General features: G+C 54.6%; 96 protein-coding genes and 2 pseudogenes. 46 read left to right on the top strand and 52 right to left on the bottom strand.

Features of this window, described 5'->3' with window-relative positions:
- Both TA5113_RS16730 and lexA read left to right on the top strand, forming a co-directional pair.
- A pseudogene (locus TA5113_RS16730) lies at positions 1–165 on the top strand (molybdopterin molybdenumtransferase MoeA); the annotation flags it as partial.
- A gap of 166 nt (positions 166–331) precedes the next feature.
- Positions 332–1,018 (top strand): transcriptional repressor LexA, encoded by a 687-nt coding sequence (lexA, locus tag TA5113_RS15595; protein WP_058315950.1) that lies wholly within the window; start codon positions 332–334, stop codon positions 1,016–1,018.
- Here lexA and TA5113_RS15600 read toward each other — a convergent pair.
- Positions 1,012–3,057 carry a ComEC/Rec2 family competence protein gene (locus TA5113_RS15600; protein ID WP_058315949.1) on the bottom strand — a complete coding sequence of 682 codons (2,046 nt, stop codon included), beginning with the start codon at positions 3,055–3,057 and terminating at the stop codon, positions 1,012–1,014. The two genes, lexA and TA5113_RS15600, sit on opposite strands and share 7 nt — an antisense overlap.
- A 79-nt stretch (positions 3,058–3,136) precedes the next feature.
- Here TA5113_RS15600 and gltX point away from each other — a divergent pair, with 79 nt between their 5' ends.
- The 3 genes from gltX to TA5113_RS15615 all read left to right on the top strand — a co-directional run bounded on the left by gltX (position 3,137) and on the right by TA5113_RS15615 (position 6,907).
- On the top strand, positions 3,137–4,543 hold the full coding sequence (gene gltX / locus TA5113_RS15605; protein ID WP_058315948.1) for a glutamate--tRNA ligase: 1,407 nt from the start codon (positions 3,137–3,139) through the stop codon (positions 4,541–4,543).
- Positions 4,544–4,619: 76 nt separating this feature from the next.
- Complete coding sequence (gene gltA, locus TA5113_RS15610) at positions 4,620–5,915, top strand: citrate synthase (protein WP_058315947.1); 1,296 nt, start codon at positions 4,620–4,622, stop codon at positions 5,913–5,915.
- Between the two features lie 119 nt (positions 5,916–6,034).
- Positions 6,035–6,907, top strand: a complete 873-nt coding sequence (locus tag TA5113_RS15615; RefSeq protein ID WP_058315946.1) for an alpha/beta fold hydrolase — start codon at positions 6,035–6,037, stop codon at positions 6,905–6,907.
- An 11-nt stretch (positions 6,908–6,918) separates the two neighbouring features.
- Here the strand turns inward: TA5113_RS15615 and TA5113_RS15620 are convergent, their stop codons facing one another.
- The 9 genes from TA5113_RS15620 to TA5113_RS15660 form a co-directional block, all read right to left on the bottom strand.
- On the bottom strand, positions 6,919–7,710 hold the full coding sequence (locus TA5113_RS15620) for an enoyl-CoA hydratase-related protein (RefSeq protein WP_058315945.1): 792 nt from the start codon (positions 7,708–7,710) through the stop codon (positions 6,919–6,921).
- Between the two features lie 66 nt (positions 7,711–7,776).
- Entirely contained in the window at positions 7,777–8,241 is a 465-nt protein-coding gene (locus tag TA5113_RS15625) for a cytochrome c-type biogenesis protein (protein ID WP_106387488.1), read from the bottom strand.
- Positions 8,238–10,226, bottom strand: coding sequence for a heme lyase CcmF/NrfE family subunit (locus TA5113_RS15630; protein ID WP_058315944.1), 1,989 nt, complete (start codon positions 10,224–10,226; stop codon positions 8,238–8,240). The genes TA5113_RS15625 and TA5113_RS15630 overlap by 4 nt, the downstream gene beginning before the upstream one ends.
- Positions 10,227–10,300: 74 nt before the next feature.
- The gene (locus tag TA5113_RS15635; RefSeq protein WP_058315943.1) at positions 10,301–10,813 is read right to left on the bottom strand and encodes a holin family protein; all 513 of its coding nucleotides are present in this window, start codon (positions 10,811–10,813) and stop codon (positions 10,301–10,303) included.
- Positions 10,804–11,415 (bottom strand): holin-associated N-acetylmuramidase, encoded by a 612-nt coding sequence (locus tag TA5113_RS15640; protein ID WP_058315942.1) that lies wholly within the window; start codon positions 11,413–11,415, stop codon positions 10,804–10,806. Before TA5113_RS15640 ends, TA5113_RS15635 begins: the two co-directional genes overlap by 10 nt.
- A gap of 90 nt (positions 11,416–11,505) precedes the next feature.
- The gene (gene ccmE / locus TA5113_RS15645) at positions 11,506–11,955 is read right to left on the bottom strand and encodes a cytochrome c maturation protein CcmE (protein WP_058315941.1); all 450 of its coding nucleotides are present in this window, start codon (positions 11,953–11,955) and stop codon (positions 11,506–11,508) included.
- A 55-nt stretch (positions 11,956–12,010) separates the two neighbouring features.
- A complete protein-coding gene (argC, locus tag TA5113_RS15650; RefSeq protein ID WP_058315940.1) occupies positions 12,011–13,039 on the bottom strand; it encodes an N-acetyl-gamma-glutamyl-phosphate reductase in 1,029 nt (342 codons plus the stop codon).
- Positions 13,040–13,169: 130 nt separating this feature from the next.
- A complete protein-coding gene (murI, locus tag TA5113_RS15655; protein WP_058315939.1) occupies positions 13,170–13,982 on the bottom strand; it encodes a glutamate racemase in 813 nt (270 codons plus the stop codon).
- Positions 13,983–14,030: 48 nt separating this feature from the next.
- Complete coding sequence (locus TA5113_RS15660) at positions 14,031–14,891, bottom strand: lysophospholipid acyltransferase family protein (protein WP_058316149.1); 861 nt, start codon at positions 14,889–14,891, stop codon at positions 14,031–14,033.
- A gap of 327 nt (positions 14,892–15,218) precedes the next feature.
- Between TA5113_RS15660 and TA5113_RS15665 the strand changes: the two genes are divergently transcribed.
- From TA5113_RS15665 to grxD, 6 genes are all read left to right on the top strand, one after another.
- Entirely contained in the window at positions 15,219–16,121 is a 903-nt protein-coding gene (locus TA5113_RS15665; RefSeq protein WP_058315938.1) for a LysR family transcriptional regulator, read from the top strand.
- Between the two features lie 116 nt (positions 16,122–16,237).
- Positions 16,238–16,594, top strand: coding sequence for a VOC family protein (locus TA5113_RS15670; RefSeq protein WP_058315937.1), 357 nt, complete (start codon positions 16,238–16,240; stop codon positions 16,592–16,594).
- Between the two features lie 319 nt (positions 16,595–16,913).
- Positions 16,914–19,073: a phosphoribosylformylglycinamidine synthase subunit PurL gene (gene purL / locus TA5113_RS15675; protein ID WP_058315936.1), complete on the top strand. Its 2,160-nt coding sequence runs from the start codon at positions 16,914–16,916 to the stop codon at positions 19,071–19,073.
- A 72-nt stretch (positions 19,074–19,145) separates the two neighbouring features.
- Positions 19,146–19,601, top strand: coding sequence for a hypothetical protein (locus TA5113_RS15680; protein ID WP_058316148.1), 456 nt, complete (start codon positions 19,146–19,148; stop codon positions 19,599–19,601).
- Between the two features lie 62 nt (positions 19,602–19,663).
- Entirely contained in the window at positions 19,664–19,894 is a 231-nt protein-coding gene (locus tag TA5113_RS15685; RefSeq protein WP_058315935.1) for a BolA family protein, read from the top strand.
- A gap of 12 nt (positions 19,895–19,906) precedes the next feature.
- Complete coding sequence (gene grxD, locus TA5113_RS15690) at positions 19,907–20,269, top strand: Grx4 family monothiol glutaredoxin (RefSeq protein WP_058315934.1); 363 nt, start codon at positions 19,907–19,909, stop codon at positions 20,267–20,269.
- Positions 20,270–20,304: 35 nt separating this feature from the next.
- On the opposite strand, the gene TA5113_RS15695 is transcribed toward grxD, so the two are convergent.
- Together TA5113_RS15695 and TA5113_RS15700 are read right to left on the bottom strand one after the other, a co-directional pair.
- Complete coding sequence (locus TA5113_RS15695) at positions 20,305–20,700, bottom strand: cell division protein ZapA (protein WP_058315933.1); 396 nt, start codon at positions 20,698–20,700, stop codon at positions 20,305–20,307.
- The gene (locus tag TA5113_RS15700; RefSeq protein WP_058315932.1) at positions 20,700–21,299 is read right to left on the bottom strand and encodes a hypothetical protein; all 600 of its coding nucleotides are present in this window, start codon (positions 21,297–21,299) and stop codon (positions 20,700–20,702) included. Before TA5113_RS15700 ends, TA5113_RS15695 begins: the two co-directional genes overlap by 1 nt.
- A 384-nt stretch (positions 21,300–21,683) precedes the next feature.
- Here TA5113_RS15700 and tkt point away from each other — a divergent pair, with 384 nt between their 5' ends.
- On the top strand, positions 21,684–23,657 hold the full coding sequence (gene tkt / locus TA5113_RS15705) for a transketolase (protein ID WP_058316147.1): 1,974 nt from the start codon (positions 21,684–21,686) through the stop codon (positions 23,655–23,657).
- A 121-nt stretch (positions 23,658–23,778) separates the two neighbouring features.
- On the opposite strand, the gene TA5113_RS15710 is transcribed toward tkt, so the two are convergent.
- The 4 genes from TA5113_RS15710 to TA5113_RS15725 form a co-directional block, all read right to left on the bottom strand.
- On the bottom strand, positions 23,779–24,750 hold the full coding sequence (locus TA5113_RS15710) for a DUF808 domain-containing protein (protein WP_058315931.1): 972 nt from the start codon (positions 24,748–24,750) through the stop codon (positions 23,779–23,781).
- 90 nt (positions 24,751–24,840) lie between these two features.
- Positions 24,841–25,332, bottom strand: a complete 492-nt coding sequence (gene coaD, locus TA5113_RS15715; protein WP_058315930.1) for a pantetheine-phosphate adenylyltransferase — start codon at positions 25,330–25,332, stop codon at positions 24,841–24,843.
- Positions 25,333–25,435: 103 nt separating this feature from the next.
- A complete protein-coding gene (locus TA5113_RS15720; protein WP_058315929.1) occupies positions 25,436–25,870 on the bottom strand; it encodes a CBS domain-containing protein in 435 nt (144 codons plus the stop codon).
- 91 nt (positions 25,871–25,961) lie between these two features.
- Entirely contained in the window at positions 25,962–26,864 is a 903-nt protein-coding gene (locus tag TA5113_RS15725; RefSeq protein ID WP_058315928.1) for a LysR family transcriptional regulator, read from the bottom strand.
- A gap of 105 nt (positions 26,865–26,969) precedes the next feature.
- Here TA5113_RS15725 and TA5113_RS15730 point away from each other — a divergent pair, with 105 nt between their 5' ends.
- The 6 genes from TA5113_RS15730 (at position 26,970) to TA5113_RS15755 (ending at position 32,920) form a co-directional block, all read left to right on the top strand.
- A complete protein-coding gene (locus TA5113_RS15730) occupies positions 26,970–28,469 on the top strand; it encodes a CoA-acylating methylmalonate-semialdehyde dehydrogenase (RefSeq protein WP_058316146.1) in 1,500 nt (499 codons plus the stop codon).
- Positions 28,470–28,828: 359 nt separating this feature from the next.
- Positions 28,829–29,086, top strand: coding sequence for a hypothetical protein (locus tag TA5113_RS17045; protein ID WP_131726435.1), 258 nt, complete (start codon positions 28,829–28,831; stop codon positions 29,084–29,086).
- A 330-nt stretch (positions 29,087–29,416) separates the two neighbouring features.
- Complete coding sequence (locus tag TA5113_RS15740; protein WP_058315926.1) at positions 29,417–30,556, top strand: acyl-CoA dehydrogenase family protein; 1,140 nt, start codon at positions 29,417–29,419, stop codon at positions 30,554–30,556.
- Positions 30,553–31,590 (top strand): enoyl-CoA hydratase/isomerase family protein, encoded by a 1,038-nt coding sequence (locus TA5113_RS15745; protein ID WP_058315925.1) that lies wholly within the window; start codon positions 30,553–30,555, stop codon positions 31,588–31,590. Before TA5113_RS15740 ends, TA5113_RS15745 begins: the two co-directional genes overlap by 4 nt.
- Positions 31,587–32,459 carry a 3-hydroxyisobutyrate dehydrogenase gene (mmsB, locus tag TA5113_RS15750; RefSeq protein WP_058315924.1) on the top strand — a complete coding sequence of 291 codons (873 nt, stop codon included), beginning with the start codon at positions 31,587–31,589 and terminating at the stop codon, positions 32,457–32,459. Before TA5113_RS15745 ends, mmsB begins: the two co-directional genes overlap by 4 nt.
- Positions 32,460–32,731: 272 nt before the next feature.
- Positions 32,732–32,920, top strand: a complete 189-nt coding sequence (locus tag TA5113_RS15755; RefSeq protein WP_058315923.1) for a YgaP family membrane protein — start codon at positions 32,732–32,734, stop codon at positions 32,918–32,920.
- Positions 32,921–33,016: 96 nt separating this feature from the next.
- Here TA5113_RS15755 and uvrA read toward each other — a convergent pair whose 3' ends face one another.
- The 4 genes from uvrA to TA5113_RS15775 all read right to left on the bottom strand — a co-directional run bounded on the left by uvrA (position 33,017) and on the right by TA5113_RS15775 (position 38,542).
- A complete protein-coding gene (uvrA, locus tag TA5113_RS15760) occupies positions 33,017–35,875 on the bottom strand; it encodes an excinuclease ABC subunit UvrA (RefSeq protein ID WP_058315922.1) in 2,859 nt (952 codons plus the stop codon).
- Between the two features lie 464 nt (positions 35,876–36,339).
- Entirely contained in the window at positions 36,340–37,134 is a 795-nt protein-coding gene (locus TA5113_RS15765; RefSeq protein WP_058315921.1) for an ABC transporter substrate-binding protein, read from the bottom strand.
- Entirely contained in the window at positions 37,131–37,844 is a 714-nt protein-coding gene (locus TA5113_RS15770) for an ATP-binding cassette domain-containing protein (protein WP_058315920.1), read from the bottom strand. Before TA5113_RS15770 ends, TA5113_RS15765 begins: the two co-directional genes overlap by 4 nt.
- A complete protein-coding gene (locus tag TA5113_RS15775) occupies positions 37,841–38,542 on the bottom strand; it encodes an ABC transporter permease (protein ID WP_370736451.1) in 702 nt (233 codons plus the stop codon). Before TA5113_RS15775 ends, TA5113_RS15770 begins: the two co-directional genes overlap by 4 nt.
- 277 nt (positions 38,543–38,819) lie before the next feature.
- Between TA5113_RS15775 and TA5113_RS15780 the strand changes: the two genes are divergently transcribed.
- The gene (locus TA5113_RS15780) at positions 38,820–40,778 is read left to right on the top strand and encodes a sensor histidine kinase (RefSeq protein ID WP_058315919.1); all 1,959 of its coding nucleotides are present in this window, start codon (positions 38,820–38,822) and stop codon (positions 40,776–40,778) included.
- 9 nt (positions 40,779–40,787) lie between these two features.
- On the opposite strand, the gene TA5113_RS15785 is transcribed toward TA5113_RS15780, so the two are convergent.
- The 9 genes and pseudogenes from TA5113_RS15785 to TA5113_RS15820 all read right to left on the bottom strand — a co-directional run bounded on the left by TA5113_RS15785 (position 40,788) and on the right by TA5113_RS15820 (position 49,367).
- Positions 40,788–42,122 (bottom strand): sigma-54-dependent transcriptional regulator, encoded by a 1,335-nt coding sequence (locus tag TA5113_RS15785; protein WP_058315918.1) that lies wholly within the window; start codon positions 42,120–42,122, stop codon positions 40,788–40,790.
- A 9-nt stretch (positions 42,123–42,131) separates the two neighbouring features.
- The gene (locus tag TA5113_RS17265) at positions 42,132–42,254 is read right to left on the bottom strand and encodes a hypothetical protein (protein ID WP_258953934.1); all 123 of its coding nucleotides are present in this window, start codon (positions 42,252–42,254) and stop codon (positions 42,132–42,134) included.
- A gap of 95 nt (positions 42,255–42,349) precedes the next feature.
- A pseudogene (locus TA5113_RS15790) lies at positions 42,350–43,561 on the bottom strand (formate dehydrogenase subunit gamma).
- 77 nt (positions 43,562–43,638) lie between these two features.
- A complete protein-coding gene (gene fdh3B / locus TA5113_RS15795) occupies positions 43,639–44,232 on the bottom strand; it encodes a formate dehydrogenase FDH3 subunit beta (RefSeq protein WP_058315916.1) in 594 nt (197 codons plus the stop codon).
- Positions 44,233–44,244: 12 nt separating this feature from the next.
- Complete coding sequence (locus TA5113_RS15800; RefSeq protein ID WP_058315915.1) at positions 44,245–47,139, bottom strand: formate dehydrogenase subunit alpha; 2,895 nt, start codon at positions 47,137–47,139, stop codon at positions 44,245–44,247.
- A 105-nt stretch (positions 47,140–47,244) separates the two neighbouring features.
- Positions 47,245–47,439 carry a twin-arginine translocation signal domain-containing protein gene (locus TA5113_RS15805; RefSeq protein ID WP_058315914.1) on the bottom strand — a complete coding sequence of 65 codons (195 nt, stop codon included), beginning with the start codon at positions 47,437–47,439 and terminating at the stop codon, positions 47,245–47,247.
- 49 nt (positions 47,440–47,488) lie between these two features.
- Entirely contained in the window at positions 47,489–48,094 is a 606-nt protein-coding gene (locus tag TA5113_RS15810) for a TorD/DmsD family molecular chaperone (RefSeq protein WP_106387487.1), read from the bottom strand.
- Positions 48,095–48,108: 14 nt separating this feature from the next.
- Positions 48,109–48,765: a DUF3306 domain-containing protein gene (locus TA5113_RS15815; RefSeq protein WP_058315912.1), complete on the bottom strand. Its 657-nt coding sequence runs from the start codon at positions 48,763–48,765 to the stop codon at positions 48,109–48,111.
- Complete coding sequence (locus TA5113_RS15820) at positions 48,762–49,367, bottom strand: DUF3305 domain-containing protein (protein ID WP_370736452.1); 606 nt, start codon at positions 49,365–49,367, stop codon at positions 48,762–48,764. Before TA5113_RS15820 ends, TA5113_RS15815 begins: the two co-directional genes overlap by 4 nt.
- A gap of 288 nt (positions 49,368–49,655) precedes the next feature.
- Here TA5113_RS15820 and TA5113_RS15825 point away from each other — a divergent pair, with 288 nt between their 5' ends.
- The 12 genes from TA5113_RS15825 to TA5113_RS15880 all read left to right on the top strand — a co-directional run bounded on the left by TA5113_RS15825 (position 49,656) and on the right by TA5113_RS15880 (position 62,791).
- Positions 49,656–51,602 carry a 4Fe-4S binding protein gene (locus TA5113_RS15825; protein ID WP_058315911.1) on the top strand — a complete coding sequence of 649 codons (1,947 nt, stop codon included), beginning with the start codon at positions 49,656–49,658 and terminating at the stop codon, positions 51,600–51,602.
- Between the two features lie 13 nt (positions 51,603–51,615).
- A complete protein-coding gene (locus tag TA5113_RS15830) occupies positions 51,616–51,810 on the top strand; it encodes a DUF6494 family protein (RefSeq protein WP_058315910.1) in 195 nt (64 codons plus the stop codon).
- A gap of 3 nt (positions 51,811–51,813) precedes the next feature.
- Positions 51,814–52,866, top strand: a complete 1,053-nt coding sequence (locus TA5113_RS15835) for an Mrp/NBP35 family ATP-binding protein (RefSeq protein ID WP_058315909.1) — start codon at positions 51,814–51,816, stop codon at positions 52,864–52,866.
- Positions 52,863–53,573 (top strand): biotin/lipoate--protein ligase family protein, encoded by a 711-nt coding sequence (locus TA5113_RS15840; RefSeq protein ID WP_058315908.1) that lies wholly within the window; start codon positions 52,863–52,865, stop codon positions 53,571–53,573. The genes TA5113_RS15835 and TA5113_RS15840 overlap by 4 nt, the downstream gene beginning before the upstream one ends.
- Positions 53,573–54,052 (top strand): DUF6505 family protein, encoded by a 480-nt coding sequence (locus tag TA5113_RS15845; protein WP_058315907.1) that lies wholly within the window; start codon positions 53,573–53,575, stop codon positions 54,050–54,052. The genes TA5113_RS15840 and TA5113_RS15845 overlap by 1 nt, the downstream gene beginning before the upstream one ends.
- A 658-nt stretch (positions 54,053–54,710) precedes the next feature.
- A complete protein-coding gene (locus tag TA5113_RS15850; RefSeq protein WP_058315906.1) occupies positions 54,711–55,658 on the top strand; it encodes a LysR family transcriptional regulator in 948 nt (315 codons plus the stop codon).
- A gap of 209 nt (positions 55,659–55,867) precedes the next feature.
- The gene (locus TA5113_RS15855) at positions 55,868–56,851 is read left to right on the top strand and encodes a BMP family protein (RefSeq protein WP_058315905.1); all 984 of its coding nucleotides are present in this window, start codon (positions 55,868–55,870) and stop codon (positions 56,849–56,851) included.
- A 67-nt stretch (positions 56,852–56,918) separates the two neighbouring features.
- Complete coding sequence (locus TA5113_RS15860) at positions 56,919–58,448, top strand: ABC transporter ATP-binding protein (RefSeq protein WP_058315904.1); 1,530 nt, start codon at positions 56,919–56,921, stop codon at positions 58,446–58,448.
- Between the two features lie 32 nt (positions 58,449–58,480).
- Positions 58,481–59,533, top strand: a complete 1,053-nt coding sequence (locus TA5113_RS15865) for an ABC transporter permease (RefSeq protein WP_258953935.1) — start codon at positions 58,481–58,483, stop codon at positions 59,531–59,533.
- 1 nt (position 59,534) lies between these two features.
- Complete coding sequence (locus TA5113_RS15870) at positions 59,535–60,470, top strand: ABC transporter permease (protein WP_058315902.1); 936 nt, start codon at positions 59,535–59,537, stop codon at positions 60,468–60,470.
- Positions 60,471–60,506: 36 nt separating this feature from the next.
- Complete coding sequence (locus TA5113_RS15875; protein ID WP_058315901.1) at positions 60,507–62,018, top strand: class I adenylate-forming enzyme family protein; 1,512 nt, start codon at positions 60,507–60,509, stop codon at positions 62,016–62,018.
- Positions 62,015–62,791 carry a creatininase family protein gene (locus TA5113_RS15880; RefSeq protein ID WP_058315900.1) on the top strand — a complete coding sequence of 259 codons (777 nt, stop codon included), beginning with the start codon at positions 62,015–62,017 and terminating at the stop codon, positions 62,789–62,791. Before TA5113_RS15875 ends, TA5113_RS15880 begins: the two co-directional genes overlap by 4 nt.
- A gap of 373 nt (positions 62,792–63,164) precedes the next feature.
- On the opposite strand, the gene TA5113_RS15885 is transcribed toward TA5113_RS15880, so the two are convergent.
- The 7 genes from TA5113_RS15885 to TA5113_RS15915 all read right to left on the bottom strand — a co-directional run bounded on the left by TA5113_RS15885 (position 63,165) and on the right by TA5113_RS15915 (position 72,387).
- A complete protein-coding gene (locus TA5113_RS15885) occupies positions 63,165–63,725 on the bottom strand; it encodes a class I SAM-dependent methyltransferase (protein WP_058315899.1) in 561 nt (186 codons plus the stop codon).
- A gap of 30 nt (positions 63,726–63,755) precedes the next feature.
- Positions 63,756–65,150 carry a dihydrolipoyl dehydrogenase gene (gene lpdA, locus TA5113_RS15890; protein WP_058315898.1) on the bottom strand — a complete coding sequence of 465 codons (1,395 nt, stop codon included), beginning with the start codon at positions 65,148–65,150 and terminating at the stop codon, positions 63,756–63,758.
- 108 nt (positions 65,151–65,258) lie between these two features.
- Positions 65,259–65,750, bottom strand: a complete 492-nt coding sequence (locus TA5113_RS15895) for a GNAT family N-acetyltransferase (RefSeq protein ID WP_082625931.1) — start codon at positions 65,748–65,750, stop codon at positions 65,259–65,261.
- A 128-nt stretch (positions 65,751–65,878) separates the two neighbouring features.
- Positions 65,879–66,451 carry a DUF924 family protein gene (locus TA5113_RS15900; protein WP_058315897.1) on the bottom strand — a complete coding sequence of 191 codons (573 nt, stop codon included), beginning with the start codon at positions 66,449–66,451 and terminating at the stop codon, positions 65,879–65,881.
- A gap of 95 nt (positions 66,452–66,546) precedes the next feature.
- A complete protein-coding gene (locus TA5113_RS15905; RefSeq protein WP_058315896.1) occupies positions 66,547–67,800 on the bottom strand; it encodes an MFS transporter in 1,254 nt (417 codons plus the stop codon).
- A 169-nt stretch (positions 67,801–67,969) separates the two neighbouring features.
- Complete coding sequence (gene queA / locus TA5113_RS15910; protein WP_058315895.1) at positions 67,970–69,016, bottom strand: tRNA preQ1(34) S-adenosylmethionine ribosyltransferase-isomerase QueA; 1,047 nt, start codon at positions 69,014–69,016, stop codon at positions 67,970–67,972.
- 32 nt (positions 69,017–69,048) lie between these two features.
- The gene (locus tag TA5113_RS15915) at positions 69,049–72,387 is read right to left on the bottom strand and encodes a YhdP family protein (protein ID WP_058315894.1); all 3,339 of its coding nucleotides are present in this window, start codon (positions 72,385–72,387) and stop codon (positions 69,049–69,051) included.
- An 85-nt stretch (positions 72,388–72,472) separates the two neighbouring features.
- On the opposite strand from TA5113_RS15915, the gene bcp reads away from it, so the two are divergent.
- The 5 genes from bcp to TA5113_RS15940 all read left to right on the top strand — a co-directional run bounded on the left by bcp (position 72,473) and on the right by TA5113_RS15940 (position 76,713).
- The gene (bcp, locus tag TA5113_RS15920) at positions 72,473–72,940 is read left to right on the top strand and encodes a thioredoxin-dependent thiol peroxidase (RefSeq protein WP_058315893.1); all 468 of its coding nucleotides are present in this window, start codon (positions 72,473–72,475) and stop codon (positions 72,938–72,940) included.
- Positions 72,937–73,761 carry a ferritin-like domain-containing protein gene (locus tag TA5113_RS15925; RefSeq protein ID WP_058315892.1) on the top strand — a complete coding sequence of 275 codons (825 nt, stop codon included), beginning with the start codon at positions 72,937–72,939 and terminating at the stop codon, positions 73,759–73,761. The genes bcp and TA5113_RS15925 overlap by 4 nt, the downstream gene beginning before the upstream one ends.
- A 181-nt stretch (positions 73,762–73,942) precedes the next feature.
- A complete protein-coding gene (locus tag TA5113_RS15930) occupies positions 73,943–75,250 on the top strand; it encodes a M23 family metallopeptidase (protein WP_058315891.1) in 1,308 nt (435 codons plus the stop codon).
- Positions 75,240–75,746 (top strand): bactofilin family protein, encoded by a 507-nt coding sequence (locus tag TA5113_RS15935; RefSeq protein ID WP_058315890.1) that lies wholly within the window; start codon positions 75,240–75,242, stop codon positions 75,744–75,746. The genes TA5113_RS15930 and TA5113_RS15935 overlap by 11 nt, the downstream gene beginning before the upstream one ends.
- Positions 75,747–75,837: 91 nt before the next feature.
- Positions 75,838–76,713: a DMT family transporter gene (locus tag TA5113_RS15940; RefSeq protein WP_058315889.1), complete on the top strand. Its 876-nt coding sequence runs from the start codon at positions 75,838–75,840 to the stop codon at positions 76,711–76,713.
- On the opposite strand, the gene TA5113_RS15945 is transcribed toward TA5113_RS15940, so the two are convergent.
- The 3 genes from TA5113_RS15945 to TA5113_RS15955 all read right to left on the bottom strand — a co-directional run bounded on the left by TA5113_RS15945 (position 76,710) and on the right by TA5113_RS15955 (position 78,044).
- A complete protein-coding gene (locus tag TA5113_RS15945; protein ID WP_058315888.1) occupies positions 76,710–77,342 on the bottom strand; it encodes a class I SAM-dependent methyltransferase in 633 nt (210 codons plus the stop codon). The two genes, TA5113_RS15940 and TA5113_RS15945, sit on opposite strands and share 4 nt — an antisense overlap.
- Positions 77,343–77,366: 24 nt before the next feature.
- Positions 77,367–77,528, bottom strand: coding sequence for a helix-turn-helix transcriptional regulator (locus tag TA5113_RS15950; RefSeq protein WP_220387218.1), 162 nt, complete (start codon positions 77,526–77,528; stop codon positions 77,367–77,369).
- A gap of 66 nt (positions 77,529–77,594) precedes the next feature.
- Entirely contained in the window at positions 77,595–78,044 is a 450-nt protein-coding gene (locus TA5113_RS15955) for a hypothetical protein (protein ID WP_058315886.1), read from the bottom strand.
- A gap of 203 nt (positions 78,045–78,247) precedes the next feature.
- Here TA5113_RS15955 and TA5113_RS15960 point away from each other — a divergent pair, with 203 nt between their 5' ends.
- The gene (locus TA5113_RS15960) at positions 78,248–78,742 is read left to right on the top strand and encodes a gluconokinase (protein WP_058315885.1); all 495 of its coding nucleotides are present in this window, start codon (positions 78,248–78,250) and stop codon (positions 78,740–78,742) included.
- A gap of 8 nt (positions 78,743–78,750) precedes the next feature.
- Here the strand turns inward: TA5113_RS15960 and TA5113_RS15965 are convergent, their stop codons facing one another.
- The 3 genes from TA5113_RS15965 to TA5113_RS15975 form a co-directional block, all read right to left on the bottom strand.
- Positions 78,751–79,731, bottom strand: coding sequence for a DUF3179 domain-containing protein (locus TA5113_RS15965; RefSeq protein ID WP_058315884.1), 981 nt, complete (start codon positions 79,729–79,731; stop codon positions 78,751–78,753).
- Between the two features lie 82 nt (positions 79,732–79,813).
- Positions 79,814–80,362, bottom strand: coding sequence for a peptidylprolyl isomerase (locus TA5113_RS15970; RefSeq protein ID WP_058315883.1), 549 nt, complete (start codon positions 80,360–80,362; stop codon positions 79,814–79,816).
- Complete coding sequence (locus tag TA5113_RS15975; protein ID WP_058315882.1) at positions 80,352–80,861, bottom strand: peptidylprolyl isomerase; 510 nt, start codon at positions 80,859–80,861, stop codon at positions 80,352–80,354. The genes TA5113_RS15970 and TA5113_RS15975 overlap by 11 nt, the downstream gene beginning before the upstream one ends.
- 139 nt (positions 80,862–81,000) lie before the next feature.
- Here TA5113_RS15975 and TA5113_RS15980 point away from each other — a divergent pair, with 139 nt between their 5' ends.
- Positions 81,001–82,179, top strand: coding sequence for a phosphoglycerate kinase (locus TA5113_RS15980; protein ID WP_058315881.1), 1,179 nt, complete (start codon positions 81,001–81,003; stop codon positions 82,177–82,179).
- A 227-nt stretch (positions 82,180–82,406) separates the two neighbouring features.
- Positions 82,407–83,300, top strand: coding sequence for a fructose bisphosphate aldolase (locus TA5113_RS15985; RefSeq protein ID WP_058315880.1), 894 nt, complete (start codon positions 82,407–82,409; stop codon positions 83,298–83,300).
- A gap of 64 nt (positions 83,301–83,364) precedes the next feature.
- Here TA5113_RS15985 and TA5113_RS15990 read toward each other — a convergent pair whose 3' ends face one another.
- Positions 83,365–84,546, bottom strand: coding sequence for a phytanoyl-CoA dioxygenase family protein (locus TA5113_RS15990; protein ID WP_058315879.1), 1,182 nt, complete (start codon positions 84,544–84,546; stop codon positions 83,365–83,367).
- An 81-nt stretch (positions 84,547–84,627) separates the two neighbouring features.
- Here TA5113_RS15990 and TA5113_RS15995 point away from each other — a divergent pair, with 81 nt between their 5' ends.
- The 7 genes from TA5113_RS15995 to TA5113_RS16025 all read left to right on the top strand — a co-directional run bounded on the left by TA5113_RS15995 (position 84,628) and on the right by TA5113_RS16025 (position 90,565).
- Positions 84,628–85,680, top strand: a complete 1,053-nt coding sequence (locus TA5113_RS15995; RefSeq protein ID WP_058315878.1) for a LacI family DNA-binding transcriptional regulator — start codon at positions 84,628–84,630, stop codon at positions 85,678–85,680.
- Complete coding sequence (locus TA5113_RS16000) at positions 85,677–85,991, top strand: luciferase domain-containing protein (RefSeq protein WP_058315877.1); 315 nt, start codon at positions 85,677–85,679, stop codon at positions 85,989–85,991. Before TA5113_RS15995 ends, TA5113_RS16000 begins: the two co-directional genes overlap by 4 nt.
- A gap of 170 nt (positions 85,992–86,161) precedes the next feature.
- Entirely contained in the window at positions 86,162–86,464 is a 303-nt protein-coding gene (locus TA5113_RS16005; RefSeq protein WP_058315876.1) for an FtsB family cell division protein, read from the top strand.
- A 110-nt stretch (positions 86,465–86,574) separates the two neighbouring features.
- On the top strand, positions 86,575–87,564 hold the full coding sequence (pdhA, locus tag TA5113_RS16010) for a pyruvate dehydrogenase (acetyl-transferring) E1 component subunit alpha (protein ID WP_058315875.1): 990 nt from the start codon (positions 86,575–86,577) through the stop codon (positions 87,562–87,564).
- Between the two features lie 12 nt (positions 87,565–87,576).
- Positions 87,577–88,944 (top strand): pyruvate dehydrogenase complex E1 component subunit beta, encoded by a 1,368-nt coding sequence (locus TA5113_RS16015; protein ID WP_058315874.1) that lies wholly within the window; start codon positions 87,577–87,579, stop codon positions 88,942–88,944.
- A 9-nt stretch (positions 88,945–88,953) separates the two neighbouring features.
- Positions 88,954–89,253, top strand: a complete 300-nt coding sequence (locus TA5113_RS16020) for a DUF5076 domain-containing protein (RefSeq protein ID WP_058315873.1) — start codon at positions 88,954–88,956, stop codon at positions 89,251–89,253.
- Between the two features lie 13 nt (positions 89,254–89,266).
- On the top strand, positions 89,267–90,565 hold the full coding sequence (locus TA5113_RS16025; RefSeq protein WP_058315872.1) for a pyruvate dehydrogenase complex dihydrolipoamide acetyltransferase: 1,299 nt from the start codon (positions 89,267–89,269) through the stop codon (positions 90,563–90,565).
- A gap of 124 nt (positions 90,566–90,689) precedes the next feature.
- On the opposite strand, the gene TA5113_RS16030 is transcribed toward TA5113_RS16025, so the two are convergent.
- From TA5113_RS16030 to TA5113_RS17270, 9 genes are all read right to left on the bottom strand, one after another.
- Complete coding sequence (locus tag TA5113_RS16030) at positions 90,690–91,127, bottom strand: c-type cytochrome (protein ID WP_058315871.1); 438 nt, start codon at positions 91,125–91,127, stop codon at positions 90,690–90,692.
- 8 nt (positions 91,128–91,135) lie between these two features.
- A complete protein-coding gene (locus TA5113_RS16035) occupies positions 91,136–92,002 on the bottom strand; it encodes a CopD family protein (RefSeq protein WP_058315870.1) in 867 nt (288 codons plus the stop codon).
- 2 nt (positions 92,003–92,004) lie between these two features.
- Positions 92,005–92,346 (bottom strand): copper resistance CopC family protein, encoded by a 342-nt coding sequence (locus TA5113_RS16040; protein ID WP_058315869.1) that lies wholly within the window; start codon positions 92,344–92,346, stop codon positions 92,005–92,007.
- 10 nt (positions 92,347–92,356) lie between these two features.
- A complete protein-coding gene (locus TA5113_RS16045; protein ID WP_058315868.1) occupies positions 92,357–92,788 on the bottom strand; it encodes a c-type cytochrome in 432 nt (143 codons plus the stop codon).
- A 618-nt stretch (positions 92,789–93,406) separates the two neighbouring features.
- Complete coding sequence (gene cysK / locus TA5113_RS16050) at positions 93,407–94,474, bottom strand: cysteine synthase A (RefSeq protein WP_058315867.1); 1,068 nt, start codon at positions 94,472–94,474, stop codon at positions 93,407–93,409.
- Positions 94,475–94,544: 70 nt separating this feature from the next.
- Complete coding sequence (gene cysE, locus TA5113_RS16055) at positions 94,545–95,348, bottom strand: serine O-acetyltransferase (RefSeq protein ID WP_058315866.1); 804 nt, start codon at positions 95,346–95,348, stop codon at positions 94,545–94,547.
- A gap of 233 nt (positions 95,349–95,581) precedes the next feature.
- Positions 95,582–96,157 carry a GcrA family cell cycle regulator gene (locus TA5113_RS16060; RefSeq protein ID WP_058315865.1) on the bottom strand — a complete coding sequence of 192 codons (576 nt, stop codon included), beginning with the start codon at positions 96,155–96,157 and terminating at the stop codon, positions 95,582–95,584.
- Positions 96,158–96,327: 170 nt separating this feature from the next.
- A complete protein-coding gene (locus tag TA5113_RS17475; protein ID WP_058315864.1) occupies positions 96,328–96,642 on the bottom strand; it encodes a DUF7742 family protein in 315 nt (104 codons plus the stop codon).
- Positions 96,642–97,464, bottom strand: an 823-nt coding sequence (locus tag TA5113_RS17270) for a GTA baseplate fiber-binding domain-containing protein (protein WP_442338348.1), incomplete at its 5' end; no start/stop codon positions are given. The genes TA5113_RS17475 and TA5113_RS17270, both read right to left, overlap by 1 nt.

Here is a 97,464-nt window from a genome sequence, read left to right on the forward strand (position 1 = left end):
GAGCACTATATGCGCGCGCAACTAACAGACGGCCAGGTCACCGTCTTTGATCGCCAAGACAGCGCGCTGCTCAGCGTGCTTGCGGACGCCAACATCCTCGTAATCCGCCCACCAAATGACCCCGCCCGCAAAACAGGCGAAGTCATGCGCTGCATCACGATCTAGCACCGCACCCTCTGCCTTCTTCTTTGCAAAAATACTCCCGCCGGAGGCATCCTGCCTTTGCGGCGCACGTAACCTTTCGCGGAACAAATCCCAAACACTTGACACAAAACAAGAACACAAATAGAACAAAAGGGAATACCTGCCCGATATAAAATGAGGCGAGCACATGCTGACCAAAAAACAAAAAGACCTTTTGGAGTTCATTCACAAGCGGCTTCAAAAGGACGGCGTCCCGCCCAGCTTTGACGAAATGAAAGATGCGCTGGATCTTCGCTCAAAGTCCGGCATTCATCGATTGATCACCGCTTTGGAAGAGCGCGGCTTTATCCGTCGACTTGCTCACCGTGCCCGCGCGATTGAGATTGTGAAATTGCCCGATGGAATGGCGGCTCCAGGGTTTGAGCCCAAAGTCATTGAAGGCGGCGCAGCAGAGCCCACGCCTGCCGCCCCGACCGCCTCTGCAGCGGCGGCACAGGAACTCGCCGTGATGGGTAAAATCGCCGCCGGTGTCCCGATTGAAGCGATCAGCCATGCCCACAATCACGTTGCCGTACCCGGCCAGATGCTGAAATCCGGCGGCCAGCACTACGCGTTGGAAGTGGAAGGCGACTCCATGATCAATGCAGGGATCAACAACGGCGACATCGTGATCCTGCGCGAGACGGCTACGGCGGATAACGGCGACATCGTCGTGGCGCTGATTGAAGAGGAAGAGGCCACGCTGAAAACATACCGTCGTGTTGGCAGCTCTATCGCGCTTGAAGCGGCAAACCCGGCCTATGAAACCCGCGTCTTTGACGATGACAAGGTGCGTGTCCAAGGACGGCTTGTGGGCCTGATCCGGAATTACTGATTGAGCAATTGTTCGGGTGGCGACCAAAGTCGCTGCCCGCGTTTCTCTGCGACCGTTTCGATCTCGATTCTTTCATCATTCAGCCAGAGCGCCACAGATCCGGTGTGAGAAAGCCTCTCGCGGTCAAAAACCCAGCACTGAAGCTCTTGTTCAAGCATCTGATCACTCACCAGAATTTCGTCAGATGCGCAGCTCTCAAACGCCTGAAATCCACGCTTTCCTTTTAAATGCACCACCGCGTACTGCCCCAGCGACGCGGTGAAAACCGGTCCACTCGCGCTATCGCCACGCGTTGCCGCTTCCGCCTGTGAGGCAGCATCCCCATCATTTTCGAGCCAGGTTCGCGCAACAAAGCCTTGCCCTTTGGGTTTACTCAGCACACGTTGCCCATCCTGCATCACACCAACCAGTTGCCCCTGATCTGAAATCAACACATCAGGCCTTTCCGCATGCGTCCAAGCGAGCATCGCGGTGCAAAGGCCAATCGCACCTAAAAACCGCCCGACCCCTTGCCAAAGGATCAGCCAGCACCCGGACAAAGCGATGAGCGGCAGCCCGAAACTTTGGGGCGTGACAACTGGGATGCGCGCACCCTCCAGCGCGCTGACCCAATGGGCCACCCAAAGAATCCATCTCAGCCCCAAACCCATGACTTCCAGCCCCAAAACCTCCCAACCAAACGGAGCGAGAATAGCCGCCAAGACCGCGCCGGGGATTACAATGGTTCCCATGACCGGCACGGCCATCACATTCGCCAATAACCCATAAGCCGCCCATTGATTGAAATGCGCCGCCGCAAAGGGCGCGGTTGCGATCCCCGCAACAAAGGACGACAGTACCAAACTTAACACATTGGTTTGCCAACGTTTCAGACCAACTTCAGGCAAATCCCGGATTTGAGAGAATACAAAAACCAAAGCGGCGGTCGCCGAGAAAGACATTTGGAACCCCGGCGACAAAAGGCTGTAAGGTCTGATGATCATCACGATCAGCGCCGCGATCGCGACGGCCCGCAATGTCAGCGCCCGTCGATCCAAACAGATCGCCACCAAAGTAACCGCTGCCATAATATAGGCCCTTTGCGTCGCGATGCTCGCCCCGGACAACAAGAGGTAACCGGTCGCACCAAACAGAGCAGCCACCGCTGCAAGCTTTTTGACGGGCAATCGCAACGCCAATGGTTGCCACAGTGACAGCCCAAACCGGATCACACCAAACAAGAACGCCGCCAAAAGCCCCATATGCAGACCTGAAATCGCAAGTAGATGAGCGAGATTTGACACACGTAGCGACTGCAAACCTTCTTGCGAAAAAGCGCTGCGATCTCCGGTGGTCACCGCTGCAGCAAACCCACCTACATCACCGCCTAGATAACCGGCGACCCGCGCGGAAATCTGGTATCTGAGCCGATCAATCGCCTTTTCCCCGTCTGGCGGCTTCATCTCCAACACCGGCGTACGGGTATAACCCACAGCCCCAAGCCGCAAAAACCAAGCATGACGTTGAAAATCAAACCCGCGCGGCTCGACCGGCCCATTGGGCGAAGACAAATGCCCGGTCAGCCCCACGAACTGGCCTGGCATGGGATCAAACCAGTCCTGAGCCCCATGCAATGACACGCGCACCCGCGTTGGGCTTTCCTCAAATGGGACATCAGACAAGAGCACCTCATCCAATGTCAGGCGCAGGGCGTGTGAGCCTGAGCGGTCAATATCAACCACCCGCCCATAGATCGGCCCATAGTAATGAAATGTTAGTCTCGGCGCTTCATGCCAATGGGCATTCAACGCGGCCCAAGAAAACCCAACACCGCAGGTCATTAAAAAAACCGGGACAACACCAAAAACCGCGCGAAAACCCAGCGCAAGGATCACGCCAATCATCGAACAGGCCAAGCCCGCGAACACCACCCAGACGTTTGGTTCAAATCGCAGCGAGAAATACAGCGCTACACCAACGCCAAAGCCAACAGCGATCCATGGGAACCATGCACCATATTGTTTGTCGATCTGAGAGTTTAGAAAGGCCAAGACGCGCAAGGCTTGTCCTCTTTCCCGGTGGGGGTTAGACAGGCGTCAAAACTATTCCATCCTTGGTTATCGAAAGGTTAAGCCTGTCATGTCCGGCACGGTTGTCACGCGGTTTGCACCATCCCCTACTGGGTTCCTTCATATCGGCGGCGCGCGCACCGCTTTGTTCAATTGGCTCTATGCCCGCGGGCGCGGCGGTAAATTCCTGCTGCGTATTGAGGACACAGACCGGGAACGCTCTACCCCAGAAGCCACCGATGCAATCCTGCAAGGCATGGCGTGGTTGGGGCTGGATCATGACGGCGATATCGTCAGCCAGTTTGAGAACGCAGACCGCCATGCGGAAGTCGCGCTGCAGCTGCTCGCAGAAGGCAAAGCCTATAAGTGCTTCGCGACCCAAGAAGAAATTGCCGCATTCCGTGAGCAAGCGCGTGCAGAAGGCAAATCGACGCTTTATCGCTCCCCTTGGCGGGACGCAGACGCATCAACTCACCCGGATGCCCCTTATGTGGTGCGCATTAAAGCGCCACAGGATGGCCAGACCATCATCAAAGACGAAGTACAGGGCGATGTGACGATCAAGAATGATCAGCTCGATGACATGATCCTGTTACGCTCTGATGGCACGCCTGTGTACATGTTGGCTGTTGTTGTGGATGACCATGATATGGGCGTGACCCATGTGATCCGTGGGGATGACCATCTGAACAACGCTGCCCGTCAAATGCTGGTTTATAACGCCATGGGTTGGGACGTTCCGGTATGGGCCCATATCCCGCTGATTTTTGGACCCGACGGCAAGAAGCTCTCTAAACGTCACGGCGCAACCGGTGCGCAGGAATACCAAGCGATGGGCTATCCTGCGGCAGGGATGCGCAACTATTTGGCGCGGCTTGGCTGGAGCCATGGGGATGACGAGTTCTTTACCGACGCCCAAGCCAAAGAATGGTTCGACTTACCAGGAATTGGCAAAGCGCCAGCGCGATTTGATTTCAAAAAGCTGGAGAACATCTGCGGCCAGCATATTGCCGTCGCAGACGATGCCGCACTGCTGCAAGAGATCGAAGCGTATTTACACGTTAAAGGGGAAAAATCCCTGAATGACGTCAAGTCCGTACTTTTACGGGACGCAATGTACTGCCTCAAAGATCGAGCCAAAACTTTTGGCGAACTCCTTGTAAAAGCTGAATTTGTTCTGGCTGACCGCCCTCTTGTTCCGGATGAGAAAGCCGCAAAAAATCTCGATTCTGTATCCCGTGGTATACTCAATGAATTGACGCCGCAGTTGCAAAATGCTAGCTGGTCGCGTGAAGGGCTCGAGGCGGTCACCAACGCCTTCGCGGAAGCGAAGGAAATCAAATTCGGCAAGATGGCAGGACCGCTCCGCGCGGCACTCGCAGGCCGGGCGGTGACCCCAAGCGTGTTTGATATGATGCTCGTTCTTGGGCGTGATGAAACCATCGCGCGTTTGAACGACGCAGCCGAAGAAACGTAAGACGGAGATCCCTTCGTCTTGCGCACGAACGACTGCCCAGGGCGGTAATCCTGGGCCACGAGAGGAAGGGAATCTTATGACCGACAGCACAAAATCCGCCACACTTACATTGGATGGCGAATCCTACGAGTTGCCGATCTTTTCACCCACCGCAGGTCCAGACGTTCTAGACATCCGCAAACTGTACGCACAGGCGGGTGTCTTTACGTATGATCCGGGTTTCACATCAACCGCGTCTTGTGACTCCACCATCACTTTCATCGATGGCGGTAAAGGCGAGCTGCTGCACCGCGGTTACCCAATCGACCAACTGGCGGGCAAGTCCCACTATCTCGAAGTTTGCTACCTGCTGCTTTACGGCGAACTGCCAAGCGCAACACAGCTGGAAGACTTTGAAACACGCGTGACAAACCACACGATGGTGCATGAGCAAATGCACAACTTCTTCCGTGGTTTCCGTCGTGACGCACACCCAATGGCGACATTGGTGGGTGTGGTTGGCGCGATGTCCGCGTTCTACCACGACTCCACCGATATTTCTGACCCATGGCAGCGTGAAGTGGCTGCGATCCGTCTGATCGCGAAACTGCCAACCATCGCAGCGATGGCCTATAAATACTCTATCGGTCAGCCATTTGTGTATCCACGCAACGATCTGGATTACGCGGCGAACTTCCTGCACATGTGTTTCTCTGTGCCTGCAGAAGACTATGAAGTGAACCCAATCCTGTCCCGCGCGATGGACCGGATTTTCACTCTGCACGCGGACCACGAGCAAAACGCTTCGACCTCTACAGTTCGCCTTGCGTCTTCTTCTGGTGCAAACCCATTTGCATGTATCGCAGCGGGTATCGCTTGCCTTTGGGGCCCTGCCCACGGTGGTGCGAACCAAGCATGTCTGGAAATGCTGAAAGAAATCGGCAGCGTTGATCGCATTCCAGAATTCATTGCACGTGCGAAAGACAAGAACGATCCGTTCCGTCTGATGGGCTTTGGCCACCGGGTCTACAAAAACACCGACCCACGCGCGAAGGTTCTGAAACAATCCGCAGACGAAGTGCTTGAGCTGCTGGGCGTTGACGACAACCCACTGCTTCAGGTCGCAAAAGAGCTGGAACAAACCGCTCTGAACGATCCGTATTTCGTCGAGAAGAAACTCTTCCCGAACGTGGATTTCTATTCCGGTATCATTCTGGAAGCGATGGGTTTCCCAACCTCGATGTTCACACCGATCTTCGCCCTGTCCCGCACAGTTGGTTGGATCTCTCAGTGGAAAGAGATGATCGGCGATCCACAAAACAAAATTGGCCGTCCGCGTCAGCTGTACCTGGGCGAAACCGAACGCGATTACGTGGATATCGAAAACCGCTAATTGGTTCGAAAAACATTCTAAAAGCCGCTCCTTTGGGGCGGCTTTTTTTATTGCCAACACGACGGAATCTAGCTGAAGCTATGGGTTTAAGAACGACGTGAAACTTTGGATGACATGTAATGTTTGATAGATTTGAGAGCATTATGGTTGGGGTCGAAACGGCAACAATCCATGCTAAAATCGGTGGCGAAGGCGCGCCTCTTCTTCTTCTTCATGGGTACCCCCAGACCCACATGATGTGGCATCCATTTGTCGATGAATTGGCCAAAACCCATCGCGTCGTGGTCGCTGATTTGCGTGGTTATGGCGACTCTATTGCGCATGACGCTGATTTCTCATTTCGAGCCATGGCGCGGGATCAGGTTGCTCTCATGAACCATCTTGGGTTTGAGAGTTTTCATGTTATTTCGCATGACCGAGGCTCGCGCACAGCCCATCGCATGGTTCTGGATCATCCAGAAGCGGTGAAATCCATAGTTTTAATGGATATCCTGCCGACCTTAGACGTCTGGCGTACAATGGATGATTGGCTCGCCAAACGGTATTATCATTGGATGTTTCTCGCCCAACCCGGCGACATGCCACAGCGTTTGATCAACGCAGAACCGATCACATTCCTTCACGCAGCCCTGCTCGGCTTGGCAGGCTCAAACGAGATCTTTCATCCCAGAGCCATGGCCGCTTATGAACGGGCGGCACAAAATCCGGACGTCGTGGCCGCATGGTGCGGTGACTATTCTGCAGGTGCCAGCATCGATCTTGAATCTGATCGCGCAGATGAAGGCAAAACTCACGACCTCCCCTGTTTGCTTCTCTGGGGCAGCAAAGGGGCAGTTGATCACCACATGGATCCACTAGAGGCTTGGCGAAAGTGGTTCCCACAAGTGCAGGGTCATGAGTTAGAGGCAGGCCATTTCATTGTTGAAGAAAAGCCTGAAGAGGTTTTGGCTGCTCTTCAGGTTCATCTCAATGCTTTGTGTTTGAAAGGTTAGATACAGAGGCCTTACCGACCTTCATATTTCGCCGGTCGTTTCTCTAGGAACGCCACAACCCCTTCTTGGAAGTCCCGCGTCTTTCCACAAGCGCCTTGCAGCTTCGCTTCTTGTGCCAATTGCGCGTTCAGGTCGTTGTCCCAAGACGCGTGCATTGCCTCTTTGATCCGCGAATAGGCTGCTGTGGGGCCGTTGGCCAAATGCGCTGCGCGGGCTTTCCAGTGGGATTCAAATTCCGCATCCGGAACATGTTCCCAGATCATGCCCCAATCATCCGCTTGTTTGGCACTGATCGTGTCCGCAAAAAGCGCCGCACCCATGGCCTTTGCCATGCCCATTTGCCGTGGCAGCAAGTATGTACCGCCAGCATCTGGCATCAGGCCAATCCGGGTGAAGGCTTGAATAAAGGATGCGCTTTCTGTGGCGATGACCACATCTGCAACCAAGGCAAGGTTCGCCCCTGCCCCAGCGGCGGTGCCGTTGACGGCTGAAATCACCGGAAATGGGCAATCCAAGATCGCGCGGATCATCGGGGTGTATTCATCCCGCAGGGTCCGCTCGATATCCAGCGTCGCTGCGTTCCCGCCGTCACCCAGATCTTGGCCGGAACAGAACGCCTTGTCGGTGCCGGTGATCACCAGAACACGAATGCCCTCTGCATGGCCATGCTGGCCCACGTGACGCACCGCGTGGGTGATCTCTGCACGCATCTGCGCGTTCAGAGCATTCATCTTTTCAGGTCGGTTAAGTGTCAGAACCGCCACGCCATCGGTGACAGAGAATGTAATCGCTTGATAGTCCATGGGGGCCCCTTATCGCTTTGCGCTCAAGATAAGGTCATTGTCGGCGCTGTGAAGGGGGACCGGGCGTCAATCCTTTAAGATTTCTGCAAGCCGCGCCTTTTCATCCTCTGACAGCGCATCAACCTTGGCAGGTTTCGCCCGTGAACGGCGGCGCAGGTAATAGCCAGACAGGCCCAAAGCTACTATCAGCATCGCCGGTCCAGCGCCCCATAGCAGCAGGTTGCTGCCGCCAGTTTGTGGCCGAAGCAAAACATATTCGCCATAGCGGTCCACCACGAACGCAACCACTTCGGCATTGCTATCGCCGGCCTCAAGGCGCTCGCGCACCAGCAGGCGCAGATCCTTTGCTATTCCAGCATTGCTTTCATCGATGCTTTCATTTCGACAAACAAGGCAGCGCAGGTTCTTTGAAATAATCCGCGCGCGGGTCTCCATCGCGGGATCATCCATGATCTCGCTTGGCTCAACCGCCGCGACTGGAGAAAAGAGCAAGCCAGACAGCACCGTTGCGATGATCAGCAGGCGTTTCATTCTGCGGGCACCCCATCGGTTTTCTTAGGCGTCTTACGCGCCCCGGCTGCGACGCGATAGCGGCGGTCGGTTAGGCTCAGCAAGCCCCCGAAAGCCATCATTGCACAGCCAAACCAAATCCAATTGGTGAAGGGTTTGATATAGGTGCGGACTGTGTGGCCGCCGTTGCTTTGCGCATCTCCAATGACAACGTAAAGATCGCGAAGCGCGCGATAGTCAATCGCCGCCTCTGTCGTTGGCATGCCCGCAACCGGGTAGACGCGTTTTTCAGGATGAAGCACGGTCACAAGACGACCTTTCCGGGAAATCTCGATGTCCGCCATGGTCGAGAGGTAATTCGGGCCTTGCGTGTCTTGCACCTGTTTCAGCGTGATCTCGTAGCCACCAACCGCAAAAGGTTCATCAATCTGCGCGACACGGATGTCTTCCACTTCCCACGCCATCAGACCAGCGATGGCAAACATGGTCACCCCCAGCCCTGCATGGGCGGTAAGCTTACCCCAATCAGCGCGTGGAAGCCGCGTCAGGCGCGACAGACGCGCGCCAATGGACCCACCACGTCCGGTCCGGCTTAGCACGTCAATCACAGCGCCAACCACGATCCACGCCCCGAGCAAAGCGCCCACAGGACCCAGCAGGGTTTTCTCAGTCTGCACACTCCAGGCAAGCCCCGCAACGGCGACAGCCAAAACTGCAGCAGGCCAAAGTTTCGGCACAACGCGACCCATTGCAGCGCGCTTCCACGGCAGCATCGCACCGATGGGCAGGATCGCCCCCAGTGCCATCATGAATGGCGTAAAGGCGACATTGAAAAAAGGCGGGCCAACGCTGAGCACGCGCTCAAAAAACAGCTCAGACAGCAGCGGCCAGATGGTCCCAATAAAGACCACAAAACAGGCGACGGCGAGGAAGACATTGTTCAGCACCAAGGCGCTTTCGCGGCTGACGACGCCAAACACACCTTTGGCTTCCATGGCACCGGCACGAGCTGCAAACAAAGTAAGAGCCCCGCCCATGTAAACGCCAAGGATCAAAAGGATAAACACTCCGCGTTCGGGGTCATTCGCAAACGCATGCACGGATGTAATGACGCCAGAGCGCACAATGAAAGTGCCAATCAGAGAGAAACCAAAGGCCAAGATCGCCAACAAGATTGTCCAGCTTTTCAGGCTTTCGCGCTTCTCAACCACGATTGCCGAGTGCAACAACGCCGCCGCCAGAAGCCATGGCATAAAGGACGCGTTCTCTACCGGATCCCAGAACCAGAAACCGCCCCAGCCCAGCTCGTAATAAGCCCACCAAGATCCAAGCGCGATGCCGATGGTCAGGAAAATCCAAGCAGCCAAGGTCCAAGGCCGCACCCAACGACCCCAAGCGGCGTCGACACGCCCTTCGATCAGCGCAGCCACTGCGAAGGAAAACGCCATCGAAAGGCCCACATATCCCAAATAAAGAAACGGTGGGTGCAGTGCCAAACCGGGGTCTTGCAGCAATGGGTTCAACCCGCGCCCATCAAAAGGAACGCCCGCGATATCAAGGCGTTCAAACGGGTTGGAGGTGAACAAAATGAATGCGAAGAAGGCAACCGCGATAGCCGATTGCACTGCCAAAGCACGCGCTTTCAGGCCCGGTGGCAGGTTGCCTCCAAACCAAGCAAGGCACGCGCCAAACAGGGTCAGGATCAGCAACCAAAGCAGCATCGACCCTTCGTGGTTGCCCCAAACGCCGCTGATTTTGTAAAGCATCGGCTTAAGCGTATGGGAATTGGCATACACCAACCGCACCGAGAAATCCGAGGTGACAAATGCATGGGTGAGCGCAGCAAATGCCCCAGCCGTCAGAAGAAACTGCGCCGTCGCAGCCGGTTCTGCCATGGCCATCCAGCCAGGCCAGCGTTTCTGCGCCCCGATTAGCGGGATAACTGCCTGAACCACCGCGACCATTGCCGCAAGGATCAGAGCAAAGTGACCTAGCTCATGTATCATGGCCTAGATATACGCCGCGCTTCGCTTAAGGCCAATTCAAATCGGCGTTTTTTGCAAACGCGGATTGTCGCGGACTATTGCGTCTTTCGCCATGCGGTCAGCGCGGCATTTGTTTCATCATCACTGATATCCACTTCGCTTTGGGCTGCCTCACGTAGTCGCGCAATCTGGCCTAAGCTCGCTGCCATAGAGCGTTGAAACTCCTGCCCTTTCATCTGATGACGCGCCCCAAAGTAAAAGCTCACGATCACCCCCAGCAACCACCAAAGCGGCTCCGGCACCAAAGCAATTCCTTGCATGCGCGTAGCAAACCAAACCGGGTCGATCATGGCAGAGACAAAAAGCCCCAGGCACCCCAGCGCCATCATCGGGCGTGGCAATCGGTTCACGGCGTCCATGATCCGGTCAAACAATCCTCGTTGTCCCGGCAAAAACTCCGCTCCAAATTGCGCCATGGTGGCCGCATGGCGCAAATGATCACGTACTGCCGCCCCTTCTGCGTTCTCACGGAACACTTCGGCGGTTTCCGCCACCACGTTACGCCCGCCCCCGAACACCAATTCAAACAGCCGCGCGATCATGCCCATGACGCGGTCCTTTGCTGAAATTCCTGATCCGTCATGTGATAGCGCGCGGACATGAATTCTTCGGCGCGTTTAATCCAACCGCCCTTCCCGCCGCGCCGCGTTCGCGCGTACTTTCGAGAAGCAGGACGTCGATCAGCGATCTTGAAATAATAGTTTCTCCGCGCAATCGCGTAAGCATCCGCCAAATGCGCCGGGGCAAGCGCCGCAGCCGCTTGGCTTGCTTGATTGGTTTGCGGGCCTAACACACCATCTACAGTCACGGATTGGCCCATTTGATTGAGCAACCGTTGTAGGATCTTCACCGCATTGCCGCCTGCATTCACGTACATATCAAAAACGCTCGCCTGCAGCGCTTCTGGCAAGGCCGCGATACCCGGCGTTTGAAAGTAATGTTCGAGATAGATATTGACCGCTTGGTTCTTGGAAATGCGACGCACATCCTGCACATCAACATCCCCGTCGCCATCCAGATCCAAACCCAGCCGACGCAGGGTGCCAAGGGTCACCCCGTATTTCGTGGCCCCACCTAAATCATCAGGATCGTTCACGTAGCCACCCTCGCGGGCCACAATTTCCGAGGCAATTTGCCGGACATCCAACATGCTCTACTCCCCCATTTGTCACGAGAAAGCAGAGTGTGTTTTGTTTAATTTTGGAGAGTTTGTGCGTGCGCTGGACACGCAACAGGCAGGTTATGTGTCAGCATCTGGATCTACATAAACACCCTGTTCTTTCAGCGCATCCATGACTTCTTTGGGCATGTAGGTTTCGTCATGTTTCGCAAGAATTTCAGAGGCTTGAAAGACGTTTCCGATGTACTGACCGGTGCCAATCATACCCTGACCTTCTTCAAACAGATCAGGCAAAACACCGGTGTAAGACACCGCAACAGTTGCCCCACCGTCGGTCACATTGAAGGTCACGGTCTCCCCTTGGCCACGGATCAAGCTGCCCGCCTCCACAAGACCACCCAAGCGGAATTTCTCATCAGAGGCTGGCGGCTCGGCCACCACCTCAGACGGAGAACGGAAATAGTTAATCCCGTCGCGCAAAGCGTATCCGATCAATGCCGTGGACAACACCAAAGCCACCGCGGCAACGACCACGATCTGGATACGTCTTTGTTTCTTGAGGCCCTTCATCGCCTCTCCTTTAACTGGCAAAGGCAGCGCCCTAAGCGCCGCGCTTGGCTAAAACTTATGGGAAACAAGGGGCAAGCATCAGCCCGGCATTTTCCTCTTCTCCCAACATCAGGTTCGCGTTTTGCAACGCTTGCCCGCTGGAGCCTTTGGTCAGGTTATCAAGCGCCGCCGTCACAATGGCCCGGCCCTCGATGCGATCACCGCTGACGCCGATATGGCAGAAGTTGCTGCCCCGTACATGGCGTGTGCTTGGAACCTTGCCGAAAGGCAGAACCTGAATAAACGTTTCATCTGCATAGGTTTTTTGCAACGTGTCATAGATCGCTTGCGCATCACCCTGCACGTAAACAGTCGCCAGAATGCCCCGGTTCGCAGGCACCAAGTGTGGAGTAAACTGCACCTTCACCGGCCGACCCGCAATGGCAGAGAATTCCTGATCAAACTCCCCCAAATGCCGGTGCGTGCCGCCGATGGCATAGGGATGATAGCCTTCGCTAAGCTCCGCATGCAGCAAGTTCTCCTTCAAGGACCGTCCTGCCCCGGAGACTGCACATTTTAGATCCAAAATGATCTGATCCAGATCAATCACGCCAGCTTCAATCAATGGACGCAACGCATATTGGCCCGTCGCAGCGTTACAGCCGGTGCCCGCCACCAGACGTGCGTTTTTAATATCGTCCCGGTAGAACTCGGTCAGACCATAGACAGCCTCTGCCTGACACTCCAAAGCGTCATGCTGACCGCCATACCATTTGACATATTCTTCAGGGTCGCGAAGACGGAAATCTGCCGACAAATCAACGACCTTCACGGATTTCGGCAGCGCCTTAATCACCGATTGGCTGGTCGCGTGCGGTAGTCCGCAGAACACCAAATCGACGTTATCAAAATCGATCTCTTCGATCTTCACCAGATCCGGCAAGGCCAAATGGCGCAAATGCGGGAACACATCTTCATAGGCCATCCCAGCTTTGGAGTTCGCCGCCAATGCAACAATCTCCATAGAGGGATGGGTTGCGATCAACCGCACCAGCTCCGCGCCGGTGTAGCCAGATGCACCAAGAATTGCGATTTTATGGGTCATGTCAGACCTTTCACTACTTACAGGCCAAGATATGTGGCCAAACGGCCAATTAAAGCCGCAAAATGTCACAGTTAAGTGGGGTTTTACGAAGGCAGCCAATGAACTTCAATAGAGCAGCCTTCAATGCGCTTTACGCAGAGATGAACTCGACCCGTCGTCGCAGGAACTGAGTGGCGTGGTCAGACACCCGTTTTGGATCACCGGTGGTCAGGAACATGCTTTCCTGCCCTGGCCCACGCATCGCAGGGTGGCGTTCCAAATAATCCCCAAGGCTTGCGGCAACCAAAGACGCTTGGCTGTACACTTTCACATCCGGGCCAAGCGCGCTTTGGAATGTGTCTTCCATCCAAGGGTAATGGGTACAGCCCAAAATTGCGGCTTCAGGGTTTGGCATCTTGCGTTTCAACGCTTCTACATGGCTGCGCACCAGAGCTTCTGCCAGAATGGTATCGCCATCTTCAATGGCATCCACCACACCGCCGCAGGCCTGCGCCTCAACATCGACACCAATCGCGCGGAACGCCAGTTCCCGCTGAAATGCGCGGCTCGACACCGTGGCCGGCGTTGCAAACAGAGCCACGTGTTTCACAGCCACTTCCCGCGGTGGGCTGTTGTCGCCCCAATTGCGTTCGGTCAGCGCTTCGATGAGCGGCACAAACACCCCAAGCACGCGTTTGTCTTCTGGCAACCAGCTTTCCTGCATCCGCCGAAGGGCAGCCGCACTGGCGGTGTTACAGGCTAAGATCACCAGATCACAGCCCGCATCCCAGAGACGTTCGACGGCGAAAGTGGTTTTTTCAAAGATGTCATCGGCATCGCGCACGCCATATGGCGCATGCGCGTTGTCACCGAAATACACGATTGGCTGATCCGGCATTGCCTTATGAACGGCGTCATACACCGTTAATCCACCCAATCCGCTGTCAAAAATACCAACTGCCATGGCGTCGCCTTTTGTCTACCTGTGGTGTGGGCCGTTTTCTGACCCTTTTTATGCTTTATATTTCTCTTCGAATTCAAACCCATAGGCCGAAGCATCGAGGGGTCTTGGGGATAAATCATAGGTACGGCGCCGCAGGAAGTCCATGAGATGCTTGCGATCCCCTTTGAAGGCGTCAATTTCTGCGCGCTCAATCGGTGAGCCGACAACGATCCGCACGGATGTGCCTACCCTTTTACGGAACTCACGGATCAGAAAACCCATGCGCAATGTGTAGTGCAAGTGGCTTGCCAGCTGGAAAAGCCGCGACGTGGTGCCGTCAAAAAAGATTGGCACGACCTGCGCTTCTGACTTCGCAACCATCTGACCGGTGAATCCGCGCCAGACCGGGTCCATCGGCATGCCAAATGGCTTCACGGCGGTAGAGACTGTGCCACCCGGGAAAATCCCAATGGCCCCACCCTCTTTCAGGTAGTTCAGCGCCACTTTCCGCGTTTCAATATTTTGTTTCAACGCGTCTTTGGTTTCATCAAAGCTAATCGGCAGAATGATCTTGTTCAGATCTTCAGCCTTGCGAAAAACTTGGTGGGCGAGAATGCGGAAGTCGCCGCGCAGCTTGCTCAAAAGGTGCCCCATCACCAAGCCATCCAAAATGCCGTATGGGTGGTTGGCGATCAGCAAAAGTGGGCCTTCGCGTGGGATCAAATCCAGAGATCCGCCAATCACTTCAACCTTCAACCCGTAGCGATCCATCATGATCTGCCAAAAGTCGCCCCCTTGCGCGACTTCTTTCTCGTAGCCGTCGGCGCGTTTGATCAGGCCCAACCGACCGGTGGTGTTCTCCATCAAACGGATCATCTTCTCACCCGCCGAGGTGGACGCAGAATGAGCGTAGCTGATGTCGCGCACCATTGCTCGTTTTGTGGGCTGGATATTCAACGGTTCCACCTTCACCGGACATCTTGGTATTGCAGAGCAAAATATGCGCATCTGAGATTAATTTCAGCCGCTCTTAAGGGGTTTTTTGCGTTTTTCCCAGCTAAAACACCCCACAAGTTGCGCAAAATGCCTCTTGAAGCATCCCCACAGGCAATGACGACACTCTAAATCAAGAAAAGAGAGCCCCAAAGCCACATCCCAAGCGAAAAACCGCAACTGTCCACAAGAAAGTGTGCTTGGATTGTTCCGTTTATTTCTAAATTCTATTATGGGTTTAGGGGTAATTCGAAAGGTGCCGTTATGGACTGGGATAAGCTGAGAATTTTTCACGCTGTGGCCGATGCGGGCAGCCTGACCCATGCGGGCGACACACTGCATTTGTCCCAATCCGCGGTCTCTCGTCAGGTGCGTGCGCTTGAAGAAAGCCTAAACACCACCCTGTTTCACCGCCATGCCCGTGGGTTGATTCTGACCGAACAAGGCGAGCTGTTGTTTGACGCGACACGTTCTATGTCCAAGCGCTTGGACGCCGCTGCCGCGCGTATTCGCGACAGCGAAGAAGAAGTGTTTGGTGAATTGCGCGTCACCACCACGCTTGGCTTTGGCACTCTGTGGTTGGCTCCGCGCCTTCACAAGCTTTATGAACTGCACCCAGATCTCAACATCGACCTGATGCTTGAAGAAAAGGTTCTGGATCTGCCGATGCGTGAGGCTGATGCGGCGATCCGCATGAAAGAGCCAAGCCAAGCGGACCTTATTCGCAAGCGCTTGATGAGCGTACGCATTCGTTTGTTTGCCACACAGAACTACATCGATGAACATGGCATGCCGGAAACCTTGGAAGATCTGGCCAAACACCGTTTGATCTATCAACGCACTGAATCCATTCAGGTCGGCGCAAGTTCATCCCTGACCCATCAACTGCTTGAAACCGAAATCCCATCGCGCCTGATGGTGAACAACTACTTCGGCGTTCTTCAAGCTGTTTTGCATGACCTTGGGATTGGCGTTCTGCCAAATTACGTGGTTGAAGAACATCCAGAGCTGGTGCGCGTGTTGCCTGACATCGAAAGCGAAGACGTGCCGGTCTACCTAGCCTACCCAGAAGAGCTGCGCCATTCCAAGCGCATTCAAGCGTTCCGGGACTTTGTTCAAGACGAGATCGTGGATTACCGCAAGCATCTGCGCGAACTTTCGGCTTAAGTCGCACCTCTGATCCCCCGTCCTGTCAAAGAGTGTCAGGGACCTTTGTTATTCAAATGTCGAGAAACGCGCAGAGTCTGCGCGTTGATTTTTTTAAGTTAACAGAGGGAAAGCTCATGAAACTCGACTACTTCGTTGCGGGCACCAATAATCTGGCCGCTGCGATTGCATTTTACGACCAACTCTTTGAGGGATCCCCAGTCGCAAGCCTCGGCGGCAGCGACCGCATGCATTATTGGGGCAATGAAAACTTTGCCTTTGCGGTTGCAACCCCGTTTGACGAGGCCCCTGCAACTGTCGGAAATGGCATGATGTTTGGCTTTGACATGGGGACTGAAGCAGACGTCACGCGTCTGTATCAGAAAGTGTTGGAATTGGGCGGGACCTGCGAAGGCAAACCCGGGCCGCGCGGGCCACGCTTTACCGCATATGCGCGAGATCTGGACGGCAACAAGCTCTGTTTTCACACCTGAACTACGTTCTGAAACCTACAGCCATGCACCCATTGCATAACGGGTTTGCACCAACGCACCTTGCTCGTTTCAACTCTGCCCACTATTTCATCTCTCGAAGACGGTGATTGCCTTTTAGCGCATCATCTTCATACCTCCCTGTTGGACTAAGGCCGAGCTTATTGCTCGGCCCTTTTTTTTGGAATAAGCGCCCGCGTCCTTCTGGACCTCTATCGAGTCGCTTTAAATAATGCCCTAGACGCATCCGCCCCTTCCCCTTTGGGCAACCATGTCGTAAAGAGCGCGCAAACCAACCTGCGCGCCACTACAGGGGACACATATGCAAGACCCAGAAATCACCGAAGACGTCATTGCGGCACACGGTTTCACACCTGAAGAATACGCCGAAGTGATCAACATTCTGGGTCGCGACCCAACCTTCACCGAGATGGGTATCTTCTCTGCAATGTGGAACGAACACTGTTCCTACAAGTCCTCCAAAAAATGGCTGCGCACCCTGCCGACCGATGGCCCTCAGGTTATTTGTGGTCCGGGCGAAAACGCGGGCATCATCGACATTGGTGATGGCGACGCGGTGGTCTTCAAAATGGAAAGCCACAACCACCCGTCTTATATCGAGCCTTACCAAGGCGCGGCCACCGGTGTTGGCGGCATTCTGCGCGACGTTTTCACCATGGGCGCGCGTCCTATCGCGGCCATGAACTCCCTCTCCTTCGGTGAACCATCCCACCCAAAGACCAAACAGCTGGTGAATGGTGTGGTTGAAGGTGTTGGCGGTTATGGCAACTGTTTCGGCGTTCCGACCGTGGGCGGCGAAGTGCGCTTCCACCCAGCTTATAACGGCAACTGCCTTGTGAACGCCTTCGCGGCGGGATTGGCTAAATCTGACAGCATCTTCTACTCCGCGGCGTCCGGCGTGGGTATGCCGGTTGTTTATTTGGGCGCAAAAACCGGTCGCGACGGCGTTGGCGGCGCAACCATGGCGTCTGCGGAATTTGACGACACCATCGAAGAGAAGCGCCCTACCGTTCAGGTCGGTGACCCGTTCACCGAGAAACGGCTGATGGAAGCAACACTCGAGTTGATGCAAACCGGCGCCGTGATCTCCATCCAGGACATGGGAGCGGCGGGTCTGACCTGCTCCGCAGTGGAAATGGGCGACAAAGGTGGCTTGGGCGTGAAGCTGAACCTTGAAGATGTGCCACAGCGTGAAGAGAACATGACAGCTTACGAGATGATGCTGTCTGAATCCCAAGAGCGCATGCTGATGGTTCTGAAACCAGAACTGGAAGAAGAAGCGCGCGCCGTGTTCGTGAAATGGGATCTGGATTTTGCCATCGTCGGTGAAACCATCGCGGAAGACCGTTTCTTGATCCTGCATAACGGTGAAGTCAAAGCCGACCTGCCATTGTCCAAACTGTCCTCCACTGCACCTGAATATGACCGCCCTTGGGTGGAAACGCCTGCAGCAGAAGAGCTGGCCGAAGTGCCACAAGTGGACGCGATTGACGGGCTAAAAGCCCTGATCTCCTCCCCGAACTATGCGGGTAAGCAATGGGTCTACGATCAGTATGACTCCATGGTGATGGCAGACACCGCGCGCGGTCCGGGCAAAGGCTCTGGCTTGTTGCGTGTGCATGGCACTGACAAAAAGCTGGCCTTCACCTCTGACGTGACACCGCGCTACGTGAAAGCAAACCCGGTTGAGGGCGGCAAACAGGCCGTTGCTGAAGCCTATCGTAACCTGACATCTGTGGGCGCGCTGCCACTAGCAACCACCGACAACCTGAACTTCGGCAACCCGGAAAAGCCTGAAATCATGGGCCAATTCGTGGGTGCGATCAAAGGTATCGGCGAAGCCGTCGCTGCACTGGACATGCCAATCGTTTCCGGCAACGTCAGCCTCTACAACGAAACAGACGGCAAGGGAATCCTACCGACCCCGACGATCGGTGCCGTTGGTTTGGTTGCGGCAGATGAAGAACCAATCGACGGTGAAGTCCGCGAAGGTCATGTGGCCCTTCTGGTGGGCGCAGCTGGCACACATCTAGGTCAATCTGCGCTACTCGCAGAAGTCTTCAACCGCGAAGAAGGCGACGCTCCGACCGTTGATCTGGCGGAAGAGAAGAAAAACGGCGAATTCATCCGCGCAAACCGTGCGTTGATCAAAGCCTGCACCGACATCGCAGATGGCGGCTTGGCATTGGCAGCATTCGAACTGGCGGAAGCAGCGGGTGTTGGGGTTCAGCTCGATAGCGACGTGACAGCAGAGCTCTTTGGCGAAGACCAAGCGCGTTATCTGGTGGCATGTAACTTCGATCAAGCCGAAGCCTTGATGCTGGAAGCAGGCAAAGCGGGTGTAACCATCCAATCCGTTGGTAAGTTCACCGGTGACACCGTTAAGTTCGGCAGCTCTGAAGCACCACTTACAGAACTGGCAGAGATTTTCCGCGGCAGCTTTGCCGCGGCTGTCGCCTAACCTATGGCGGGGGAAGCTTCCCCTTTCCCCGACCTTACGGCTGATTGCTCTCGCTGCGCAGCGATTTGCTGCGTGGCCTATCCGTTCGACGACAACGACGAATTTGGCTTGCTTAAAGCCGCGGATGCCCCCTGCCCGAACCTGTCAAATTCTTGTTTTGACTGCACAATCCACAAGGACCTGGACCGCAAGGGCTTTAAGGGTTGTGTCGCATATTCCTGTGCCGGCGCGGGCCAACGCATTACCCAAGAGCTGTTTGATGGCGAGAACTGGCGCGATGACCCTGACTTGCTGACCCATATGACCTATGCGCTTCGGGTCCTGCGTCCGATTCACGAAGCACTGCTTCTGCTGAAAGAGTCCGAGAAACTGCCGGTCCCTAAGTCTGCTCTGGCCAAAGGCGCCACCCTCACCGCTGCTTTGTGCCCCGAAAACCCAACATCGATTTACGATTTTGAAGACCCTGAGGTGCAAGACGCCTTAGCAGAAGTGCCAAATTACCTGCAGTCTTTGGCCGCATATCTCTAAACCCGCTTGCAGCGGTATAGGGCGCGCCCTAGATTGGTATTCAAACATATACAGGAGCAAAAATGGCCATTCTCGCCTCTGACATCGAAGCTATGATCCGCGCAGGCTTCCCTGACGCCCAAATCACCGTCATGGGCGATGATGGTCAGCATTTTGCCGCTGAAGTGGTGGATGCAAGCTTTAAAGGCATGAGCCGCGTGCAACAGCAGCGCGCCGTGAATGCCACCGTTAAATCCGCCATCGACAGCGGAGAGTTACACGCTTTGGCCCTAACAACCAAAGCCCCGGAGTAAAGGAAACGCGCAATGAGCGACGTAAAAGAACGTATCGACGAAACCGTCAAAGCCAATGACGTAGTGCTTTTCATGAAAGGCACAAAAGAAATGCCGCAATGTGGGTTCTCGTCCCGCGTTGCTGGGGTCTTTAACTACATCGGCCTGGAATTCACTGACATCAACGTGCTGGCAGATGAAGACGTGCGTCAGGGCATCAAAGATTACTCTGACTGGCCAACCATTCCACAGCTTTACGTCAAAGGTGAATTCGTTGGCGGCTGTGACATCGTAACCGAAATGGTTCTGTCCGGTGAGCTTGACACTTTGTTTGACGACAATGGTGTGGCTTACGACAAAGAAATGGCGAATAAAATCCGCGAAGCAAACGCGTAAGTCATTTTAAAGATGTAAGAATTTAAGAGGCGGCCCTAAGAGGTCGCCTTTTCTTCTACTGTGCTTGCTAGAGCTTCAGCGCGCGCGGCCAACTCGCCAAGCGCGTCAGTCACAGAGTTTGGCACCACTGGCACTTCGACCTTCTCAGGCAACGGAAGTGGCGTATTTTTCAAGCTCTCAATTTCTTCCGCCTGCTCTGCAACCTTGGCCTCAAGCTCGCGCATTTTGTCGTCCAAACCGGCAGTTTTGTCCGCTAGCATCAAGCCTGCCATTAAGAGCATCCGCGCCTCTGGAATGCGTCCGATTTGGCTGGTCAAAACACGCGCTTCATCGTCCAGCATCTTGGCTGCAGATTGCAGGAAGTGTTGTTCACCCTCCTGGCATGCCACTTCAAAGGTGCGGCCCCCGATTGTGATATCAACCTCTGGCATCAGACCGCCTCCTCTGTTTCAGCCGCGTCGAAAGTGGGGTCGCCTAAGAGAGGCTGCAGAGTTTTCAGGATCACATCCGTCTCTGCGCGCTCAACCTCATGTGTCGCGCGTAAAGCTTCCAGTTCCGCCTCAAGCGAAGCGTTGATTGCACCAGCATCTACGACATTTTCCGCCGCAGCCTTACGGATCTGAGCGGCATTGTTGCGCATTAGGCGATTGGTTCGACGCAAACGCACGAGGCGACTGTTTAGCCCCTTCCAGGCTTCACGCTCTGCATTTGCCACTGAACGCATATATTCCAGTTCTTCCTCATGGGCGCGGTTCACAGATTCAATATCCGCGCTTTCAGATGGGGCATCAGGCTTAACAGATGTTGCAGCGGCAAGCTCAGCTTCAAGTGCCGCTTTTGCTGTTTTCTCAGCCTCCAGTGCTGTTTCAAGCTCAACAATCCGAGCTGCTTGATCTTGGATAACGCTTTGATCTTCTAAGCTTTCTGAAGATTCTTCAGCAACGGGAGCTGCGTCGAGTTGATCTATGCCTTTCGCAATCCGATCCAACGCCGCTGACAATCTGTTTTCGAGATCTGCAATCTCTGTCATCCCTGCCGTCCTTTCGTCCGTCCCACCTTACTGCGCCGTGCCGTTCACAATATGAACAGTTTCCAACGTCCGATTCGACAAAATGTTTGCGCTATCAATTTTTAAGCAAATCGCATCAAAAAGAAGCGCTACGAATCGAAAGCCGCAGCTTATTTCAACCAGTTTAAACGAGCTTCACTGAAATTGCTCCCCCTTTCATTTCAAAGACTTGCGGACTGCGCTTAATCCTGCCGATCCCACATTCCGTGGAACTCAAACCGATGGTCAGCTTGATATTACGTAGAAGCCTGTTAAAGAGCGGTGACGCACACACAAACCGAAGGACGTTGCCCCGTGGAAAACGCCGACATCGCCGCTTTGAAAGCAAAAAACCCAGACCATTGGATGAAAGCCACCGCGATCCGCGCCCTAGCGCTGGATGCGGTTGCCGCTGCGAATTCCGGTCACACCGGCATGCCAATTGGCATGGCCGACGTGGCAACAGTGCTGTTTGAAAAGCACCTGAAATTTGACGCGGCGAACCCGCAATGGCCAGACCGCGACCGGTTCATCCTGTCCGCAGGTCACGGCTCTATGCTGATCTACGCCCTGCTCTATCTGTCCGGCGACAAGCAAGTCACTTTGGATCAGATCAAGAACTTCCGCCAGCTTGGCGCATTGACAGCGGGCCACCCGGAAAATTTCTTGATCGACGCGGTTGAAACCACCACGGGTCCACTGGGCCAAGGTATTGCGAACTCTGTCGGTTTTGCGATTGCCGAAGAAATCCAGCGCGCTCAATACGGCAAGAAAATCGTTGATCACAACACTTACGTGATCGCGGGCGACGGCTGCTTGATGGAAGGTATCTCTCAAGAAGCAATCGGCATCGCAGGTCGCCACTCTTTGGGCAACCTGATCGTCTTCTGGGACAACAACAACATCACCATCGACGGCACCGTGGAACTGTCTGACAAGACAAACCAGGTTCAGCGCTTCAAAGCATCTGGCTGGCACGTTCAGGAAATCGATGGCCACGATCCAGAACAGATCGACGCAGCGATTACTGCCGCGAAGAAAACCAAAAAACCATCCATGATTGCCTGCAAAACCCACATCGCTCTGGGCCACGCAGCACAAGACACTTCTAAGGGCCACGGCGCACTGACAGATCCAGAGCAGCTGAAAGCGGCCAAGGATACTTGGGGTTGGGATTACGGTTCTTTTGAAATCCCAGCGGACATCAAGGCGCAGTGGGAAGCGATCGGCTCCCGTGGCGCAGCAGAGCGTGAAGCATGGGAAGCGCGTTTTGCCGAAGTTTCAGGCCAAAAACAAAAGCGCTTTAACCGCGCCTATGCAATGGAAGCGCCAAACAAGCTGTCTGCAGTGATCAAAGCGCTGAAGAAAGAAGTCTCGGAAGGTCAGCCAAAAGTGGCCACCCGGAAGTCTTCTGAAATGGCGCTGAAAGTGATCAACGCTGTGATGCCAGAAACCGTTGGCGGCTCTGCGGACCTCACCGGGTCCAACAACACCAAGACCGATGATCTTGGCATGTTCGACACCAACAACCGCAAAGGTCGCTACATCTACTGGGGCATCCGTGAACACGGTATGGCCTCTGCTATGAACGGTATGGCCCTGCACGGTGGCATCCGCCCATATGGCGGTACATTCATGGCCTTCACCGACTACGCGCGCCCTGCGATGCGTCTGGCGGCTCTGATGAAGATCCCAACCGTGTTTGTCATGACCCATGACTCCATCGGTGTTGGCGAAGACGGCCCGACACACCAGCCGGTCGAACACGTGGCGATCTCCCGCGCGACTCCAAACACCTATGTGTTCCGTCCAGCGGATACGGTCGAAACAGCAGAAGCTTGGGAAATCGCGGTGACAACCAAGACAACCCCATCTGTGATGGCCCTGACCCGTCAAGGCCTGCCAACTGTGCGCACAGAGCACAAGCTCAAGAACCTGACCGCACAAGGTGCCTACGTTCTGGCGGACTCCGAAGGCAAACGCGAAGCAATTCTGATCGCAACTGGGTCTGAGGTGGAAATCGCCCTGAAAGCCCGCGACATCCTGCAAGCAGAAGGCATCGGCACACGGGTAGTCTCCATGCCATGTATGGAACTCTTTGCAGAGCAAGACGAAAGCTACCGCCGCAAGGTCCTGCCAGCAGGTCCAGTGCGCGTTGGTATCGAAGTCGGCGTGCGCCAAGGTTGGGATCAGTGGCTCTTAGGTGAGCGCGGCAAGAACGGCAAAGCAGATTTTGTTGGCATGGACAGCTTCGGCGCCTCTGCGCCAGCGGGACAGCTTTACGAGAAGTTCGGCGTCACAGCGGAAAACGTGGCCGAAAAAGTCAAAGCGATGTTCTAAGCATCTCAGCATACCAAACAGCAAGGGCGCCCCAATCGGAGCGCCCTTTTCTTTTCACAAACCCGCATTTCTTCTTTGTACAAATACTCCCGCCGGAGGCATCCAACTTCTCAGCGAAGTCTCACGCTTTCTTAGGCCGCAGCGCGGTCCACACAGGCGCAATCACCCGAGACGCCACGGGGATCAGCACAAAGCCCAAGGCCAAACCAAGGATCCCATCCATGGTCGCGGTGCTCAGCCATTTCACAAAGCCTTCCCAGGCTTCCGGCACCATATGGGCAATTGCGTAGGCCCAGTCATGGATGTGGTGCGCGGGCCAGCCAAAGCCCATCTCTTTCAAAGCATGTACGATAATCGAGCCACCCACCCATAACATCGCCGCGGTTCCAACAATGGTGAGCAATCGCATAAAGCCGGGCATAGCCCGTACGATCCCCCGCCCAAGTGCTTTTGTCAGTCCGAGGCGACCGTTTTTCGCCAACCACAGCCCCACATCATCCGCTTTCACGATCAGGGCGACAGAGCCATAGACCGCAATGGTGATGCCAATCCCAACCATGGCCAAAGTTGCCGCTTCCATCCAGATGTTGCTCTCTGGGATCGCTGCGAGGGCAATGGTCATGATCTCTGCAGACAGAATGAAATCGGTCTTAATCGCGCCGGCCGCCTTCTCTTCTTCCAAATGCGCCGGATCGCCTTCGACCTCGTCTTCTTTAAAGACGTGATGGCCTTCATCGCTGTGAAACAGCGCATGGGCAATCTTTTCAGCGCCTTCAAAACAAAGATACGCGCCGCCCAGCATCAGCAAAGGCGGGATCATCCACGGGGCGAAATTCGCCAGAAGAAGCCCTATGGGCAGAAGGATCAGCAGCTTGTTTTTGAAAGAGCCTTTGGCGATGCGCCAAATGATCGGCAATTCACGCTCTGCACGGAACCCATGCACGTATTTCGGCGTCACAGCCGCATCGTCAATCACAGCGCCCGCTGCTTTGGCCCCTGCCTTAGCGGCATTGACCGCAACATCATCAATGGAGGCCGCCGCCACTTTGGCAATGCCTGCCACATCATCCAACAATGCCAAAAGACCGCTCATATTACCCTCATCGATGCACGCCTTCTTGTAAGGCCTGCACCCAAGATAACCGCCATCGCGATAATGCCAAGGGGAAGTCAGCGGGGGGAATTAACCGAGGCGTGCTTTCAGAGCAGCATTAACGTCAGGTGTTACGAATTTGCTGACATCCCCACCAAGGCGCGCGATCTCTTTAACGAGTTTGCTGGCAATCGCCTGATGCTGCAGATCCGCCATCAGGAACACGGTTTCAATGCTTGCATCAAGCGCGCGGTTCATACCAACCATCTGATATTCATACTCAAAATCCGTCACTGCCCGCAGGCCACGCACAATGGTCTGAGCGCCGACTTCTTTGGCGCAGTCAATCAAGAGGTTTTCAAAAGGATGCGCGACGATTTCAATGCCTGTCTCTTCAGACAGCTTGCTGCATTCCGCCTCAATCATTGCAACGCGCTCTTCCAGTGAGAACAATGGGCCTTTGTCGCGGTTGATCGCCACGCCGATCACCAAACGATCCACCAGAACGGTTGCCCGGCGAATGATGTCCACATGACCCAGTGTGATTGGATCAAAAGTTCCGGGATATAGGCCGATACGCATTCAATTTCTCCAGCTTCCGTTGCGCCGCACGCAACAATATTGCGCTAGGAATTGCAAGCGGTGATACGTCGCATACGGAATACTACGGGACGTCAACCGGATGTCAGCGGCCCATGACCATGCCTTCAAGCGCCTCTTTTTCCAAAGACAGCTCAGAAAGGCGCGCTTTGACCACATCACCCAAAGTGATCAGACCGACCATTTTGTCGTCATCCATGACAGGCATATGCCGAAAACGCCCTTGGGTCATCGTCGCCAAGATATCCACTGCGTCATCCTGCAGTGAGCAGGTGATCAATTCCTTAGTCATGATTGCATCGACGGTTTGGGCCATGCATTCGGGACCCTGAACGGCGATCTCACGAACAATGTCGCGCTCTGACAAAATGCCGTCTGCGGCTTCGCCGTCTGTTGAAATCACAACCGTACCAATATGACGTTCTGCAAGAATTTGCGCCGCATCACGTACCAAAGCTCCGGGCTGGACGGACACCACGTCGTTGTTTCCTTTATCTTTAAGTATTTGCCAGACCAGCAAAGCGAGAAATCTCCTTGAACAATTATTGCGTTCCATAAAGTCTCGGCGCAATATCTGCAAAAGTCAATAATTTCGCATCCTTGCCACCTATTTAGGGCGAAACGAGCGTTTCCAACCGCGCCACTTCTTTGCGCATGCCCTCTGACAGCGCTGCCGCAAATCGGTTCATGCGCTCAAGTCGACTGTCATCTTGATGGCGTACCAAGTAAAATGATCGGGTCAGGCGCACTTGATCCGTCAATATCCGCCGCACACTTGGGTTCATCGGCAGCGAGAAGTCATGCACAAAGCCGATGCCAGCCCCCTGCCTGACCCAGTTGATCTGAACCGATACAGAGTTTGACCCGAAATCAGGTTTCTCAATGCCAACTTGACCCAAGTAATCCAGTTCTTTGTCAAAGATCATATCTGGAATGTAGCCGACAATCTTATGGGCTTTCACATCCTCAATGCTGCGGATCTCTGGCTTGCCCTCTAGATAGCTTTCTGCCGCCGCTAGGCTAAGCTGGTAGTCGCATATCTTTTGCACCATCAAACGGCCAGCCACAGGCGGGCTGACGGCGATTACAAAATCCGCTTCGCGCTTGGAAAGGTTAATAACCCGCGGCAAAGCAACGATATGGATTTCGAGTTCGGGGTTTGCCCGAGATATCTCCGCGCAAACTTGCGGTAGCAGGAAGTTCGCAGACCCATCTGGTGCCCCAATACGGATGTGGCCTTTAAGGGTGCCCTTACCGCCGGACACCTCTTCTGCGGCCGCTTCCATGGACTGTTCGATCTGAACCGCATGTTCAACCAGTCGCTCCCCCAGATCTGTAAGGGCATAGCCTGTGGGCGACTTCCCAAACAGCGGAGCACCATAGCTAGCCTCTAGCCGCGCAATGCGCCGACCAACCGTTGCTGGGTCCATCTTGAGCTTCTTGCCTGCCCCAGACAGGCTTTCATCCCGCGCGACGGCTAAAAACACCCTAATATCATCCCATTGCGGTTGCATGGATTATATCCTTTGCATTTTTGCAAAACCAATTTGGATTACTTCACCTTTTACATGCGGATTTGCAAGACTAAAGTAACGCAAAGGCATTTGATGGAGGACTCGATGCAAGAGCTCACACACCTGATCAACGGTGAAAAAGTCGCCGGCACTTCCGGACGTTTCGCAGAAGCGCGCAACCCTGCAACGGGCGAAATCATCACCAAAGTCCCGCTGGCCACAAAAGCCGAGCTGGACGCAGCTGTTGAGAAAGCAGCCCAAGCACAAAAAGCATGGGCCAAAGTGAACCCGCAGCGCCGCGCGCGTATCTTCATGAAGTTTGGCGACCTCTTGAACCAACACATGGACGAGCTGGCTGAAATCCTGTCCAAAGAGCACGGCAAAACCATCCCTGATGCCAAAGGCGACATCCAGCGTGGTTTGGAAGTGGTTGAGGTCTGCATGGGCGCACCAGCGATGCTAAAGGGCGAATTCACTGGCGACGCCGGTCCTGGCATTGATCTCTACTCTATCCGTCAGCCTCTGGGCGTGGTCGCAGGCATCACACCGTTCAACTTCCCAGCGATGATCCCGCTTTGGAAAATGTCCCCTGCGATTGCATGCGGCAACGCGGTTATTCTGAAGCCATCAGAACGCACGCCGAACACCGCAAACCGCATTGCAGAGATCTTCCGCGAAGCAGGTCTGCCAGACGGCGTTCTGCAAGTTGTCCATGGCGACAAGGAATGTGTTGACGCGATCCTGGACAATGAAACCATTCAGGCGGTTGGCTTCGTTGGCTCCACCCCGATTGCGCAGTACATCTATGGCCGCGCGGCGACCAACGGCAAACGTGCCCAGTGTTTTGGTGGCGCGAAGAACCACATGATCATCATGCCTGACGCGGATATCGAAAAAGCCGCAGATGCGCTGGTTGGCGCAGGTTTTGGCGCAGCTGGCGAACGCTGCATGGCGATTTCTGTCGCTGTCCCCGTTGGCAAAGAGACCGCTGACAAGCTGGTTGAACATCTGGTTCCAAAGATCGAGTCTTTGAAAGTTGCCCCTTACACCGGTGGCGATGATGTGGACTTTGGCCCAGTGATCACCGCGCAAGCAAAAGACCGCATCGAAGGCCTGATCACCTCGGGCGTTGATCAGGGTGCCAAACTTCTGACCGACGGTCGCGGCTTGTCCATCCAAGGTTATGAGGATGGCTACTTTGTGGGTCCAACTCTGTTTGATGATGTCACCCCTGACATGGACATCTACAAAGAAGAGATCTTTGGCCCTGTCCTGTCCATGGTGCGCGAAGACAATTACGAAGACGCATTGCAGCTCGTCGTCGAAAACGAATATGGCAACGGCACAGCGATCTACACCGCGGACGGCGATGTAGCCCGTGACTTCGTGAACCGCGTAAACGTTGGCATGGTTGGGGTGAACTTCCCGATCCCAGTTCCATTGTCCTACTACTCTTTCGGCGGCTGGAAGAAATCTGGTTTCGGCGATCTGGACCAATACGGACCTGACGCCTTCAAGTTCTACACAAAGACCAAAAAGGTTTCCTCCCGCTGGTTCTCTGGCATCAAAGATGGTGTGGCGCTGAACTTCAAAGCGATGGATTAAGCTCACATTCAGCCTAAAGAATAAGCAAAGCCCGCTCTTTGAAGCGGGCTTTCTTTTGCTTGCCGCACAACACTCGCTAAAGTTGTGTTTTTTATTTGGACCTGTGTGGGTAACCCTGTTAACAAAATGGTAAGCAAATGAAATAATTAATTAATGAACATTGGTTATTCGCCCTAAAGTATAGTTACATGCCACGCATATTGTATAATTTACCTGAGCATAATGTTTTATTCGCCCGATGTTTTGGGCAAGTTTCACCCGATGATGTCATAGATTGGCATCTGGACTCACAAATCACCCAAACAGCAAAGTTTGGCTTTTTAACCGTCATCGATCTGTCTGAGGTCACTGGAACAGACATGACGTTTGACGATCTAAATTCGATCCACGCTAGATTGGTGCGCCACTATGGACCGCGCCGGCAAAAACTAACAATTTTCCTCTACGCGCCGGATGACCTCACCTTTGGAATGACCCGCATTTTGCAATCGATGTCGACCATGACCGATCACGTGAATGTCCAAGTGTTTCGAGACTGTGAAGCGCTCAATTCCATTTTGCCTGAAGTGGGCAAATCCCTATGCGAGCTTCGAACATCGTTGCACGAAAACTGCTGACGCTAATTCGCCAAAATCTATTTCACTTGTTGTGAACCGACCAACTAAATGCGCGTTGTGCCCGGTTTCGCGCCCGCGAACCGCGTTTGGTTAACAGACGCAAAATCGCGATTTTCCACGCTCAAGTCTACTCAAAATCCGCTTAGAATCCACTGCGCCAAAAACCATAAAAAACTCGCTCATCCGGACCAAAATATGTTATAAATCAATATCTTTTTGCAAAAGGACGCCACGTCGCAAACCGGTTTAACCCATGACATAATCTGGAAACAAAGCTATTATAAGAACAACTGTTCAATTGCGGTTTTCAGGACGATGAGGAGAGACCCAATGGACTTCGCTTTGACCGAAGAACAAACACTGATTTTCGATATGGCCAAAGGATTTGGCGCAGAACATATCGCCCCTTTTGCTCAGCAATGGGAGCAGGAAGGGACCATCCCCAAAGACCTGTGGCCCAAGCTCGCGGAATTGGGTTTCGGTGGGCTTTATGTCTCCGAAGAATTCGGTGGATCTGGGCTCTCACGTCTTGACGCCACACTGGTGTTTGAGGCCCTCGCCATGGCCTGCCCCTCTGTCGGATCCTTTTTGTCGATCCACAATATGTGCGGCGGCATGATTGATAAGTTTGGCTCTGATGATCTGAAAAACCGCGTGCTTCCAGACCTTTGCACGATGGAAAAGATCTATTCCTACTGTTTGACGGAACCCGGCAGCGGCTCGGATGCAGCAGCGCTGAAAACGCGCGCTGAGAAAACCAACGACACATATGTCCTTAGCGGCACCAAGGCATTTATCTCTGGCGGGTCGTATTCGGACGCCTATGTCGTCATGTGCCGAACCGGCGAAGACGGACCGAAGGGGATTTCCACAGTTTTGGTAGATGACGGGACTGCCGGGCTGTCTTTTGGTGCGCTGGAACAAAAGATGGGCTGGAAAGCCCAGCCCACCTCGCAGGTACAGTTTGACGATTGTGCCGTGCCCCACGAAAACCTGGTCGGTGAAGAAGGCCGCGGGTTTTCTTATGCAATGGCTGGGCTTGATGGTGGCCGATTGAACATCGCCGCAAGCGCATTGGGCGGTGCCCAGCAAGCCCTTGATCAAACAGTACAATATATGTCTGAACGCAAAGCATTCGGTCGCTCTATTGATCAATTCCAGGCGCTGCAATTCCGTCTCGCCGAGTATGAAACCAAGCTACAGGCAGCGCGTGTCTTCTTGCGTCAAGCCGCATGGAAACTCGATAACAAAGACCATGAAGCGACCAAGTCCTGTGCTATGGCCAAGCTCATGGTGACCGATGTGGCCTTTGACGTGGCCAACGGATGCCTGCAACTGCATGGGGGCTACGGTTATCTCGCGGATTACGGAATAGAGAAAATCGTCCGTGACCTGCGCGTCCATCAGATTCTCGAAGGCACGAACGAAATCATGCGTCTGATTATTGCGCGGGACTTGGTGACCTCATGACAGACACCCCGGTTCTGATCCGCAAATCCGGAAAAGGTGGGCATATCACGCTCAACCGCCCCAAAGCCCTGAACGCTTTGAGTTGGGACATGTGCCTGACAATCGAGAGAGCATTGGATGAATGGGCGCAAGATGACGAGGTCTCTTTGATCGTCATCGACGCAACCGGTGACCGCGCCTTCTGCGCTGGCGGCGACATCACGGATATCTACCAGAGTGGCTTAGACAAAGACTTTGCCTATGGGCAAAAGTTCTGGGCGGACGAATATCGCCTCAATGCCAAGCTCGCCAACTACCCCAAACCGATTGTCAGCTTTGTGCAAGGCTTCGTTATGGGTGGTGGTGTTGGTGTGGCCTGCCATGTTGCCCACCGCGTCGTGGGTGAGACGACGCAATTGGCGATGCCCGAATGCGGTATTGGATTGGTTCCGGATGTCGGTGGCACCTTCATTTTGGCCAACGCACCGGGGCATATCGGGAAATACTTCGGTCTCACTGGCAGCCGTATGAACGCAGGAGACGCAATCTATTGTGGATTTGCAGACACTTATGTGCCGGAAGCGGATTGGAACGATCTCAAGTTGGCTTTGTTGAATACGGGCGACCCATCCTTAATCCACGCAAACAAAGGTATCGCAGAGATTGCCGAACACGCGACCGAGATCGACAGGCATTTTTCTGGGGCAACCTTGACTGACATCATCAAAAGCCTGGAGACGGCCAGCGATGGTCTGTCCGTAAAGGCGCTCAAAGCGCTCAGAAGGAACTCCCCGCTTGCCATGGCCTGCGCGCTTGAGCTGCAGACCAAATGGCAAAGCGGTGGACGCATAGAGGACGCGTTGGAGCTGGAGTACCGATTCACTGCACGGGCGCTGGAACATGGGGATTTCTTAGAAGGCATCCGCGCAGCAGTGATCGACAAAGACCGGAACCCGGTCTGGCAAAACACCCTTGCGGACGACATTGCGCAGAAAACTGCCTTTATGCTGTCACCCTTGGGCGAAGACACATTGAATTTGGAGGAGCCATCATGAAAATCGGATTTATCGGGTTGGGCAATATGGGAGGCCCCATGGCCGCCAATCTCGCCAAAGCGGGCCACGACGTCGTGGGCTTTGACATGGCGGATGTGGCGATTGAAGGCGTTGCTTTAGTGGGCTCCGGTGCTGAAGCAGCCAAGAATGCAGATGTGGTCATCACCATGCTGCCCAACGGGCAAATCCTACGTGCTGTTGCAAATGAAGTGATCCCTGCCATGAACACCGGCGCAGCGCTGGTTGACTGCTCTACCGTGGACGTAGAAAGCGCGAAAGCCGTCGCACAACAGGCTGAAGACGCAGGGCTTTTGTCCGTCGACGCCCCTGTATCAGGCGGCATTGGCGGCGCCGCGGGAGGAACGCTTACCTTTATGGCAGGCGGCAGCGCGGAAGCCTTCGCAAAAGCCGAACCACTGTTTGACATCATGGGCCAAAAAGCCGTGCACTGTGGCGCTGCAGGAGCTGGTCAATCCGCGAAGATCTGCAACAATATGATCCTTGGTGTGACCATGATTGCCACCTGTGAAGCCTTTGCTTTGGCCGACAAGCTCGGTTTGGATCGTCAGAAGATGTTTGATGTGGTCAGCACCTCTTCAGGCTACAGCTGGACCATGAACGCTTACTGCCCTGCCCCAGGCGTTGGGCCGCAAAGCCCGGCTGATAACGATTATCAACCAGGGTTCGCGTCAGAACTGATGCTGAAAGACCTTCGGCTTTCCCAACAAGCCGCCGAGTCTGCGAATGCCGACACCCCAATGGGTGAAATCGCCAGCAAGCTCTACGCACAGTTCGTGGAAAACGAAGATGGGCTGGGCAAGGATTTCTCTGCCATGCTACCGCGATTTGAAAAGCGTGGGCGGCCCTAACCGCCCGCCTTTTTCGCCGACATTTCCCAATTGCCTTGGGCCGGCGCGCATACCGTCAAAACCGCTACATAACGGCTCTTTTGTCGTGTGAGCCCGGCCCAACGCCGCGATAAGCAGCTTCGTCTTGGCTCAATTTCTCCAGCCGAATGACGTCCTCAAACACACCGCCTCTGAGGCGTCTTTGGGGACCAGCCAAACCACTTGATCCAGATCAGGGCAGAAAAGCGCAGTTCTTGTAAGTAAACATCATCAGTTCAACAAAGGATTTGACGATGTTTACCAAAAACATAGGTACGATCGACCGCGCAATTCGGATCATTCTCGGCGCACTTCTGATGATCGGAGCAATGCGCACCGGCCAACTTTGGATGTGGATTGGCATTATCCCATTGCTCACTGGATTGATCAGCAGTTGCCCGCTTTACACAGTCTTCGGCATAAAAACCTGCAAAACTGAGTAGACGCAAAATCCTCCCATTCACCTTTGGGAAAATACTCCGGGGAGTCGCCAGCTTTTCCAAAAAGTTGGCGACGGGGCAGAGCCCCTCTCCGCCTGCCTACTCAGCAGCGACACGCGTCGGGTTCAGCATCTCTTTTAGGTAACGCCCCGTATGGCTGCGCGGCTCTTGGGCGACTTCCTCTGGCGTGCCTTCGGCCACGACCTCACCGCCGCCATCGCCGCCTTCCGGGCCAATATCGATGATGTGATCTGCGGTCTTCACCACGTCCAGATTGTGCTCGATCACCACAACCGTGTTGCCCTGATCAACCAATTCATGCAGCACTTCCAAAAGCTTACGCACATCTTCAAAGTGCAAACCGGTGGTCGGTTCATCCAAGATGTAAAGCGTGCGACCGGTCGAGCGTTTTGCCAATTCTTTGGACAGTTTCACGCGCTGCGCTTCACCACCGGACAGGGTCGTCGCTTGCTGGCCCACCTTGATATAGTCCAGACCAACCCGGCTCAGCGCTTCCATCTTATCGCGGATCGACGGCACTGCCTTGAAGAACTCTTTGGCGTCCTCCACGGTCATATCCAGCACGTCGGCAATGGACTTACCCTTGAACTTAATCTCAAAAGTCTCGCGGTTATAGCGCGCGCCCTGACAGGTCTCACAAGTCACGTAAACGTCGGGCAGGAAGTGCATCTCGATTTTGATGACCCCATCACCCTGACAAGCCTCACAGCGCCCACCTTTGACGTTGAAGCTAAACCGTCCTGGCTTGTAGCCGCGTGTCTTCGCTTCTGGCAGCCCGGCAAACCAATCCCGGATCGGCGTAAAGGCTCCTGTGTAAGTCGCAGGGTTGGACCGTGGCGTCCGCCCAATAGGTCGCTGGTCGATGTCGATCACTTTATCAAGGTGCTCGAGGCCCTTAATGGTCTCACAAGGCGCAGGGGTCTGACGCGCACCGTTCAGGCGCATAGAAGCTGTCTTGAATAGTGTCTCAATCGTCAATGTAGACTTACCGCCACCGGACACGCCCGTCACGCAGACAAATTTACCAAGCGGGAAATCGACGGTCACGTTTTTCAGATTGTTGCCTGTCGCTTTCACGACGCTCAGCTTCTTGCCGTTACCCTCGCGCCGTTCCGTTGGCACCGCGATCTCCCGCGCGCCGGACAGGTATTTCCCGGTCAATGAGGCCGTATCCGCTTGGATTTCCGCAGGCGTCCCTTTTGACACCACCTGCCCGCCATGCACACCGGCACCTGGACCAATGTCAAAAACGTAATCCGCCTCGCGAATGGCCTCTTCATCGTGTTCCACCACGATCACAGTATTACCCTGATCGCGCAGGTTCTTGAGTGTACCTAGCAGCCGATCATTGTCGCGCTGATGAAGGCCAATGGACGGTTCATCAAGCACATAAAGAACACCGGTCAGACCAGACCCAATCTGGCTCGCCAAGCGGATCCTCTGGCTTTCGCCACCCGACAGGGTGCCACTTGAACGAGACAGCGTAAGATATTCCAAACCAACATTATTTAGGAATCCCAGCCGCTCGGAAATCTCTTTGATAATCGCCCGCGCGATCTCTTGCTTTTGTTTGGTCAAAGAGGCTGGCACCTCTTCCATCCAAGCCGCCGCCTCACGGATCGACATCTCAACCACATGACCGATATGTTTGTCCGCAATCTTGACCGCCAGCGCCTCTTCCCGCAGGCGATAGCCGTTACAAGATCCGCAAGGTCGGTTGTTTTGGTAGCGTTCAAATTCCTCGCGGATCCAGTTGGAATCCGTCTCACGATAGCGCCGCTCCATATTTGGAATGACGCCTTCGAAGACGCGGGTCACCTCATAGACTCGACCGCCTTCGTCATAGCGGAATTTGATCTCTTCTTCACCAGAACCGTAAAGGAACACCTGCTGCACATGTTTTGGCAGCTTTTTCCAAGAAGTGTTCTTGTCGAACTCATAATGCTTTGCGATGGCTTCAATGGTTTGCAGGAAGTAGGGCGACTTGCCCTTCCGCCACGGGGCCAGCGCACCGTCATAGACTTTCAAAGTGGCGTCAGGCACTACGAGTTTTTCGTCGAAAAACAGCTCCTTACCCAATCCATCACAGTCCGGGCACGCCCCAAATGGAGCGTTAAACGAGAACAAGCGCGGTTCAATTTCTGGAATTGTGAAGCCAGAGACGGGGCAAGCAAAATTCTCTGAAAACGTGATACGCTCCGCATCACCCTCTTTCGGCGCGGTTTCCAGGACCGCAATCCCATCCGCCAAATCCAAAGCCGTGCGGAAACTGTCCGCCAGTCGGGTTTCCATGCCTTCACGGATCACAATCCGGTCCACGACCACATCAATGTCGTGGCGGTATTTCTTGTCCAGCGTCGGCGGCGTGTCGAGCTCATAGAACTCGCCATCCACTTTCACCCGCTGAAAGCCCTGTTTGCGCAGCTCAAGGAACTCTTTTTTGTATTCACCTTTGCGATCGCGCACGATTGGGGCCAGCAGATAGCCGCGGGTGCCGTCGTCGAGCCCCATGATGCGGTCCACCATGTCCTGAACCTGTTGGGCCTCAATCGGCAGTCCGGTCGCCGGTGAATACGGCGTGCCGACACGCGCAAAAAGCAGGCGCAGGTAGTCGTAGATTTCAGTGACAGTGCCCACAGTCGAACGCGGGTTTTTGGAGGTGGTCTTCTGCTCGATCGAGATCGCAGGGCTCAGGCCAGCAATATGATCAACGTCAGGTTTCTCCATCATATCAAGGAATTGACGGGCGTAAGCGCTGAGGCTTTCCACATAGCGGCGCTGGCCTTCGGCATAGATCGTGTCAAAAGCCAAAGAAGATTTCCCCGACCCAGACAGACCGGTTATCACAACCAATTGGTCGCGCGGAATGTCCACATCGATGGACTTCAAATTATGCTCGCGCGCGCCGCGCACCTCAATGTTTTTTAACTCGGCCATCAGGGTCCTCAAATACAGCCCCTTACACATAGTTCAGCGGGGATGAGTCTCCAATATCAAAAAGTGAACAAAATATGAACACGTAAAGAATTGCGACAGAAGATTGGTCCCCTGAATTCAAAAGATTCTCAAGGCAGAAACCAAGAAAAACGATGCGTTAGGCAATTAGGTGCCAGAATTTGTCAGGATGGAGTGCCGTTTTTGCAGACGAACCGGCGTTACGCTGGGGCAGCGATTACTTGCTCGGAGTGTTTACTCCGCCGGAGTCGCAGAACACGAAAGGAGTGGTCTAAGCCGGAAATCAACTTGAGAAACCCGTAACGATCGACGGCGAGACACAGCCTGAAACCCTTCTAGGACGGCTTAGCGGAACGCACTTGATCACGCACAAGAATGAGCTCTGTGCGGCTCACCGTCTTAATATTCTTAAAACGGTGGTCCTTCTGAACAACAGGAATTTTGGTTTACTCTGCGTTGAACACAAACAATGTTTCGCCTTTGATTTTATAGTTGTTTATCAAAGATTTGGCCGCGTCTGAAACAAGCCAAGCTTCAAGTTGGGTTGCAAGCTCTGATTTCACATGTGGGTGTTTGTCTGGATTCACAGGGAGGAACGCGTATTGGTTGAACAGAACCGGATCACCTGCATAAACCAGTGCCAGATCGCCCTTGTTGCCAAAGTTCAACCAACTTGCCCGATCCGCCATGATATAAGCGTTCAAACCCGCGGCTGTGTTGAGCGCGGCGCCCATGCCGGCCCCAACCGCGTTGTACCATGCCCCTTCGGGGGTAACCTCGGCGGCGGCCCACAAGCTCAACTCTTTCTTATGTGTCCCGCTGTCGTCCCCACGGCTTACAAAAGGCGCGGCACTTTCGGCGATGCGCTTTAACGCATCAGCCGCGCTGCTGGCATCCGCCAGATTCGCCCCATCATCGGAAGGTCCGATAAACACAAAATCATTGTACATAACTTCCCGGCGGTGCGTACCAGAGCCACCCGCAAGAAACGCGTCTTCGGCTTTGCGTGAATGAACCAGGATGGCATCCACGTCGCCCGCCTCGCCCAGCTTGATGGCTTGCCCAGTTCCCACGACCAATAGCTGAACCTCAATCCCAGTATCCTCTTTGATATGAGGAAGCAGAATGTCTGAAAGGCCCGAGTTGTGAAACGATGTGGTCACGGCAAGTTTCATCTCTTGTGCGACGGCCACTCCGGTTAGCAATGTCGACGTGATAGCGGCAAGGATGGTCATTTTCATTCGACAATATCTCCATTTAGGAAAGCTTGGGCTTTTGCGGTTGATGCGCCGCCAAAAAAGGCCTCGGCAGAGCTGTGTTCATAGACGTTACCGTTCAATAGGAACAATACTTCAGTCGCCAAACGTCGCGCCTGCCCCATGTCATGGGTCGACATGATCAGGCGCGTTCCATGACCTGCGGCACGGTTTAGAATTTCCTCGATCTCACGGGTGGCGCGACCATCCAGAGACGCACAGGGCTCATCAAGAAACAGCAGCTTTGGCTTGGTAACAAGCGCCCGAGCAAGCGCAAGTTTCTGGCGCTCTCCACCGGATAAAAAGGGGGCGGGCCGATCGAGCATATCACCCAACCCGACATCGGCAGCCGCTTGTGCTGCAACGACCTTTGCCTTCACTCGGGATAGGCCTGACAAGCGTAATGGATAGGCAATATTGTCCAGGACCGACCGACGCATCATAATCGGTTGCTGAAAAACAAACGCCTGTGATACGCGGGCTTCTTCAGGCGAACAGGCCCAATCAATGCGGCCGCCTCCAAGCCGCGCAATGCCGTGCATCATGCGCAGAAGTGACGTTTTCCCCGCGCCATTGGGTCCAAGCACGACGGTCACCCCGTTGGCCTGCAGCTCAAGGTTCAAAGGACCAACAAGAGTCGTGCCAGCACGGCGCACCAATGCACCCTCAAGTTTGACAGGGAAAAGATTGCTCACCAGCGACCTCCTCTCTCCGTGCGGCTGATAACGTGGATCGCAAGGTTGACAGCAATGGCCATGGCAATCAGCACGAAACCCAAACCAAGGGCCAATGCGAACTCGCCTTTGCCTGTTTCAAGCGCAATCGCGGTGGTCAGAACACGCGTGTGATGGTCGATGTTTCCCCCGACAACCATGATCGCGCCGACCTCACCGATCGCACGGCCAAATCCGGCCAGCGATGCCGTCAGCAACGCACGCCGTCCGTCCCAAAGCAGCGCCTGAATGCGCTGGGTCTGGGTCGTATTCATAGAAATCAATAGGTCGTGATAGTCAGACCAAAGCTCGCGCAGTGCCTGATGTGCAATTGAAACAATGAGCGGCACGATAATGATGACCTGCGCAATGATCATGGCCGTCGGCGTGAACAGTAACCCCAAGACACCAAACGGCCCAGAGCGGCTCAACATGACATAGACAATCAGCCCGACCACAACGGGAGGCAAGCCCATCAGTGCATTCAGTACAGCAATCGTAAGCCGCCGCGCACGGAAACGACGTACGGCCAACAAAGCGCCAAGCGGAAGCGCAATTGCCGACGCAATTAATAGCGCTGTCAGGGTAACATATAGCGATCGCAGCGTGATCTCGACCAGATCCGCATCCAATGTGATCAGCAACCAGAAAGCCTCAGTTATCCCGGCCCATATTTCCAAGACATCATTCCTTAATGCGATTTTCAGGACCGAGGCCCGTATGGCCAAATTGTCCGATCATCTGAAGACTGATCAAACACATCATCCGCAATGTAAAAACAGATTTCTTGGCAAAAAGTGGCAAACTGGACATTTTGACCATCCAAATTGCCAGGCTCGCTGAAATGCGCCCTAATTCGACCAAGCCTCGTGTTCACCACCGTCATTGGGCTGGTCTGCGTATCCGAGTCTGCTAAGCTCGTATCAGCTGCTATACTCTTGTCGGAAAGGCATAGATTTGAATTCGGTCCGCCTGAAGCTTTTGGTGTTGGCATTGGCACCTCTTGGTATCCTGCTACCTTTGCTGATGCTGTTGGCGATGGCTCGCTGGACAACAGATTATGACCAACTTCTCATATCGAAGGTCGACAGCGATTTACGCATTGCGGAGCAATACCTTGGACGTATCCTGACGGGTACCGGCGCAGGTGTAGAAGCGATTGCTGACTCGCGTAGTTTTGAGACTGTTTTATTGAAATCAGACGACAGTCGCGCGGAATATCTTGAGCAGATGCGTAAGGCACAAGCACTGGATTTTCTTTATTTTCTGCCGGAAGGTGAAGCGCCTCCAACGCGCCGATGGCCGGTTATTCGGTCAGCAATGGAGGGTCAGAGGTCCTCTCAGATCGACATATTCTCGGCCGAGGATCTCGCGGCCTTCCCTTTGCTTGCAAACCGTGCCCGTATTGACTTGATCGAAACACAGGCCGCTGTTCCAACGGATCGCACGGTCGAGGATCGCGGCATGGTCGTTCACACCGCAGCACCTGTGAATTTGCCGGATCATCGAGGCGTACTGGTCGGCGGGATCCTATTGAATCGCAATCTAGACTTCATCGATACAATCAACGCACTGGTCTATCTTAATGCTGCAACCAATGGGGGCAGACAGGGCACCGCAACGCTGTTTCTTGAGGACGTGCGCGTATCCACCAATGTAAGATTATTTGAGGATGTCCGCGCTCTTGGAACCCGTGTTTCAGCTGAAGTACGCGCCGCTGTATTGAACGAAGGGCAAACATGGCTGAACCGTGCCTTTGTGGTGAACGATTGGTACATCTCTGGCTATTTACCATTGATCGACAGCTATGGTGAAAGGGTCGGCATGCTATATGTCGGTTTTCTGGAAGAGCCTTTTGCAAATGCAAAACGCGCCGCCTATTTGACGATGCTGGCATCAATGGCAACGGTTCTAATTCTGTCCGCGCCTTTATTTCTAAGAATGGCCCGCGGTATCTTTGCACCCCTCGAACAGATGACCCGCACCATGAAACGGGTGGAACGGGGTGATCTTGCCGCGCGCATTGGAGACGTCGGCCAGAAGGATGAAATCGGTCAGGTCGCCACCCATCTTGATACGCTCCTTGATCAGGTACAAGAACGTGACAGTGCGCTGCGCAGCTGGGCAGAAGAACTCAACGATCGTGTCGACCGACGCACTGCTGAATTGCGGGCAGCCAAAGACAAATTGGAGGAGACGTTTCAGCAGCTGGTCACCTCGGAGAAACTGGCGTCCATCGGTGAAATCACTGCCGGCGTCGCCCATGAGATCAATAACCCAGTGGCTGTCATTCAAGGTAATGTTGACGTGATGCGACAGACCCTTGGCGCGGATGCTGAGGGGCTGAAGACCGAACTTGATCTTATCGATCGGCAGGTGCAACGGATCGACGGTATTGTTGGCAAATTGCTACAGTTTGCACGCCCGACCGACTATACGGCAAGTGGCGGAGGTGTAGAATTGGCGCAGTTGGTCGAGGATTGCCGCGGCTTGATTGCCCATGTCCAGCCGCAGGAAAATGTTCGTGTCACCACCGAATTTGCGCCTGCGCCGAACGCTGCAATCAGTGCCGGTGAAATGCAGCAAGTGGTGGTCAATTTGATGATAAACGCAGTTCAAGCGATGAATGGCGTAGGAGAGTTGGCGCTGACCATTCGGCCCGCCCAAAATGACGCACAAGATGGGGTTGAGCTGACGGTGGCCGATAGCGGGCCGGGGATCGACACCGACAACCTGAACCAAGTGTTTGACCCATTTCATACCACGAAACTAGGTGAAGGCACTGGGCTGGGCCTCTCAATCAGTCAGACGTTGATCCGACAAGCCGGCGGAACGATTTCGGTCTCGAACCGGCCTCAAGGTGGGGCGATTTTTTCTGTTTGGCTGCCAGCTGCCGCACGAGATGTTGCGCAGTAACTCTGTCTGTCACATTCCCCAAGACGCGCATTTGCGATCAATGGTCTTGCGCGACACTCCCAAGCGGCGCGAAGCCTCGGCCCGATTGCCATCGCAGGCATCAAGAACATGTAGAATGTGGCGTTTGGTGACCAGATCAAGCGTTTCAATTGCCCGGTCTCCCGTCATATGCCCGCCTCCCGCAAACTCTTCTGGGAAAGCGCCAAGTATCACGGATCTCTCGATCATATTACGCAGCTCGCGGACATTGCCTGGCCAGTCGTAGCGGCTGATCTTCAAAAGCGTGTCGTCATCTAATTCCAAGCTCGGCAAGGCAAGCGTTTTTGAGAATTGATCCATGAATAGCGCCGCCAATTCGACGATATCCTCCGCCCGCTCCTTCAAAGGAGACATCGCGATGTCGACAACATTGATCCGGTGATAAAGGTCCGCGCGAAAAGTGCCATCAGCCACCGCTGCTGAAAGATCAGCGTTTGTGGCAAAAAAGAACCGTAGATTCAATGGAATATCACGCTCTGCTCCGACTGGTCGGATCCGTTGATCTTCCAGAACGCGCAAAAGACCGGCCTGCATCTTCATTGGCATCTGCGCGATCTCGTCGAGGAACAATACGCCTCCGTCAGCCAGCAGAAACAGCCCATCCCGGCCTTGTCCGTCTACATTGATCTCGCCGAATAGGTCCTCGGCACATCTATCTTGCGATATAGCCGCACAATTTACCGCGACAAAGGGCTTGTCGGCGCGGTCCGACATGGCGTGCAATGTGCGCGCCGCGACTTCTTTGCCCGTGCCGGATGCCCCAGAGAACAGGACCGGAGTCGGCATTGGGGCCAACCGCGTCAACATTTCGCGCACATTGTTTATTGGGATTGAGTTCCCCAGTAAACGACTGCGTGCGGAGCCGCCTTCCACAGACAATTCATGCTTTAAGAGCGAGTTGTCCCGGCGGAGGATCTTGCGATCAAGCGCACGCGCTACTGCATTCAAAATCTGGTTGGCGCGAAATGGTTTCAGTACAAAATCGGCAACCCCTACGCGAAGCGCTTCGATCGCGGTCTCTAGGTCAGCGTAAGCCGTGATCAGAATCGCGTCCGAGAACAGACCTACTTTGCCCTGTTCCTGCAACCAATCCAGCCCGGTTTTTCCCGGCATGATGTTGTCCAGGATCACAAGGTCGAAATGGTTCCGATCCAGCGCGGCGGAAGCTTCAACTGATGATCCTGCCTGTTCAACCCGCTTGCAGCGGGGCGTCAGGATTTTGGTGAGAAAATGTCTCATGCCGGGTTCATCGTCGATCACAAGGATCGACGCGCCAGCAAGGCTTTCTCCGTATTCGTCACGCATTGTCGGGCCTTAGTTTCTGACTGCTGCACCAGAATAGCGGTCAGACGAGGAATAGCCTAGTGTCCCAAGAATGTTGCTGGCACCGATGGCAATTACGATGATTGCCACAAAACCAAAAAGCATCGCTTTCATCTTTGTTTCTCCGTCATGGCATCCAGATGTGTGGTCGCCGAATGTTTCTGATGTTCACCGCAGCGCCCCAGGCTATGGAGGCAGCGGCGAACAGATTACTCAGCAGCGGTTGGGGCACCTCTTCCGTCCCCTTCCCGCTCGGCGGCTTTGTATTCTTCCAGCCAGATCGAATGGTGTTGTTCAGCCCAAGCTTCATCCACTTCGCCGGTGCCCATTGCATCGTATGCTCCTTCCATACCAACAGAGCCGATATAGATATGCGCAAAAACAATGGCCATCAGAACGAAAGCAAGGATTGCGTGCCAGGCTTGCGCCAATTGCATTTCCTCTTGTGGCGCTAGTTGGATGGGTAACTCGCCAAGACCGATCGCTTGCGGCAATCCCGTCGCGTTCAGAAGGTGGAACGACTTGGCAAAAAGCGGCAGGTCGAACGGAAACAGCAGCGATATACCTGTAAGGGAAATTGAGCCACCAAACAGTATTACCGACCAAAAGATCATCTTCTAACCGGCGTTGAATTTCTTTGCCGGCGGGTGATCACCCGCGAAAAGAATGCCACCGCCCCTCCTCAACCAATGAAGGTCGGTCCGATTTGGGATGTTGTGAACAACCCACATCACAAAAACCATCACGAGACCAAGAATGAAGGCCCAGGAGACGTTGTTATGAATCCACTTGGACCAGACCAGCAGAAACGCATTTGCTTCCTTGCCAAAGAGAGGCACGAGAACCACGCGTCCGAAAAGGACCAACACTCCGGTAATCCCCAAAAGAATGAAAGACCCAGCCATAAGCCAGTGGCCGAACCGCTCGATCGCTTTGAAGCGGGTAACCGTTCGTCCAGCGCGCCCCTCGTCGATCTTGATCCGGCCTTTCAGCAGATAAAAGACCAAAAGAGCGGCCAATGTACCGACAAGCAGCCAGCCGCCATAGGTTCGAAGCGTGGTATCGCGGAATTCATGCCAGCGCATGCCGCCGTCCTGAACCATAACAGTCGCGACGTCCCCGCCAGCGGACACCTTCACATTCGCAGATCCATAGCGCAGAGCGCGCCAAGTTTCTGCGTCCGAGACTCCACCCAACGTGCCAAGCTGGGCAGCGATACCTGCCGCATTGTCGGGATCGCCTATTGCGTCGGACCTGAAGCTATCATCAAGTTTCTGCCCGGCCTGACGGGCCAGAATGTCGTCCAGCGTCTGCGCGCCGCCAGTAGCGGATCGGTCAATTGCCGGAGTGCCTTCTTCCTGCGCGAACCCAACCGAAGTCAGTGTCACCATCAGGACAAGTGCGAGTGCCATGCGCAGCATGGTCGCTCCTCCTTGAAACTAGTGTTAAAGTTGAGCGGCCCCAATACGGGGCCGCTCGACGTCGTGATCAAACGCGATCAGCCGCCTTTGCGCTGGTAGGCCGTACCCCAACCCCAAGCGCCAGAACCGAAGCCACGGGCCACGACACGCTCGCGGTAGATGTCGGACACTTCGTCGCCATCGCCAGCCAGAAGCGCCTTGGTCGAACACATTTCGGCACAGATCGGCAATTTGCCCTCGGCCAGACGGTTGCGACCATATTTGGCGAACTCGGCTGTTGAATGGTTTTCCTCGGGGCCACCGGCACAGAAGGTACATTTGTCCATCTTTCCACGGCTTCCGAAGTTGCCAGCTTGCGGGTATTGCGGCGCACCGAAGGGGCACGCATAGAAGCAATAACCGCAGCCGATGCACAGGTCTTTCGAGTGCAGAACCACACCATCATCGGTTTGATAAAAGCAATCGACCGGGCAAACGGCCATACAGGGCGCATCCGAACAATGCATACAGGCGACCGAGATCGATCGTTCGCCGGGCTTGCCATCTTCGATGGTCACAACACGGCGACGGTTGATGCCCCAGGGCACCTCGTGCTCGTTCTTACAAGCGGTCACACAGGCGTTGCACTCAATGCAGCGCTCGGCGTCACAGAGAAACTTTGCTCTTGCCATTCTCTTTCCTCCTTACGCGGCCCAGATTTTGCACAGAGTTGTCTTGGTCTCTTGCATCTGGGTTACTGAGTCATAGCCATAGGTCTGCGCAGTATTGGTGCTTTCGCCCAACACATACGGATCGGCGCCGTCAGGATACTTGTGCCGAAGGTCTTCGCCCTGGAAATGGCCACCGAAGTGGAACGGCATGAAAGCAACGCCTTCGCCGACCCGCTCAGTCACCATCGCCATAACTTTGACTTTGCCACCTTCCGGGCCTTCGACCCAGACTTGTTCCCCATCACGCAGGCCAAGATTGTTGGCGTCACGCGGGCTCACTTCAACAAACATGTCCTGCTGAAGCTCGGCCAGCCACGGATTCGATCGGGTTTCATCCCCACCTCCTTCGTATTCGACCAAGCGCCCCGAAGTCAGAATGATCGGATACTCTTTGGAGAAATCATTCTTTTGGATCGAGGCATAGAGCGTCGGCAAACGATAGTCGTGACGGTCCTCATAGGTCGGATAATCCGCAACGAGATCACGACGCGGCGTATATAGCGGCTCGCGGTGCAGCGGGATTGGATCTGGGAAGGTCCAAACCACAGCTCGGGCCTTGGCGTTACCAAAGGGTGCACATTCGTGCTTAATAGCGACCCTTTGTATGCCACCCGAAAGGTCGGTTTTCCAGTTGGTCTTCGGACCAGCTACGGCCTCGATCGAGGCACGTTCCTCATCCGTAAGATCACCATCCCAACCAAGATCCATCAGCATCTGCATCGTGAACTCCGGATATCCGTCCTGGATCTCAGAGTTTTTCGAATAGACGCCTTCGGCGAGCAGGTTGTCACCATCGCGTTCGACGCCAAAACGGGCGCGGAACGTCAGGCCGCCTTCGGACACGGGTTTGGACATGTCATAAAGGTTCGGCGTTCCGGGGTGACCCATCTCCGCCGTTCCCCAGCACGGCCATGGCAGGCCGTAATAGTCACCATCGGCTGGACCACCCACAGCTTTCAGGGTGGTGCGGTCGAATGTGTGCTGGTTTTCCATGTGCAGCTTGATCCGTTCAGGACTTTGACCTGTATAACCGATCGTCCAAAGACCACTGTTGAATTCACGCGTGATGCTTTCAACATTGGGGGTGACATCGTCTTCCATCTCGATGTTGCGGAAAAAGCGATCCGACCAACCGAATTTCTTGGCAAACATCCCCATGATGACATGGTCTGGCTTGCTTTCGAACAATGGATCGACGACCTTTTCTCGCCATTGAAGCGAACGGTTCGAAGCCGTGACAGAACCATGAGTTTCGAACTGCGTCGCAGCCGGAAGCAAATACACGCCGTCGGTACGATCATGCAGAACAGCCGAAACAGTTGGATAGGGATCGATCACGACCAGCATATCCAGCATCTCCATGGCAGTCTTCATTTCTGCCTGACGGGTTTGCGAGTTCGGTGCGTGTCCCCACAGAACCATGGCGCGTACCTTGTTGGGATTGTCCATGTTCTCTGGATCTTCCAGAACGCCGTCGATCCAGCGACTGACAGGGATCCCTTTTAGGTTCTGCAGGCTCTTTTCCTTGCCGTCTGCGCCGGTCACTTTGGCAAATTGACCGGCCAGCCAATCGCCATCTTCGCCCCATACACGTGCCCAGTGGGCCCATGCACCACCCGAAAGACCGTAATAGCCCGGCAGGGTGTGGCTGAGAACGCCAAGGTCGGTTGCGCCTTGCACATTGTCGTGGCCGCGGAAGATGTTGGTTCCGCCACCCTCGGTGCCCATGTTCCCCAGAGCGAGCTGAAGGACGCAGTAGGCGCGGGTGTTGTTGTTGCCGTTGGTGTGCTGCGTGCCACCCATACACCAAATCACGGTGCCGGGGCGGTTATTGGCCAGCGTATGCGCCACGCGGCGAAGCTGTTTACCGGGGGTGCCGGTCACGCGCTCGACTTCTTCAGGCGTCCACTTTTTCACTTCATCACGGATCTGGTCCATGCCCCATACACGGGTGCGAATGAACTCTTTGTCTTCCCAACCGTTTTCGAAGATGTGCCACAAAATACCCCAGACCAGGGCGACGTCCGTACCTGGACGGAAGCGAACATATTCATCAGCATGGGCGGCCGTGCGCGTAAAGCGCGGGTCGCAGACGATCAGCGGAGCGTTGTTTTCTTCTTTGGCTTTTAACACGTGCAGAAGCGACACAGGGTGTGCCTCAGCCGGGTTGCCGCCAATAATGAAGATCGCGCGGCTGTTGTGAATGTCGTTGTAGCTGTTGGTCATGGCGCCATAGCCCCATGTGTTCGCCACACCGGCAACAGTCGTGGAGTGACAGATACGCGCTTGGTGATCCACGTTGTTCGTGCCCCAATAGGCCGCAAACTTTCGGAACAGATATGCCTGTTCATTCGAGTGTTTTGCCGAACCCAACCAATAAACGCTATCTGGTCCGCTTTCTTCGCGAATGTTCATCATGCCGTCGCCGATCTCGTTGATCGCTTGCTCCCAGCTGATGCGTTTCCACTCGCCACCCTCTTTCTTCATCGGATACTTCAAGCGGCGTTCGCCATGTGCGTGTTCGCGTACTGACGCGCCTTTTGCACAATGAGCTCCAAGGTTGAAGGGGCTGTCATAACCGGGTTCCTGACCGGTCCAGACACCATTTTGAACTTCGGCTACAACGGTGCACCCGACCGAGCAGTGCGTGCAGACCGATTTCAAGGTCTCGACTGCGCCGTCAGCAGCCGTAGCAGCTGTAGCTTGCGTCACCGTTCCTCCGGTGGCGCTGATTGCGGCAAGACCACCAATGGCCAGGCCGCTGCCACGCAGAAATGCGCGGCGGTCGACAGATTTCTCTGCGACATCGGAAAGGATACTTGTCCGCTGGGGGCGTCTCGCAACCCCGTTGGTCTTTTTCCTCAACATGTTAACCTCCCTTGCTACCCCACTGGGGCTGGCTGGGTTGATGTGTAACCTTCGGCAGTCGGGCCAATCGCAACCAGTCGTCGAAGGAGCGGATCACTTGGCCTGTCAGAAACGGGCCGACGCGAAATAGGCGCGGGTCTGCGCCGTGTCCTGCAATTTGGTCGACTGCAGGTCAGGCTCGGCGGCTGCTTCAGCCTCTTGCCCGCTAGCCATGACGGTGACTGCAGCCGCAGGGGCTGCTGTTCCGGCCAATTTCAGAAAGTCGCGGCGGCTTTTCGCTTCCTTGTCCTTCTGGGTCATGAGAGTTCCTCCTCTCTGTTGGTGGCGGTTGCCCGCCGGGTCTTGCGGATCACTCCGCGCTCATCCGAAAGCCCTCGGCCTCGATCTCCATGAACACGCGGCCAACCTGACCGACAGCGGCATAGAGAACCGAGTTTTTTGCAGCTTCCAAATCTGTGAAAAAGTGACCCGCCCACGGGCCGATATGGGTGTTGAAGAATGCTTTCTGGTCGGCAACATCACGCGCCTGCCCAAAGCGGCCCACGATCATCGCGCCCATCATTTCCATCAGCGACGCGATGTTGTCTTCCGGTTCATAGATGTTTTCGGCACGTGTTAGCCCACGCGCTGCCATGTCCTGACGGAGCTTCGCTAGGGGTTTTTCATTTAGAAAACCGGTTAGATAATAGCTGGCATAGGGCAATAACTCGCCCCGACCCAAGCCGATAAACAGCTTGTTGAATTCACTCTCAACACCCTCAGCTTTTGACAATTTGGCGATCTTCGCCAGCGCATTTATCGCCACACCCAATGGCGTGTCATCGCCGGTAAGCCCTGCCGTCATCGTTAAGGTGTCGGCGTTGGCGGGTGCCGACAGAAGAAGTCCAAGATAGTTGTAGAGGTCCGCGCGTAGACGATCTTCTTCAGTCACACGGATGTCTTCAGCTGCACTCATATTCATTTCCTTACTCATGCGCGCCCGGCGTCTTTGCGCGCGCCCTCTGGTGTCTCAAATGCAAAGCGCATTCGGCGTGAGGGCACGAACGCGTCAGGGTCGTCTGCAATATCAATGGATTGGGGCAAGTCACCGGTATCTATTGTGGCTTCGGCGACAAGCACTGGTGACTTATCTTCGATGTCTTGTATGTCGGTTTCTGTTTCGGGGGCGGATCGTTCCGGAACGGGGTCATCTTCTAAGGTGTCGATGTCATTGGCTGCGGCAGCTTCTTCCGCGCGGCGCGCCAGTTCGAGCACGTGTTCGGTCATTCCCTTACCAACCTGATAGGCGGTCTGCAGGTTCTCGACCACGCAATTGGCGTCGGTGAAATCATCACCGTAGTCGACCAATCCGTCGACATTGGCCAAAATCGGATTCAAACGCCACAAACGGCGCAAAGCACGCGTGCGAATGCGGGCGGGAACCGCTTCACTGAGGAACGCTTTGAAATCGTCACCTTCTTCAAGAGTGTCAGGGTCGGGTAAATCGAGCTCAGCCAGAATGTCTTCGTCTGTACGTTCAGCCATTGAGGCTTCACGTTCGGCTTGTGCTTCGGCCTCAGCAAGGCGCGTTGTTTCTTGGTCTTCAGCCAGAACAGCAGCTTTACGACGGGCCCAGAAATCGCTCATTGCAAACGCTCCTTCTTGGCTTGAACAGGCGAGCGGTACACATCGGCCAATTGCGAGATCCGAGCATCCCCGATCCCATCTTCCACAAGCCCAATGTCCTTCTTGTCACGCTTGCGTTTCTTGAACACTTCTTCGCGGTGATGAGCGTCAACGAAATCACTGACCCACATCCGAACGCTTGGCGGCATGGCGATCTTTTCGACGATATCCTCGCCATTATCCGCGTAATCTTGCGCCTCGTAGGGCGAGGCGGTCAGCAGCACCACATCCAAAGGACGGGACTCATCGCCGGTTTCGCGCAGGACTGTGTAAAGGGATGGGGTCACGGCATTCAGTCCGTGCAGATAGGCTTCGGTATCCGCGCCGTGCAGTTCCAGCGTTGGGGTGGCGACATGATAAAATGTCATTTCGCCCTCTTGGCGCAAAACCCGCCAATCTGCTTGGCCTGCACCAGGCAAGACATCCACAACCTTCCAAACCCAAACAGCCCAACGGGTCACACCCGGCATGCGCCGCATGACGACGCCAACTGGCATCATGTCAAATCTGTTCGGATCATGGATCATGATCTGAATGTCCTCCCTCACAATACCCTGCTGCATGCTTGACCACCCGCAAACGTCTATTTGCGGCGTGACGGCCATTCAGGACAAATTGTCGACGCTCTGGCGAGCGGGAGGACTGCATGGGTCGAATTGTCTATTCCGACCAAATTAATCGGATTTTTTGAATACGTCCCAAACAGCGAATCATTGTCGAATTTTCGACGTCTGAGGTCGGGCCTACATCGAAAAAAACCAGTTTACGCCCGTTCGAAATCATGGCTAGTTGAACCCCGGTCGACGCCCCAAAAAGGGGCTAAATTGCTCGACAGTAACGCGGGGAGAAACATGTCTAAGACACTGATTTTATGCGATTGTTCCGGAAGTCAATCCATAGATTCCACCGCGCTTTCGGATGCGACCGGCGCACCGGTTTCAAAGCTACATAGCAACCTTTGCACCACACAGATCGAACAGGCCGCTGCTGCCATTTCTGGGGGAGACGCAATTATTTGTTGCGCCCAAGAACGGCGATTTTTTGAAGCATTGGCGGACGAAATTGATGCCCCTGCTCCGCCCGTTCTCGATCTGCGCGACCGGGCCGGATGGTCCAGTGATCCGGCCTCCAAACTACCCAAAATGGCCGCGCTTGTGGCGGAGGCTTCGTTGTCAGCCCCAACGGAAAAAGTGGTGGATATTCGGTCCGAGGGGCTGTGCCTAGTCATCGGATCTGAGTCTGTCGCGATCCCTGCAGCTGAGGCTTTGAAGGACCATCTTGGGGTAACTGTTTTGCTGACGGACGGCGCAGATCTGCCGGTCACGCGCGCCTATGACGCAATACGTGGGCGTCTTAAGACAGCCAAAGGTGCTTTGGGGCAATTCAGTGTCCAGATCGACGCGCTTGAAAAGCTAGAGCCTGGAGGACGAGGTGCCCCCCGCTTGACTGCGCCACGCGATGGTGGGTCGTCAGAATGTGATATCATTTTAGACCTGACTGGCGACGTGGCCCTGTTCCCTGCCCCGGAAAAACGCGAAGGTTATCTGTGCGCCGATCCCGCTCATGCGCCGTCGGTTGCCGAGGCCGTTATGAAAGCCTCTCATCTGGTCGGGACTTTCGAAAAACCCCTTTATATTAAATCAGAGCCAGCTCTTTGCGCCCATTCTCGCGCAAGCCAATCTGGCTGCTCACGTTGTCTAAACGCGTGTCCGACAGGAGCCATCCAACCCAACGGGGATCACGTTGTGATCGATCCAATGATCTGCGCCGGGTGCGGCGCATGTTCGTCGCTTTGCCCATCAGGGGCGATCAGCTATGATGCACCGCCTGTTGATCTGACCATCCGGCGCGCGCAGACACTGGCCCGCGCCTATCTGGAAGCCGGCGGCGAAACGCCACGTCTTCTCGTGGTGAACGATCATGGGTCCGAGATGATACGACTGTCTGCTCGGTTTGGGCGCGGTCTTCCTGCTGATGTCATTCCGCTGGAAATCCCTGCCCTTGCTGCATTTGGCCATGCCGAGATGCTGACCGCATCTGCCGCCGGGTTTGCCGATGTTACCCTTCTTATGGCCCCTGGCGTAGATGCAGACATCATCGCCCACGAGGCCAGTTTGGCACGCGCCATGGGTGCCAAGGTAACACTGTTGGACACCAGCGACCCTGATGTCATGTCAGACGCACTCTATGACTCCCAAGCCCCGGCCTCCATCGCCGCTCCCATACGCCCCGTCGGCAGCCGTCGCCAAGTCACACGACAAGCCGCCATCGCCCTGAACCCCGACGCCGAGAACTTACCGTTGCCGGATGGAGCCCCCTATGGCGCGACGGTGGTCGATACAGACGCCTGCACGCTCTGCTTGTCCTGTGTATCGCTTTGCCCGTCTGGCGCATTGGGTGACAATCCAGACCTGCCGCAACTGCGTTTTCAGGAAGACGCTTGTTTGCAATGCGGCATCTGCGTCTCGACCTGCCCAGAGAATGCAATCACGCTGACCCCACAGATGAACCTCACCCCAGCCGCGCTGGATCAGCAGGTGCTACACGAAGAAGAGCCGTTTGCCTGTATCGAATGCGGCGCGCTGTTCGGTGTGAAATCGACCATCGAGAAGATTTCTGAGAAGCTGGCGGGGAAGCATGCGATGTTCGCCAACTCGGAAGCCGCAAAGATGATCCAGATGTGTGACAATTGCCGCGTGAACGCTCAATATCACGCGAAAAACAATCCATTTGAAGGGGGCGAACGGCCCCGCCCGCGCACCACGGAAGACTATCTGTCTAAACGGCGCGATCACTGACACAGGAGCCCCCATGAGCGATGATTTCAATATGTCCATGCGCAAATTTTTGAAACAGGTTGGCGTAACCTCGCAACAAGCGATCGAAGACGCATTACGGGCAGCCCCCGTTACAGAAGGCAAAAGCTTTAAGGCCCGCGCGGTCATCACCATCGACGAACTGGGAATGACCCACGAAGTCGAAGGCGACATCAAGGCACAGGAGTAAACCTTGACCCGAGAACAGGTTCTAGATGCACTTAAAGGCGTGAATGATCCCGCTGGTGGCAATATCGTATCTTCGGGCACGATGAGAGCACTGAATGTAGATGGCACTTCGGTCAGATTTGTGTTGGAAATCGACCCGAAGCGCGCACAAAGTTATGAGGCCGTAAAATCACAAGCCGAGAGCGCTTTGGCCGCTATCGGTGCTTCCGCAAATATTGTCATGACAGCGCATAGCACCCCGGCAGCGCCGCCTGATCTTAAACCAAAATCTGCTGCTGCCCCTAAGGGGCCGGAGAAAATTCCTGGCGTGGATCGTATTCTGGCTGTGGCGTCTGGCAAGGGCGGCGTTGGAAAGTCGACCGTTTCCGCCAACCTAGCCTGTGCTTTGGCCGCAGAAGGTCGGCGTGTAGGGCTGCTTGATGCAGATGTTTATGGCCCATCTCAACCGCGTATGCTTGGCGTTTCAGGGCGCCCTTCAAGCCCGGATGGCAAAACGATACTGCCGCTGCGCAATCACGGGGTCACGATGATGTCCATCGGCCTCATGACAAATGATGATCAGGCCGTGGTGTGGCGCGGACCAATGCTTATGGGTGCGCTACAGCAAATGATGACGCAGGTGCAGTGGGGCGCTTTAGACGTCCTAATTGTCGACCTTCCGCCGGGCACTGGAGACGTGCAAATGACACTTGCTCAAAAGGCTCCGGTGGACGGGGCCGTGATCGTATCGACGCCACAAGACATCGCCCTACTGGATGCGCGCAAGGGGATCGACATGTTTAAACAAATGAACGTGCCCATCCATGGTATGATCGAAAACATGTCAACGCATATTTGCTCAAATTGCGGTCACGTAGAACACACATTTGGTCATGGCGGCGTTGCTGCCGAAGCCGAGAAATTGGGCGTACCGCTTCTCGCTGAAATCCCGCTGGATCTACAGATCCGCATGGCCGCTGATGGGGGCGCACCGATTGTGACCAGTCAACCCGACAGCCCGCAGACCGAAGCCTTCCGTAAAGTAGCGCGTGCACTGATCGACGGGGGCAATGCATGAGCGATCAGGTGGTTTTTCCTCCTTTGATGTCGGGCCACGAGGTGACAGGCCCAAACGACGCGTTCGCCACAGCACAAGCCAAGGCCGCGATGGGCTGTGATGCAGGATTGATAGTCTATAATCTGGGTGCCAATAGCCTGTCCGCGGCTTTGGTCCTTACACCTGAAGTCCCATTGTCGCGCGCCATGACAATGCTTCCCACCTGTGCGATCGGGTTTCAGAATGCCCTTGGTGCACTCGCCCCACCGGAGGTTGCGGTGCATTTGGAATGGGGCGGCGGCATCCGAATAAACGGCGCGCGATGTGGTATGTTTCGCGTGGCTGCTTCAAACAGAGAATTGGACCAAATATCCGACTGGCTGGTGGTCGGATTCACTTTACCACTCTGGCCAGACAACAACCGCCCGGGAGACACACCCGATGAAACAGCACTCTATGCCGAGGGTTGCGTTGACGTTGAGGCTCCGCGCCTCGTGGAGGCTTGGGCGCGCCACACGCTGAACTGGATCAACCGTTGGGAACAGGATGGCCCGCGCCCATTGCACGAAGAATGGCGCGGGTTGGCCCATGCTATGGGCGAGGATATCATCCAAGACGGTTTGACAGGCATTTTCATGGGCGTAGACGAAGACTTTGGCATGCTTTTGCGAGATCGCGATGAAACAACCCATCTCATTCCTCTGACCACACTACTGGAGACTCGCTGATGAAACTTGCGATTGCCACACATCTGGATGATAGCGACACTCGGGTCTTCTCCAAACATGCTCGGACCGGAGAATGGTGCATTGCGGGCGGGTTTGAGTTCTCGAACTGGGCCGAGGGCGATCTGGTCGGCAAAGCAAGGCAAGCCTTTTCAAATGGTTGGTTCGGTATCGAGACAGGCGGGCGCGTTACATTTGTGGCGGTCACAACTGTCACGACGGCAGAAGTTCAGCGGCTGACCGACCAGCTTGCACAGCACTTCGTCACCTACTACGGCGCGCCTGATGTGGAGGCCGCCCGTCCGGTCGCGGCTGAAGAGATCACCCAAATGGCCGAACTCTGCGAAGAACATACCGATGGCACTCTACTTACTCTTTCACGTGACCTAACAGAGACCGGCGTACGCGAAAGCTACCGCGCCATTGAATCTCACAAAGCCGATCTGGACCAATTTGCCGTACATGGCTCTTTGGATGATTGATCAGAGGGCCGCAGGAAACCATCGATTGAACTAATCCAGCGGGTCGTCGCAAAAAAGGGTCGGGCTTTCCCAAGAAACGGTATTTCTTACGTCAACTTATCGACATCCAGCGCGACGTTTGGGGTAGCACGGCCGGTCAAATTGAGATTTTCAGCCCAGACAGACCGATAATCACCACCAACTGATCGCGCGGAATATCCACATTGATGGACTTCAAATTATGCTCGCTTGCGCCGCGCACCTCGATGTTTTTCAGCTCAACCCTCAGGGCCCCAAAATACAGCCCCTTGCACAAAGCTCAGCGGGGATGAGTCTCCAATATCAAAAAGTGAACATTTAAAGATTTGGGACAGAAGGTAACTCCCGTGAACAAAAAGGATTCTCAAGGTAAATATTGCGAAAACGGATAAGTCCGGCGATTAGGTGCCAAAAAATTTCATGATGGATGTCTGCTACGCGGACTTTGCAGCCGTACCACACAGGTAAATCAACGTCAGATAACCAAACCTAAGCTGCCATTCCCTTGTAGGACCAGAATAAGCGCTCTTAGCCTGAATCGGAAATGGGTTTCGCAGAGACATTCAAATAAATCTCGTTGTCAAACGCTGTGCGGTGCTTAAGCTTGACAGCCTTGGGCCAGTATATTGAACCTGCCTCTATGATAAAGTTTGAAAACTTCACCACGCATCAATTGCGAGTCCTAGCTCATCTTCTGTCGAGCAAGAACGTAACGGCGACCTCGCATTTCTTTGATACCTCTCAACCAGCAGTCAGTCGTTTACTTGCAGAAATGCGCCAGAAATTCGGAGATGCCTTGCTTGTTCGAGGTGGTGACGGGATGGTTGTTACCGACCGCGGCAAACTCGTTCTGGCAGAAGTGGAGAATATCCTAGACCGGTTGAGTGAGTTGGTGCAGCCTGAGAGTAGCTTTGCGCCGGAAAAGTCAGATCAAACCTTTTCCTTAGGTTTCACAGACAGCAACATGGTAACTCTTGTTCCACCGCTTGTTGTAGCCATCAAGCGGGCGGGTCCAAACTTGCGTACGCATATACGTGCGATCGAACCTGAGTTTGATGTCGTCAATGCATTGGCCAGCCGAACCATGGACGTGGTGGTCGACTGTGTGAGCGAATTCACTCGGGGTACGTATGACACATTGCGGTTTATGCCATTGGGAATGGATGATGTCGTTCTGTTGGTTCGTGAAGGGCATAGTATCGTTGATCGACCGCCGCGGACTGCGGAAGAGTATCTTAGTCTCAAGCACGTTGCGCCATATCCAATTTCAAGAGCTGACAAAGGACCAATCGATGGTGCCTTGGTCGCGCAAAAGATTCCAAGACAGACGCAGTGCCTTATCCCCGAATACAATCTCATCCCTCAAGTTCTCACGGGATCGAATCTGGTTTTTACAACATGCCGCCAGTTTGCCGAGCATTTTTCGACAACTATGCCGCTTGAGGTTGTTCCGGCGCCGGATTTCTTTCCGCCGATGGAATTTAGGTTGCTTTGGCATGAAGCCACTCATCGTGGTCCATCGGCCGTCTGGCTGAGAAAACAGATTCAAAGTGCAGCGAAACTAAGCGGCCTGCCGGAATCCGTGTGAATTTCAGCTTATAAAATAAGCGAAATGATTATGCCTGAAGCCATATCAAATTCGATATGACTCAAATACTGCTGCGGTCATTGATCAAATCCAAACCGGTTGGCTAGCATTTACAAATCGCAATCGAACGAAACGTCTCGGCTGCTATCATGAAACCGCGGATGGCTGGGGACTCTCAATTATCCGCAATATCCGAAAGGGGCTCTTTCATGTCCTACTTTAAGACCTCAAAAGTCATGCTTTCCACCGCGGCGGCCCTTATGCTTGGCACGGCCTCTACGGCTAATGCCGAAACCACTGTGGCGCTGGTCTTGCCAGGTTCAATCGCTGATGGCGGGTGGAACGCTGGCGCCTATCAGGGGCTGCAAGCACTAAAAGCTGACGGTTTCGACGTGGCTTTCTCAGAGAACGTTAGCCAAGCTGATATTCCGGCGGTTGTTCAAGGTTACGCCGACGATGGTTACGATCTTGTGATTGGCCACGGTTATCAGTTCGGAAGCCTGTTTGCGGAGATATCCGAAGAATACCCGGAGCAAGCATTTTTTGCGACGACATCTGCGCCTGGCAATACCGAGATCCCGAGCAATGCTTTGTATGTAGAATTCCGTTATACGGATGCGGCCTATGGTATGGGCGCACTTGCAGCGCTGATGTCTGACGGTAAAGCCGTTGGCGTCGTTGGCGGTGGGGACAACCCGACCACTCAAGGTATGGCCAAAGCATTTGTAGAGGCTGCTGAAGCAACCAAAGATGGCTTAAAAGGCTATGCGATTGTGACAGGCGATTACAATGACGCTGCCAAGGGTCGTGAAGCAGCCTCAACCATGATCGGCAACGGTGCTGACGTTATCTGGCACACCGCTGACATCACGGGCATCGGCGCGATCGAGGGTGCTTCGTCACAGGGCGCGAAAGTTATCGGCATGTTCGCCGAACAAACCGAGCTGGCTCCGAGCGAAATGGGCACCAGCCTTTCTGCGAACAACGCGGGTTTGGTGCAGGAAGTGGCCAAAATGGTTGCTGATGGCAGCTTTGAAGGTGGTGGAATGTGGGAACCTGCACTCGGGTTCTCTTGGCTGCCGCTCTACGGCGACACCACCTACAATACGGACCTGATTAGCGAAGACACATGGGCAAAGTTCCTTGAGATCTGGGCCAAAGTCGATAGCGGTGAAATTGAACCGGCGTCCTAATTTGCTCAACTGATCTAACAAAAGATGGGTGAGGAAGCTCCTCCCCCTGGTTCTCCCCGGAAGTGCTATGACCAACGCCATTACTCTCCTGCGCATGCAAAAAATCACCAAGCGCTTTGGCGCTTCGGTGCTGGCAAATGACAAAATTGACTTTGACTTACATGCGGGCGAGGTCGTGGCACTTCTCGGAGAAAACGGAGCGGGCAAATCCACTCTAATGAATATCCTCTACGGGCTATACGAACCCACCGAAGGAAAAATAGAATTTAGCGGGGTTCAAACATCATTCCGCGATCCAGCGCAGGCCATCGAACACGGTATTGGCATGATCCACCAAGAGTTCATGTTGGTGGAACCTTTCACAGTCGCTGAGAACCTATTGATGGGTACGACAACGTTGCCCGCAGGTGCCGAAAATCTGAATACGGCACGCCAATTGATCCGTGAAATCTCTACGGAATATGGCCTGCAAGTCGACCCAGATGCCCGCATTGAAGATCTATCCGTGGGGCAACGTCAACGGGTGGAAATCCTGAAGTTGCTGTTTCGCCATGCAAAACTTCTAATCTTAGATGAACCGACAGCGGTTCTGACACCCCAAGAAACTGACGCCTTGTTTGAGGTACTCAATCGTTTGCGGTCAAACGGCCACGCAATCGTCATCGTCACACACAAGATGCATGAAGTGATGGCCATCTCAGACCGTGTTGCCGTTATGCGCGCAGGCCAGATGGTCGCGACCGTAAATACATCAGAGAGCACCGAGGCGGAGCTAGTACGCCTGATGGTCGGGCGCGATTTGGACCTATCGGTTGACCGCACAGAACCCAAAGGACGCAAACGCGCTCTAGAGTTGGTGCAGCTGCAGGTCGAAGCGCGCGTTGGCGCGAAGGCGACGCCGCCAGTGGCCCTTGTTTTGCGCCATGGTGAAGTGCTGGGCATCGCCGGTGTAGACGGCAATGGACAGACTGAACTCATCGAAACAATATTTGGCTTGAAAGAAGCTCAAAGTGGGTCAATTACTCTCGAGGGTCGCGAAATAACAAACCTCACCACCGTCGAACGGCGTGCGGCTGGAATCGGCTATGTCCCGCCGGATCGGCGCGGAGTCGGTGCGTTGGTAACACTGTCGATCGAAGACAATGTGATCCTGGGTGCCTCCAAAGAATTTACGCAATTTGGCCTTCTAAATAGGTCGCTTGCTCGTATTGCAGCTGACAATGTTATTGATCGTTTTGGCGTAAAGACTCCGGACGCAGAATTTATTTCCGGCAATCTGTCCGGAGGCAATCTGCAGAAACTGGTCTTGGGACGTGAGGTCTCACGCGACCCCAAAGTGCTGCTGATCGAACAACCAACGCGCGGGCTGGATGTTGGAGCCATTGAATTGGTTTGGGGCGAGATCATCGAGCAGCGCAACCAAGGTGCTGCTGTCTTGCTGGCCTCTACCGAGCTCGAAGAAATCCTGGCTCTTTCGGATCGCATCGCGGTGATGTTCGAAGGTGAAATTATGGGCATCGTTCCTCGTGACAAGGCAACAACACCGATCTTGGGTGCAATGATGGCTGGGCGCCAATTGGACGAGGTGGCGGTATGAGGTTTTCCTTAGAAAAAAGAGATACGCCTCTCGTGAGTGGTTGGTCGATTGTCGCGATGTCCGTGCTGGCCGTGCTGATCGGTATGGCTTTGGGCGGGATATTATTTTTGCCATTTGAGGCGAGCCCATGGGAGGGCTACCAATCCTTGATCGGCAACGCGTTCTTTTCGAAACGGGGCTTTGGCTACACATTGGTGACGGCGACGCCGCTGATGATGGTGGGCTTCGGAACGATTGTCGCCTGGCGCTGTGGATTTATTTTTCTTGGGTTCGAAGGGTGCCTGTTGATCGGTGCAATGGGCGGTACAATGGTGGGCCTTGGAGCACTTGAAGGCGGCATACTAAGTAGCACGGCGCCAGCGCTTGTGATCGCGATTGCCCTGGCTTGGGGCGCAACGCTTGGTGCACTATGGGCCGGTCTGGTTGGTGAGCTGAAGATACGCTTTGGTGGCAATGAAGTTCTGATCGCACTGATGATGAACTTTTTAGCGATCTACCTTGTCCAATACCTTGTCGCCGGGCCTTGGCGTGTTGTCGGCGATATGCCTCAGACCGAGAGGCTCCCGAAAGACCTATGGCTTCCCTACATCGTTAGCGGAACGCGTCTGCACGCAGGTTTTCTGGTCGCGATTGCTTCCGGTGTCGTGATCTGGGTGGTCATGGCCAAATCCAGAGCGGGGTTTGAAATGATCGCCAGCGGTTTGAATCCACGTTCGGCGCGCTACGGCGGCATCCAAGTTGCCATACGCCAACGACAGGCCGCTTTGATTGCAGGTGGATTGGCCGGTTTGGCTGGCGCGATCACCATTTACGGTGTGCATCACCGGTTACTTGATGGTCTTTCAGATGGAACAGGTTTTGTAGGAATCGTAACGGCGCTTCTGGGGCGGATGTCGATTCCTGGCACAGCAATCGCCTCTGTTCTTTATGGCGGCTTATCGGTCGGCGGAGACGCCATGCAGCGCCAGACTGGTTTGCCCTCGTCCATTGTTCTTATCGTACAGGCCAGCATCGTGTTGCTGCTATTGGCGACCGAGGTATTGCGCACTCATCGCATTGTTTTCTCTCGCAAAAAGAAGATCTGAAATGGATATCCCTGAGCTTGCATTTCTGACCACTTGGATCGCCGCTTCAGTCCGGCTGACTGGCCCATTGCTCTTGGCAAGTCTGGGCGAATTGATCAGCGAGCGCGCAGGCGTTTTGAACGTGGGAATTGAAGGCACAATTCTACTGGGCGCTTTAGCGGCATACCTCGGAGCGATCTGGAGTGGCTCACCTTGGATTGGGGCGCTGGCGGCGGCGGGTATTGGCATTCTTGTAAATGCCTTTCTCGCTTGGATGTATGTTATCGTAAAAGCAAGCCAAGTGGTTGTCGGCATTATCTTCAATGTGCTGGCGATGGGCATAGCAAGCTATGCGTTTCGCACCATCATGGGGGATGTCCCGCGTATTCAAACAGCGCCGATGATGCCCGAAATCTCTATTCCCGGTCTGAAAGAGCTCCCACTAATCGGGCCAGCACTCTTTGGCCAATCCGTCATGTTCTATATCACGATCCTGATCGCGCTAGGAACCGGTTGGCTGATGTTCCGCACGCGGTTTGGGCTAAACCTGCGGGCTGTTGGAGAGTACCCCAAAGCGGCGGCCGCTGCTGGCATCAACGTGGTGCGGATGCGCATCATCGCTGTGCTGGCTTGCGGGCTAGGCGGAGGATTGGCCGGCGCTTACTTTGTGCTCGTCCAGATCGGCTTGTTCCGTGACACAATTGTCCAAGGTCGAGGCTTCATTGCACTGGGGATCGTTATCTTGGCGCGCTGGAACCCATATCTGGCCATCCTCGCGGCCTTTGGCTTTGCGTCAATGGACGCGCTCGCATTGTCCCTGCAGCTTTTCGACCTGCCTCTCCCGACGCAAGCGCTTGTAGCGCTGCCCTACCTGCTTACGGTTCTGGCCGTGTCAGGCGTCTTTGGTCGATCCCGTAACCCAGCGGCATTGATGATCCCCTATCACGCCGATCGTTAACTCAAAAATCTCTGACACCTTTCAAGGAGACCTCTCATGCTATTACATCAGCTCATCACCGATGGCGCCAATCGCCGCCCCGACCACACAGCATTTCACTGGGTCGAACGTGACAAGTCCCTGACTTACACGCAGGCGTACCAACAGATCGAGGCGACTGCAGGCGCGTTCCACGACCTGGGCGCACGTAAAGGGGATCGGATCACAATCTTTGCGCACAATGGTATGGACTATCTGCTGTCAATGTTCGCGGCGTGGCGGATTGGCGCGATTTCTTCGCTGGTGAATGTAAAGCTGGCCGATGATCTGGATTACTATTTCAACGACCATAAACCAACGCTGGTTGTCTATACACACGACAAGCTTGCCGAGACTATCGCGGCTTCCAAAAAAGTCGGCACAGTAAAACACCTGATTTGCATGGACGGTAAACAAGAGGGCGCGTTGAGTTTCCCTGAACTGTTGGAGGCGAACCTGCCAGCGCCGGTTGACCCGGGTGACGAAAGCGCAATCGCGCACTTGTCGTACACCTCTGGCACGACGGGTCAGCCAAAGGGCGCATGTCTGGCGCACGAACCAACGATGGTGGCATCGTCCTGCATCGGTGAGCGTCTGCGCTATTCCCGCGATGACATTTCTTTTGGCCCTTCGGCCTTGTCATCATCCTACCAGCTGGTCGCCAACATCCTGCCGCCGTTGAAAAACCTGGCCACTTGCATCGTCATGAAAGACTGGGCCGCAGATACGGGTTACAAAGCGCTTAAAGACACCAAGGCGACGATCTTTGTTGGTAATCCGCCAGTACTGACCGATGTTCTTGAACAATCGCGGCTACATGGCGGCGCGCCCGAAAACCTGCGCCTTGGCACCTCTGGTGGTGGACCCGTTCCGCCGACTCTGAAGCAAGCTTGGCGCGACGAACTAAAACTGCCCTTGGTCGAAAGCTATGGCCAAAGCGAAATCGGGGGCTTCTTTGCTCTTGGCGACCCGACCCTTCCGACAGACGAACATTTTGGCGCTGTCGGCCGTCCTCTGCCTGACAAAGAAGTGCGTATCTTGGGTACCGATGGGACAGAGCTGCCTCAGGGCCAAGTTGGCGAAGTTTGTTTGCGCGGTGGCTTCATGGCTGGTTATTGGGAAAAACCAGAAAAAACGACTGAAGCGACAGCGGATGGCTGGTTGCACTCCGGTGATGTGGGCCAGATGTCTGAAGATGGCTATCTGACTATGCGCGGTCGGGTGAAAGAGCTTTTGAACGTAGCTGGCGAGACTTGGTTCCCGCGGGATGTCGAAGAAGCCTTGATGCTGGTTGAGGGCATCCGTGAAGCGGCAGTCATTGGTCTGGATCAGGCGGATGGCACGCACAAGCCGGTGGCCTTTGTCACAGGCGAAGGCATTGATCCGGAAGCTGCAATTGCTGCGATTGAAGGCAAAACACCCTATACGCTAACAAGCCTGACAGTGCGCGCGATTGACGAGTTCCCAATGACGCCAACCGGAAAAATTGCTAAAGCAACGCTTAAAGCACAGGCCATGGAGGCAGCATGAACCGCAATATCAACGAGCTGACCTGGCAGGAGGTGGCCGCGCTGGACCTCTCCAAGGATGGCGCTATCGTCTTGCCGATTGGATCAATCGAGCAACATGGCCCGCACCTGTCCACGGATTGTGATCTGGTCTTTTCTGAAAAGTTCCTCGAAATGTCTCTGGCGCAGCTTGCGCCAGAGGTCAAAATCTGGCGGCTTCCGATGTTGCCGATTTCCAAATCCAATGAACATGTCGGATTTCCAGGAACTTGGTCTCTGTCGGCAACCACGCTGATGGCGGTGATCAAAGACATCGCTTTAAGTGCGAAGGCGAATGGCTTTCGCCGTATTGTCCTTTGGAACTGTCACGGAGGCAACAGGGCTTTGCTGGAAGTGCTCGCTCGCGACATTCGAATTGAAACTGGCTTGATGACGTTCCAGATATTCGCATCCGGTGCGACACCGGACCCATTGGAACCGCTTGATCCCCGCGAGCCAGATTACGGTATTCATGCAGGGGAATGGGAAACGTCTATGATGATGGCCGTGTCCCCGGACCGTGTGCGCGAAAACAAACGCGACTGCGCTTTCCCAGATTTTCAGTCAGAAACTTTGGCGTTAGAGCTGACCGGGGCCACCATTGGATGGGTGACGTCTGATTTCATGACGTCGGGCACTTGGGGGGACGCGACGGCGGCGTCGCTTGAGCGCGGAGAAGCTCGTTTAGGGCCGCTCATTGAACGTTTGACAACTGTACTTGCGGAAATCGCGAGCTTTGAAATCAAACAGAATTAGCGGTAGCTGTTTCCCCAGCGGTCACCAGAACGGCCTAACGTGCCTAAACACTATTAAATTCCATCGCCTCCGGGTAGATGAGATCTTCAACATTGGAGACAAGTTAGGACTTCACCCGTATTGTGTGAGTTGCCTTTAGCCTGATTTGATGGGTGCTGCGAATTTCCGATATGTGATCTGAAGCCTCAAAGAGCTGACCCGCAACCTACGGTGGCTTTGGTCCGTTTTCCAATTACTACCAAGGTCCGCGTACTGTGTTTGGCGGGCCTTCGTACCCCACGCAACATCCGTAGGTTTTGGGCTCCAAGCTGCCATTCGCTGCAGATGCACTGGCGATTGCACCCAACCAAACCAGACTATTCCAAGTGTTAGCTCAAGCCTTACGCGCCAAAGCCCAAGCGACTATCGGAAAGTTCCGGTCGTTGTCCAAATTGTCAGTCTCTTTGACATGCTCTGGCGGCCAATCAGGCTCTAGGTTGCGCATCGCCGCTTCGCGGTTGCCCCATTGGGCGGACCGCACCTGACCCTCTTCAAACCCGCCTTCAATCAGCAGGTTCTTCAACCCCCGCGCAGACCAGCGCGAGCAATCATGAGGGGCTGCGTGGTAAGGAATGTGAAACGGCACGGCGAGCCAGAAATAGCCGCCCGGGCGCAGCATTTCCATCACGTGTTTGACGGCTGCATAGGGGCGATCCAGATGCTCCCACACTTGGTTGGCGAGGATCAGATCGTATTTCAGCACTTCCCCATCTGCGTATTTCACGGGACCCTTACAGATGTCATGGGCCGGATACTTGTATTGCACATAGGATTTGGTTTTGAGGTTCACGCCCCATTGGCCGGAAATCTCAGCAACATCCATGTCTTCAGCACCGATCTCTTCCATCATACGACGGCTGCGACGGTTCATAATGATCCGGTTTAGGCTGGGCATTCTGCACGTGTCCTCTAATGGGGCCTCAGATTATATATGCAGCGCTCTTCCATAGGCGTCGAGAACGCTTTCGTGCATCATTTCAGAAAGCGTTGGGTGCGGGAAGACGGTTTGCATTAAATCTTCTTCGGTTGTCTCCAATTGGCGACCAACCACATAGCCTTGGATCATCTCTGTCACTTCAGCGCCTACCATGTGAGCACCGAGAAGCTCGCCTGTTTTGGCATCAAAGATGGTTTTTACCATGCCCTCGGCTTCGCCCAAGGCGATGGCCTTGCCGTTGCCAATAAATGGGAACCGACCGACTTTTATGTCATACCCGGCATCTTTGGCTTTCTCTTCCGTAAGCCCCACTGAGGCCACCTGTGGGTGGCAGTAGGTGCACCCAGCAATGCTCTCTGGCTTCACCGGATGGGGTTTGCCGCCTGCAATGAGTTCGGCAATCATCACCCCTTCATGGGAGGCTTTGTGCGCCAGCCAAGGCGCTCCGGCCACGTCACCAATCGCATAGACCCCATCCACGCCGGTTCGGCAGTATTCATCGGTAATGACATGGGTGCGGTCGATCTTCACACCAAGTGCTTCAAGCCCCAAGCCTTCGACATTGCCCACGATGCCAACGGCGGATATTACGCTGTCAAAGTCATGTTTGGTGACCTTGCCGCCAACCTCAATATGAGCTGTAACTTTGCCTTTGCCCCGATCCAGCTGCTTCACCATGGCTTTTTCCATGATGGTCATGCCTTGCTTTTCAAAGGACTTCTTCGCGAAGGTGGAAATTTCGGCGTCTTCGACAGGCAAAATCCGATCCATGACTTCGACGACGGTCGTGTTAGCCCCAAGCGTGTTGTAGAAACTTGCAAATTCAATGCCAATCGCACCGGATCCGATCACCAAAAGATTCTTTGGCATCCGTGGCGGTTGCAGCGCGTGTTTGTAGGTCCAGACCAGATCGCCATCCGCCTCAAACCCCGGCAACTCTCGCGCCCGCGCTCCTGTCGCCACGACAATGTGTTTCGAAGTCAGTTCCTCAACACCTTTATCGGTTTTGACCGCCACCTTGCCCTTGGCCGGTATGGTCGCCTCTCCCATAAAGGTGGTGACCTTATTTTTCTTCATCAGATGGCCAATGCCAGAATTCAGCTGCTTGGCCACGCCGCGCGAGCGTTTCACGACGGCGTCCAGATCGTAAGAAATATTCTCCGCGCTCAGACCATAGTCTTTGGCATGGTTCATCAGGTGAAAGACTTCAGAGGACCGCAGCAGCGCCTTGGTCGGGATACAGCCCCAGTTCAGACAAATCCCGCCCATATGCTCGCGTTCAATGATGGCGACCTTGAGACCAAGCTGCGCGCCACGAATGGCGGCCACATAGCCTCCGGGCCCTGCCCCGATCACAATCATATCAAAGGATTTGGCGGCCATGGTCTGCTCTCCCCTCAGGTTTGACTTTGGAGAGAACCTTAAAAGGGCCTCAGGGAAGTGCAACGAGGTTTTTCAACCGACACCTGAAAATACCAAGTCCGTCACTGTTCACTTCGTGACTTTCATTGGAAGAATGCGCCCCCAATCGCTGTCAAATGGATCCGCATAGGCACTAAAACCAATCCTTTCAAAAACCGCAATCGCGCGGGTATTTTCTGGATCTGGATCAGTGGCCACAACTGGTGCACCTGAATTAAACAAATTGGCCACATGCGCAGCGATGAACGCACGGCCATGCCCCTGCCCCAATAGATCAGGCTCGCCAATGAATTGATCGATGCCACGCGATCCTTCGGGCAAATGTGCGAAATGGTGGTCAAACGGCCAGCCGTGCACCGCGTAGTCTTGGATATATGCGAAGGGCCTCCCGTTGAGGCGAACAATCCAACGTTTCACGAGCGGCGAAGCAATGGCCTCTTCGTCTTCCTCATCATCTTCTCCCCACCATTCCAGAACATGGGGCTGCGCTCGCCACCTGTTGAACAAACCGGTGTCGGCTTGCTGCATGATGTGGAACTGGTATAGGGCGCGCTTTGACATCCTCCCAAGCCTGCGCTGCGTACCCCTTTCGTGCAAGGTCTATGAGCGAAATCGATCGCAACAAACAAAAACCGCGCAAGGAAGGACCCTCACGCGGTTTCTAATTCAAAGAGATGGGCGGGCGGCTGTTAAGCTGCCTGCATGGCTTGAACGGTTGTCCCGTAACCACCCTTGGCCAAGTATGCCAATTCCAATTGGGTACTCTTACGCCCCAGATCATCGTTGCGATGGGGGAATCGACCGAATTCACGGATCACTTCGCGATGCGCTCGGGCATGCAAAAGGTTCGCTTCCGAATTCTCTAGACGGTCTTTGATCAAGCGCACACAGCGGTCCTGATCGCACTGGTTTTCTGAATGCATCAGCGGCATGTAGAAAAACATCCGTGCGGGCTGATCGATGCGCGTGTCCCACTTTTTGGAAATCGCAGTCTTGGCCGCGCACAGCGCTCGGCGGTCAGAGGCAAATGACTTGCCATCCCCGCGGAACATGTTGCGTGGGAATTGGTCCATCAGAATGACATAAGCCAAAGACCCAGTGGGGTATGTAAGCCATTGCCCCAAACCACCGGCCATACCTTCTTCCCAGGTGCTTAAAAACCTGTCGCGAATGGTCTGATCCAGCTCATCTGAAGCAACGTACCAGTCCTTGGGCTCGACCTCGTCAAGCCAGAACTTCAAAATCTCCTCAGGCCCTGCCATAGCCCAACTCCTTTTCAGAGACATAAATCCGTTACAAAAAATTTACGCACGAACTGCCCCAAGGTAAAAGTCATAAAATACTTCAAAACCGCAATTTATCTCTCATTTTCGCTTTCTAGCGCTTCTTCGGCAACAATTTGGGCAACCTCAAAAGCGACCGGCGAGGATGTTGGCGCTATCGGCGTGTAGCTTGCGGTATCGTCCACCGATGGAGCAGGACGTTGCGCGGTTCGATAGGCCGCGTAAGCGGCGAGAATCGCCATCAAGCCGACCATGTATCCAAAGTAAGAAACCGGTCCAAACTGGGTCATGAGCCAACCAATCACCAGCGGTCCTGAGATAGCGCCGAGCCCGTTGATGAATAGAAGACTTCCCGAGGTGCCCGCCATCTCTTCCAAAGATACGAAGTCATTGGTGTGAGCCAGAAGCAGCGAATAAAGCGGGTTGGCCGTGCCCCCCAAAATGAACCCCGAAACCAGCATCAGAGCAAAGTTGTCGAGCGACAGCATGCCCGCAATCCCGCCGACGACACTGACCAGCGACACGACAAGAATCAGAAAACGTCGATCAACGCGGTCAGATATCCAGCCGATAGGGAATTGAGTGAGCATCGCGCCAATGTAAATCGACGCGACAAACATGGTGATCTGCGGAATAGTCAGCCCGGCAGTCGTTCCAAAAACAGCGGCCATACCAAATTGAGCGGCAAACATCCCCCCCAGCAGAAATATCCCCACGAAGCCCAAAGGCGATACCCGCCAGAGATCGCGAAAGCTCATATTGTTGGTTTGCTCAAACGCCGGTGTCGGCGTGATCGACAAAAGGATCGGAGCGAAGGAAATAGAGATCAAAACCGATGGGATCACAAAAAGCACAAAGCCTGACGGATCGCCAAGCAACAGCACAGCTTGCGCAGCAATGATCCCCACCATCTGAACGATCATATAGAATGACAGCGCCTGGCCGCGGTTTTCATTACTGGCGGCGTTGTTAAGCCACCCTTCGGCGGTCACATACACACCCGAGAAGCAAAATCCGATGATGATCCGAAGAACCACCCAGGCCCATGGATCTGACACGACCGGAAAGAGGATCAGACAGGCTGAGATGAAAGAGGCGAGCGCCGCAAAGACCCGCACATGTCCCACGCGGCGGATCATTTCGGGCGTCAATTTAGAGCCTCCGAGAAAGCCAACAAAATAAGCGGACATGACAAAGGACATTTCGGCGGTCGAGAACCCTTCGATCTCGCCACGCAGACCCAGCAAGGTGCCGTGCATACCGTTGCCCAACATAAGCAACAAAATCCCAAGCAATAGCGCCCAGGCCCCGGAAAGGAATTGGATCATTCAAGTCACTCCGAAAGATCAGCTAAGTTTTTGTGCGCTTAAATTCTGATTCCGCCAAGCGAGAAATGAAACGCGCCGCCAACTATTCTGGGTGAAACCAATCCTGCTTCACCTTTGCAAAAATACTCAAATCCGCGCGCTCAACAGGCGGCAAGGTTCAGGGTCAGCGTTAAGGCAGTAAAAGCGATGAATCCCCATAGGAAAAGAACCGATAGTCGTTCTCAACCGCATGGGCATAGATCTCACGCACCCGTTCTTGCCCCATCAAGGCAGAGACCAGCATCATCAGCGTTGACTTCGGCAAATGGAAATTTGTCATCAGCGCGTCGGCCACATGAAATTCAAACCCCGGATAGATGAAGATATCTGTCTCCCCCTCCCAAGGGGCGATCTCACCATCTCTTGCGGCGCTCTCGATCAAACGCAGGGCTGTTGTGCCAACGGGGATCACGCGCCCTCCGGCGGCTTTGGTGGCTTTAATCTCAGCGGCGGCCTCTGCGCTAACGCGTCCCCACTCGGCATGCATTTTATGGGTGGTGACGTCCTCTACCTTCACAGGCAAAAACGTGCCCGCCCCCACATGCAAGGTAACATGCGAAAACTGCACGCCCATTTCGACGAGACTCGCCAACAGTGCTTCGTCGAAATGCAAAGATGCAGTCGGTGCCGCGACCGCCCCTGAATGACGCGCAAACACAGTCTGATAATCGGTCTTGTCCTGATCATCCGCTGCCCGTTTGGCCGCAATATAGGGTGGCAACGGCATCGCACCAGCAGATTGCAATGCCGCCTCAAATGCATCCCCATCAGCCTCAAATTGCAGAATTGCCTGACCGTCTTCTTTGCTTTCAAGCGTCGCCGTGAAATCCTGAGCGAAGTGGATCACTTCCCCTTCATTGATCTTTTTCAGAGGCTTCAGCAAAGCACTCCACTGCCCTTCCCCCTTTGGCTCAAGCAAGGTGACTTCGATCTTGGCTTTGACGGCCCCTTGCGCACTGTCGCGATGGCGATAGCCCGTCAGGCGCGCAGGAATGACTTTCGTGTCGTTAAGGACAAGGCGGTCACCGGGACGAAAAAACTGAGCGATATCTGAAACACGCGCATCAATGAAACGATCCGGCGTCGCCACCAAAAGCTTTGCTGACGTGCGCGGTTTCGCAGGCCGCGTCGCGATCAAACGATCCGGCAAGTCAAAATCAAAATCCGATAGCTGCATGGGGGCTGATCCGCTGCTTTGGGTCCGTTCGTTTACTGGCTGTCCGACCCTTCGGTCTGCGCCTCAGATGGCACCTGAGTCGGACGGCGGAAAATGTCTCGCAGGAAGCCGGGCGTCAAGACGGAAAGCGGGTTCACAGAAACCGATGGATTCTCTGATGACCCGCGCAGCGAATAGTTAAACCCAAACAGACCCTCACCGCGTTTAGATACGGGACGTCCGATGGCATTGATCAGGTATATTGGTGACACCACACCCTGCATGTCCAGCTGCCCATTGGTGAGGTTATAGATGCCATCCATGGAAATCCCCATCGACGGGCCGGCAGCGCTGCCTTGTGTCAAATGGGCATAGGTTGGAGTGAGTTTGAACTCCGCATTTACATCGGCAAACGCGATGCCTTCGCCGCCCAGTTGCTCAATTAAGCCCACAACACTAATTGCATTTAAAAGTTCAGCCATTGCAGGGGCATCTTTGACACGAACTGAAGACGCTTTGAGACGCCCGTCAAACTCTCCGTCGGCACCTGTTGGGATCAAAGTCACATCTAGATCACCACCAACCGCTTGCTTCAGAATACCTGCAGAGCGAAGCGTGCCGCCCGCATCATTTGATCTAATTCGAACAGCACTGCGTCCATTGCGCGGAACGATAACACCGTTGATCTGCGCGCCACCGTTTACACGGGCGTTGAGTTCGCCATTGAACCCACCGCCCGTCGCAAAGGTTCCGCGCAGATCCGTCAAAGTGATCCCATCTGAAATCGTGACGCGATCCAAAGCTGCTTCAATCCGTGTGCTTTGCGCTGCGCCACCCGGATTACCTTGCGCGGCCGGCGCGTTGCGGAGATCCAGCGTGCCAGAGCGGATCGAAATATTGGGTGTCGCACCCGCTCTTCCGATCAAATCAGCGCTGCCATTCAACCAATTTCCAACACGTACCTGGCTCAATGACACCCGATCCAATCCGCCAGCATTTTTAAGCGAAATCGTTCCCTCGGCTTCGAGTCCCGGCGTCGCCAGAGCAAGCTTGGTCACCTCAAGAGGCGTGCCCAATCGGCCCACCACTTCAAGTGTTCCAGAACGGTTCGCCGATTTGGACCAGCCCAAAGAAGGGATTCCCATCCGCAAACCAACCAGATCTGAAGACACTTCAAAGCGGCCGATTTCACCGCGTTTGAATTTCAAAGCAAACTCGCCAGTGCCCTGCCCTGAAATCATATCAGGCGTGAGCCCGATCTTGAATTCATCGACAAAAGCCTGATTGAGATCGAGCGTCCCAGTCACTGAACTTCGTCCTTCGTTCTCAGGTCTTAGCCCGGCTTCAAATCGCGCTTGAAATGGCACCGCACCAATGCGACCTGATCCTTCCAGCGTCAGTTTTTCATTATTGGCAACCGCCCTCAGTCGCGGTGACGAAATGACTTTGTCCTTAACAAAATGCCCGGTTTTGACATCGGTCAACTCACCCTGCATCGCGAAAACGACATCCTCGGGTGGTAGCTTTTTCTTAAGAGGAAGCTTTAACTGCCCTTCAATCCGCGCATTCCCCTCCGCCAGATCGACCGGAAGCTTGGCCTTTGAAATGAAGGACAACGGTGGGTAGTCCAACAATGCAAGCGTTGCAGTCACGCTGGCATCGGTCTTCAAATTCACTTCTGCAGGTGTTGGTTTGACGCGGGTGTTGGGGATGACAAAGCTGGTCCCCGACACATCGATCACGCCACCCTGTCCCGGCGCAACAATACCCTCATGGGCCATGACCACGAAACGGTCGCCCTCAAGAACTGCCTGACCTCGTCCGCCGGTCACAATCGGCAAAGTCTTAGAATAGCGCACCGAGGCGTCGCGAAACCCAAAATCTAGATAGACATCCGGGCGTGAACCGGGCACCGAGCGCACCGCTAAATTGATGTTTTCAAGCCAACCGGCATAGATATTCTCAGCCACAAATTTGCGCGTTTTTGGCACCGCGTTTTCTGGCCACCAATCAACGACCCGACTTGCTTCTAACGCATCCATGCGCCCGTTCAGCGAGAAAATCCAATCGTCCTCAGTCGCTCCAAGCTTGGCATTTAAGACCAACGATTGGCCCCGATCCTGAACCAGCATTTCGCCAATATGCAGTTCAAATGGATCAAGCTGCAGTCGGAAATCTGCTTGTGCGTGCTCAAGCGCAAAGGGTGCATCAAACAGATCCGCCGGATTGCCAGAAAGCTCTGTCATCGTCATCTGCAAAACCAATGCGTTTGGCAGACCTGTCTCAAAGTCTTCAAGCAATGCTTTGCCTTCCGCGCGCGCCGTCACCCAAGGGCTGTCCACATATAGCTCGTTAAAAACGATGGTATTGGTCTCTGGCGCAAAGGTCAGATAGGCCTGCGCAGCGTTCAAAGGAATTGCACGTGCACCCTCTTCTGGCTGAATGACACCTTCATCAATCTGCAAGGTCGCGCTCAGCGGGCCGATATTGCCATCGTCATCAATCGCAACCCGCATCGCCCCAGAGATCGGCGCATTTATCAGATTGAGCCAGGTCAACGCTGGCGATTGGCTGGCAATATCCTGAGACACCACGTCTTCAATGTTCACGCCAAAGGCGGCTGATGTTTCTCCTAAGGTGCTTTCGTAGTTGAACTCGATGGTCGAGACGTAATCACGCCCCCCAAGTAGCGCCAGATTAGAAGACATCCGCAATTGATCGTCGTCCCGGCGCATCTGCATCTGACCGCCATCCACGGTCCACGACCGATTGGCGCGCAGGTCATCAAACTGAACCGTTAAAGCATCGACATCGACGGAATTGAGCCGTTCAAATTGCGGCAAAGTCAGCCAGTCGTCGATTTGGTTCACAACATCAGAAAGCGCGGTGCTGCGGCGGTCGGCAGTATTGGGATTACCCACAGAAACCGCGACCTCGCCTTCTGCCTCGCGACGCGCGGTCAAGAAAACGCCTGACAAACGGATGTCACGCGGCGCGACCTGACGTTGCAAAAGCCGCGTGTAAGACAGTGACGTTTCCGCCTCAGAAAACTCGATCGCTGGCCCACCATCCTTTGGGGTGATCACCACACGTTCCAGCAAGATCCGAGGATGCCAATCCGCCTCAACTTCAATTGTCAGATTATCAAAGCTGACATCCGCATCTGGCAATGCTCTGGAAAACTGATCGACCGCCATGTTGCGCAACCAGTCCGGCGCTTGGATCGCGCGTTCATGGCTGTAAAGTAGCCCAACAACAACGCCGACACACAACACCAGCACAAACACGACAGTGCCCAGCACCGTCCACCAGCTCCAATGGCGCTTGCGCTTTGGCTGGGAAGCCTGATCTGGTTCAGCGGTTTCGCTGTCAGAAGGTTGAGTTTGCGTCATAAATGCCGTGCGGGCCTGATTGGGTTGCTTGTCGTCCTGTCTGCCCTAGCATATAGCGGGATGCAACATTTCCCAAGGAGCGAACATGCTGAATATCGGCGATAAAGCGCCCGACTTCACCTTGCCAGAAACTGATGGTGAAGCGGTCACCCTGTCTTCCCTGAAACCGAGCCCGGTCGTGCTGTTTTTCTATCCACGCGACAACACCAAGGGCTGCACAGTTGAAGCGATCGACTTCACCAATGCAAAAAGCGAATTTGACGCTGCCGGTGTAAAAGTTTTCGGTATTTCCAAAGACAGCCTAAAAAGTCACGCGAATTTCCGGGACAAAAAAGAGCTGACCGTCCCATTGCTTTCCGATGAGGAAAACACGGTGTGCGAAGACTATGGCGTTTGGGCCGAGAAAAGCATGTATGGCAAAAAATTCTTTGGCATCGTGCGCACAACAGTCTTGATTGACGCCGATGGAAATGTCGCCAAAGTCTGGAACAGAGTAAAAGTGCCGGGCCACGTGGATGAGGTTCTGGCGGCAGCGAAGGAACTGACTGCATGAAACCGCTCGCGGAGATGGCCGCAGAGGTCTTAACAACTGCGGACGGCCGCGAAAAAACCGCCCTCTCCCGCAAATACGCGGCAGAGTGGTTTGAGGCGCGCAAAGAAGGTCATGACGTGGTGATTGGCGCAGCCAACCCGCCACTTCAGCCTGCGCGCCCCGAGAAACCCGACCTGCTATCACCACGGGATGTGCCCCGCCGTCGCCCCGGCTCTCGTCCCGGTCAAATCGCGCTTTTGCATGCGGTTGCCCATATCGAACTCAACGCGGTGGATCTCCATTGGGATCTGATCGCACGCTTCACCGACGTCAAATTCCCAATGGGATTTTATGACGACTGGGTCAAAGCCGCCGATGAAGAAAGCAAACATTTCAATCTGATGTGCGACTGCCTCGAAGAACTGGGCAGTTTTTACGGCGAGCTTCCCGCCCATGCCGGCATGTGGCGCGCGGCTGAGGACACGGTCGATGATCTCATGGGACGACTGGCTGTGGTTCCAATGGTGCTTGAGGCGCGTGGGCTGGACGTAACGCCGGGTATGATTGAGATTTTCAAAAAGGCGAAGCTCGACAATGTCATTGCCGCGCTCGAGGTGATTTACGCCGAAGAAGTGGGCCATGTCGCCTATGGTTCCAAATGGTTCCACTTTCTTTGCGGGCGCCATGATTTGGACCCCAAAGAGGAGTTCCATGGTTTGGTACGCAAGTACTTCCACGGCGCCCTGAAACCACCGTTCAATGAGGAAAAGCGCGCTGAAGCAGGTTTGCCGCCGGATTTCTATTGGCCGTTGGCGGATGAAATCCCAGCCAAAACCACCTAAGTCACCCCTTTTAATGGCAAAGACCTGCCGATTATTGCGGGAAAATCTGCTCAAAGTTGTACTGCCACGCAAATTCCTTGCGACGTGCCCCCCTGCTCGGTAATGAACATCTGGATTGAGGATACGTGTTGCTGGGGACAGTGAATGTAGTGCGTATCAAGGGACTAATAAGGGACGGGATGTGAGAACACGTCTGGCTATCCATATTCACGCGTTTCTGGAACGTTTTTTTCCGGAACGCCGCCTTTTCCTTCGCTCTGACACGGACACGCGTTTTATCCGCCTCCGGCCTGGCACCCAGTTGACGGCCTTCGTTGGCGTTGGGCTGGTGATTGCTTGGTCTATCGTTGCCACCGCCATTCTGGTCATGGACAGCATCGGCTCTGGGAATTTCCGTGAACAGGCGAAACGCGACCAGCAAACCTATCAGCTGCGCTTAAACGAGATTTCCGGCGAGCGTGATCTGCGTTCTGCGGAAGCGGTTGCGGCGCAACAACGGTTTAGCGCGGCACTCGCGCAGATCTCGGTCATGCAGTCAGAACTGCTTGAATCTGAGACCCGTCGGCGAGAGCTGGAGACCGGTATTGAAGTGATCCAAGCAACCCTCCGCCGCACCATGAAAGAGCGCGAAGACGCGCGCGGCGCTTTGGCCTTGGCGCAAGGCGAAGCGGCTGAAGGCACCGGCGCCGGCGCAACCGAGCTGAACGCAGCAGGCGTTGACGCTCTTGCGCTGGTTCTCGCGGAAACCGCGAAAGAACGCGACGATATGGAAGCGGAAGCGGCGCTTGCGATTGCCAAAGCCGAAGACATGCGCCTTGAGCTGAAACTTTTGGAAGAGAAAAACGAACAGATTTTCACCCAGCTCGAAGACGCTATGACCGTTTCCGTCGAACCGCTTGAAAAGATGTTCAGCCAAGCGGGCCTGTCTACAAAATCGCTTCTTGAAGAGGTGCGGCGTGGATATTCCGGTCAAGGCGGGCCTTTGACCCAAATGTCAATTTCTACATCTGGCGGCGATCTTGACGCCAATGCAGCCCGCGCCATGGGGCTGCTAAACGATCTGGACCGCTTGAACATGTACCGGATCGCAGCCGAGACGGCACCCTTTGCACACCCGGTACAAGCCGCAAACCGCTTTACAAGCGGATTTGGCATGCGCTGGGGGCGGATGCACAAGGGTTCTGATTTTGCAGCGCCACACGGCACAGCGATCTATTCTACCGCTGATGGAGTGGTCGTCGATGCGGGCTGGTCATCTGGATACGGGCGCCTCATTAAGATCAAACACGCCCATGGAATTGAAACTCGTTACGCCCATTTGGCAAAAATCCGCGTAAAAGAGGGCCAAAGGGTCTCGCGCGGGGAACGTATTGGTGATATGGGCAATTCTGGACGGTCTACCGGCACGCATCTTCACTACGAAGTGCGCATCAATGGTAAGGCTGTGAACCCAATGAATTTTATCAAGGCTGCACGAGATGTTTTCTAAAAGCAAAATCAACGAGCCCGGCACCAAAGCCGCAGAAACCGCGAAACCAGCAGCACCTGAAGCTGCCTCTCCAATCCCGGCAGCCCCTAAGGGAGCAGACATGAATCCGACGACGCCTAAGGCAAAGCCACCAGCATCCGTGCTGTCCTCTGACCTGCACATCACTGGCAACATGAAAACCACTGGTGACATCCAAGTGGAAGGCACTGTCGAGGGCGACATTCGTGCGCACCTGCTGACCATTGGCGAAAGCGCGACAATCAAAGGTGAAGTGGTTGCAGACGATGTTGTCATCAATGGCCGTATCGTTGGTCGTGTCCGTGGCCTGAAAGTCCGCCTGACATCTACCGCACGTGTTGAAGGCGACATCATCCACAAGACGATCGCTATCGAATCCGGCGCACATTTCGAAGGGTCTGTGCAACGCCAGGACGATCCATTGGCCGGCAAGTCCAAGGCCCCTGCTCCGAAACCAGCTGCGGCCAAACCGGCCTAAGCAGTTTCCACAATTGCAGAGTTTAAGAGGCACCTTTAGGGTGCCTTTTTTATTGGACAGCCTTTGGCTGTGGAGGGCTTAGGATTAGCACATGACGAAAAGAACGCTTCATCCCAATGTGGAGGGAAGCCTGTGGATGGTTGCGGCCATGCTTGGCTTTGCTTTGGAAGACAGCTTCTTCAAGGCCAGCACAGAAACGCTTCCCATTGGGCAAGCCATTGTCTTGATGGGTGCGATTGGCGCTTTGATATTCTCTCTGCTTGCCCGCCGCACGGATCAAGCGCTGTTTGTTCCAGAAGTCACATCCCGACCAATGCTGATCCGCGTGGTGTTTGAGTTCACCGGACGTTTGTTTTTCTTCTTGGCGATTGCCCTTGCCCCTTTGTCATCCGCAACAGTGATCCTGCAGGCCACACCAATTGTTGTGGTTGCTGGAGCCGCACTTTTTCTGGGTGAAACCGTGGGTTGGCGACGTTGGGTCGCGATTGCAATCGGTATGGTGGGCGTTCTGATTGTCTTAAATCCACAAGGCGACAGTTTTACATGGCTGTCGGGTTTCGCTGTTCTGGGCATGTTGGGCTTTGCCGGTCGTGACCTTGCCAGCCGCGCGGCACCGGCGTCTTTGACCACATGCATACTTGGCTTTTACGGATTTCTGACCATCGTGGCGGCCGGTGTCGCCTATCGTTTTTGGAGCGGCGAAACCTTTATGACCGTGACCTATGAGAACGGTGTCCAAATTGTTCTGTCCGCCGTATTCGGCGTTCTGGGCTACAGTTCTTTGATGAAAGCCATGCGCACGGGCGAAATTTCGGCCGTAGCGCCTTTCCGCTATTCGCGCCTGTTGATGGGCTTGGCAATTGGCGTCTTGTGGTTTGGCGAAGATCTGACCCTGCGGATGATGATCGGCAGCGCAATCATCATCTTTTCGGGGCTTTTCCTGCTTTGGCGCGGAAAGCGCGCTTAACCCACCCGGCGGGCAACAATAAACACGCCCGCACTTCCGTCAGGCCGCCAATCGAACTCCAATTCGAAACCATGCGAACGCAAAAGGCTTTTCAAGTCTTCACCACTGAAAAACCTGATCTTCGGAAGAATGCCAATCGCGCTCAAAGGCGGTAAGAAAAAGCGTTCTAGACCCTTGCTATCGCCAAGGCACACCGTGGAGGAGAAAAACAAACCACCGGGCTTCAAAGAAGCATGCAACTTGTCCAGCGTCGCTTCGGCATCTTTGACCAAGTGCAGAATGGACATGCCTAGGATCGCATCATAGCCATGGCCAGAAACAGGGGTTGGCCAATCTTCGAAACTTGAGACTTCAAAATTCACGTTTCTAGCGCTGCGCTCCCACAGCTTTTCTTTAGCAATGGCGATCATCTCAGACGAAAAATCAATCGCATCTATCTGGGCAACGCGCGGCGCATGGATCAGCGCCGTTGTGCCCGTCCCGCAACCAAATTCAAGTACTCGATCCGTCGGCTTCAGGTACTCGGCGGTTTTGTCCAATTTTACTTGATATGCATCTGGGTTGGCGACCGGTCTTTTGGCGTATCCACGCGCCATTTTGTTCCAGAAAAAAGTCGGGCTTAACAGCATGATAAAGGTCCTCTGCTCGCGCTCTTATTGCGCGTCGGTGATGTCAAAAACCTCTTCCAGAGGTTTTCCAAAGACCCGCGAAATCAGGATCGCGAGTTCCAGAGTGGGTGAGTATTTTGAATTTTCGATGGCCACGATGGTCTGACGGGTGACGCCAACGCGCTCTGCAAGATCCTTTTGCGTCATTTCATCCGCGTCAAAACGCAACCGCCTGATATTATTCGTGATCTTGAGCTTTGACTTTCCCATCGCTCAGTACCCCCGGCGATAGCTTGCAAAGCGGACAAGATCCGATCCAAGCGCGCCAGCCGCCATGCCAAAATACATTATGTTGAAGCCAACCAAGGCCGAGTAGTTCATGGCAAGCGCGATAATTGCACCGACAAAACCAACCCCTGCGCCGCCGATGACCGCAAAAGCACCGCGGCGTTCAAACATGCGGTCACGTTCATCGACCACAAAACTGGGATTGGCCTGGTTCGTGACAATAGAGTGCACGATATTGAAAAGGATGGTGCCGACGATGGTTGCCACAATGGAATAGCCGATCAGCCAAATCACCATTCGCGCCCAGACATTCACCGCATCCGGGCCGTCAAAGGCGCCTGCGGCATTCATCGCGACCAGCTTGTAAATGACGTAGGTGATCATGGTGAGGTTCACAAAAATGGAAACCACTGTGTTGCGATCCGTAAAGTTCATAGTGCGGCCTCCTTCGGCCAAGTCCGTTGTCTCTTGTGTCTAGTATTTCAAACTTGATGTATGATTTTCAATACATCGTGTATAGTTTTTTTTACACATTAAAGAATAACAAGGACTTAGCCGTCATATTTTTGCGTTCATCGCTTCAAAGAAAGCCAATACCCCGCTAAATGTGACGTGTTTCAAACCAACAGGACCCGCAAATGCAGCCGCGCAGAATCATCGTCATGGGCGTGAGTGGCGTTGGGAAAACGAGCCTTGCACAGGCCCTCGCTGCACACTTCAATGCGGTGTTCATAGAAGGCGATGATCTTCACCCCGAGGCCAATGTGCAGGCGATGCGCGCAGGCCAACCACTGACGGATGAAATGCGCGCGCCTTGGTTAGATGCGGTTGGACAGGCAATTTCGGACATCGACGGCGACGTGGTGGCCACCTGCTCCGCATTAAAACGCGCCTATCGCGACACGTTGCGGGCACAGGTCCCGGACCTTGTGTTTCTTTGCTTGGAAGCGGGCGAGAAAAGTATTCGCGACCGCTTGAAAACCCGAAGCGATCACTTCATGCCTGCCGCTTTGCTAACGTCCCAATTGGAAACTTTCGAACCGCTTACGGATGACGAAAACCATCTGATTATCGAAACGGACTGCACAGCCGACGAAGTGATTGCGAAAGCAATCAAGACCTTAATTAGCTAACCTTTCAGTCAGCCACCCAGCATCCACTCTCCTTCGGGCCAGAACGCGTGGTAGGCAAAGGCAAACATAATGTCGTGGGGCAAATCCTTGCCATTCCCGTCACGCACGCGGATTGATCCAACGTCTTTGCCCTTTCCGATCCGGCTTGTATCCAAAGCCGAGGCCTGCCCTGCCTGCCAGCTGATCTCGACGCCCGCTTCAGTAATCACCGACGTCTCGCCAAATCGACTAAGGGGCCACGCGCGATCTCCGACACGCACAACTCTTTCCAAAGCGCCGATCCCATGCGGCGGCATCTCTCCGTTGTAAAGGAACGGCTTACGCGAGCTGTCATAGCCTTGATATGGGTTGCGCCCATAGGATCGGTTGTATCTTGGCTCATCCATCACTGCGCCGTCTGGGTTACGAGCCACAAATTGTTCCCAACTTTCCATCCAGGTCGGTAGGGTTACCAATTTCTCACCGTTCATCTGACCTACAACCCCCTGCCCGATGGCTTGTTGCCACCAGCTTTGAGTTTCGCGGTCATACATGATCATGTCGGAATTGCGCAGCTTGCCAGACACGCCAAAAGTCAGAACACCGGCAGAGGTGCGCCGGTCAAAAGTGATGCCTGAATTACAAAGCGGACAAAAAGTGACGGCAATCGGCACATCACCCACTTTGTCATTCACGATCTCATGCCATGTCAGATAGCGGATCGGATAGGCCCGTGGTACTTCCCCTTCGATTTCAACCGTGATGACCGGCTCTAACGCATCGATGCGGGTTTCCTCAGCTGCTGCGATAAAATTAGGATCGCTTAGCGCCGGAATACCATCTTTTGGCGGGCCGCCCGACATGACCTCAATCCATTCGACGCTCGTGTTGGTGAAATCAGTCTCTGGCCATTCATGTTTCCAGAAATTCGGGTCAGCGGAGACCGCACTTGTCGCCAGCGACAGACCAGCGGCTGCAATAAAAGTGCGAATAAAATTGGGACGGATCATAGGGCGCTCCAGTTTGCTTAATCAAACTGTGCGCATGTGTGGGGCATTTTCATAGCCCCACACACGGGTTTGTGACCAAGTCTTACTCGGTCACAACCACTTTTGTCATTGCGTCAGGCTGGCCGGTGACGGCACCGGAACGCGGGTGGCCGCGCTTGATCGCGTCCAGAACGTCCAGACCTTCAGTGACTTTCCCCACAACGGTATATTGACCGTTCAAGAAGTAGCCTTGATCAAACATGATGAAGAACTGAGAATTCGCAGAGTTCGGGTTCTGGCTGCGCGCCATACCAACAACACCGCGATCATAAGGCACATCAGAGAATTCCGCAGGCAGATCTGGGAAGCTCGAGCCGCCGGTCCCTGCGCGACGCATGTCACTGCCCATCTTACCATTCTCGACATCACCAGTCTGCGCCATGAACCCATCAATCACGCGGTGGAAGGCCACGTTGTCATAGGCACCCTGCTCTGCCAAAGTTGTGATCCGATCCACGTGCTGTGGTGCCACATCTTCCAGCAGATCGATCTTGATCACGCCATTGGCTTCGCCCGCGACGGTGATCTCAATACCAGAGGCAAACGCTGGTCCGGAAACCAGCGCAGCCATGACTGCAAGCTTAGGCAACATCAGCTGCAACCTTTACAGAGATCATACGGTCTGGGCTCGCCGGTGGCTCACCACGCACAATCGCGTCCACATGCTCCATGCCTTCGATGACGCGGCCATAAACGGTGTATTGACCGTTCAGGAAGTGGTTGTCGTTGAAGTTGATGAAGAACTGAGAGTTCGCGGAATCTGGCATCTGAGAACGCGCCGCACCCAATGTGCCGCGGTCGTGTGGCAGGCTGGAGAATTCCGCCTTCAGGTTTGGCAGATCGGACCCACCTGTACCTGCACGGCTCAGGTTGAAGCCGTTTTCCATGTTGCCGTTTGCCACGTCGCCGGTTTGCGCCATGAAGCCATCAATCACGCGGTGGAAGCAAACGTTGTCATATTGACCGGAACGCGCCAGCTCTTTCATGCGCTCAGAGTGACCCGGCGCCACGTCAGGCAGCAACTCGATCACAACGGTGCCGTCTTTCAGTTCCATCAGGATTGTGTTTTCGGGATCTTTAATGTCGGCCATCTGGCGCTCCTATTGTCTAATTTGAACGCAACCTAGTCATCAATTCCCCGAATGCCAAGATAACAAAGCCAGCATGCCATTGACCTGTCACACCTATCGGTTATTCAGCACCCATACCTTTACGTATAGGAGGCCCAGAATGGCTTGGAAAACCCTCGATGATATGGATCTGAACGGCAAACGTGTGCTGACCCGCGTGGACATCAATGTGCCCATGGAAGACGGCAAGGTCACCGACGCAACTCGGATCATGCGCATCGTGCCAACCATCAAAGACATTCTGGCCAAAGGGGGCTCCCCTATTTTGCTGGCGCATTTTGGCCGCCCAAAAGGAAAACCGGTTCCTGAAATGTCTTTGTCCCCATTGGTGCCGGAGCTTGCGGATGCCTTTGGCACAGAGGTGACTTTCATCGAACGCCCAAGCCGCGACGCCATTGACGCGTTGCCAGCCGATGCGGTTGTGCTGGTGGAAAACACACGCTTTACCCCGATGGAAGAAGCCAATGATCCGCAAATGGCGGGCTTTCTGGCGACATTGGGCGACGTTTACTGCAATGACGCATTCTCTGCCGCGCACCGCGCGCATGCGTCTACTGAGGGCGTCGCCAAACTGCTGCCAAACTGCGCAGGCCGTTTGATGCAGGCAGAGCTTTCCGCGCTTGAAGGCGCATTGGCGACACCACAGCGTCCCGTTGTTGCAGTCGTCGGTGGGGCAAAGGTTTCTACCAAGCTAGAACTTCTGGGCAACTTGGTTGCGAAAGTCGACCACCTTGTGATTGGCGGCGGCATGGCCAATACATTCCTTGCAGCGCAAGGCATCGCTGTCGGCAACTCTTTGTGTGAACACGACCTCGCCGACACGGCCCGCGAAATCCTGTCCAAAGCGGAAACTGCAGGATGCGAGATTGTCCTGCCCGCAGATCTGGTTGTCGCGCGCGAATTCAAAGCGGGTGCTGACAATGAAACCGTCGCCCAAGACGCCTGCCCTGAAGATGCTATGATCTTGGACGCAGGTCCTGCCTCTGTCGCAAAGATCGCAACCATTCTGGAGAACGCCAAAACGCTGATCTGGAACGGGCCGTTGGGTGCGTTTGAAATTGAGCCTTTCAATGCGGCAACAAATGCCGCTGCCGCAAAGGCCGCGGAACTGTCCAAAGCGGGCCAGCTGATCTCTGTTGCCGGTGGCGGTGACACGGTTGCGGCGCTCAACGGCGCAGGTGCGGCAGATGATTTTACTTATATTTCCACCGCCGGTGGCGCGTTCCTTGAATGGATGGAAGGCAAAACTCTTCCAGGCGTCGCGGCGCTGGAAGGCTAAAGTTGCGTTTTCATCGAGCGTCAATCAAAACATCCAAATGTACGAAATTTAAGCGGGCTTTGGCCCGCTTATTTTTTTCGAAAAGCAAATAAAATCAAAAACGTACAAAATCGCACCCAAATTGAGTTTTGTTAGCGATACCTACATTGCATCGTTACATGACCCTCGCATAGAACCCTAAGTAAGGGTGGGAGTCCTGTATATCTAAGTTTTTAAGGCGGAAATTCATGTCGAAACAATCTCAGACTGATCTCATCAAAGCTGGTAAAGGCTTCATTGCGGCACTGGACCAATCCGGCGGTTCCACACCAAAAGCACTGCGACTGTACGGTGTCGAAGAGAGCGCTTACACGAACGAAGACGAGATGTTCGCCCTGATCCATGACATGCGCGCGCGGATTGCGCAGGCCCCGGAATTCACCGGCGATAAAGTGGTTGGCGCGATCCTGTTTGAAAAAACCATGGACGGCGAGATCAATGGCAAACCTTCTGCCACATACCTCTGGGAAGAGCGCGGCGTTGTACCATTCCTGAAAGTCGACAAAGGTCTGGCTTCCGAAGAAAACGGCGCGCAGGTCATGAACCCAATGCCGGAACTGGATGCCCTGCTCGACAAAGCCAATGAAAAAGGCATCTTCGGCACCAAGATGCGCTCTGTCATCCACGCGGCGAACCCTGAAGGGGTGAAAGCGGTGGTTGGCCAGCAGTTTGACGTTGCAAAGCAAATCCTCGCGAAGGGCCTGATGCCGATCGTTGAGCCAGAAGTCACCATTTCCATCGCCGACAAGTCCGAAGCAGAAGAACTGCTGCGTGACGAGATCCTGGCGCAGCTCGATGCGCTGCCAGAAGATCAAAACGTGATGCTGAAACTAACGTTGCCAAACATGGCAAACCTTTATCAGCCACTCGTTGATCACCCACGGGTTCTGCGCGTTGTTGCCCTGTCCGGCGGTTACTCCCGCGAGCAAGCCAATGACATGTTGTCCCAAAACGCGGGCATCATCGCATCCTTCTCTCGCGCATTGACCGAAGGCCTGTCTGCCCAGCAAGACGATGCGGCTTTCAACAGCGTGATTGCGGGCACGATCGACGACATCTATGCGGCCTCTGTCGCGGGCTAAGCCTCCAAGCACCAAATTCACAAAAAGCCCACTGCAATCGCGGTGGGCTTTTTTACTTCACGGATCAGGCGCGCTTCTTCTTCGAGATCTTATCCAAACCTGCTTCAAACTCATCTGGCTTCATCCCTTCGGCCAGCGCACGAAAGAAGAACGCCGCCTGCGTTTCTGGAGCGAGCCCTCCGACTGGCGGATCTTGATCCAAATTGGTCGGGAAAGAATACCCTTCCGCCGATGATGCGATGGCCGCGGCGAGTGCACTCTCCCCCATATCCCCTGCCTTTTTTTCTTTCAAAGCAAATGGATAAAGCAGCCGGCACATCTTGTCTCGATCAACCGTTTCCATAGCGCGCCCAAAGGCTGAGGAAACCTGCAGCAAATTCACAAAGCGATGCACATCTTCGCTTGAGTTGGCACCGGCCGCGTGAAAGAGCGCCGGATTAAAGAACACACAATCCCCTTTGTTGAGCGGCAGCTGCACATAGCGATCTTCAAACAAAGCTCGGAAATCATCGCGTCGCCATGCGGCATAGCCAGCGCGATAGGCCTGCGAAAATGGCAGGAGTTTCGTTGGACCGCTTTCAAGAGACATATTGCAATGAGCAATGCCGCCTTGGAGCGTCAAAATCGGCGACACATCATGCACATGCGCTGGGTAACTTGCGCTGATCTCTGCGGTTTGGAACCCTAGATGATAGTCCCGATGCGCTTGCTGCGCCGCGCCACCCGGATGCACAAGGTTGACTTGCGCTGTCATCTGATAATTTGGGCCGAGCCAGGCTTCGCAAATCGCGGCAATCGCGGGGTTGGCAAAATAGCGCAAGAAAACCTCTGGATCTGCCTCGCAAAGCTTTTGCAGCGCGTTCCACACGCGATCATTTGCTCCAGACGCTGCAAAATGATCGCCAGCACCGCCGTCACCTTCTTTTTCGGATGCGATGATTTCTTCATAGATGCGCGTCGCGTCATCAAGCACCTGCGTGTCACCATAGGCGTTCTTCAGCACCACCACCCCTGCCCCAACACGCAAAACACGAGCCCATTCTCCCATCAATGCGCGTCGCTGCTGCGGATCCGTCAAATCGCCCGCAAGCGCCTGCACATCGTAAATGGGAATGTTTTGCTGAACATCGACCGCCCGGGGAACGTCTGCTGGCTGAGTTGTTTGCTCAATGATCTCGGCGAAATCCTCTAGCCGACAGGCGTCTGGATCGTAATAGGCAACATTGGCTTCTGGCATGTCTTTCATGACCGGTCCTCCCTTATCTAATGACAAAGTAGCGCGCAAAACCCTTGCGCGGCCGCCCAAAACGCATCAAAAACACATCAAATGACCCATCGCTTTCCAATCAAAGAGATTGCCCGGCAGGCAGGCTTGGGACCGGCAACCGTTGACCGTGTCCTAAACAACCGCGCCCATGTCAGCGCGCAAACCCGCATGCGTGTCGCCGCCGCGATCGAAGAACTGGAAGGCCAAGAAGCGCAACTTGCGGCCAAAGGAAGACGCCTGTTCTTTGATGTTGTGGTGGAAGCCCCCTCTCGGTTCAGCACCGAAATTAGGTTGGCAGCAGAACAGGTTATTCCAAGCATTGGACCGGCGATCTGCCGCCCGCGTTTCATCATGCAAGAAATCATGGAAGAGCAAGACGTCATTCAGGCTCTCAATCGTATCGCGAAACGCGGCAGCCATGGGGTTTTGCTAAAAGCGAAGGACACTCAGAAAGTCCGAGATGCCGTCGATCAACTGACATCCGCGAAAATCCCAGTTGTGACGTTGGTCACAGATATCGACGTGAAAAGCCGCCTGGCCTATGTCGGCGTCAACAACGCTGGCGCGGGTCGGACCGCTGCTTTCTTGATTTCTAAACTGTTGCGAAATGCGTCCGGCAAAGTTCTGGCAACGCGCAGCCACGAACGTTTCTTAGGTGAAGAAGAGCGCGAAGACGCCTTTGTCGCCGCACTCAAACACAGCCATCCGCAGCTTGATGTTGTTTCTTTGCAAGGCGGCAGCGGTGTGAACCGGGAAACCTCCAAGCTTATTGAAGCGAGTGCGGCAGACTTGAACAATCTGCGCGCGGTCTATTCCATGGGGGGTGGCAACCAATCTATTTTAGGGGCTCTGGATGATCGCGGATTGAAACCAGACGTCTACGTCGCACACGATTTAGACCGCGAAAACAGAGAGTTGTTAGAGCAACGCAAGATCGACTTTGTTTTGCATCACGATCTTTCAGGCGATATTGCAAATGCTTTCCGAACATTTTTGTCCTACCATCGCCTCACCTCAAGTTTTGAAGGCCCCACCATCTCAACCGTAAATGTTGTTACGGCGGAGAACATTCCAACATCTTCACCGCATTTACAGCAAAGAGCATTGTTATGAGCGTCCCAAGTTTTGAAGACTTCACGAAGCGTATATCGGCGCTGCCCGACGTCACTGTGGCGCAATGGAAAGACACGGAACTGCTTTGCGTTTTCCACAATGACAAAGAACTGGGCCATTTCCACGGCCAAACTGTTTTAGACATTCGCCTGACGCCCAAGATCATCAAAGAAGAAGGCCTATCTCGGGCCATCTCGGCGCAGATCCATCCGAAACGCAGTGCCAACTCTCGTTGGATCGGAATTCCAGTGGAAAACGAGGCCGATCGAGCCATGGCGCTGGGGTTGATCGAACGCGCGTGCAGCTTATGAACGCAGGAACAGAGGCAGACGTTAAAGCAGTCCTAACAAACTGACTCTATTCACAAAAAAACGAATCATTTTTGCATTTTGGGGATTCACAAGGCGAATCACCTGTGGCATAGTGTTTGCATAGAGGGTCAAAAAGGCCCCAAGTTACTGAGGCAGACGTGGCGAGTACCATGGCAGTATCCAAATCCCGCCCGGCGATTGGCGCAGCTCTTTTCTTTGGGGTTGCTTTCAGTCTAGCAGTTTATTTCACCTTTGCCGCTGTGCAGGGGGATTATGGACTGTTCCGCCGGGCGGAGATTTCGGCTCAGACGCAGCTACTGGAAAAAGAGCTGGTCATGATGCAGGCGGAAGTCGCGCGTATGGAAAACCTCACCAAACGTCTCTCTGACGACTATCTGGATCTGGACCTTGTCGACCAGCAAGCACGCTCTGTGCTGGGCATGCTGCGTTCGGACGAGATGGTTATCCGTTAAGTCCCTTCACCCCCTGACAATTTTCCGCTGGCGCAATTCCGCTTGCCGTGGTTTCATGCTTCCAACAATAGTTTAATGCTAAACTATAATGCTAGGGAGGCGCGCAACCGATGGCTGCGAAGAAAGCGACCAAGAAGCCGAATGTCAGCGGTGAGGAACTCAAAGAGTATTACCGGGAGATGCTCCTGATCCGCCGCTTTGAGGAAAAAGCAGGCCAGCTATACGGCATGGGTCTGATCGGCGGTTTCTGCCACCTTTATATCGGACAAGAAGCGGTTGTTGTGGGCCTAGAGGCGGCAGCGGAAGAAGGCGACAAACGCCTGACCTCTTATCGCGACCACGGACATATGCTTGCCTGTGGCATGGACCCGAACGGCGTCATGGCCGAATTGACGGGCCGTGAAGGCGGCTACTCAAAGGGTAAAGGCGGCTCGATGCATATGTTCTCGTCAGAGAAACATTTCTACGGCGGCCATGGCATCGTGGGTGCACAGGTCCCGATTGGGGCTGGTCTTGCATTCTCTGACAAATACAAGAAAAACAACAGCGTCACCTTCACCTATTTCGGCGATGGCGCTGCAAACCAAGGTCAGGTCTATGAGACCTTCAATATGGCCGCGCTTTGGGATCTTCCGGTAATTTTTGTCATCGAAAACAACCAATACGCCATGGGCACGGCGCAACAGCGCTCCACCTCATCGCCTGACATTTACGTGCGCGGCGAAGCCTTCGGCATCCCCGGTGAAATCGTCGATGGCATGGATGTGCTGGCGGTCAAAGAAGCCGGCGAAAAGGCGGTGATGCACTGCCGCGCGGGCAAAGGCCCCTACATTCTCGAGGTCAAAACCTACCGTTACCGCGGCCACTCCATGTCAGACCCTGCCAAGTACCGCACTCGTGAAGAAGTCCAACGTGTTCGCGAAGAAAGGGACCCGATTGAGCGCGTGCGCGAGATGCTTTTGACGGGAAAACACGCCTCTGAAGAGGATCTGAAAGCCATCGACAAAGACATCAAAAAGATCGTCAACGAAAGCGCGGAATTCGCCAAATCCAGCCCAGAGCCAGCGGTCAGCGAGCTCTATACAGACATTTTGGCGTAAGGAGACACTGAAATGGCTATTGAAATCCTTATGCCCGCCCTTTCTCCGACCATGGAAGAAGGCACCCTTGCCAAATGGCTTGTTAAAGCAGGTGATACCGTCAGCTCTGGCGATATCATTGCCGAGATTGAAACCGACAAAGCCACCATGGAATTTGAAGCGGTGGATGAAGGTGTGATTGGCCACATTCTGGTGCCTGAGGGAACCGAGAATGTGAAAGTAAACGTGGCGATTGCGACGTTGTTGGAAGACGGTGAGGAAGCCGGCGCGGCCCCTGCCCCGTCCGCAGCCACTGAGGCTCCTGCGCCGGCGGCAGAACCTGCGCCCGCGACGCCTGCAGCGGTTTCTGAAGCGGTGCCAGTCATGAACCTCGCGCCCGATTGGCCAGAAGGCACTGAGCTCAAGCAGCAGACAGTGCGCGAAGCGCTTCGCGACGCTATGGCCGAAGAAATGCGCTCTAACGAGGATGTCTTCCTCATGGGGGAAGAGGTCGCCGAGTACCAAGGCGCTTATAAGATCAGCCAAGGCATGTTGGATGAATTCGGCAGCCAGCGTGTGATCGATACACCGATTACCGAACATGGTTTTGCGGGCATCGCCGTGGGCGCGGCCTTTGGCGGACTGAACCCGATTGTGGAATTCATGACGTTTAACTTCGCCATGCAAGCCATTGACCAGATTATCAACTCTGCTGCCAAGACGCTCTATATGTCCGGCGGCCAGATGGGTTGCCCCATTGTGTTCCGCGGCCCCAATGGCGCTGCGGCCCGCGTGGGTGCGCAACACAGCCAAGACTATGCCGCATGGTACGCGCAGATCCCCGGCCTTAAGGTCGTGATGCCCTACTCAGCAAGCGACGCGAAAGGCTTGCTGAAATCCGCAATCCGCGATCCAAACCCAGTGATTTTCCTAGAAAACGAGATCCTTTACGGTCGCTCCTTCGATGTGCCAGTGCTGGATGACTTTACCGTTGAAATCGGCAAGGCCCGCGTCTGGCGTGAGGGCGAAGACGTGACCCTCGTCAGCTTTGGCATCGGCATGCAATATGCGCTTGAGGCTGCCGACAGGCTGGCGGAAGACGGCATCTCTGCGGAAGTCATCGATCTGCGGTCCTTACGCCCGATCGATTACGACACAGTGCTGGCCTCCGTGATGAAAACCAACCGCTGCGTCACGGTTGAAGAAGGCTTCCCGGTCGGCTCCATCGGCAACCACCTGTCTGCCACCATCATGGAACGCGCTTTTGACTATCTGGACGCCCCGGTGATCAACTGCGCGGGCAAAGACGTGCCCATGCCTTATGCAGCCAACCTCGAAAAACTCGCCCTTGTGACCACCGACGAGGTGGTCGCAGCGGTCAAACAAGTGACCTATCGGTAAGGATCCCCCATGTTCTGGAAGAAAAAAGAACAGACCCAAATCCAAGAGCCGATGCTGATCGCGCTGCGGGTCGAAGACGCTGAAAGCACCCTTGCGGTGCATGTGGATCCTGTCCAGCTCAAGAACCCGTCCGAGGCGGGCTTGATGCTGGCTGACATTGGCCGCCACATGGCACAAGCGCTCGCCAATGCGGGCTATGAAGGCAATGAAGAGCAAGCCTTCAACCAGATCATCACCATCTTCAATGCGGAAGCCAATTCCCCGACCAAGCCGATCGCTGCCCCGATCAATACGGGCAAGGTTCAGTAAGGAGACGCCGAAAATGCCAATCGAAATACTGATGCCCGCCCTATCGCCAACCATGGAAGAAGGCACGCTTGCCAAATGGCTGGTGAAAGAAGGCGACGAGGTCAATTCCGGCGACATCATTGCTGAAATTGAAACCGACAAAGCCACAATGGAATTTGAAGCGGTGGACGAAGGCATTATGGGCCCGATCCTGGTTGCGGAAGGCACCGAAGGCGTCAAGGTTAACGCGCCCATTGCCATGCTGCTCGAAGACGGCGAAGACGCCAGCGCGGTCACCGCCCCTGCCCCTGCAGCGACAAACGCACCGGTCGTTGAAGCCCCCGACACCCCTGCTTCTTCTTTGCCCAAATACTCAAACAACGCAGCGCCTGCGGCCCCCACTGCCGCTGATGGCGCACGTATCTTCGCCTCCCCGCTGGCCCGCCGCATCGCTGCGGACAAAGGGATCGATCTGGCAAGCTTGCAAGGCACCGGTCCCAAGGGCCGTATCGTGAAAGCCGACGTGCTTGGCGCAAAACCAAGCGCCGCAACTCCGGCCGCAACATCCACGCCAGCCGCAAGTGCAACTGCGATGCCATCAAGCCCATCCGCTGACATGGTCGCCAAAGCCTATGAGGGCCGTGAATTCGAAGAAGTCTCGCTGGATGGCATGCGCAAAACCATCGCGGCGCGGCTCACCGAGGCGAAACAGACCGTGCCGCATTTCTACCTGCGCCGGGACATCAAACTCGACGCACTTTTGAAATTCCGTAGTGAAATCAACGCGCAACTGGAAAGCCGTGGCGTCAAACTCTCGGTCAATGACTTCATCATCAAAGCCGTGGCCCTTGCCCTTCAATCGGTTCCTGCTGCCAACGCCGTTTGGGCCGGCGACCGTGTGCTGCAAATGAAAGCAAGCGACGTGGCCGTGGCAGTCGCCATCGAAGGCGGTCTCTTTACACCGGTGCTTCAGGACGCGGATCAAAAGTCTCTATCTGCCTTGTCGAGTGAGATGAAAGACCTCGCCACCCGCGCCCGGGATCGCAAACTTGCGCCCCATGAATATCAAGGCGGCAGCTTTGCCATCTCTAACCTTGGGATGTTCGGCATCGACAATTTCGACGCCATCGTGAACCCACCCCATGCGGGTATTCTCGCGGTGGGTGCAGGGGTCAAGAAACCGGTGGTGGATGCAGAGGGCAACCTTGCTGTGGCCACGGTGATGAGCGTGACCATGTCCGTAGATCACCGGGTCATTGATGGCGCTGTGGGGGCGGACCTGCTGAAAGCGATTGTTGAGAATTTGGAGAACCCGATGGCGATGTTGGCATAGCCAGCAGAGACAAAGCCAAACTCCATTTAATGGTGCACTTTTTGGTGGATCGGGGAACGTCCATCCTGCGAACAAAGCGTTAGTTTGTTAACAAACGCCCTATTGCAGCGTCCCGGGCATTGCATCACCGGTGCGGAGGGTTGCGGTTCGCTTGGATTTTCTGAACACGTTCAGGCCAAGTGGAGCGGATAAAGGCAAGAATGTCCCAAATATCATCTTCCGTGAGGGCATCTCCAAACCCGGGCATACCACTTTTAAAGCCATCGATGCCACGTGCGACTAACGCCGCCTCGCCTCCCAGTTGGGTGTATTCGAACAAAAGCTGATTGTCGTGGTGCCAAGTATGTCCGGTCGCGTCATGTGGCGGCGCAGGACGAATGCCATTGTCATTAGGCGTCTGCCAATTTGGTTGCCCTTCGAGATTAACACCATGACACGACGCACATTGTTCCGCATACAGCGTTTGACCATTGCTCAAATCACGGTCGTCCAATTCGTGACCAGCACTTGCTCCTGTAGCGAAGCCAAAAAATAGGACGGTCAAAAAGTCCCGTTGGAACATAGGATACCTCAGTTCGGAAGGGTTAAAACGCTGGTGAGCGTCGCGGTTGCCGCAAAAATCACCAGAAGGATCAAAGCTTCGATTTCAATGGAGCGCACCAAATGGTGTGCTGCTTTAGTGTCCCCAGAAAGCATAGCCGGAACGAACCGCAGTTTGTTTGCGGCGGCCAGCGACAGAACGACACCTACAAATGCGAGTTTGATCAGAAGCGTTTGCCCATAGCCAGTTGCCACGAGCGCCCGGACATCGCCCAGCAACATCCAAGCCATTAAAAGTCCCGCCAAAATCAACGCAGGGACAATAACCGAAGCCAGCCGGCCGAACCGATGCCCCAACATAGCAGCACTGCTGAGATATTCTGGTCGTTGCGAAAGCGCACGCAAGGGCACAAGGATACCGATCCAAAACGCGCCTCCCAGAAGGTGTAGGAGTAACAGCAAACGGGCTCCGGTGAACTCCAAATCCGGCACATGCCCGATTTGGCAGAATGACCACAATGCAATCATTCCACCGGCAAGCGCGATCCATTGGCCGACGAATGGTATGAATACCGCAGCGATCATTAGGGTCGTCCCGACAGCTCGATAGATCAATACGTCACCAACCGGAGTCTGCCACAACAAACCGAGCATTTCTGGATCGGTCATACCATCAATTCCGCCCGTCAGAGCTGCACCGCGAAGCATAAAACTGAGGACAGAGCCAACAAGCGCAAGCCCCGCCATCAGTGCAATCCGACTGCGCATCATATCAGCCAGAGGCGACACCAAGTCAGCAAACACAGCTCGAGTGATCAAAAGACCGGTCGCACCACTGACGCCGACATACAGCATCAACTTGGATAATATCGCGCCTATTCCCCAGATATCGGGCATGCTCAATCAACCGTGAACGTAAATTCGCCCCGCATGGCGTGCCCATCTGCGCCTAACCCCCGCCATTCGATGCGATAGCTGCCTTTACCCATGCTTTGAATCGGCAGCGTAAACTCGCGACCAAAACTTGTGTGATCCCCAAGATCGAGTGTAACGCTATCAGCCTCCTGATGGATCATGCTGACCTTTGTAAGGCGAATGTCATCAGCGAAATTGAAATTGATCTCAGAGGGCACTTCGGAAACCGTCGCGCCGTTTTCGGGTTTGGTGGTATCCACGTTTGAATGGGCGAACGCCTGAGAGGCAAGCATGGCAATCAACGCAAATGTGGTAAGCTTCTTCATAGGGTATTCCTCAATTTATTCCATTGGCGCGCTGAATTTCGCGGATGTATTGGATGACCATCTCTGTGTCACCGCGGGTCAAACCTTCAACCGGAGGCATGTTGCCAAATTGCCAGTGGTGGCTTCTGACCCCCGTTGCCACTGCGCGTTGGAAAGACTCGTCTGCGTGATGGCTGGATTCGTAAATAACATGGATCAACGGCGGCCCTGCACCTTCAACCCCGACCGCGTTGCTGCCATGGCATGCGGCGCATGCGTTTTCGAATATTCGTTGCCCAATGACCGCGTTTCCTTCGAGACGCGGCATTTGTATGGCAACAATTGCGGTGCCCACAGCAGGTGTAGACCGCGAAGCGTTATCAGCTGGGGCGGGTCTTAGATTGATGTAGGTCGCGACGCCTACCAAGGCGCATAGTCCGATCAGGAGAGACTTCTGTTTCATGTTCTAGTCCTAACTTGTATTACAGATCAGCGCCGCAAATAAACTGCAGCAAACTGGAACGAGTTCGCTGACGCGAACAGCGTTGGAAATCTGTATTATGCGTTAGGTGGCCTGTCCGGGTTGTCCGGTTCATTGAGTGTAAACAGGTTTGGGGCTTGCCACGCCGCGATAATCTCTGATCGGTTGGGTGTTGACGGGAAATCCTGCGCGGTGAGAGTAGCGGCATTGCAAATGGACGGATTACATCCATCGTGCGCCGTGCTGTCAGACCCATGTATCCCATGTGTTGCGCTTCCATTTGGTGAATTTGAGGCGTGGCCAACATGGTGATCGACTAAAGAGGTATTAAGGTGAATTTCGCAATGCCCACCTATGCATTTTTCTAGCATCACATGCGCCCGATCGCCGAGCCCTGCGATCAGGCTTAGCACTAAAACAAGAAGTGTCGCAGTTATGGTTCGATGGATCTTCACACCGAAAATCTAGCGGAGATATCAATACAATGAAAGAAGACATTGATCCATCAAGCTGCGAATTGACAAAGATGGGCTGGAATTTCCCACTTAAACAAAAAAGGCCACCCGATCGGGTGGCCTCTCAATCATCATATCAAGACAATTAGTCCAGCTGATAACCCGGTGTGGATTGCATCAGAGCAATCTCTTCTGCGTCCATCTCTGCCTCGACCCCATCAAACAACGGCGTGGAAAGATACCGCTCGCCTGTGTCTGGCAGCATGCAGAGGATGTTTGACCCGTCCGGCGCTGTTTCGGCCACTTTCAGAGCCACAGCAAAGGTAGAGCCACCAGAGATACCGGTGAAGATACCCTCTTTCTGCGCCAGATCTTTGGCCGCTTGGATGCCATCAGGACCCGCCACAGGCAGCAGCTCGTCATAGCCGCCATTGTCCAGCGCCTCTTGCAGGACCAATGGAATAAAGTCCGGTGTCCAACCCTGAATTGGGTGGGCTTGCCAATCCGGGTGACCCGCCGCTGGCTGACCCGCTTCATTGCGCTCTTGTGGTGTGCCGCCACCCACCAGCGCCGCATTGGCTGGTTCGGTTAGGATGATCTTTGTGTCCGGGCTTTCTTTACGCAGAACGCGCGCAACACCGGTCACGGTGCCGCCGGTGCCATAGCCAGACACGAAGTAGTCCAGTTTTTGGTCGCCAAAGTCCGCCAGAATTTCCCGCGCTGTGGTGTTCTCGTGAATATCCGCATTTGCCGGTGTTTCAAACTGGGACGCCAGGAACCAGCCATTGGCTTCCGCCAGCTCTTTGGCCTTTTGGAACATGCCAAAGCCTTTTTGCGCCTTTGGTGTCAGAACCACTTTCGCACCAAGCATACGCATCAAGCGACGACGCTCGATCGAGAAGGTCTCTACCATTGTGATGACCAATGGATAGCCCTTTGCGGCACAGACCATAGCAAGGCCAATGCCGGTGTTGCCAGAGGTCGCTTCAACAACGGTTTGACCCGGCTTCAATTCACCACTGGCTTCCGCCGCTTCAATGATGCTCAGCGCCAGACGGTCTTTCACGGACGCGCCCGGATTGAAGGCTTCGGCCTTCACAAAGACATTCACATTCTTTGGTGCCAAGCGGTTGATGCGGATCACTGGCGTGTTGCCAACAGTGTCCAAAACGCTGTCATAGATGCGGCCCAAACCTTCAGTGGAGCGAGTCATGTTGTTGTCCTTTCAAGGGAAACGCCCGAGCAGGTCTCGGACGCAAACATATTGATATTAATTAGGTATCCTAGCCTTCGGGGATCTGATCCATACTGACCGCAGGTTGCGAACAGCCCGCATCCCCAACAATTCGTGCAGGTACGCCTGCCACCGTCTTGCAGGCTGGTACCTCTTCGAGCACCACAGAGCCTGCCGCGATACGCGAGCAATCGCCAACTTTGATATTCCCAAGCACCTTCGCCCCGGCACCGATCAGAACACCGTCGCCAATTTTCGGGTGACGGTCCTCTTCTTCTTTGCCGGTACCGCCAAGGGTCACGGAATGCAGCATAGAGACATTGTCACCGACCACAGCGGTCTCGCCAATCACGATAGAATGGGCGTGGTCGATCATAATGCCTTTGCCAAGGCGCGCGTTCGGGTGAATGTCGATGCCAAACACTTCAGAGCAACGCATCTGGAAGAAATACGCCATGTCCTTACGGTCTTGCATCCACAGCCAATGGGCCACGCGATAGGCCTGCACTGCTTGGAAACCCTTAAAGAACAGCATTGGCTGGATCAGCCGGTGGCATGCCGGATCACGTTCAAACACTGCGGTGAGGTCGGCACGGGCCGAAATCGCAATGTTGGGGTCACTTTTATGCGCCTCATCGCAAATCTCGCGCAGAAGCTGCTCTGACATCTCGCCCGAGGCAAGTTTCAAAGACACGCGATAGCTCAGCGCTTTTTCAATCGACTTGTGGTGCAAGATGGAGGAGTGGATCAACCCACCCAAAAGTGGCTCATCTTGCAAGGCGTCTTGGCCTTCCCGCAGGATCTGTGTCCAAACTGGATCAAGTTCCTGAATTTTGGGGCTTCGTTCTGCCATTGGATCTTCCTGTGAAGCTTGCTCTTTGTCCTAATAGTACAACAGTTAGGGATTTCAGAGCAAATTCAAGCTTGTGATGAAATGGATAACCGTCCCGAATGCAAGATATCGACCTGCATTCAAGGAGAGTTTCCTACGAATTCTGCGTGATTTGGACGATTAGACCGGTGCAAAACCGAAGGCTAGATTGGCGTCCTTCGGGTTTTGCGACCTTTGTCTTAGCCGTGTCGACCTTAGCGAGGTCGACGGCGATCCCGACGCATGGAAACGGACTGATTTGCCACTTCCAAACATGGTTTACAGTAAGGTTTGCCCGGCTCTGTTGGCAGGCCACAGAACCAGAAATCGTCAGTCGCAGGGTCACCAAATGGCCATTTGCACGTGCGTTCTGTCAGTTCCATGAGGCTGAGTTTCAACGCTTTTTTCTGCACTTCACGCTGTGACGCAAGCGCTTCTGGGCTCACTTCATTGGCAGAAGGCTGTGGAGGCAGCGGTTGGTTTGCCGGAATGATCTTACGGCGCGCGGGCACCACTTCTTTAGATGCTGGCGCAGCGGCAGGCTTTGCTTCCGCTTCAGGCTTTGGCGCCTTTGGCTCCGCTGCTTTGCGTGCTGGCTTTGGCTTGGCATCCGCTTTTGGCGCTTTGGTCGTTGCGGTCTTCTCCGCACGGTTAGACAGGCCCAGACGATGCACCTTACCGATTACCGCGTTACGGGTGACCCCGCCGAGTTCTTTGGCGATTTGGCTGGCCGACTGACCCTCGCCCCACATTTTCTTGAGAATTTCGACGCGCTCATCGGTCCAAGACATAGATATTTCCTATTTATGCGACGGCCCCGTCGGGCTCATCAAAAGGTTCAGCCGTATATAATCCAGATTTGAGCGGAATTCACAATGGCAATCCGTGCTTGATTCCCAATCAAGTTGCGAAAAAGTGTCCTTTTGGCATGACTTGGCCGATCAAATATCTGACCCAAAGCTTATGGCACCGCCTGCGACCCACTTTGAAACCGACGCCAGCGCGCCAATGCGTCAAGTGCATGGCTCAAAGCACAGCAGAACTCAGGGTCATCAAATGCGGCAGAACACCTCAATGGCGCCGGCAAACACCCCACGCGCCCCATTACACTGCCATTTCCAAACGCCTTATGCGCTTTAGAAAACCGTTTTCGAAACTTGTCAGCAGAATGCGCTTCCGCAAAAATCCTTGCGCAAGTGCCCCCCCAATAGCATCGCGGTTCTCGCGTCAAAACATGGGCCAGCGCAAAAATGTCACCGGGCAAAACGCGGCGCATTAGGAAATGGCAATCTGCGTCCGCGCTGCATGGCCCGGACCATAAAGTGCCGACACCTGCGCAACGTGGATTTCGATGACACCATTGACCCCATCATCACTTTGATCTGACGCCGAATAGGTCCAGCGCGCTTCTTTGAGTTCTTCTCGTCTCAAAAGCAGCTCACCTGAATATATCTCGACCACATAGGCTTCGACCTCCTCGCCAAGCGGCACTTCAGTGACACCCCAACTGTCCCCGCCGACACGGGTTCGCCGGATCCAGCCTATCTCAATGTCTCCAGAGACTTGCGGGATCGCCCTTAGGTGCACCGGCGCATATGGCCTTAGTCCATTTCCAGCAAAAGTATGGCTTTCCTGAATGTAGATTGGGTCGCTCAAGGGTCGTGACGCTGGACCCACGCGATATGTGCGCTCCAGACCTATTGATGCCGCGGGCAAGTCCAGTTGCTCTTTGTTTTGATCGAGAAGCACAAACCAAGACCCGGCGGGCCAACCAGAGGCATCGACGCGCTCGCTGCCATTTTGCCATCGGAGACAAATGGAAACCTCATAGGTGTCAGGACCAACCAACTCGGCTTCGGTGAACTGCAGCACTTCCCAATTTCCAGGGGTGCCATCACCGATTGCGGCCACATTCGCCCCTTCCAAAACCGCACTCGGGTCGACGCTTTGCAAATGTCCTGTGATCATCCGCACCCGGAAAGGCGCGGATCGATCCCAAGCACCGGGCGTGCCGGGCCTCAATTCGGTTTCCAACACACCAACAATGGGCGCGTGTGACAAGGTCGTGTTCAGCCGGAAATCGTTGTCCCCCACCGCG

Source organism: Cognatishimia activa (genome assembly GCF_001458335.1).
Lineage (GTDB): Bacteria > Pseudomonadota > Alphaproteobacteria > Rhodobacterales > Rhodobacteraceae > Cognatishimia > Cognatishimia activa.

What these genes read in the sequence shown, in the direction of transcription:
- lexA (WP_058315950.1), top strand. Translation starts at nt 332, where the DNA reads ATGCTGACCAAAAAACAAAAAGACCTTTTGGAGTTCATTCACAAGCGG.
- gltX (WP_058315948.1), top strand. Translation starts at nt 3,137, where the DNA reads ATGTCCGGCACGGTTGTCACGCGGTTTGCACCATCCCCTACTGGGTTC.
- gltA (WP_058315947.1), top strand. Translation starts at nt 4,620, where the DNA reads ATGACCGACAGCACAAAATCCGCCACACTTACATTGGATGGCGAATCC.
- TA5113_RS15615 (WP_058315946.1), top strand. Translation starts at nt 6,035, where the DNA reads ATGTTTGATAGATTTGAGAGCATTATGGTTGGGGTCGAAACGGCAACA.
- TA5113_RS15620 (WP_058315945.1), bottom strand. Translation starts at nt 7,710, where the DNA reads ATGGACTATCAAGCGATTACATTCTCTGTCACCGATGGCGTGGCGGTT.
- TA5113_RS15625 (WP_106387488.1), bottom strand. Translation starts at nt 8,241, where the DNA reads ATGAAACGCCTGCTGATCATCGCAACGGTGCTGTCTGGCTTGCTCTTT.
- TA5113_RS15630 (WP_058315944.1), bottom strand. Translation starts at nt 10,226, where the DNA reads ATGATACATGAGCTAGGTCACTTTGCTCTGATCCTTGCGGCAATGGTC.
- TA5113_RS15635 (WP_058315943.1), bottom strand. Translation starts at nt 10,813, where the DNA reads ATGGGCATGATCGCGCGGCTGTTTGAATTGGTGTTCGGGGGCGGGCGT.
- TA5113_RS15640 (WP_058315942.1), bottom strand. Translation starts at nt 11,415, where the DNA reads ATGTTGGATGTCCGGCAAATTGCCTCGGAAATTGTGGCCCGCGAGGGT.
- ccmE (WP_058315941.1), bottom strand. Translation starts at nt 11,955, where the DNA reads ATGAAGGGCCTCAAGAAACAAAGACGTATCCAGATCGTGGTCGTTGCC.
- argC (WP_058315940.1), bottom strand. Translation starts at nt 13,039, where the DNA reads ATGACCCATAAAATCGCAATTCTTGGTGCATCTGGCTACACCGGCGCG.
- murI (WP_058315939.1), bottom strand. Translation starts at nt 13,982, where the DNA reads ATGGCAGTTGGTATTTTTGACAGCGGATTGGGTGGATTAACGGTGTAT.
- TA5113_RS15660 (WP_058316149.1), bottom strand. Translation starts at nt 14,891, where the DNA reads ATGGTGCGCGACATCAGCTACGCTCATTCTGCGTCCACCTCGGCGGGT.
- TA5113_RS15665 (WP_058315938.1), top strand. Translation starts at nt 15,219, where the DNA reads ATGGACTGGGATAAGCTGAGAATTTTTCACGCTGTGGCCGATGCGGGC.
- TA5113_RS15670 (WP_058315937.1), top strand. Translation starts at nt 16,238, where the DNA reads ATGAAACTCGACTACTTCGTTGCGGGCACCAATAATCTGGCCGCTGCG.
- purL (WP_058315936.1), top strand. Translation starts at nt 16,914, where the DNA reads ATGCAAGACCCAGAAATCACCGAAGACGTCATTGCGGCACACGGTTTC.
- TA5113_RS15685 (WP_058315935.1), top strand. Translation starts at nt 19,664, where the DNA reads ATGGCCATTCTCGCCTCTGACATCGAAGCTATGATCCGCGCAGGCTTC.
- grxD (WP_058315934.1), top strand. Translation starts at nt 19,907, where the DNA reads ATGAGCGACGTAAAAGAACGTATCGACGAAACCGTCAAAGCCAATGAC.
- TA5113_RS15695 (WP_058315933.1), bottom strand. Translation starts at nt 20,700, where the DNA reads ATGCCAGAGGTTGATATCACAATCGGGGGCCGCACCTTTGAAGTGGCA.
- TA5113_RS15700 (WP_058315932.1), bottom strand. Translation starts at nt 21,299, where the DNA reads ATGACAGAGATTGCAGATCTCGAAAACAGATTGTCAGCGGCGTTGGAT.
- tkt (WP_058316147.1), top strand. Translation starts at nt 21,684, where the DNA reads ATGAAAGCCACCGCGATCCGCGCCCTAGCGCTGGATGCGGTTGCCGCT.
- TA5113_RS15710 (WP_058315931.1), bottom strand. Translation starts at nt 24,750, where the DNA reads ATGAGCGGTCTTTTGGCATTGTTGGATGATGTGGCAGGCATTGCCAAA.
- coaD (WP_058315930.1), bottom strand. Translation starts at nt 25,332, where the DNA reads ATGCGTATCGGCCTATATCCCGGAACTTTTGATCCAATCACACTGGGT.
- TA5113_RS15725 (WP_058315928.1), bottom strand. Translation starts at nt 26,864, where the DNA reads ATGCAACCGCAATGGGATGATATTAGGGTGTTTTTAGCCGTCGCGCGG.
- TA5113_RS15730 (WP_058316146.1), top strand. Translation starts at nt 26,970, where the DNA reads ATGCAAGAGCTCACACACCTGATCAACGGTGAAAAAGTCGCCGGCACT.
- TA5113_RS17045 (WP_131726435.1), top strand. Translation starts at nt 28,829, where the DNA reads ATGACGTTTGACGATCTAAATTCGATCCACGCTAGATTGGTGCGCCAC.
- TA5113_RS15740 (WP_058315926.1), top strand. Translation starts at nt 29,417, where the DNA reads ATGGACTTCGCTTTGACCGAAGAACAAACACTGATTTTCGATATGGCC.
- TA5113_RS15745 (WP_058315925.1), top strand. Translation starts at nt 30,553, where the DNA reads ATGACAGACACCCCGGTTCTGATCCGCAAATCCGGAAAAGGTGGGCAT.
- mmsB (WP_058315924.1), top strand. Translation starts at nt 31,587, where the DNA reads ATGAAAATCGGATTTATCGGGTTGGGCAATATGGGAGGCCCCATGGCC.
- TA5113_RS15755 (WP_058315923.1), top strand. Translation starts at nt 32,732, where the DNA reads ATGTTTACCAAAAACATAGGTACGATCGACCGCGCAATTCGGATCATT.
- uvrA (WP_058315922.1), bottom strand. Translation starts at nt 35,875, where the DNA reads ATGGCCGAGTTAAAAAACATTGAGGTGCGCGGCGCGCGCGAGCATAAT.
- TA5113_RS15765 (WP_058315921.1), bottom strand. Translation starts at nt 37,134, where the DNA reads ATGAAAATGACCATCCTTGCCGCTATCACGTCGACATTGCTAACCGGA.
- TA5113_RS15785 (WP_058315918.1), bottom strand. Translation starts at nt 42,122, where the DNA reads ATGCGTGACGAATACGGAGAAAGCCTTGCTGGCGCGTCGATCCTTGTG.
- TA5113_RS17265 (WP_258953934.1), bottom strand. Translation starts at nt 42,254, where the DNA reads ATGAAAGCGATGCTTTTTGGTTTTGTGGCAATCATCGTAATTGCCATC.
- fdh3B (WP_058315916.1), bottom strand. Translation starts at nt 44,232, where the DNA reads ATGGCAAGAGCAAAGTTTCTCTGTGACGCCGAGCGCTGCATTGAGTGC.
- TA5113_RS15800 (WP_058315915.1), bottom strand. Translation starts at nt 47,139, where the DNA reads ATGTTGAGGAAAAAGACCAACGGGGTTGCGAGACGCCCCCAGCGGACA.
- TA5113_RS15805 (WP_058315914.1), bottom strand. Translation starts at nt 47,439, where the DNA reads ATGACCCAGAAGGACAAGGAAGCGAAAAGCCGCCGCGACTTTCTGAAA.
- TA5113_RS15810 (WP_106387487.1), bottom strand. Translation starts at nt 48,094, where the DNA reads ATGAGTGCAGCTGAAGACATCCGTGTGACTGAAGAAGATCGTCTACGC.
- TA5113_RS15815 (WP_058315912.1), bottom strand. Translation starts at nt 48,765, where the DNA reads ATGAGCGATTTCTGGGCCCGTCGTAAAGCTGCTGTTCTGGCTGAAGAC.
- TA5113_RS15820 (WP_370736452.1), bottom strand. Translation starts at nt 49,367, where the DNA reads ATGCAGCAGGGTATTGTGAGGGAGGACATTCAGATCATGATCCATGAT.
- TA5113_RS15825 (WP_058315911.1), top strand. Translation starts at nt 49,656, where the DNA reads ATGTCTAAGACACTGATTTTATGCGATTGTTCCGGAAGTCAATCCATA.
- TA5113_RS15830 (WP_058315910.1), top strand. Translation starts at nt 51,616, where the DNA reads ATGAGCGATGATTTCAATATGTCCATGCGCAAATTTTTGAAACAGGTT.
- TA5113_RS15840 (WP_058315908.1), top strand. Translation starts at nt 52,863, where the DNA reads ATGAGCGATCAGGTGGTTTTTCCTCCTTTGATGTCGGGCCACGAGGTG.
- TA5113_RS15845 (WP_058315907.1), top strand. Translation starts at nt 53,573, where the DNA reads ATGAAACTTGCGATTGCCACACATCTGGATGATAGCGACACTCGGGTC.
- TA5113_RS15850 (WP_058315906.1), top strand. Translation starts at nt 54,711, where the DNA reads ATGATAAAGTTTGAAAACTTCACCACGCATCAATTGCGAGTCCTAGCT.
- TA5113_RS15855 (WP_058315905.1), top strand. Translation starts at nt 55,868, where the DNA reads ATGTCCTACTTTAAGACCTCAAAAGTCATGCTTTCCACCGCGGCGGCC.
- TA5113_RS15860 (WP_058315904.1), top strand. Translation starts at nt 56,919, where the DNA reads ATGACCAACGCCATTACTCTCCTGCGCATGCAAAAAATCACCAAGCGC.
- TA5113_RS15870 (WP_058315902.1), top strand. Translation starts at nt 59,535, where the DNA reads ATGGATATCCCTGAGCTTGCATTTCTGACCACTTGGATCGCCGCTTCA.
- TA5113_RS15875 (WP_058315901.1), top strand. Translation starts at nt 60,507, where the DNA reads ATGCTATTACATCAGCTCATCACCGATGGCGCCAATCGCCGCCCCGAC.
- TA5113_RS15880 (WP_058315900.1), top strand. Translation starts at nt 62,015, where the DNA reads ATGAACCGCAATATCAACGAGCTGACCTGGCAGGAGGTGGCCGCGCTG.
- TA5113_RS15885 (WP_058315899.1), bottom strand. Translation starts at nt 63,725, where the DNA reads ATGCCCAGCCTAAACCGGATCATTATGAACCGTCGCAGCCGTCGTATG.
- lpdA (WP_058315898.1), bottom strand. Translation starts at nt 65,150, where the DNA reads ATGGCCGCCAAATCCTTTGATATGATTGTGATCGGGGCAGGGCCCGGA.
- TA5113_RS15895 (WP_082625931.1), bottom strand. Translation starts at nt 65,750, where the DNA reads ATGTCAAAGCGCGCCCTATACCAGTTCCACATCATGCAGCAAGCCGAC.
- TA5113_RS15900 (WP_058315897.1), bottom strand. Translation starts at nt 66,451, where the DNA reads ATGGCAGGGCCTGAGGAGATTTTGAAGTTCTGGCTTGACGAGGTCGAG.
- TA5113_RS15905 (WP_058315896.1), bottom strand. Translation starts at nt 67,800, where the DNA reads ATGATCCAATTCCTTTCCGGGGCCTGGGCGCTATTGCTTGGGATTTTG.
- queA (WP_058315895.1), bottom strand. Translation starts at nt 69,016, where the DNA reads ATGCAGCTATCGGATTTTGATTTTGACTTGCCGGATCGTTTGATCGCG.
- TA5113_RS15915 (WP_058315894.1), bottom strand. Translation starts at nt 72,387, where the DNA reads ATGACGCAAACTCAACCTTCTGACAGCGAAACCGCTGAACCAGATCAG.
- bcp (WP_058315893.1), top strand. Translation starts at nt 72,473, where the DNA reads ATGCTGAATATCGGCGATAAAGCGCCCGACTTCACCTTGCCAGAAACT.
- TA5113_RS15925 (WP_058315892.1), top strand. Translation starts at nt 72,937, where the DNA reads ATGAAACCGCTCGCGGAGATGGCCGCAGAGGTCTTAACAACTGCGGAC.
- TA5113_RS15935 (WP_058315890.1), top strand. Translation starts at nt 75,240, where the DNA reads ATGTTTTCTAAAAGCAAAATCAACGAGCCCGGCACCAAAGCCGCAGAA.
- TA5113_RS15940 (WP_058315889.1), top strand. Translation starts at nt 75,838, where the DNA reads ATGACGAAAAGAACGCTTCATCCCAATGTGGAGGGAAGCCTGTGGATG.
- TA5113_RS15945 (WP_058315888.1), bottom strand. Translation starts at nt 77,342, where the DNA reads ATGCTGTTAAGCCCGACTTTTTTCTGGAACAAAATGGCGCGTGGATAC.
- TA5113_RS15950 (WP_220387218.1), bottom strand. Translation starts at nt 77,528, where the DNA reads ATGACGCAAAAGGATCTTGCAGAGCGCGTTGGCGTCACCCGTCAGACC.
- TA5113_RS15955 (WP_058315886.1), bottom strand. Translation starts at nt 78,044, where the DNA reads ATGAACTTTACGGATCGCAACACAGTGGTTTCCATTTTTGTGAACCTC.
- TA5113_RS15960 (WP_058315885.1), top strand. Translation starts at nt 78,248, where the DNA reads ATGCAGCCGCGCAGAATCATCGTCATGGGCGTGAGTGGCGTTGGGAAA.
- TA5113_RS15965 (WP_058315884.1), bottom strand. Translation starts at nt 79,731, where the DNA reads ATGATCCGTCCCAATTTTATTCGCACTTTTATTGCAGCCGCTGGTCTG.
- TA5113_RS15970 (WP_058315883.1), bottom strand. Translation starts at nt 80,362, where the DNA reads ATGTTGCCTAAGCTTGCAGTCATGGCTGCGCTGGTTTCCGGACCAGCG.
- TA5113_RS15975 (WP_058315882.1), bottom strand. Translation starts at nt 80,861, where the DNA reads ATGGCCGACATTAAAGATCCCGAAAACACAATCCTGATGGAACTGAAA.
- TA5113_RS15980 (WP_058315881.1), top strand. Translation starts at nt 81,001, where the DNA reads ATGGCTTGGAAAACCCTCGATGATATGGATCTGAACGGCAAACGTGTG.
- TA5113_RS15985 (WP_058315880.1), top strand. Translation starts at nt 82,407, where the DNA reads ATGTCGAAACAATCTCAGACTGATCTCATCAAAGCTGGTAAAGGCTTC.
- TA5113_RS15990 (WP_058315879.1), bottom strand. Translation starts at nt 84,546, where the DNA reads ATGAAAGACATGCCAGAAGCCAATGTTGCCTATTACGATCCAGACGCC.
- TA5113_RS15995 (WP_058315878.1), top strand. Translation starts at nt 84,628, where the DNA reads ATGACCCATCGCTTTCCAATCAAAGAGATTGCCCGGCAGGCAGGCTTG.
- TA5113_RS16000 (WP_058315877.1), top strand. Translation starts at nt 85,677, where the DNA reads ATGAGCGTCCCAAGTTTTGAAGACTTCACGAAGCGTATATCGGCGCTG.
- TA5113_RS16005 (WP_058315876.1), top strand. Translation starts at nt 86,162, where the DNA reads ATGGCAGTATCCAAATCCCGCCCGGCGATTGGCGCAGCTCTTTTCTTT.
- pdhA (WP_058315875.1), top strand. Translation starts at nt 86,575, where the DNA reads ATGGCTGCGAAGAAAGCGACCAAGAAGCCGAATGTCAGCGGTGAGGAA.
- TA5113_RS16015 (WP_058315874.1), top strand. Translation starts at nt 87,577, where the DNA reads ATGGCTATTGAAATCCTTATGCCCGCCCTTTCTCCGACCATGGAAGAA.
- TA5113_RS16020 (WP_058315873.1), top strand. Translation starts at nt 88,954, where the DNA reads ATGTTCTGGAAGAAAAAAGAACAGACCCAAATCCAAGAGCCGATGCTG.
- TA5113_RS16025 (WP_058315872.1), top strand. Translation starts at nt 89,267, where the DNA reads ATGCCAATCGAAATACTGATGCCCGCCCTATCGCCAACCATGGAAGAA.
- TA5113_RS16030 (WP_058315871.1), bottom strand. Translation starts at nt 91,127, where the DNA reads ATGTTCCAACGGGACTTTTTGACCGTCCTATTTTTTGGCTTCGCTACA.
- TA5113_RS16035 (WP_058315870.1), bottom strand. Translation starts at nt 92,002, where the DNA reads ATGCCCGATATCTGGGGAATAGGCGCGATATTATCCAAGTTGATGCTG.
- TA5113_RS16040 (WP_058315869.1), bottom strand. Translation starts at nt 92,346, where the DNA reads ATGAAGAAGCTTACCACATTTGCGTTGATTGCCATGCTTGCCTCTCAG.
- TA5113_RS16045 (WP_058315868.1), bottom strand. Translation starts at nt 92,788, where the DNA reads ATGAAACAGAAGTCTCTCCTGATCGGACTATGCGCCTTGGTAGGCGTC.
- cysK (WP_058315867.1), bottom strand. Translation starts at nt 94,474, where the DNA reads ATGACTCGCTCCACTGAAGGTTTGGGCCGCATCTATGACAGCGTTTTG.
- cysE (WP_058315866.1), bottom strand. Translation starts at nt 95,348, where the DNA reads ATGGCAGAACGAAGCCCCAAAATTCAGGAACTTGATCCAGTTTGGACA.
- TA5113_RS16060 (WP_058315865.1), bottom strand. Translation starts at nt 96,157, where the DNA reads ATGTCTTGGACCGATGAGCGCGTCGAAATTCTCAAGAAAATGTGGGGC.
- TA5113_RS17475 (WP_058315864.1), bottom strand. Translation starts at nt 96,642, where the DNA reads ATGCGCCGCGTTTTGCCCGGTGACATTTTTGCGCTGGCCCATGTTTTG.